The 109,554-nt window shown below is 74.7% G+C and carries 109 protein-coding genes and 25 pseudogenes (1 of these 134 only partly in view); 70 read left to right on the top strand and 64 right to left on the bottom strand.

Going from position 1 to position 109,554, the window contains the following annotated elements; all coding sequences use genetic code 11:
* Positions 1-263 precede the first annotated feature (263 nt).
* The 5 genes from ACZ411_RS06230 to ACZ411_RS06250 all read left to right on the top strand — a co-directional run bounded on the left by ACZ411_RS06230 (position 264) and on the right by ACZ411_RS06250 (position 3,224).
* Complete coding sequence (locus ACZ411_RS06230; RefSeq protein ID WP_464169292.1) at positions 264-425, top strand: hypothetical protein; 162 nt, start codon at positions 264-266, stop codon at positions 423-425.
* Positions 426-474: 49 nt separating this feature from the next.
* Positions 475-1,314, top strand: coding sequence for a Pr6Pr family membrane protein (locus tag ACZ411_RS06235; protein WP_464169294.1), 840 nt, complete (start codon positions 475-477; stop codon positions 1,312-1,314).
* On the top strand, positions 1,311-1,766 hold the full coding sequence (locus tag ACZ411_RS06240; protein WP_464169296.1) for an alcohol dehydrogenase catalytic domain-containing protein: 456 nt from the start codon (positions 1,311-1,313) through the stop codon (positions 1,764-1,766). The genes ACZ411_RS06235 and ACZ411_RS06240 overlap by 4 nt, the downstream gene beginning before the upstream one ends.
* A 484-nt stretch (positions 1,767-2,250) precedes the next feature.
* The gene (locus ACZ411_RS06245; RefSeq protein WP_464169298.1) at positions 2,251-2,529 is read left to right on the top strand and encodes a hypothetical protein; all 279 of its coding nucleotides are present in this window, start codon (positions 2,251-2,253) and stop codon (positions 2,527-2,529) included.
* 62 nt (positions 2,530-2,591) lie between these two features.
* Positions 2,592-3,224: an alpha-ketoglutarate-dependent dioxygenase AlkB gene (locus ACZ411_RS06250; RefSeq protein ID WP_104344022.1), complete on the top strand. Its 633-nt coding sequence runs from the start codon at positions 2,592-2,594 to the stop codon at positions 3,222-3,224.
* Between the two features lie 27 nt (positions 3,225-3,251).
* Here ACZ411_RS06250 and ACZ411_RS06255 read toward each other — a convergent pair whose 3' ends face one another.
* The 9 genes and pseudogenes from ACZ411_RS06255 to ACZ411_RS06295 all read right to left on the bottom strand — a co-directional run bounded on the left by ACZ411_RS06255 (position 3,252) and on the right by ACZ411_RS06295 (position 11,774).
* Positions 3,252-3,944, bottom strand: coding sequence for a TetR family transcriptional regulator (locus ACZ411_RS06255; protein ID WP_464169301.1), 693 nt, complete (start codon positions 3,942-3,944; stop codon positions 3,252-3,254).
* A gap of 117 nt (positions 3,945-4,061) precedes the next feature.
* Positions 4,062-4,439, bottom strand: a complete 378-nt coding sequence (locus ACZ411_RS06260) for an N-acetyltransferase family protein (protein ID WP_464169303.1) — start codon at positions 4,437-4,439, stop codon at positions 4,062-4,064.
* Between the two features lie 147 nt (positions 4,440-4,586).
* Positions 4,587-5,516, bottom strand: a complete 930-nt coding sequence (locus ACZ411_RS06265) for an alpha/beta fold hydrolase (protein ID WP_258070220.1) — start codon at positions 5,514-5,516, stop codon at positions 4,587-4,589.
* A 38-nt stretch (positions 5,517-5,554) separates the two neighbouring features.
* A pseudogene (locus ACZ411_RS06270) lies at positions 5,555-6,402 on the bottom strand (transglutaminase family protein).
* Positions 6,399-7,328: an alpha-E domain-containing protein gene (locus ACZ411_RS06275; protein WP_094116889.1), complete on the bottom strand. Its 930-nt coding sequence runs from the start codon at positions 7,326-7,328 to the stop codon at positions 6,399-6,401. Before ACZ411_RS06275 ends, ACZ411_RS06270 begins: the two are co-directional and overlap by 4 nt.
* Before the next feature lie 5 nt (positions 7,329-7,333).
* A pseudogene (locus tag ACZ411_RS06280) lies at positions 7,334-9,070 on the bottom strand (circularly permuted type 2 ATP-grasp protein).
* Between the two features lie 9 nt (positions 9,071-9,079).
* Entirely contained in the window at positions 9,080-9,313 is a 234-nt protein-coding gene (locus ACZ411_RS06285; protein WP_464169305.1) for a hypothetical protein, read from the bottom strand.
* Positions 9,314-9,387: 74 nt separating this feature from the next.
* Positions 9,388-10,734 carry a nucleotide disphospho-sugar-binding domain-containing protein gene (locus tag ACZ411_RS06290; RefSeq protein ID WP_464169307.1) on the bottom strand — a complete coding sequence of 449 codons (1,347 nt, stop codon included), beginning with the start codon at positions 10,732-10,734 and terminating at the stop codon, positions 9,388-9,390.
* Positions 10,731-11,774 carry a glycosyltransferase gene (locus ACZ411_RS06295; RefSeq protein ID WP_464169309.1) on the bottom strand — a complete coding sequence of 348 codons (1,044 nt, stop codon included), beginning with the start codon at positions 11,772-11,774 and terminating at the stop codon, positions 10,731-10,733. Before ACZ411_RS06295 ends, ACZ411_RS06290 begins: the two co-directional genes overlap by 4 nt.
* Between ACZ411_RS06295 and ACZ411_RS06300 the strand changes: the two genes are divergently transcribed.
* The 3 genes from ACZ411_RS06300 (at position 11,740) to ACZ411_RS06310 (ending at position 15,129) form a co-directional block, all read left to right on the top strand.
* Positions 11,740-12,681 (top strand): hypothetical protein, encoded by a 942-nt coding sequence (locus ACZ411_RS06300; protein ID WP_464169311.1) that lies wholly within the window; start codon positions 11,740-11,742, stop codon positions 12,679-12,681. The genes ACZ411_RS06295 and ACZ411_RS06300 overlap by 35 nt on opposite strands.
* A 495-nt stretch (positions 12,682-13,176) precedes the next feature.
* Positions 13,177-14,271, top strand: a complete 1,095-nt coding sequence (locus ACZ411_RS06305; protein ID WP_094114971.1) for a Gfo/Idh/MocA family protein — start codon at positions 13,177-13,179, stop codon at positions 14,269-14,271.
* 63 nt (positions 14,272-14,334) lie between these two features.
* Positions 14,335-15,129, top strand: coding sequence for an SDR family NAD(P)-dependent oxidoreductase (locus tag ACZ411_RS06310; protein ID WP_464169314.1), 795 nt, complete (start codon positions 14,335-14,337; stop codon positions 15,127-15,129).
* A gap of 24 nt (positions 15,130-15,153) precedes the next feature.
* Here the strand turns inward: ACZ411_RS06310 and ACZ411_RS06315 are convergent.
* Both ACZ411_RS06315 and ACZ411_RS06320 read right to left on the bottom strand, forming a co-directional pair.
* Positions 15,154-16,356 (bottom strand): annotated as a pseudogene (locus ACZ411_RS06315) (kynureninase).
* A gap of 661 nt (positions 16,357-17,017) precedes the next feature.
* Entirely contained in the window at positions 17,018-17,731 is a 714-nt protein-coding gene (locus ACZ411_RS06320) for a DUF4190 domain-containing protein (RefSeq protein WP_258071742.1), read from the bottom strand.
* A gap of 819 nt (positions 17,732-18,550) precedes the next feature.
* Here ACZ411_RS06320 and ACZ411_RS06325 point away from each other — a divergent pair.
* Positions 18,551-19,558, top strand: a pseudogene (locus ACZ411_RS06325) (DNA-methyltransferase); the annotation flags it as partial.
* A gap of 74 nt (positions 19,559-19,632) precedes the next feature.
* Here ACZ411_RS06325 and ACZ411_RS06330 read toward each other — a convergent pair.
* Positions 19,633-21,807 carry a RecQ family ATP-dependent DNA helicase gene (locus ACZ411_RS06330; protein WP_464169317.1) on the bottom strand — a complete coding sequence of 725 codons (2,175 nt, stop codon included), beginning with the start codon at positions 21,805-21,807 and terminating at the stop codon, positions 19,633-19,635.
* Between the two features lie 110 nt (positions 21,808-21,917).
* Entirely contained in the window at positions 21,918-22,337 is a 420-nt protein-coding gene (locus ACZ411_RS06335) for a PLDc N-terminal domain-containing protein (RefSeq protein ID WP_464169319.1), read from the bottom strand.
* Positions 22,338-22,523: 186 nt separating this feature from the next.
* Between ACZ411_RS06335 and ACZ411_RS06340 the strand changes: the two genes are divergently transcribed.
* Positions 22,524-22,694: a CsbD family protein gene (locus tag ACZ411_RS06340; protein WP_011931706.1), complete on the top strand. Its 171-nt coding sequence runs from the start codon at positions 22,524-22,526 to the stop codon at positions 22,692-22,694.
* A gap of 49 nt (positions 22,695-22,743) precedes the next feature.
* Here ACZ411_RS06340 and ACZ411_RS06345 read toward each other — a convergent pair whose 3' ends face one another.
* Positions 22,744-23,679 carry a metallophosphoesterase gene (locus ACZ411_RS06345; RefSeq protein WP_464169330.1) on the bottom strand — a complete coding sequence of 312 codons (936 nt, stop codon included), beginning with the start codon at positions 23,677-23,679 and terminating at the stop codon, positions 22,744-22,746.
* 130 nt (positions 23,680-23,809) lie between these two features.
* Here ACZ411_RS06345 and ACZ411_RS06350 point away from each other — a divergent pair.
* Positions 23,810-24,608: pseudogene (locus tag ACZ411_RS06350) on the top strand (HAD-IIA family hydrolase).
* A 109-nt stretch (positions 24,609-24,717) separates the two neighbouring features.
* Here the strand turns inward: ACZ411_RS06350 and ACZ411_RS06355 are convergent.
* The 5 genes from ACZ411_RS06355 to ACZ411_RS06375 form a co-directional block, all read right to left on the bottom strand.
* The gene (locus tag ACZ411_RS06355) at positions 24,718-24,858 is read right to left on the bottom strand and encodes a hypothetical protein (protein ID WP_464169332.1); all 141 of its coding nucleotides are present in this window, start codon (positions 24,856-24,858) and stop codon (positions 24,718-24,720) included.
* Positions 24,859-24,891: 33 nt separating this feature from the next.
* Positions 24,892-27,177 (bottom strand): septum formation family protein, encoded by a 2,286-nt coding sequence (locus ACZ411_RS06360; RefSeq protein ID WP_464169334.1) that lies wholly within the window; start codon positions 27,175-27,177, stop codon positions 24,892-24,894.
* Complete coding sequence (gene pyrE, locus ACZ411_RS06365) at positions 27,177-27,731, bottom strand: orotate phosphoribosyltransferase (RefSeq protein ID WP_464169336.1); 555 nt, start codon at positions 27,729-27,731, stop codon at positions 27,177-27,179. Before pyrE ends, ACZ411_RS06360 begins: the two co-directional genes overlap by 1 nt.
* A 66-nt stretch (positions 27,732-27,797) precedes the next feature.
* Complete coding sequence (locus tag ACZ411_RS06370; RefSeq protein ID WP_464169338.1) at positions 27,798-28,637, bottom strand: NAD(P)-dependent oxidoreductase; 840 nt, start codon at positions 28,635-28,637, stop codon at positions 27,798-27,800.
* 244 nt (positions 28,638-28,881) lie between these two features.
* Positions 28,882-29,343: an Asp23/Gls24 family envelope stress response protein gene (locus ACZ411_RS06375; RefSeq protein WP_094114963.1), complete on the bottom strand. Its 462-nt coding sequence runs from the start codon at positions 29,341-29,343 to the stop codon at positions 28,882-28,884.
* Positions 29,344-29,475: 132 nt separating this feature from the next.
* Between ACZ411_RS06375 and ACZ411_RS06380 the strand changes: the two are divergent.
* From ACZ411_RS06380 to ACZ411_RS06405, 6 genes and pseudogenes are all read left to right on the top strand, one after another.
* Positions 29,476-30,031, top strand: a pseudogene (locus ACZ411_RS06380) (RNA polymerase sigma factor).
* Positions 30,022-30,771, top strand: coding sequence for an Asp23/Gls24 family envelope stress response protein (locus tag ACZ411_RS06385; protein ID WP_464169341.1), 750 nt, complete (start codon positions 30,022-30,024; stop codon positions 30,769-30,771). The pseudogene ACZ411_RS06380 and the gene ACZ411_RS06385 overlap by 10 nt, the downstream one beginning before the upstream one ends.
* Positions 30,768-31,199: a hypothetical protein gene (locus ACZ411_RS06390; RefSeq protein ID WP_464169343.1), complete on the top strand. Its 432-nt coding sequence runs from the start codon at positions 30,768-30,770 to the stop codon at positions 31,197-31,199. Before ACZ411_RS06385 ends, ACZ411_RS06390 begins: the two co-directional genes overlap by 4 nt.
* Before the next feature lie 74 nt (positions 31,200-31,273).
* Entirely contained in the window at positions 31,274-32,110 is an 837-nt protein-coding gene (locus tag ACZ411_RS06395; RefSeq protein ID WP_104289654.1) for an exodeoxyribonuclease III, read from the top strand.
* A 325-nt stretch (positions 32,111-32,435) separates the two neighbouring features.
* Positions 32,436-32,804, top strand: a complete 369-nt coding sequence (locus tag ACZ411_RS06400) for a hypothetical protein (protein WP_464169346.1) — start codon at positions 32,436-32,438, stop codon at positions 32,802-32,804.
* Between the two features lie 129 nt (positions 32,805-32,933).
* Positions 32,934-33,825 (top strand): annotated as a pseudogene (locus tag ACZ411_RS06405) (response regulator transcription factor).
* A 165-nt stretch (positions 33,826-33,990) separates the two neighbouring features.
* Here ACZ411_RS06405 and ACZ411_RS06410 read toward each other — a convergent pair.
* Together ACZ411_RS06410 and ACZ411_RS06415 are read right to left on the bottom strand one after the other, a co-directional pair.
* Positions 33,991-34,668, bottom strand: a complete 678-nt coding sequence (locus ACZ411_RS06410; RefSeq protein ID WP_464169348.1) for an Hpt domain-containing protein — start codon at positions 34,666-34,668, stop codon at positions 33,991-33,993.
* A 357-nt stretch (positions 34,669-35,025) separates the two neighbouring features.
* Positions 35,026-35,793, bottom strand: coding sequence for a sensor histidine kinase (locus ACZ411_RS06415; protein ID WP_464169350.1), 768 nt, complete (start codon positions 35,791-35,793; stop codon positions 35,026-35,028).
* Here ACZ411_RS06415 and ACZ411_RS06420 point away from each other — a divergent pair.
* Positions 35,792-36,769 carry a hypothetical protein gene (locus ACZ411_RS06420; protein WP_464169352.1) on the top strand — a complete coding sequence of 326 codons (978 nt, stop codon included), beginning with the start codon at positions 35,792-35,794 and terminating at the stop codon, positions 36,767-36,769. The two genes, ACZ411_RS06415 and ACZ411_RS06420, sit on opposite strands and share 2 nt — an antisense overlap.
* Positions 36,770-36,870: 101 nt before the next feature.
* The gene (locus tag ACZ411_RS06425) at positions 36,871-37,449 is read left to right on the top strand and encodes an MOSC domain-containing protein (protein WP_464169354.1); all 579 of its coding nucleotides are present in this window, start codon (positions 36,871-36,873) and stop codon (positions 37,447-37,449) included.
* A 76-nt stretch (positions 37,450-37,525) separates the two neighbouring features.
* On the opposite strand, the gene ACZ411_RS06430 is transcribed toward ACZ411_RS06425, so the two are convergent.
* Positions 37,526-38,434 carry an SDR family oxidoreductase gene (locus ACZ411_RS06430; protein ID WP_094114956.1) on the bottom strand — a complete coding sequence of 303 codons (909 nt, stop codon included), beginning with the start codon at positions 38,432-38,434 and terminating at the stop codon, positions 37,526-37,528.
* Between the two features lie 293 nt (positions 38,435-38,727).
* Here ACZ411_RS06430 and ACZ411_RS06435 point away from each other — a divergent pair, with 293 nt between their 5' ends.
* The 4 genes from ACZ411_RS06435 to ACZ411_RS06450 all read left to right on the top strand — a co-directional run bounded on the left by ACZ411_RS06435 (position 38,728) and on the right by ACZ411_RS06450 (position 42,196).
* A complete protein-coding gene (locus tag ACZ411_RS06435; RefSeq protein ID WP_464169357.1) occupies positions 38,728-39,981 on the top strand; it encodes a WD40 repeat domain-containing protein in 1,254 nt (417 codons plus the stop codon).
* The gene (locus tag ACZ411_RS06440) at positions 39,978-40,415 is read left to right on the top strand and encodes an ASCH domain-containing protein (RefSeq protein ID WP_464169359.1); all 438 of its coding nucleotides are present in this window, start codon (positions 39,978-39,980) and stop codon (positions 40,413-40,415) included. Before ACZ411_RS06435 ends, ACZ411_RS06440 begins: the two co-directional genes overlap by 4 nt.
* 191 nt (positions 40,416-40,606) lie before the next feature.
* Complete coding sequence (locus tag ACZ411_RS06445; RefSeq protein ID WP_464169361.1) at positions 40,607-41,251, top strand: endo alpha-1,4 polygalactosaminidase; 645 nt, start codon at positions 40,607-40,609, stop codon at positions 41,249-41,251.
* A 102-nt stretch (positions 41,252-41,353) separates the two neighbouring features.
* Complete coding sequence (locus ACZ411_RS06450; RefSeq protein ID WP_464169363.1) at positions 41,354-42,196, top strand: hypothetical protein; 843 nt, start codon at positions 41,354-41,356, stop codon at positions 42,194-42,196.
* 247 nt (positions 42,197-42,443) lie between these two features.
* Here ACZ411_RS06450 and ACZ411_RS06455 read toward each other — a convergent pair whose 3' ends face one another.
* Together ACZ411_RS06455 and ACZ411_RS06460 are read right to left on the bottom strand one after the other, a co-directional pair.
* Positions 42,444-42,767, bottom strand: a complete 324-nt coding sequence (locus ACZ411_RS06455) for a GrpB family protein (RefSeq protein ID WP_464169365.1) — start codon at positions 42,765-42,767, stop codon at positions 42,444-42,446.
* A gap of 50 nt (positions 42,768-42,817) precedes the next feature.
* Positions 42,818-43,045: pseudogene (locus ACZ411_RS06460) on the bottom strand (GrpB family protein); the annotation flags it as partial.
* Positions 43,046-43,051: 6 nt separating this feature from the next.
* On the opposite strand from ACZ411_RS06460, the gene ACZ411_RS06465 reads away from it, so the two are divergent.
* Both ACZ411_RS06465 and ACZ411_RS06470 read left to right on the top strand, forming a co-directional pair.
* Complete coding sequence (locus ACZ411_RS06465) at positions 43,052-43,744, top strand: DJ-1/PfpI family protein (protein WP_464169367.1); 693 nt, start codon at positions 43,052-43,054, stop codon at positions 43,742-43,744.
* 153 nt (positions 43,745-43,897) lie between these two features.
* A complete protein-coding gene (locus ACZ411_RS06470) occupies positions 43,898-44,056 on the top strand; it encodes a hypothetical protein (protein ID WP_172407153.1) in 159 nt (52 codons plus the stop codon).
* Between the two features lie 70 nt (positions 44,057-44,126).
* Here ACZ411_RS06470 and ACZ411_RS06475 read toward each other — a convergent pair whose 3' ends face one another.
* Positions 44,127-45,056, bottom strand: a complete 930-nt coding sequence (locus tag ACZ411_RS06475) for an AEC family transporter (protein ID WP_094114950.1) — start codon at positions 45,054-45,056, stop codon at positions 44,127-44,129.
* Positions 45,057-45,254: 198 nt separating this feature from the next.
* Here ACZ411_RS06475 and ACZ411_RS06480 point away from each other — a divergent pair, with 198 nt between their 5' ends.
* Complete coding sequence (locus ACZ411_RS06480) at positions 45,255-45,647, top strand: hypothetical protein (protein WP_464169371.1); 393 nt, start codon at positions 45,255-45,257, stop codon at positions 45,645-45,647.
* On the opposite strand, the gene ACZ411_RS06485 is transcribed toward ACZ411_RS06480, so the two are convergent.
* The 19 genes and pseudogenes from ACZ411_RS06485 to ACZ411_RS06575 all read right to left on the bottom strand — a co-directional run bounded on the left by ACZ411_RS06485 (position 45,636) and on the right by ACZ411_RS06575 (position 57,208).
* Positions 45,636-45,845, bottom strand: a complete 210-nt coding sequence (locus ACZ411_RS06485; protein WP_464169373.1) for a hypothetical protein — start codon at positions 45,843-45,845, stop codon at positions 45,636-45,638. The two genes, ACZ411_RS06480 and ACZ411_RS06485, sit on opposite strands and share 12 nt — an antisense overlap.
* Positions 45,846-45,892: 47 nt before the next feature.
* Positions 45,893-47,266 (bottom strand): hypothetical protein, encoded by a 1,374-nt coding sequence (locus ACZ411_RS06490; RefSeq protein ID WP_464169375.1) that lies wholly within the window; start codon positions 47,264-47,266, stop codon positions 45,893-45,895.
* 466 nt (positions 47,267-47,732) lie between these two features.
* Positions 47,733-48,047 carry a glycoside hydrolase family 130 protein gene (locus tag ACZ411_RS06495; RefSeq protein WP_464169377.1) on the bottom strand — a complete coding sequence of 105 codons (315 nt, stop codon included), beginning with the start codon at positions 48,045-48,047 and terminating at the stop codon, positions 47,733-47,735.
* Positions 48,048-48,065: 18 nt separating this feature from the next.
* On the bottom strand, positions 48,066-48,467 hold the full coding sequence (locus ACZ411_RS06500; protein WP_464169379.1) for a hypothetical protein: 402 nt from the start codon (positions 48,465-48,467) through the stop codon (positions 48,066-48,068).
* Complete coding sequence (locus tag ACZ411_RS06505) at positions 48,464-48,811, bottom strand: hypothetical protein (RefSeq protein ID WP_464169629.1); 348 nt, start codon at positions 48,809-48,811, stop codon at positions 48,464-48,466. The genes ACZ411_RS06500 and ACZ411_RS06505 overlap by 4 nt, the downstream gene beginning before the upstream one ends.
* Before the next feature lie 2 nt (positions 48,812-48,813).
* Complete coding sequence (locus ACZ411_RS06510; protein ID WP_464169631.1) at positions 48,814-49,071, bottom strand: hypothetical protein; 258 nt, start codon at positions 49,069-49,071, stop codon at positions 48,814-48,816.
* Positions 49,072-49,138: 67 nt separating this feature from the next.
* Positions 49,139-49,312, bottom strand: a pseudogene (locus ACZ411_RS06515) (carbohydrate ABC transporter permease); the annotation flags it as partial.
* The gene (locus ACZ411_RS06520; RefSeq protein WP_464169381.1) at positions 49,291-50,469 is read right to left on the bottom strand and encodes a carbohydrate ABC transporter permease; all 1,179 of its coding nucleotides are present in this window, start codon (positions 50,467-50,469) and stop codon (positions 49,291-49,293) included. The pseudogene ACZ411_RS06515 and the gene ACZ411_RS06520, both read right to left, overlap by 22 nt.
* A 168-nt stretch (positions 50,470-50,637) precedes the next feature.
* Positions 50,638-50,880 (bottom strand): hypothetical protein, encoded by a 243-nt coding sequence (locus tag ACZ411_RS06525; RefSeq protein WP_464169383.1) that lies wholly within the window; start codon positions 50,878-50,880, stop codon positions 50,638-50,640.
* A 152-nt stretch (positions 50,881-51,032) separates the two neighbouring features.
* Positions 51,033-51,491, bottom strand: coding sequence for an extracellular solute-binding protein (locus tag ACZ411_RS06530; RefSeq protein WP_464169385.1), 459 nt, complete (start codon positions 51,489-51,491; stop codon positions 51,033-51,035).
* A gap of 600 nt (positions 51,492-52,091) precedes the next feature.
* Positions 52,092-52,613: a substrate-binding domain-containing protein gene (locus ACZ411_RS06535; protein ID WP_464169608.1), complete on the bottom strand. Its 522-nt coding sequence runs from the start codon at positions 52,611-52,613 to the stop codon at positions 52,092-52,094.
* Positions 52,614-52,757 (bottom strand): hypothetical protein, encoded by a 144-nt coding sequence (locus ACZ411_RS06540; RefSeq protein ID WP_464169633.1) that lies wholly within the window; start codon positions 52,755-52,757, stop codon positions 52,614-52,616.
* Positions 52,758-53,035: 278 nt separating this feature from the next.
* Positions 53,036-53,131: pseudogene (locus ACZ411_RS06545) on the bottom strand (hypothetical protein); the annotation flags it as partial.
* Between the two features lie 181 nt (positions 53,132-53,312).
* Positions 53,313-53,633 (bottom strand): SRPBCC family protein, encoded by a 321-nt coding sequence (locus ACZ411_RS06550; RefSeq protein WP_464169387.1) that lies wholly within the window; start codon positions 53,631-53,633, stop codon positions 53,313-53,315.
* A 202-nt stretch (positions 53,634-53,835) separates the two neighbouring features.
* Positions 53,836-55,537 (bottom strand): annotated as a pseudogene (locus ACZ411_RS06555) (MDR family MFS transporter).
* Entirely contained in the window at positions 55,534-55,827 is a 294-nt protein-coding gene (locus tag ACZ411_RS06560; RefSeq protein WP_464169635.1) for a hypothetical protein, read from the bottom strand. The pseudogene ACZ411_RS06555 and the gene ACZ411_RS06560 overlap by 4 nt, the downstream one beginning before the upstream one ends.
* Before the next feature lie 215 nt (positions 55,828-56,042).
* Positions 56,043-56,309 (bottom strand): annotated as a pseudogene (locus ACZ411_RS06565) (hypothetical protein); the annotation flags it as partial.
* Positions 56,237-56,800: a TetR/AcrR family transcriptional regulator gene (locus ACZ411_RS06570; protein ID WP_464169610.1), complete on the bottom strand. Its 564-nt coding sequence runs from the start codon at positions 56,798-56,800 to the stop codon at positions 56,237-56,239. The gene ACZ411_RS06570 and the pseudogene ACZ411_RS06565, both read right to left, overlap by 73 nt.
* Positions 56,801-56,866: 66 nt before the next feature.
* Positions 56,867-57,208, bottom strand: a complete 342-nt coding sequence (locus ACZ411_RS06575; protein ID WP_464169389.1) for a hypothetical protein — start codon at positions 57,206-57,208, stop codon at positions 56,867-56,869.
* A 550-nt stretch (positions 57,209-57,758) separates the two neighbouring features.
* On the opposite strand from ACZ411_RS06575, the gene ACZ411_RS06580 reads away from it, so the two are divergent.
* The 9 genes and pseudogenes from ACZ411_RS06580 to ACZ411_RS06620 all read left to right on the top strand — a co-directional run bounded on the left by ACZ411_RS06580 (position 57,759) and on the right by ACZ411_RS06620 (position 63,397).
* Complete coding sequence (locus ACZ411_RS06580; protein WP_464169391.1) at positions 57,759-58,289, top strand: GNAT family N-acetyltransferase; 531 nt, start codon at positions 57,759-57,761, stop codon at positions 58,287-58,289.
* Entirely contained in the window at positions 58,283-58,669 is a 387-nt protein-coding gene (locus tag ACZ411_RS06585) for a hypothetical protein (protein WP_464169393.1), read from the top strand. The genes ACZ411_RS06580 and ACZ411_RS06585 overlap by 7 nt, the downstream gene beginning before the upstream one ends.
* 323 nt (positions 58,670-58,992) lie before the next feature.
* Positions 58,993-60,425, top strand: a pseudogene (locus ACZ411_RS06590) (DUF6421 family protein).
* On the top strand, positions 60,422-60,676 hold the full coding sequence (locus ACZ411_RS06595) for a hypothetical protein (protein ID WP_464169395.1): 255 nt from the start codon (positions 60,422-60,424) through the stop codon (positions 60,674-60,676). Before ACZ411_RS06590 ends, ACZ411_RS06595 begins: the two are co-directional and overlap by 4 nt.
* Before the next feature lie 106 nt (positions 60,677-60,782).
* On the top strand, positions 60,783-61,052 hold the full coding sequence (locus ACZ411_RS06600) for a hypothetical protein (protein WP_464169397.1): 270 nt from the start codon (positions 60,783-60,785) through the stop codon (positions 61,050-61,052).
* Positions 61,053-61,277: 225 nt separating this feature from the next.
* Complete coding sequence (locus ACZ411_RS06605) at positions 61,278-61,796, top strand: hypothetical protein (protein WP_464169399.1); 519 nt, start codon at positions 61,278-61,280, stop codon at positions 61,794-61,796.
* 574 nt (positions 61,797-62,370) lie between these two features.
* The gene (locus ACZ411_RS06610; RefSeq protein WP_464169401.1) at positions 62,371-62,556 is read left to right on the top strand and encodes a hypothetical protein; all 186 of its coding nucleotides are present in this window, start codon (positions 62,371-62,373) and stop codon (positions 62,554-62,556) included.
* Entirely contained in the window at positions 62,553-63,071 is a 519-nt protein-coding gene (locus ACZ411_RS06615; protein WP_464169403.1) for an AAA family ATPase, read from the top strand. Before ACZ411_RS06610 ends, ACZ411_RS06615 begins: the two co-directional genes overlap by 4 nt.
* 20 nt (positions 63,072-63,091) lie before the next feature.
* Positions 63,092-63,397, top strand: a complete 306-nt coding sequence (locus tag ACZ411_RS06620; protein WP_104291390.1) for a DUF1905 domain-containing protein — start codon at positions 63,092-63,094, stop codon at positions 63,395-63,397.
* 4 nt (positions 63,398-63,401) lie between these two features.
* On the opposite strand, the gene ACZ411_RS06625 is transcribed toward ACZ411_RS06620, so the two are convergent.
* Positions 63,402-63,761, bottom strand: coding sequence for a VOC family protein (locus ACZ411_RS06625; protein WP_464169406.1), 360 nt, complete (start codon positions 63,759-63,761; stop codon positions 63,402-63,404).
* Between the two features lie 238 nt (positions 63,762-63,999).
* On the opposite strand from ACZ411_RS06625, the pseudogene ACZ411_RS06630 reads away from it, so the two are divergent.
* From ACZ411_RS06630 to ACZ411_RS06640, 3 genes and pseudogenes are all read left to right on the top strand, one after another.
* Positions 64,000-65,676: pseudogene (locus ACZ411_RS06630) on the top strand (MDR family MFS transporter); the annotation flags it as partial.
* A gap of 201 nt (positions 65,677-65,877) precedes the next feature.
* Entirely contained in the window at positions 65,878-66,219 is a 342-nt protein-coding gene (locus ACZ411_RS06635; protein WP_464169612.1) for a MarR family winged helix-turn-helix transcriptional regulator, read from the top strand.
* A 261-nt stretch (positions 66,220-66,480) separates the two neighbouring features.
* Positions 66,481-67,038 (top strand): annotated as a pseudogene (locus tag ACZ411_RS06640) (alpha/beta hydrolase); the annotation flags it as partial.
* A 289-nt stretch (positions 67,039-67,327) separates the two neighbouring features.
* Here ACZ411_RS06640 and ACZ411_RS06645 read toward each other — a convergent pair.
* The 4 genes from ACZ411_RS06645 to ACZ411_RS06660 all read right to left on the bottom strand — a co-directional run bounded on the left by ACZ411_RS06645 (position 67,328) and on the right by ACZ411_RS06660 (position 69,850).
* Positions 67,328-67,990 carry a pentapeptide repeat-containing protein gene (locus ACZ411_RS06645; protein ID WP_464169408.1) on the bottom strand — a complete coding sequence of 221 codons (663 nt, stop codon included), beginning with the start codon at positions 67,988-67,990 and terminating at the stop codon, positions 67,328-67,330.
* A 155-nt stretch (positions 67,991-68,145) separates the two neighbouring features.
* A complete protein-coding gene (locus ACZ411_RS06650; protein ID WP_464169410.1) occupies positions 68,146-68,274 on the bottom strand; it encodes a hypothetical protein in 129 nt (42 codons plus the stop codon).
* Entirely contained in the window at positions 68,241-68,519 is a 279-nt protein-coding gene (locus tag ACZ411_RS06655) for a VOC family protein (protein WP_464169412.1), read from the bottom strand. Before ACZ411_RS06655 ends, ACZ411_RS06650 begins: the two co-directional genes overlap by 34 nt.
* An 89-nt stretch (positions 68,520-68,608) precedes the next feature.
* Entirely contained in the window at positions 68,609-69,850 is a 1,242-nt protein-coding gene (locus tag ACZ411_RS06660) for a sialate O-acetylesterase (RefSeq protein ID WP_464169414.1), read from the bottom strand.
* A gap of 1,101 nt (positions 69,851-70,951) precedes the next feature.
* On the opposite strand from ACZ411_RS06660, the gene ACZ411_RS06665 reads away from it, so the two are divergent.
* Entirely contained in the window at positions 70,952-71,335 is a 384-nt protein-coding gene (locus tag ACZ411_RS06665) for a VOC family protein (protein ID WP_464169416.1), read from the top strand.
* Positions 71,336-71,370: 35 nt separating this feature from the next.
* Here ACZ411_RS06665 and ACZ411_RS06670 read toward each other — a convergent pair.
* Positions 71,371-73,817 (bottom strand): annotated as a pseudogene (locus ACZ411_RS06670) (phosphoketolase family protein).
* Between the two features lie 202 nt (positions 73,818-74,019).
* On the opposite strand from ACZ411_RS06670, the gene ACZ411_RS06675 reads away from it, so the two are divergent.
* Positions 74,020-74,424 (top strand): four-helix bundle copper-binding protein, encoded by a 405-nt coding sequence (locus tag ACZ411_RS06675; RefSeq protein ID WP_464169417.1) that lies wholly within the window; start codon positions 74,020-74,022, stop codon positions 74,422-74,424.
* 80 nt (positions 74,425-74,504) lie between these two features.
* The gene (locus tag ACZ411_RS06680) at positions 74,505-74,894 is read left to right on the top strand and encodes a hypothetical protein (protein ID WP_464169419.1); all 390 of its coding nucleotides are present in this window, start codon (positions 74,505-74,507) and stop codon (positions 74,892-74,894) included.
* Positions 74,895-74,909: 15 nt separating this feature from the next.
* Here ACZ411_RS06680 and ACZ411_RS06685 read toward each other — a convergent pair whose 3' ends face one another.
* Entirely contained in the window at positions 74,910-75,428 is a 519-nt protein-coding gene (locus ACZ411_RS06685; RefSeq protein WP_464169421.1) for a hypothetical protein, read from the bottom strand.
* 1,009 nt (positions 75,429-76,437) lie between these two features.
* On the opposite strand from ACZ411_RS06685, the pseudogene ACZ411_RS06690 reads away from it, so the two are divergent.
* The 12 genes and pseudogenes from ACZ411_RS06690 to ACZ411_RS06745 form a co-directional block, all read left to right on the top strand.
* A pseudogene (locus tag ACZ411_RS06690) lies at positions 76,438-76,593 on the top strand (LacI family DNA-binding transcriptional regulator); the annotation flags it as partial.
* A gap of 76 nt (positions 76,594-76,669) precedes the next feature.
* Positions 76,670-77,230 carry a type 1 periplasmic-binding domain-containing protein gene (locus tag ACZ411_RS06695; protein ID WP_464169637.1) on the top strand — a complete coding sequence of 187 codons (561 nt, stop codon included), beginning with the start codon at positions 76,670-76,672 and terminating at the stop codon, positions 77,228-77,230.
* Positions 77,200-77,481, top strand: a complete 282-nt coding sequence (locus ACZ411_RS06700; protein ID WP_464169614.1) for a substrate-binding domain-containing protein — start codon at positions 77,200-77,202, stop codon at positions 77,479-77,481. Before ACZ411_RS06695 ends, ACZ411_RS06700 begins: the two co-directional genes overlap by 31 nt.
* A gap of 273 nt (positions 77,482-77,754) precedes the next feature.
* Entirely contained in the window at positions 77,755-78,369 is a 615-nt protein-coding gene (locus ACZ411_RS06705; RefSeq protein ID WP_464169423.1) for an ATP-binding cassette domain-containing protein, read from the top strand.
* Positions 78,264-79,397 carry an ATP-binding cassette domain-containing protein gene (locus tag ACZ411_RS06710; protein ID WP_464169425.1) on the top strand — a complete coding sequence of 378 codons (1,134 nt, stop codon included), beginning with the start codon at positions 78,264-78,266 and terminating at the stop codon, positions 79,395-79,397. Before ACZ411_RS06705 ends, ACZ411_RS06710 begins: the two co-directional genes overlap by 106 nt.
* A 298-nt stretch (positions 79,398-79,695) precedes the next feature.
* Positions 79,696-80,376: pseudogene (locus ACZ411_RS06715) on the top strand (substrate-binding domain-containing protein); the annotation flags it as partial.
* Positions 80,377-80,623: 247 nt separating this feature from the next.
* Positions 80,624-82,161 (top strand): annotated as a pseudogene (locus ACZ411_RS06720) (sugar ABC transporter ATP-binding protein); the annotation flags it as partial.
* Between the two features lie 473 nt (positions 82,162-82,634).
* A complete protein-coding gene (locus ACZ411_RS06725; protein ID WP_464169427.1) occupies positions 82,635-83,213 on the top strand; it encodes an ABC transporter permease in 579 nt (192 codons plus the stop codon).
* A gap of 661 nt (positions 83,214-83,874) precedes the next feature.
* Positions 83,875-84,048 (top strand): annotated as a pseudogene (locus ACZ411_RS06730) (ABC transporter permease subunit); the annotation flags it as partial.
* A 121-nt stretch (positions 84,049-84,169) separates the two neighbouring features.
* On the top strand, positions 84,170-84,385 hold the full coding sequence (locus ACZ411_RS06735) for a hypothetical protein (protein ID WP_464169616.1): 216 nt from the start codon (positions 84,170-84,172) through the stop codon (positions 84,383-84,385).
* Between the two features lie 86 nt (positions 84,386-84,471).
* Positions 84,472-85,575, top strand: a pseudogene (locus tag ACZ411_RS06740) (epoxide hydrolase family protein); the annotation flags it as partial.
* Positions 85,576-85,696: 121 nt separating this feature from the next.
* Positions 85,697-86,527 carry an aminoglycoside phosphotransferase family protein gene (locus ACZ411_RS06745; protein ID WP_464169618.1) on the top strand — a complete coding sequence of 277 codons (831 nt, stop codon included), beginning with the start codon at positions 85,697-85,699 and terminating at the stop codon, positions 86,525-86,527.
* Positions 86,528-86,566: 39 nt separating this feature from the next.
* Here the strand turns inward: ACZ411_RS06745 and ACZ411_RS06750 are convergent, their stop codons facing one another.
* Positions 86,567-86,788, bottom strand: a complete 222-nt coding sequence (locus tag ACZ411_RS06750) for a hypothetical protein (protein WP_464169639.1) — start codon at positions 86,786-86,788, stop codon at positions 86,567-86,569.
* A gap of 142 nt (positions 86,789-86,930) precedes the next feature.
* Positions 86,931-87,443: pseudogene (locus ACZ411_RS06755) on the bottom strand (hypothetical protein); the annotation flags it as partial.
* Here ACZ411_RS06755 and ACZ411_RS06760 point away from each other — a divergent pair.
* Positions 87,361-87,795, top strand: a complete 435-nt coding sequence (locus tag ACZ411_RS06760) for a hypothetical protein (protein WP_464169640.1) — start codon at positions 87,361-87,363, stop codon at positions 87,793-87,795. The pseudogene ACZ411_RS06755 and the gene ACZ411_RS06760 overlap by 83 nt on opposite strands.
* A complete protein-coding gene (locus tag ACZ411_RS06765) occupies positions 87,792-88,412 on the top strand; it encodes an RES family NAD+ phosphorylase (RefSeq protein WP_104345001.1) in 621 nt (206 codons plus the stop codon). The genes ACZ411_RS06760 and ACZ411_RS06765 overlap by 4 nt, the downstream gene beginning before the upstream one ends.
* Before the next feature lie 66 nt (positions 88,413-88,478).
* On the opposite strand, the gene ACZ411_RS06770 is transcribed toward ACZ411_RS06765, so the two are convergent.
* From ACZ411_RS06770 to ACZ411_RS06780, 3 genes are all read right to left on the bottom strand, one after another.
* Complete coding sequence (locus ACZ411_RS06770) at positions 88,479-88,886, bottom strand: DoxX family protein (RefSeq protein WP_464169430.1); 408 nt, start codon at positions 88,884-88,886, stop codon at positions 88,479-88,481.
* The gene (locus ACZ411_RS06775; protein WP_094114906.1) at positions 88,886-89,308 is read right to left on the bottom strand and encodes an organic hydroperoxide resistance protein; all 423 of its coding nucleotides are present in this window, start codon (positions 89,306-89,308) and stop codon (positions 88,886-88,888) included. The genes ACZ411_RS06770 and ACZ411_RS06775 overlap by 1 nt, the downstream gene beginning before the upstream one ends.
* Positions 89,309-89,390: 82 nt before the next feature.
* Positions 89,391-89,921 (bottom strand): MarR family winged helix-turn-helix transcriptional regulator, encoded by a 531-nt coding sequence (locus ACZ411_RS06780; RefSeq protein WP_464169433.1) that lies wholly within the window; start codon positions 89,919-89,921, stop codon positions 89,391-89,393.
* 88 nt (positions 89,922-90,009) lie between these two features.
* Between ACZ411_RS06780 and ACZ411_RS06785 the strand changes: the two are divergent.
* From ACZ411_RS06785 to ACZ411_RS06815, 7 genes and pseudogenes are all read left to right on the top strand, one after another.
* Positions 90,010-90,373, top strand: a pseudogene (locus tag ACZ411_RS06785) (hypothetical protein).
* A 281-nt stretch (positions 90,374-90,654) separates the two neighbouring features.
* Positions 90,655-92,004 (top strand): ABC transporter substrate-binding protein, encoded by a 1,350-nt coding sequence (locus ACZ411_RS06790; protein WP_094114903.1) that lies wholly within the window; start codon positions 90,655-90,657, stop codon positions 92,002-92,004.
* Between the two features lie 55 nt (positions 92,005-92,059).
* Positions 92,060-92,923, top strand: coding sequence for a carbohydrate ABC transporter permease (locus ACZ411_RS06795; RefSeq protein ID WP_043674404.1), 864 nt, complete (start codon positions 92,060-92,062; stop codon positions 92,921-92,923).
* Entirely contained in the window at positions 92,920-93,399 is a 480-nt protein-coding gene (locus ACZ411_RS06800) for an ABC transporter permease family protein (protein ID WP_464169437.1), read from the top strand. The genes ACZ411_RS06795 and ACZ411_RS06800 overlap by 4 nt, the downstream gene beginning before the upstream one ends.
* Positions 93,348-93,845: a carbohydrate ABC transporter permease gene (locus ACZ411_RS06805; RefSeq protein WP_464169439.1), complete on the top strand. Its 498-nt coding sequence runs from the start codon at positions 93,348-93,350 to the stop codon at positions 93,843-93,845. Before ACZ411_RS06800 ends, ACZ411_RS06805 begins: the two co-directional genes overlap by 52 nt.
* Positions 93,842-93,955, top strand: a pseudogene (locus ACZ411_RS06810) (hypothetical protein); the annotation flags it as partial. The gene ACZ411_RS06805 and the pseudogene ACZ411_RS06810, both read left to right, overlap by 4 nt.
* Positions 93,956-94,007: 52 nt before the next feature.
* Positions 94,008-95,498 carry a glycoside hydrolase family 13 protein gene (locus tag ACZ411_RS06815; RefSeq protein WP_464169441.1) on the top strand — a complete coding sequence of 497 codons (1,491 nt, stop codon included), beginning with the start codon at positions 94,008-94,010 and terminating at the stop codon, positions 95,496-95,498.
* 59 nt (positions 95,499-95,557) lie between these two features.
* Here the strand turns inward: ACZ411_RS06815 and ACZ411_RS06820 are convergent, their stop codons facing one another.
* On the bottom strand, positions 95,558-95,977 hold the full coding sequence (locus ACZ411_RS06820; RefSeq protein ID WP_464169443.1) for a MerR family transcriptional regulator: 420 nt from the start codon (positions 95,975-95,977) through the stop codon (positions 95,558-95,560).
* A 122-nt stretch (positions 95,978-96,099) separates the two neighbouring features.
* Between ACZ411_RS06820 and ACZ411_RS06825 the strand changes: the two are divergent.
* Positions 96,100-96,814: pseudogene (locus ACZ411_RS06825) on the top strand (SDR family oxidoreductase).
* Here the strand turns inward: ACZ411_RS06825 and ACZ411_RS06830 are convergent.
* A complete protein-coding gene (locus ACZ411_RS06830; protein WP_464169445.1) occupies positions 96,784-97,533 on the bottom strand; it encodes a hypothetical protein in 750 nt (249 codons plus the stop codon). The pseudogene ACZ411_RS06825 and the gene ACZ411_RS06830 overlap by 31 nt on opposite strands.
* A 56-nt stretch (positions 97,534-97,589) precedes the next feature.
* Positions 97,590-97,937, bottom strand: coding sequence for a hypothetical protein (locus ACZ411_RS06835; RefSeq protein WP_464169447.1), 348 nt, complete (start codon positions 97,935-97,937; stop codon positions 97,590-97,592).
* A gap of 173 nt (positions 97,938-98,110) precedes the next feature.
* On the opposite strand from ACZ411_RS06835, the gene ACZ411_RS06840 reads away from it, so the two are divergent.
* A complete protein-coding gene (locus ACZ411_RS06840; protein WP_464169449.1) occupies positions 98,111-99,103 on the top strand; it encodes an alpha/beta fold hydrolase in 993 nt (330 codons plus the stop codon).
* A gap of 194 nt (positions 99,104-99,297) precedes the next feature.
* Here ACZ411_RS06840 and ACZ411_RS06845 read toward each other — a convergent pair whose 3' ends face one another.
* On the bottom strand, positions 99,298-101,334 hold the full coding sequence (locus ACZ411_RS06845) for an MFS transporter (protein ID WP_464169451.1): 2,037 nt from the start codon (positions 101,332-101,334) through the stop codon (positions 99,298-99,300).
* A gap of 534 nt (positions 101,335-101,868) precedes the next feature.
* Here ACZ411_RS06845 and ACZ411_RS06850 point away from each other — a divergent pair.
* From ACZ411_RS06850 to ACZ411_RS06865, 4 genes are all read left to right on the top strand, one after another.
* Positions 101,869-102,219, top strand: a complete 351-nt coding sequence (locus ACZ411_RS06850) for a hypothetical protein (RefSeq protein WP_104290980.1) — start codon at positions 101,869-101,871, stop codon at positions 102,217-102,219.
* Positions 102,220-102,290: 71 nt separating this feature from the next.
* Positions 102,291-103,766, top strand: coding sequence for a sensor histidine kinase (locus ACZ411_RS06855; protein WP_464169453.1), 1,476 nt, complete (start codon positions 102,291-102,293; stop codon positions 103,764-103,766).
* On the top strand, positions 103,763-104,482 hold the full coding sequence (locus tag ACZ411_RS06860; protein ID WP_094114892.1) for a response regulator: 720 nt from the start codon (positions 103,763-103,765) through the stop codon (positions 104,480-104,482). Before ACZ411_RS06855 ends, ACZ411_RS06860 begins: the two co-directional genes overlap by 4 nt.
* The gene (locus ACZ411_RS06865) at positions 104,482-104,817 is read left to right on the top strand and encodes a hypothetical protein (protein ID WP_464169456.1); all 336 of its coding nucleotides are present in this window, start codon (positions 104,482-104,484) and stop codon (positions 104,815-104,817) included. Before ACZ411_RS06860 ends, ACZ411_RS06865 begins: the two co-directional genes overlap by 1 nt.
* A gap of 56 nt (positions 104,818-104,873) precedes the next feature.
* On the opposite strand, the gene pgtP is transcribed toward ACZ411_RS06865, so the two are convergent.
* Together pgtP and ACZ411_RS06875 are read right to left on the bottom strand one after the other, a co-directional pair.
* Entirely contained in the window at positions 104,874-106,295 is a 1,422-nt protein-coding gene (gene pgtP / locus ACZ411_RS06870) for an MFS transporter (RefSeq protein WP_104290982.1), read from the bottom strand.
* Positions 106,296-106,396: 101 nt separating this feature from the next.
* Entirely contained in the window at positions 106,397-107,179 is a 783-nt protein-coding gene (locus tag ACZ411_RS06875; RefSeq protein WP_464169458.1) for an SDR family oxidoreductase, read from the bottom strand.
* A 52-nt stretch (positions 107,180-107,231) separates the two neighbouring features.
* Here ACZ411_RS06875 and ACZ411_RS06880 point away from each other — a divergent pair, with 52 nt between their 5' ends.
* Together ACZ411_RS06880 and ACZ411_RS06885 are read left to right on the top strand one after the other, a co-directional pair.
* Complete coding sequence (locus ACZ411_RS06880; RefSeq protein ID WP_464169460.1) at positions 107,232-108,080, top strand: SDR family NAD(P)-dependent oxidoreductase; 849 nt, start codon at positions 107,232-107,234, stop codon at positions 108,078-108,080.
* Positions 108,077-108,967 (top strand): SMP-30/gluconolactonase/LRE family protein, encoded by an 891-nt coding sequence (locus ACZ411_RS06885; protein WP_464169462.1) that lies wholly within the window; start codon positions 108,077-108,079, stop codon positions 108,965-108,967. The genes ACZ411_RS06880 and ACZ411_RS06885 overlap by 4 nt, the downstream gene beginning before the upstream one ends.
* Here the strand turns inward: ACZ411_RS06885 and ACZ411_RS06890 are convergent.
* Together ACZ411_RS06890 and ACZ411_RS06895 are read right to left on the bottom strand one after the other, a co-directional pair.
* On the bottom strand, positions 108,958-109,380 hold the full coding sequence (locus ACZ411_RS06890; RefSeq protein ID WP_464169464.1) for a hypothetical protein: 423 nt from the start codon (positions 109,378-109,380) through the stop codon (positions 108,958-108,960). The two genes, ACZ411_RS06885 and ACZ411_RS06890, sit on opposite strands and share 10 nt — an antisense overlap.
* 164 nt (positions 109,381-109,544) lie before the next feature.
* Positions 109,545-109,554, bottom strand: partial view of a hypothetical protein gene (locus tag ACZ411_RS06895; protein WP_464169466.1) — the 3' portion only. The gene runs 383 nt beyond the window's last position; 10 of the gene's 393 nt are visible here — the last part of the coding sequence; its start codon lies off the right edge, out of view; its stop codon occupies positions 109,545-109,547.

Below are 109,554 nucleotides of genomic sequence, written 5' to 3' on the forward strand. Positions count from 1 at the left end.
CGGCGCCGCCGCAGGGCACCTCCGGCAGCCGTGGGTCGACCCCGCCGGGCTGCATGGCCCCGACGCACCGCGCGTCGCGTCGGAGGGCGCCGTGCCGACCCCGGCGGGCGCCGGGGCGCCGACGTCGGCGGACCCGGTCACGCAGTCCGACAGCCTGCGCGGGTTCTGGCACCGGGTGAAGCACGCGTTCACGCACTGGACGACGATCCATCTCGCCGCCTGGGAGCTCGCGGACCTACTTCTCAGTCGCGGGCGCGGTCGCCGTGGGCATCATCTGCGCGATCCCCGGCGTGGGCCCCGGCATCTGCGGCATCGCCGGCGCGATCGTGACGCTCCTGGTCGGGGTGACCAACGGAGCGCCCGGCTGCATCCAGCGGGGCTGCTTCCTCTCGGTGCCCGACCTCAAGCACAGCCACTGCGGCTGACTCGCCGCGAGGGGCCGCGCCAGCGCGGCCCCTCGTGGAATCCTGGGGCATGCGCATCGCCTGGGCGGTCGTCCGCCTCCTCACGACCGCGGCCGTGCTCGTCGCCGTCATCAGCCAGTACGCCGTCAGCTCCTCGTACTGGCGGAGCATCGGGGTGGTGGGCATCTGGGGGAAGACGGTCGACTTCCTCATGTACTTCACGATCGAGTCCAACCTGCTGGCCGCGGTCGTCATGGGCATCGGCGCCGTGCGGCTCCTCCGCCGCGGCCCGCTCCCGGGACGCGGCTGGACGACGCTCCGGCTCGCGGCGACCACCTACATGGTGACCACGGGCGTGGTCTACAACCTCCTCCTGCGGGGCCTCCCGACGATCCCCGGCGGGAACCTGCCCTGGTCGAACGAGGTGCTGCACGAGCGGTCGTGCCCGCGCTCGGTGCTGCTCGACTGGCTCCTCGCGCCCGACCGGCGGGCGCTCGGGTACGGCGCGGTCGGCCGGGTCGTCGTCTTCCCGCTGGTGTGGGTCGCGGTCACGCTGGCCCGCGGTCCCGTCACGGGCAACGAGGTCACGGGAGCGGCCACGTACTACCCCTACCCGTTCCTGGATCCCGCCACCGACGCGGGCGGATACGCGACGGTCGCGGTCTGGGTCGTCGTCATCGCGGCGTTCATCTGCGGCATGGCGCTGGCGCTGATCGCCGATCGGGCGGCGGGCATCCCGCGCGATCGCGCACGCGACGGCCTGAGCCGGGTCGCGGCCCCTCCCGCCGCGCGTCAAGGGGCCCCCGGACCCGGACGCCTCGACCTCGTCGGCCTAGCGTCGGACGCACGGACGGCGGCGCATCCGGCCCGCCCCGTCCCGCATCGGACGAGGAGAGGCGAGGCACCATGAAGGCAGTCGTGTGGCACGGCGAGGGTGACATCCGCCTGGACGAGGTGCCGGACCCGAGGATCCAGGAGCCCACGGACGCGGTCATCCGCATCACCCGCAGCGCCATCTCCGGCACCGACCTGCACTTCGTGCGCGGGACCATGTCGGGGATGCGGGAGGGCACCATCCTCGGCCACGAGGCGGTCGGCATCGTCACCGAGGTCGGCGCCCAGGTGCGCGGGTCCTCCCCGGGCGACCGGGTCCTGGTGCGCTCGACCATGTCCTGCGGGGTCTGCCCGCAGTGCCGCGCGGGCAGCACGGCGCAGTGCGGACGTCGCCGACCCCGAACGGGCCCCAGGCCGGCGCGTCGTTCTTCGGCGGCCCCGAGACCACGGGACCCGTGGACGGGCTCCAGGCCGAGCGTACGCGCGGATCCCCTGGGCCGCGCACGACGCTCATCCCGCTGCCGGTGACCGGCGGCGACGACCAGGCGATCCTGCTCAGCGACATCCTCCCCACCGCGTGGTTCGGCGCGGAGCTGGCCGGAATCCGCCCGGGCGACACCGTGGCCGTGCTCGGGGCGGGCGTCGTCGGGCAGCTCGCCGTCGCCAGCGCGTTCCGCATGGGCGCCGGACGCGTCTTCGGCGATCGACCGCGTGGAGACGCGGCTCGCCATGGCGCTCGCGCAGAACGCCGAGGTGGTCCACTTCGAGCGCGAGGACCCGGTGGCCGCGGTGATGGAGGCGACGCTCGGGATCGGCGTGGACGCGGTGATCGACGCGGTCGGCGTCGACGCGCAGCGCCCGCATGCGGGACCCGCCGCCGCGGAGGCCGAGGACCAGGCCGGCTCGTTCGCCGAGGAGGTCGCGCAGGTCGCGCCCGGGGCCTCCCCGCACGGCGGGCTCTGGGTCCCCGGCGACGCCCCGAGCCAGGCCGCGCAGTGGGCCGTGCGGATCGGTGCGGAAGTCGGGGCGCATCGGCATCATCGGCGTCTACCCGCCCCAGCTCACGTCGTACCCGATCGGCGCCGCGACGAACAGGAACCTCACGATCCGCATGGGGAACTGCGACCACCGCCGGGTCACGCCCCCGCTCATCGACCTGGTGGCGTCGGGCGTGCTCGACCTCACGACGTTCATCACCCAGGACGAGGGCATGACGACCGCGATCGACGCGTACGAGCACTTCGACGTGCGCGAGGAGGGCTGGCTGAAGACGGTGCTCGAGGTCGGCTGAGGCGGGCGGCTCCGGGGACGCCGTTCGAACACGTGTTCGAAGATCCGGGCTATGCTCGCGCCATGAGCATCGCGTTCCAGGCCTCCCTCTTCGACGACCTCGAGGCGGCACCCGGCCTCGGCGCGCTCGGCGCGGAGGTCGAGCGGCTCGACCTGGGGCACGGGGCCTGGCTCGACGTCCGGCCCGGCTGGGTCAGCGACTCCGACGCGCTGTTCGAGCGGCTCGTGGAGGACGTCGAGTGGACGGCCGACACGCGGCTCATGCACGGCCGCACCGTGGAGGTGCCGCGCCTGCTGTCGTGGTTCGGCCCCCGCGCCGCGCTGCCGGCGCCCGTCCTCGACCAGGCCCGCGACGCGCTCAACGAGCACTACGGCCGCCCGCCCGGCCAGGTGCTCGAGACGGCCGGGCTGTGCTTCTACCGCACGGGCGACGACAGCGTCGCGTGGCACGGCGACCGCGTGGGGCGCGCCATCGATCGCGACACCATGGTGGCGATCGTGTCGGTCGGGGCGGCGCGCACGCTGTCCCTGCGGCCGAAGGGCGGCGGCGAGGTGCGGCGGTTCCCGCTCGGGCACGGCGACCTCGTCGTCATGGGCGGCAGCGCACAGCGCACGCACGAGCACGCCATCCTGAAGACCACGAAGGCCGTCGGGCCGCGCATCAGCATCCAGTTCCGGCCGGTCTGGCCGAGCTGAGCCGGGTCGGCCCCCGGGCCGCGGAGATCAGGCGAGGACGGGCCCCCACCCGGTCCGGGACGCGGCAGGGGCGGGGTCGACGACCTCGAGGTCGAGTTCGAGGGGGCGCGCGTCCCGCACGACCGCCTCGACGCCCTCGAGCCCGAGGTGCGCGAGGAGCGGGACCCAGAGGCGGCGCAGGCGGTCGGCGGCGTCATCCCGGGGCGCGCGCGTCGAGCCCATGGTGAGGACGCCGAGTGTGGCGCCCAGCAGCACGTCGACGGCGGCGTCGAGGTCCGGCTCGGGCTCGGGGACGCCCTGCATCACGAGCTCGGTGCGCAGGCGCCGGTGCACGAAGTCCTCGACGTCGAAGCGGGGCGCGATGGCGAGGCCGAGTCGCGGCATCTCCTGCCGGAGCCGCACGGCGCCCGCGGCGACGGGACGGACCTCCACCTCGCGTGCCGCGGTCAGCAGGAACACGACGAGCTCCGGGAGGGCGCCCGGCCCGTCGAGCGCAGCCGCGATCCGGAGCCACCGGCGCTCCTGCTCGTCGACCACCGCGTTCGCGAGGGCCTCCTTGGAGGAGAACAGGTGGTACCCGATGGCGGACTTGGGCCGGCCCATGGCCTCGGCAACCCGCGAGAAGGACGTCGCCTCGTAGCCGTACGCGGCGAACTGGGCGCCGGCCGCCTCCACGATCTCCCGGCGGGCACGCGCCACGGCCGCCTGACGCCGGTCCATGTCGCGCTCCCGTCCGCTCCGGGCACCGGAGCGTCCCGGACCGTAGCAGCGCGGATCGACGGGGAGTCGTCCATCAGGTGAACGGCGGGTGCCGCGACGAGGCAGGTGCTCGGGGCGTCACCAGCGGAGCAGCAGCACGTCCGATCCGCCCTCGCGTCCGACGGGCAGGAAGCCGAGCGACGCGTAGAGGGCGCGCGCCCGGTCGTTGCCGTCCTCCACGCTGAGGCTCACCGCCGGCGCCCCGGACGCGCGGACCGCCGCGACGAGGGCCACGAGCAGGGCGCGACCCGCTCCCCGGCCCCGCGCCGACCGGACGAGTGCCATGCCGAGCTCGGGGATGTCGGGGGCCACGAAGCCGTAGCCGCGGTCGTCGTCCCCGAAGAGCCGCGCCCAGGCGGCGCCGACAGGATCCCCGGCGGACACCGCGATCACGCCGACGTCGCCGGGGCGCGGCCAGCCGGAGACGTAGTGCGCGAGCTCCGGCGTCCGCAGCATCCGCCCGCAGGGTCATGGCGCCGTCGTCGCGCCAGTCCATCGACGCCAGGAGCATCTCCTCGAGGAACGGGAGGTCGTCGCCGCGCGCCGGGCGGAGCACGAAGCCGTCGGGCGGTCCGGCACGCGGGACGGCCCGATCGTCGGGGGTCACGCCGGCGTCCCGCCGTCCCCGTCGCGGCGCTCGGCCGCGTCGCCGCCCGCCGCCGCGTCGCTGCCCGCCGCCACGCGCGAGTCCAGCCAGCTGCGGAGGTCGGCGACCACCTCGTCGCGGTTCGTCTCGTTGTAGATCTCGTGCCGCGCGCCCGGGTAGACGATGAGCAGCACGTCGCTGAGGCCCGAGCGCCGGCTGTAGTCGCGCGCGAGCAGCTGCATGCCGCGGCGGCCGCCGAGCGAGTCCTCCTCGCCGCCCTGGATGAGCACGGGCAGGTCGGTGGCCAGCCTCCGGGGCGGGCGGCCCATGATCTGCACCGAGTCGCGCATGCGGTACGGCTTCAGCGCGTTGACGTCGAAGTTCCTGTCGTCGGCGCCGAACGCGCGCTGCGCCTCCGGATCCCGCGAGAGCCACTCGAAGCCCGTGGCCGCCGGGTGCCGCCACCGCTTGTTCAGGTCGCCCGTGTTGATGACGCCCGGCATCGCGAGCGACGCGCCGCTCAGCACGAGCCCCGCGTAGAGGTGCGACGCCCGCGCCACGATGCGCTGCGCGAGGAGGGCACCCCAGCTGTGGCCGAGGAGCACGAGCGGCAGGTCGGGCAGGTCCCGGCGGAGCCGCTCGCTCACCAGCTGGATCCCGTCGAGCGCCGCCAGATGCCGCCGGGGCCCCAGCACGCCGATGCCGAGGTGCCCGAGGCCGGTGGCGCCGTGCCCGCGGTGGTCGTCCGCGGCGACCGTGTAGCCCATCGCGTTCAGGTCCTGCGCGAGGCGGGCGTAGCGGAGCGCGTGCTCGCCGACGCCGTGCGCGATGTGCACCACGGCCCGCGGGCGCTCCGCCTCCCACACGTAGTAGTGGAGGGTCACGCCCTCGGCGTCCACGATGGTGCGGTGGTCGGCTCCTCCGGTGGAGCGCTCCTCGTCGGGCATGGATCCAGACTAGGTGCGCCGGGCCGCCCCGCCGGGGATCAGGACTCGCGCGTGATCTCCACCCGCACGAACAGCTTCGACCGGAACGGCCCCGCGTAGATGCCGCGCAGCGGCGCCACGTCGCGGTAGTCCCGGCCCCGGCCGACGAGCACGTGCCGGTCGCCGATGTCGATGAGGTTCGTGGGATCCCAGCCGCGCCACTCGCCGCAGTACCACTCGACCCACGCGTGCGACTCGCCCGTGACGGTCTCGCCGACGGCGGCGTTCGGCCTCGGGTGCAGGTAGCCGCTGACGTAGCGCGCCGGGATGCCGACGTGCCGCAGCGCGCCGATGACGATGTGGGTGATGTCCTGGCAGACGCCGCGGCCCTGCTCCCACGCCTCGCGGGCGGTGGACTGGACGCTGCGTGACGCCCGCCATGTACTCCACCCGCTCCCCGATCGCACGCGCGATCGCGGCGGCCGCCTCGCAGGGCGTGCCCGCCCCGCCGGCGATCTCCTCGGCGAGCGCCCGGACCTCCTCGTGCGGCTCCGTGCGGAGGGTCTGCGCGACCTGCTCCACGTGCTCGGTGGCGCGCTCCACCTCCACCGCGAGGTCGTCCCAGCCGAGCTGGTGCGGCTCGTGCGTCCGCGGGCGGACCTCGACGAGGCTCGTGGCCGTGAGCTCGAGCGACCGGTGGGGGCTCAGGATCTCGAACGAGGAGACGCGGGTGCCGAAGTAGTCGACGTAGCGTGTGGTGCCCGGGCTTCGGCTGGATGTCGAGGTTCGAGAAGAGGACGAACTGGTTCTCGCTCGACACGGGCAGCATCCGCGCCTCGTTGTACGACGCGGTGACCTCGCCCTCGTAGTGGAAGCCGGTCCGGTGGGTGATGCGCAGGCGGTTCACGAGTTCTCTCCGACCCAGCTGGGTGCCGCGTTGGTGGGGAAGTAGCGCTGGCGGACGGCCTCGGAGGTGGCGCTCGTGGCCTCCTGCACGGCGTCCATGAAGCGCGGGAGGTCGTCGAGGATCTCGCCGATCGGCCGGTACTCCAGGTCGCTGCGGATCTGCCCGAGCAGCCGCTGCGCCTGGTCCGACACCCCGAGCCGGTCCGTGCGCGGCTCGATGTCGTGGAGGCACTGCTCGGCCCGGCGGATCGAGTGCGTGATGGACCGGGGGAAGAGACGGTCGAGCAGCAGGAACTCGGCGGCGTTGCGGGCGCTCGGCACGCCGCGGTACGTGCGGAGGTACGCCTCGTACGCGCCGCAGGAGCGGAGGATCGTGGTCCACGACGGGCCGCTCGCCTCGGTGAGCGCGCGCGTGGCGAGCAGGCGCGCGGTCATGTCCGCGCGCTCGATGGAGCGCCCGAGAGTGAAGAACTGCCAGGCCTCGTCGCGGCTCGTGCCGGACTCGACGAGCCCGACCGCGAGGGCCGAGCGCTCCCGGACCCAGCCGAAGAACTCGTGCACGCGGTCGTTCGCGATCTTCCGCGGCATCCGGGCGCGCGTGGTGTTGAGGCACTCCCACAGCTCGCTCGACACGATCTCGCGGGCGCGGCGGGCGTTCTCCCGGGCGGCGCCGAGCGAGTACGCGATGGACGCCGGCTGGGTGCGGTCGACCGCGAGGAGCGCGAGCACGTCGTCCCGCCCGAGCACGTCGTCGGAGGGGACGTCGCTGCCCATGACGCTGAGCAGGGAGCGGCAGGCGGTGTCCTCGTCGATCCACGGGTCCTCGAGGAGGAGCTGCAGGTGGACGTCGAGGATGCGGGCCGTGCCGTCCGACCGCTCGATGTAGCGGCCGATCCAGAACAGCGACTCGGCGATGCGCGACAGCATGGGCATCAGCGGTCCCCCTCGGCGGTGGTGGCGGGCACGGCGGCACGGGCGGCGGCCGGTCGGGTCGGAGCGGGCACGGGGGCGGGCGTGCTCGCGGCCTGCTGCTGCTGCTCGTGCTGGTCGCGGTTCCGCGGCCGGTCGTGCGGCGACTGGTCGGGCGCCTTCTCCCCGGCCACGATGATCGGGATGGACGTGGTGACGGCGGCCTGGTCGGCCACGAGGGTCTGCACGCTGCGCTCGCGCGTCGCCGCGGGGAAGCCGCCGTCGCCCACGACCCAGGTGTCCTTGGACCCGCCGCCCTGGCTGCTGTTGACCACGAGCTGGCCCTCGGGGAGCGCGACGCGCGTGAGCCCGCCGGGCAGCACCCAGATGTCGCGCCCGTCGTTGACCGCGAAGGGGCGGAGGTCGGCGTGGCGGGGGCGCATGCCGTCCTCCACGAGGGTGGGGATGGTGCTCAGCTGCACCACGGGCTGCGCGATCCAGCCGCGCGGGTCCTTCAGCAGCCGCGCGCGGAGCTCCGCGAGCTCGCCCGCGGGAGGCGGCCGGACCGACGACGAGGCCCTTGCCGCCGGATCCGTCGACGGGCTTCACGACGAGCTCGGGCAGCCGGTCGAGCACCTCCTCGAGCGAGTCGGGCTCCTCGAGGCGCCAGGTGTCGACGTTCGGGATGATCGCGTCCTCGGACAGGTAGTAGCGGATGAGGTCCGGCAGGTACGTGTAGACGAGCTTGTCGTCGGCGACGCCGTTGCCGACCGCGTTCGCGATGGTGACGTTGCCGAGGCGCGCGGCGAGCATGAGGCCGGGCGAGCCGAGCATGGAGTCGGCGCGGAACTGCAGCGGATCGAGGAACTCGTCGTCGACGCGGCGGTAGATGACGTCGACGCGCATGGGGCCGCCGGTGGTGCGCATCCAGACGCGGCCGCCGGAGCAGAACAGGTCGCGGCCCTCGACGAGCTCGACGCCCATGAGGCGGGCGAGCAGCGTGTGCTCGAAGTAGGCGCTGTTGTAGACGCCGGGCGTGAGGACGACCACGTTCGGGTCCTCGACGCCGTCGGGCGCGCTCGCGCGGAGGGCCTGCAGCAGCTTGTTCGGGTAGTCGCCGACCGGCCGGACCCGCATGGAGACGAAGAGCTCCGGGAGGGTCTGCGCCATGACGCGGCGGTTGGAGATGACGTAGCTGACGCCCGAGGGGACGCGCACGTTGTCCTCGAGGACGCGCATCTCGCCGGCCTCGTCGCGCACCAGGTCGATGCCGGAGACCTGGATGCGGACGCCGTTCGCGGGATCGATGCCGGCGGCCTGGCGGTGGAAGTGGCTCGACGAGCTGATGAGGCGCGCCGGGATGACGCCGTCGCGGATCGCGCGCTGCGGCCCGTACACGTCGGCGAGGAACGCCTCGAGCGCCCGGACGCGCTGCGCGACGCCCTTCTCGAGCCGGCTCCACTCGGCCTGCTCGATGACGCGGGGCACGGCGTCGAGCGGGAAGGGCCGCTCCTCGCCCGCGAAGTCGAAGGTCACGCCCTGCGCGAGGTAGCTGGTGGCGAGCGCGTCGGTGCGGTCCTTCAGCTCCTCCTTGGTCATGCGGGAGAGCGCGGCATGGATCTCGCGGATACGCGGCCCGCGCGACGGCGGGCTCCCCCTGCACCGGCGGATCCCGGAACATCTCGTCGAACGGCATCGCACCGCCGGACGCGCGTCGCGCGGCGGCGAGCGTGCCGTAGCCCTCGAGACAGATCACCCATGGCCGGAGCCTAACCGGGGCGTGTGTCGCGGGTGTTTCGGGGTGCGGCCGGCGGACGGGCCCGCCGGATCAGGCGTCGGTGCGCTTGAGGATGTGCGCCGGGATGGCGATGGACGCCGACACGAGCAGGATGCCGGCGAAGAAGCTCAGCAGCTCGAAGCCCTCGATGCCAGAACGCGAACGCGAACAGCGCCATGCCGCCCAGGAAGAGGGCGAACGCGATGATGAAAGCGACGATGTTCACGAGGGCACCTGGATCCGTTGGTCGAGACTGGGGGCGACCGCGGGCCTCGGGGGCCGACGCGATCCCTCCCGAGTCTACGAGATCCCGGGCCGGGCGTCAGCGCGCGGCCTGCTCCGGGCGGATCCCCCGGCGAGCGCCTGGAATGCGCGCTGCGGGCCGGGCGAGCGCGTGAGCGACGAGGCGACGGCGTCGAGCGCGGCGCGCTGCATCCCGGACGGGGCCAGCAGCCGCTTGGCCGCCTGCCGCAGCTCGGTGACGGTGGCGACGTTCGGGGCGAGCGCGAGGCCGAGCCCCGCGTCCTCGAGGGCGGCGGCGCCCGCGAACTGGTCGGTCGACAGCGGCAGCACGAGCATCGGGACGCCCGCGGTCGCCGCCTCGGTGACGGAGTTGTTGCCGCCGTGCGTGACCGCGAGGTCCGCATGGCCGAGGAGCGTCACCTGCGGGAGGAACGGGCGCACGAGCCAGTCGGACGGGAGGTCGCCGAGCTCGGCCGGGTCGGTGGATCCGGTCGCGAGTGCCACGCGCACGTCGAGGTCGCGCAGCGCCTGGGCGATGCGCGCCAGGACGTCGCCGCGCACCGAGAGGAAGCTGCCGAGCGACACGTAGACGATGGGGTCGCCGCCGGCGTCGATCCAGTCCTGCACCTCCGCCTCGGGGGCCTCGCGGCGGACCGCCGAGCCGATGAACGCGTGCGGGGGCAGCAGCTCGGAGCGGTCGGGGTCGTGCAGCTCCTCCGGGTAGTTGAGCAGGAGCACGTCGCCGGCCTCCGCGAACGCGTCGCGGCTCGGGCGCATGGCGGGCGCGAGGACCGCGAGGGCGTCGTTCCACTGCGCGGTGAAGCGGTCGCGCACGCGCACGCACAGGGCGTGCAGCTCGTCGAGGTCCTCCTCCTCCGGCTCGAACGCGGCGGGCCAGGCAGGCGGGAAGCCGTAGACCTCGTCGCCCACGGGCAGCGCGCTCGGGTGGCCGAGCACGACGTCCGCGTGCCGGGTGCCCGAGGCGAGGAGCGCGAGGCGGGCGCTGAACGCGAGGTGGTCGACGATGACCTGGTCGGGGCGCACCTCGTCGAGGATCCGCTGCACGGCGCGGGCGGTCTCCACGGGCTCCCAGAGCAGGTCGTCGCTGCGCGCCTCGGCCTGGAAGCGCAGCGTCTCGACCATGCCGCGGCGCGTGGCGGCGAAGAAGCCGCGGAGGGCGTCGTCCTCGCCGGTCGGCTGGTCCTCCGCCTTGATGGTGCCGGGGTTCGACCCGCGGCCGAGGCGCAGGTCGATGCGCTCGAAGCCGGAGGCCTCGACGATGCCGGCGGTGGCGGATCCGGTCGCCACCACCACGCGCTCGCCCGCCCGCTGCCAGGCCGACGCGAGCGTGAGGAGCGGGAAGAGGTGGGACGCGTAGTCCGGGCTGATGACGAGCAGGGTCATGAGGCGCTGAGCTCCCAGAGGGTTCGGTCGTCGGCTGCGGCGACGTCGCGGTAGACGCGGGACAGGGTGCCCGCCATGGCCTGGATGGTGAAGGTGCGGGCGACCATGTCGCGGGCGCGGTCGGCGGCCGCCTCGGCGCCCGGGCCGGCCGCGATGTCGAGCGCGCGGGCGACGCCGCGGGCGAGGGCCGCGGGATCCGCGGTGTCGACGAGGAGGCCGGTCACGCCGTCCTCCACGTACGTCGCCGGTCCCCCGGACGCGGGCGCCACGACGGGCAGGCCCATCGACATCGCCTCGAGGAGCGCGACGCCGAACTCCTCCTTGATGCTCGCGCACGCGTACGCCCCGCCGACGGCCGCGAGGCCGGGGCGCCCGTAGCGGACGGCCGCGAGCCAGCGCGTGACGGTGTCGTTGCCGCGGTGCCCGGCGAGCAGGAGGCCGTGCGGCGCGAGCGCGGCGGCGATCCCGCGCGGGTCGGCCCCCTCGGCACCCGGGTCCGCGCCGGGGACGGCCTCGGCGATGCGCGCCAGCTGGTCGCGCTCCTCCGGGCTCGGCGAGTCGAGGTCCCCGCCGACGACGAGCAGGTTCGCGCGCCGGCGGAGCGCGGGATCCGACGCCCACACGTGCGCGAGCGACGCCATGCCCTTGACCCGGGCCAGACGGCCGACCGAGATGACGAGCGGCAGGCCGCGCCGCTCGGCGGGCAGCGCCGCGAGCAGCTCGTCGAGCTCGACGAAGGCACGCGCCGGGGCGCCGTCCGCGTCGGCCCCGAGCATCGCGTCGTCGCGCGAGCGCTCGATGGCGGACACGTCGATGCCCTCCGCGACGACGCTGTGGCGCTCGGGGTGGGCGTCCACGTCGATGCCGACGAGACGTCGCATGTCGCGCCTCAGCTCCGGACGCGGGAAGAGGACGGTGTGCGCGGCGTCGGCGGCCAGGCGCTGCACGAGCCGCACGCGGAACCAGTAGTGCTCGCGCTCGTCGACGGCGCCGAAGCCGTCGCGGGTGAGGGCGCCCGAGCGGTCGAGCGCGTCGACCACGCCGTGCGGATCCGGTGCTGACCGTGAAGACGACGGGGATGCCGAGCTCGCGCGCGACGGTCGACGCCGCGAGCGTGCCGACGTCGGCCATGCGGAGGTGCACGGCGTCGACGCGGCCGGCGGCGCGCAGCACCCGGCGGATCCCCCGCTCGGCCTCCACGCGGTGCGGCCAGGCCTCCGGGAGCGGGCGCGGGCCGCCGAGCATCGGGACGTGCGCGAAGACGTGCCCGTCCTCGCCGGCGGTGACGCGGGCGAGGGAGGCGAGGGTCTGGTCGGGGGTGCCGCGGGACAGCGTGATGACGCGGTCGACCGCCCGGTCCGCGGCCAGGGGGTCGAGCGCGCCGGCCGTCGCCGCGGCGCCGACGGACGCTCCGGCGCGATCCACCAGCGCGTCGCCGAGGCGCACCAGCAGCGTCGCGATGCCGCCGTTGTCGCCCGCGCCGACGTGGGTGAGGCCCGCGTCGATGTCGGCGTGCAGGAAGAGCTGGACGACCGTGAGGCCGGTACGGGCGGGCGCCTCGACCGGGTCGTCGTGCTGGCGCGCGATGTCGAGCACCGCGAGGCGGGCGACCGCGGCCACCTCGTCGTCGCCGCGGGCGAGGTCGGAGACGATGGCGAGCACGGTGACGCTCGCCGGCCGGTCGCCGAGCGCGGCCACGGCCGCGCACCGGGTGAGCGTGCCCTCCCCGCCGTCCTGCACCACGCGGAGCAGCACGCGCTGGGCGATGCGGCCCGCGACGAGGCCGACCGTCTCCACGAGGCGCGACCGCGCGCCGTCGCCGCGGATCCCGAGCAGCGCGCTCTCGAGCGCCAGCGACACGTGCTCGGGGCTGGAGCCCGCCCACTGCTGCAGCGTGCGCTGCGCGAGCATGCCCGGGAAGCCGCCCTCGACGACCATGGCGACTAGGCCCGCGACCGCGTCGAAGCGCGGCAGGCGGGTGCCGAACGCCCAGGCCGCGTGCTCGCGGATCCACCGGGTGTCGTGGTCGAGGAGCGCCACCAGCGCGAGGTCGGCGGTCTCGTCGAAGACCTGCGCGAGCGCGTGGATGGCGGCGACCGCGGTGAGCTGGTCGGCGGGGTCCTCGGCGGCGCGGGCGAGGAGGCGCACCGCGCGTCCGCCGCCGTCGCGGCTGGCGGCGACCGTGAGCTCGTCGGCCTCCTGCATCACGTCGAGGATGCGCGCGGCGTGCGCGACCTGGTCGAGGCTCGTCTGGATCCCCATGCTCGTGTCCCCTCTCCGGGCCCGCACTACTCCTGCGACGGAGCCGTGAGGCGCCTCACGCGGGAGCGTTCGCATCCGGGACAGCCTCCCGGCCCTCGCGAGTATTCCCCAGTCGTCTGCGAGAACTCCAGGGCGGCGTCGCCCGCGGACACGGCGGGGGCCGCGCGTACGCTGGCGGCCATGCCCCGTCCCGCGCCGCCCGTCCCGCAGATCCGCTTCGGAATCGTGGGGAGCGGCTGGCGCAGCGCCTTCTTCCTCCGCATCGCCCGCGCCCTCCCCGCGCGCTTCGCCGTCACGGGGCTCGTGACGCGGAGCGCCGACACCGGTCGCGCGCTGGAGGCGGAGTGGGGCATCCGCACCTTCCGGACGGTCGCGGAGATGCTCGCGGCCGAGGCGCCGTCGTTCGTCGTCGTGTCGGTCCCGCGCTCGGCCGCGCCGGACGCGATCGCGGACCTCGTCGACCGCGGGGTGGCCGTGCTCACGGAGACCCCGCCCGGCGAGACGGTGGAGGACCTCGAGCGGCTCGACGCGCTCGTGCGGCAGGGCGCCCGGATCGAGGTGGCCGAGCAGTACCCGCTCTCCCCGCTCCTCGCCGCGCAGCTCGCCATCGCCGCATCGGGTCGCCTCGGACGCATCAGCCAGGCCACTGTCGCGCAGTGCCACGACTACCACGGCGTCCGCGTGATGCGGCGCGCGCTCGGCATCGGCTTCGAGGACGCGACCATCACGGCCTCGCGGTTCTCGTCTCCGATCGTCGCCGGGCCCGACCGCGACGGCGACCCCGTGCGCGAGGAGATCGTCACGGCCGTGCAGACCACGGCGCGGTTCGACTTCGGCGACCGCCTCGGCGTCTACGACTTCGGCGACCGTCAGTACTTCTCCTGGATCCGCCGCAACCGGCTCCTCGTGCGCGGCGAGCGCGGCGAGATCGTCGACGAGCACGTGAGCTGGCTGCTCGACGCCACGACGCCGACCTGGGCCGACATCACGCGCGTCGAGACGGGCCAGGGCGGGAACCTCGAGGGGCTCCACCTCCGCGGCCTGCTGCTCGGCAGCGAGTGGGTCCACCAGAACCCCTTCGCGCCCGGACGGCTCGCGGACGACGAGCTCGCGATCGCGCAGTGCCTCGTCGACATGCACGCGCACGCCGCCGGCGGACCGTCCACGAACTCGCTCGCGGAGGCGTCGCAGGACCACCACCTCGCGCTCCTCATGCACGAGGCCGCGACCACGGGGAAGCCCGTCCGCAGCACGCGGCGGGCCTGGGCGGACTGACGCGCGAGCGCCCCGCGCCCGCTCCCCGTTCCCCTGCTCCTCCCTCGATCAGGAAGGCACGTCATGCGCATCGACCTCACCGGATCCACCGCCCTCGTCACGGGCTCGACGCAGGGCATCGGCTACGCCATCGCCGAGGGCCTCGCCGACGCGGGCGCCCGCGTGGTCGTCAACGGCCGCGACGCGCAGCGCACCGACGCGGCCCGCGACCGCCTGCGCGCCGCGCACCCCGACGCGCACGTGGAGTCGCTCGCCGCCGATGTCGCGACCGAGGACGGCGCCGCCCGCGCCGTCGAGCTGTTCCCCGACGTCGACGTGCTCGTCAACAACCTCGGGATCTTCGGCGCCGCGGACCCGCTCTCCATCAGCGACGACGAGTGGCGGCGCTACCTCGAGGTCAACGTGATCGCGGCCGTGCGCCTCACGCGCGCCTACCTGCCGGGCATGATGGCGCGCGGCTGGGGGCGCGTGCAGTACATCGCGAGCGACTCGGCCGTCGTGACGCCGGCGGAGATGATCCACTACGGCGTCTCCAAGACCGCGCTCCTCGGCGTCTCGCGCGGCTTCGCGAAGGCGGCGGCCGGATCCGGCGTCACGGTCAACTGCGTCATGGCCGGGCCCACGCACACCGGCGGCGTCGAGGAGTTCGCGCGCGAGCTCGTGGGCGACGACCTCCCCTGGGCGGAGGCCGAGCGCGAGTTCATGCGGCGGCACCGGCCGCAGTCGCTCATCCAGCGGCTCATCGAGCCCGAGGAGATCGCCCACATGTGCGTCTACCTCGCGTCGCGGCAGGCGTCGGCGACGACCGGCGGCGCGCTCCGGGTCGACGGCGGGTACGTGGACGCGATCCTGCCGTAGGGGCTCCGGCGGGCGGCCGTCCGGTCAGCCCGCGAGGTGCCGCCGGATCGCCTCGACGCCCGCCTCGACCTCGCGGAACGAGGTCGTCAGGGGGCTGAGGCCGAGGCGGAGGCCCGACGGGGCGCGGAAGTCGGGGATCACGCCCTCCTCCCAGAGCGCGCCCACGATCTCGCGGAAGCGCTCGTGGTCGACGCTCACGTGGCTGCCGCGGCGGTCGTCCTCGCGCGGGCTCGCGACGCGGACGCCGAGCGGCACCAGGTCGCGGTCGACGAGGTCGAGGGCGAACCGGGTAAGCGCGAGCGACTTCGCGCGGATCGCGTCGATGCCGGCCTCCTCGATGAGGGCGATCATGTCCTGCATCGCGAGCATGCCGACGATGGGCGGGGTGCCGCTGAGGAAGCGGCGGATCCCGTCCGCGGGCACGTACTCCGGCCCCATCGCGAAGACGTCCTGCGCGCCCATCCAGCCCTGGATCGGCTGGCGCAGCTCCGCCTGCAGCTCGCGCCGCACGTAGCCGTGGGCCGGGGCGCCGGGGCCGCCGTCGAGGTACTTGTAGCTGCAGCCCACGGCGAGGTCGACGCCCCACGCGTCGAGCTCCGTGGGGGATGACGCCGACCGAGTGGCACGTGTCCCAGAGCACGAGGGCGCCCGCGTCGTGCACGATGCGGGTGATCCCCGGCACGTCGGCGAGGAACCCGGAGCGGTAGGCGACCTGGCTGAGCACCACGAGCGCGGTCCGCTCGCCCACCGCGTCGGCCACGAGCGCCGGCGTGACCCCGGAGTCGGGCGCCACGTCGATCCAGCGGATCGTCATGCCGCACTCCTCCGCGACGCCCTCGAGCACGAAGCGGTCGGTGGGGAAGTTGTCGGTGTCGATGACGAGCTCGTCGCGACCCGGGCGGGCGCGGACGGCCGCGCGCACGAGCTTGTAGAGGATCACCGTGGTGGAGTCGCCGATGAACGTCTGGCCGGCCGCCGCGCCGAGCGCCACCCGGCCGAGGTCGTCGCCGATGCGCGTGGGCATCGCCAGCCAGTCCTCGTCCCAGCCGCGGATGAGGCGGCCGCCCACTGGTCGCGCACGAAGCCGGCGACCCGGTCGACGGACGCGCGGGTCGGGCGGCCGAGCGAGTTGCCGTCGAGGTAGGCGACCACGTCGTCGGACGCCACGAAGAGGTCGCGGAAGCGCGCGAGCGGGTCGCGGGCGTCGAGGTCGGCGGCGGCGGGGATGGCCGGGAGGACGGGTGCGGGTGCAGGTGCGGGTGCGGGTGCGGGTGCAGGTGCGGGGAGCGGGTCGGTGCGGGTGCGGGTGCGTCGGGTGTCACGGTCGCAGCCTACGGTCCGGCGCGGCGGCGCGGCCGGGCGGCGGACGCGGGGTGGCCCCGCACGAACGGGCTGGCGGCGGCCGACGCGCGAACGGCCCGGCTGCGGCCGACGCGCGATCGAACCGACGGCGCGGACCGCGGTCAGCCCGCCGGTGGCGCGACCCGCGCCGCCCACTCCCGCACGACGGCCTCGATCGCCGGGCGGGCGTCGCGCACCTGGTCGACGCTGCGGAAGGCCGCGATCGACCGGTCGGGTGCCGCGGCGCGGAGGAGGCGCGGGATCCGCGACCCGGACGGCGCCCAGGTCCGGCCTCGGCCGGGCGCCCGCGTGCAGGATCAGGAGCACCTCGTCGGGATCGCGGAGCGCGAGCGTGGCGAAGTGGTCGTCGAGCGCCCAGCTGGGCGCGTTCCACTTCCACGACTCGACGGCGTCGGGGCGCGCCGCGGACACCGCCGCCCGGAGCTCGGCGATCGCCTCCGCGAGCGGATGGGCACGCGCGGCCAGCCGGTCCTCCACGTCGCGGCGCGACGCCTCCGGATCCATCCGCGCCACGCGCCCGCCTCCCCTAGCCGACCCGGAAGTAGTAGGCGTCGGACAGCGTGCCCGGCGCCGTCGCCCACAGGCCGTCCGCGGCGCCGTCGATCGGGATCTCGATGACCACGTTGCCGGTCGCCGTGCCCAGCGGGTCCAGGAGCTCCCCGTTGTCGGTGAACGCCGGCGCCGGGGCGAGCACGAAGCTGTCCGCCGCCGAGTACTGCGATCCGTCGGCGGCGAGGAAGCCCACCGCCAGCTCCGACAGCGGGTCGCCCGAGGTCGCACCGAGGTAGGTGGCCGTGACCGGGACGACCGCGTACTGCATGCCCTCCGCGGGGGCCTCGTTGGTCGGATCCGCCGCGAGCACCTCCGCCGTCGCGTCGAGGACCGGGGTCCCCAGCACGACCTGCCACTCCGGTCCGTCGAGGCCCTCGCCCGTGACGGGGGTGCCGATGGGCAGCGGGTCGTCGGGGCTGGTGCCCGGCAGCGCGGCGTCCTCGCCGGTGCCGGCGTCCTCGTCCTCGCCGGGGATCGGCTCGGGGCTCGCGAAGCCGCTGTCGGCGCCCGCGGACTCCACCGCCTCCGTCACCGAGGACACGAACGCGAACGTGTAGACGATCGCCAGGACGATGCTGAGGACGAAGCCCACGCCGCCGAGGACGATCCCGCTCACCGCGAGGGGCTTGCCGTCCATCCGGCGGACGAGCGACACGATGCCCAGCACGACCGCGACGACGGCCGGCACGAACACGGCGTAGTTGAGGACCGGGATGAAGGCGCCGAGGAAGGCCGCGATGCCGACGACGAGCGCCGCGATGGCGAGGCCCTTCCCGCCGCGGGGGCGCGGCGGCGCTCCCGTGACGTAAGGAGGGGCAGCGGCGGAGGGCGGAGCGGCGGGCGTAGGACGGGTCGCCCCGGCGGGCGGGCCGGCGTACGGCGGGGCGCCGGCGTAGGACGGGTCGCCGGCCTGCGACGCGGCGCCGGCGGGCGGGGCGTAGCCCGCGGCACCGGTGGCGTCCTCGCCGGAGGGGCCGGTCGCGCCGTACCCGGCGGGCGGATGCGGCGGCGGGGGATCGCCCGCCGCCGTGCCGGGGCCGCGGTGCCCGGGGCCGCAGTGCCCGGGGCCGCAGTGCCCGGGGCTCCGCGGCGGGCACCGCGGCAGGTGCCGACGGCGCGGACGACGTCGCGGACGACGTCGCGGACGACGGCGTCACGTCCGCGACGCCGTCTCCGCCTCCGTCTCCGCCAGCCGGTCCGTAGGGGCTCGTCGTCCCCTCCGCCGAATCCGAATACGACTCCGCCGGCGCGGACCGTGCGTCGCCCGCCGGCGCTCCCGCGGTGCCCGCCCCGTCCGGGTCGGTGCCGTCGGCCTGCGGCTCGTGGGGCTGGGGTCCGCCGTCCCGCTCGGGGTCGCGCTCATCGCTCATGTGTCGTTCCTAGTGGAGGGGGGTGCCGCTCGGGCACGGATGCGGGCGAAGCGCCCCGAAATGGGGGCCGGACCCGCGCGGCGGGGCCGTTCCCGGCGCGCGCGGCACCCGCCGGACGTTCCGTTAACCTCGGGGGCGTGCCCCAGCCCGCGTGGACCCCCGACGGCCCCGACCTCGTGATCCACGGCGAGAACCTCGAGGCCGTCCGCGCGCTCCCCGACGGCGCCTTCCAGCTCATCTACCTGGACCCGCCCTTCAACACGGGCCGCACCCAGGAGCGCCAGAACCTCACCGTGACGCGCACCCCGGATCCGGCTGTCGACGCGGCCACCGCCGACCGCGCCAGCGGCACGGACCCGACGAGCGGCACCGACCCCGCGAGCGGCACCGACGCGGCCGCCGGCACCGGCGCGGAGGAGACCGCGCCCGCCCTGGCGCCCGCGAGCACCGCGACGCCCGAGCCCGCCCGACCGCCCGGTGCGCGCGTCGGCTTCCAGGGCCGCAGCTACGACTCCGTGAAGGGGCTCCTCTACGGCTTCGACGACTCGTTCGCCGACTACTGGGAGTTCCTCGAGCCGCGCCTCATCGAGGCGTGGCGGCTGCTGGATCCCACCGGCACGCTGTACCTGCACCTCGACTACCGCGAGGTGCACTACGCGAAGGTGGTGCTCGACGCGCTCTTCGGCCGCCGCTCGTTCCTCAACGAGATCGTCTGGGCCTACGACTACGGCGCGAAGTCGCGGCGCCGCTGGCCCGCGAAGCACGACACGATCCTCGTCTACGTGAAGGACCCGCTCCGCTACCGCTTCGACTCCGCGGAGGTGGACCGCGAGCCCTACATGGCGCCCGGCCTCGTGACCCCGGAGAAGCGCGAGCGCGGCAAGCTGCCCACGGACGTCTGGTGGCACACGATCGTGTCGCCGACCGGCCGCGAGAAGACCGGGTACGCGACCCAGAAGCCGCTCGGCGTCCTGCGCCGCATCGTGCAGGCCTCGAGCCGCCCGGGCGACTGGGTGCTCGACTTCTTCGCCGGGTCCGGGACCACGGGCGCCGCTGCCCGCGAGCTCGGCCGCCGCTTCGTGCTGGTGGACGAGAACCCGCAGGCCCTCGAGGTGATGCGCGCCCGGCTGCACGGCGGCGGCACGGGTCTTCGTGACGCCCGGGAGGCATCGCCGACCGCTCCTGACGCGCGCCGCGGCGGGGCCGCCCGTGCTGCCGGCTACCCCTGCTGCGCGAGCGCGAACGGCAGCACGCGCGTGGCGCCCGCCTTCCGGAGCAGGCGCCCCGCGACCGTGAGCGTCCATCGCGTGTCGACCAGGTCGTCGACGAGGAGCACGGGCCGGGGATCCGCCGTGAGGTCGTCGGCCAGGTGCGCGGGCACCTGGAACCTCGGGTGGACGCGCCCCAGCCGGTAGACGCTGTTGCCGCGGGCCGCGCCGGGGGCGCCGGGATCGACGAGGTCGAGCGAGCCGAGGAACGGCAGCCGCCCGACCTCGGCGATGCGCTGGGCGAGGCTCCCGACGAGCTGCGGCCGGGCGGCGGAGGGCACGTGCACGACGGCCCGGGGGCGCTCCGCCCAGCCCCACTCCGCGAGCACGCGCACGCAGGCGGCGACGAGCGCGTCGTCGACGGGGCCGTCCTCCTCGCCGGAGGCGAAGACCGTGCGGAGGCGCCCGCCCCAGCCGAGGTCGGTGAGGCGGGCGAGGGCGCGGCCCTCGTCCACCTGCTCGCCGGCCGCGATGGCGCCGCTGAGCGGCACCCCCACGCTCGACGCGCCCGCGGGCCAGCGCAGCCGCGGCTCGATCGGCAGGCCCACCCTGTCGAGCGCCTGCGACGCGGTGGCCGACGCCTGCTGGTCGAGCGACGACGGGTACCACGCCCCGGCGCACCGGTCGCAGCGCCCGCAGGGCGCGGCGGTGTCGTCGTCGAGCTGGCGCTGCAGGAACTCCATGCGGCAGCCGAGCGTGGTCTCGTAGTCGAGCATCGCCTGCTGCTCGCGGACGCGCGCCGCGGCGACCTGCTCGTACCGGGCCCGGTCGTAGACCCACGGGACGCCCGTGGCCGACCAGCCCGAGGTGTCGCGGCGCACGGCCCCGTCGACGTCGAGCACCTTCAGCAGCAGGTCGAGCCGGCTGCGGGAGAGGCTGACCCGTGACTCGAGCGCGGGTACCGACAGCGGCCGGTCGCTCTCGCCGAGGGCCTGGATGACGGCGGCGGCCTGCTGCTCGTCCGGCATGGAGGCGGTGGCGAAGTACTGCCAGATGTCCGGATCCTCGCGGCCGGGCAGGAGCAGCACGTCGGCATCGGCCGACCCGCGCCCCGCGCGGCCGACCTGCTGGTAGTAGGAGACGGGCGACGACGGGGCGCCGAGGTGCACGACGAAGCCCAGGTCGGGCTTGTCGAAGCCCATGCCGAGCGCGCTCGTGGCGACCAGCGCCTTCACCTCGTTGCGCTGCAGCTCCCCCTCCGCCTGCTCGCGGTCCGCCGGGTCGTCGCGGCCCGTGTAGGCCGTGACCGCGTGGCCGGCGTCGCGCAGGAGCCGCGCGGTGTCCTGGGCGGCGGAGACCGTGAGCGCGTAGATGATGCCGCTGCCGGGCAGCTCGTCGAGGTGGCTGAGGAGCCACCCGAGTCGGTCCCTGCTGCTCTCGAGCCGGAGCACGCCGAGCCGCAGCGACCGGCGGGCCAGCGGACCGCGGATGGTGACCACGGGCACGCGCTCGGTCTCCACGGCGCCGCCTCCCGTGGATCCGACGCTCAGCTGCTCCTCGACGTCGGCGACGACGCGCGAGTTGGCGGTGGCCGTGGTGGCGAGCACGGGCACGCGCTCGTCGACCGAGGAGATGAGGTCGCGGAGGCGGCGGTAGTCGGGCCGGAAGTCGTGCCCCCAGTCGGAGATGCAGTGCGCCTCGTCGACCACGAGGAGGCCGAGGCGGGCCCGCAGCGCGGGCAGCTGCTCGTCGCGGAAGCGCGGGTTGTTGAGGCGCTCCGGCGAGACGAGGAGGAGGTCGACCTCGTCGGCGTCGAGGGCCCGGAGCAGGTCGTCCCACTCGTGCGCGTTGCTGGAGTTCATGGCGACGGCGCGGACCCCGGCGCGCCGGGCGGCGGCGACCTGGTCGCGCATGAGCGCGAGGAGCGGGGAGACCAGCAGCGTGGGCCCGAGGCCCTGCTGCCGGAGGAGGAGGGTCGCGACGAAGTAGACGGCGGACTTCCCCCACCCGGTGCGCTGCACGACGAGGGCCCGGGACCTGTCCTGGACGAGCGCCTCGATGGCCTCGAACTGCCCGTCGTGGAAGTCGGCGCCCGCGACGCCGACCAGCCGGGACAGGTGCTCGCGGGCGGCGGACCGGAGGTCGGAGGTCGCGGCGGCGGACGGCGGGGAGACGGTGTCGGGCATGGGGCTATGCTCCCATCCGCCTCCGACCGCGCCGTCCGACGGCGGGCTCCACGGGGCGGTCGCGCGGCGCGGGACATGGGGAGGGACGCGAGCCCCTCCGGCCGATGCGCCTAGGTCTCGGGCGTCCCGCCGGGTCCCAGGGCGCGCCGCTCCCGCGCGGGACCCGCCGCGCGTGCTGCCTGCACCGCCTGCTCCGCCCGCAGCTGCCGCATGCGCGCCAGCTCGGCGTAGTGGCGCTCCTCCTCCTCGAGGTCGGCGAGCTGCTGCTCCGTCGACCGCACGCGCCGGTCGACCGCCACCGCGGCGCGCTCGTAGGCGGCGCTCCGGTCCGGCGGGCCGACGGGCTCGCGGCGGGAGTCCCAGTCGTGGCCGACGCAGAACCACACGATGCTCCCGACGAGCGGCAGGAAGACGATCAGCAGGATCCAGACGAGCTTGGGCAGGTGCTTCACCCCGTCGTCCGGCCGCGTGACGAGGTCGACGAGCGCGCACGCCGCCACGAGCAGGGGGAGGAGACCGAAGAGGATCACGGTCCCGGAGCCTAGGGGCGACGCGGGTCCCGGCGGAAGGCCCCGGCGCGGACACCCGCGCGGACCCGGCGCCGGAGGCCATTCGCTCAGCGGGACACGCACCCCGCATCTGTCAGGCATCCAGGAGCCGCCGGTCCTACAGTCCATTCGACGGCCGCACCCGGTGGCCGCAGTGAGGAGGAGATCATGGGTCTCGACGACAAGATCAAGAACGCTGCTCAGGACATCGCGGGCAAGGCCAAGGAGGCGCTCGGCGACCACAAGGGCGACGAGAACCTCAAGGCCGAGGGCCAGAAGGACCAGGCCGCCGCGTCCGCCAAGAAGGCCGGCGAGGACGTCAAGGACGTCTTCAAGTAGACCAGCAGCACCAGGGAGAGGCGGCGACCCCACGGGTCGCCGCCTCTCCTCATGTTCGGCCGCTCCCGCGGGATCCGGCGTCACACGATCGCGGGCGCCCCCGACGACGCGATGATCCGCTGCACGAGCTGCGCGTCGAGCAGCGCCACCTCGTCCCCGTCGCCCTCCGCGTGCGCCCGGACGACGACCGAGGTGACCCCGCCCTCCGGATGCACGTCGACGACGAGGAAGCCGGATCCGCGCACGATGCGCTCGGTGCCCGGTTCCGCCGCCACGTCGGTCTCGTTCGCGACGCCCGGCGCCACCAGGACGGGCACGCCCGCCAGCGCGCCGACGACGTGGTGGTGGTAGTGGCCCAGAGGATCACCCGCACGTCGCTCCCCCGCACGATGTCCGCGAGGACGTCCGGCCGCTGCAGCGCGAGCGACTCGTGCAGCGTGGTCGGCGCCGGCAGCGGCGGGTGGTGCAGCACGAGGACGGTGCCGTGCTCCGCCGGGGTCGCGAGCAGCTCCCGCAGCGCGTCGAGCTGCTGCGTGCGGAGGGCGCCGTAGCCCTTGCCGGGGACCGAGGTGTCGAGGGTGGCGACGCGCCAGCCGTCCACGACGGTGACGCCGTCGACGGGCGGGATCGCGGCCGGGTCCCGGCCGTCGTCCGTGCCGGGGCCGCCGTGCCCGTCGCCGAGCACCAGGCGGAACCCGGAGCGCACGTCGTGGTTGCCGGGGGCGAGCACCAGGGCGGCGCCGCGGCGCGCGGCCCACGGCTCCAGGCGCTCGCGGAGCAGCGCGTAGGACTCGGGCGTGCCGTCCTCGGAGAGGTCCCCGGAGCCGACCAGGAGCCGCACCTGCGGGATGCGGTCGGCCTCGACGAGCACGCGGTCGAGGGCCGCGACCGTGTCGACGAGGCCCTGGTGCAGGCCGCCGGCGCGGAGCAGATGGGTGTCGCTGAGGTGGACGAGGCGCAGGGATCCGGTCGGCAGTGCGTGCATGCGCCGACCCTACGGCGGCGCGCCGACACCGGGAAGCGCCGGGCGATCCGGTGCCGGCCGCGGGCCACCGCGGCCCGGCGTCCGTCCACCCGGCGGCAGTAGCCTCGTCACCACGACGAGAGGGAACCCCATGGCGACGCGCGACGAGATGGACTGCTGGCTCACCGACATGGACGGCGTGCTGGTGCACGAGAACCAGGCGCTCCCGGGCGCGGCGGCGCTGATCCAGCAGTGGCAGGACCTGGGGAAGCCCTTCCTCGTGCTCACCAACAACAGCATCTTCACGCCGCGGGACCTCTCGGCGAGGCTCCGCGCATCCGGCCTGCACGTGCCCGAGTCGGCGATCTGGACGAGCGCCCTCGCGACCGCCGCGTTCCTCGAGCAGCAGATGCCTGGCGGATCCGCCTTCGTCATCGGCGAGGCCGGCCTCACGACGGCGCTGCACGAGGCGGGCTTCATCATGACCGACACGCAGCCCGACTTCGTGGTCATCGGCGAGACGCGCAACTACTCGTTCGAGGCGATCACGCGGGCGATCCGCCTGATCAACGGCGGTGCGCGCTACATCGCCACCAACCCCGACGCGACCGGCCCGAGCGCCGAGGGGGTGCTGCCGGCCACGGGCGCGGTGCTCGCCCTCATCAGCAAGGCCACCGGCAAGGAGCCCTACATCGTCGGCAAGCCGAACCCGATGATGTTCCGCTCCGCCCTCAACAAGATCGGGGCGCACTCCGAGAGCACCGGCATGATCGGCGACCGCATGGACACCGACATCATCGCGGGCATCGAGGCGGGACTCCACACCGTGCTCGTGCTCACGGGCATCAGCGACCGCGCCGAGATCGAGCGGGTACCCGTTCCGCCCCGACGAGGTGCTGTCGGGCGTCACGGAGCTGCTGGACCCGGAGCCGGTCGAGTCCGAGCTCTGACGCGGGCGGATGCCGCGGCGCCGGCGCGCGGTGCGTCGGCGGTGCGACGGCGGTGCGACGCATGCACACGGACGGCGCGACGCCCGCTGCCCGCGCCGCCCGCTCCCCGCTAGGGGACGACGGGCGGCTGCGGGACGCCGATGGTGCCGGTGAACGTGCCGCCGCCGGCGCGCGAGACGAAGCAGTAGACGTCGCGGTCGCCCGCCGTCCACTCGTCCTGGCTGATCGGGTACGCGGCCTGGTACTGCACGTCGTCGTAGGCGCGCGCCGCCGGCGTAGTCGATCACCGTGTCGGCGATGCACAGCTCGTCGGCGGAGTCGCGCACGGCGTCCTCGCCGGGGAACTCGGTCGCCCGTCTGAGGCAGGGCGACGCGGGCGACCATCTGCGCGTGGTGCTCGGATCCGCAGTCGACGACCGTGAACTCCTCCTCCCACGGCGTCGCGTACGGCTCGATGCACTCGCCGCCGAGCAGCGCCGTCCCACGCCTGGACCCCCGCGGCCGCCGGCCCCTGCACGGGATCCGTCGGCGTCGGGGTGGGGGTCGGCGTCGCCTCGGCGGTCTCGGTCGCGACGGGCTCCGCGTCCGGGGCGGCGGCCGATCCGAGGCGCTGGCCCAGGTAGAACAGGCCGATGAGGAGGAGGACGAGCAGGATCGCGCCGCCGACCCAGAGACCGGTGCGGCGGGGGCCGCGCGGACCGCGCGGCGGGGAGGCGGGCGGCGGGGTGGGCGCGACCGGGGTCGCCGGGCGGACCTCGTCACCGGCGGGCGGACGTGGCATGGACGATGCGGCGTATGGCGGCGGGACCGGCTCGGGGCGCGCGGCGGCGTCCGGACGGGGCGCGTCGACGGGGACAGCGGTCGTGGGGGCGTCGCGATCGGGGCGCGGGGCCGCGGTGGCGGCTGCCGATGCCGCGGCGGCGCCGGCGGCCGTGGCTGCCGTGGCTGCCGCTGCCGCTGCCGGCAGCACGCGCGTGCGGGCGTCATCGGCATGGTCGAGACGCTCGGCATCGGAGTCCGCGTCGCGGCCGGTGTCCGGCTCGCCGGCGGCGTCGCCGAAGAGGAGGGCGAGCGCGTCCACCGGCTCGTCGGTGCCAGCTTCGGCGCCGGTGTCGGCGTCGGGCTGGTCGATGCCCGGCGTCGTCCGGAGCGGGCGTCGGGTCCTCGGCGTCCGGAGCGGGCGTCGTGTCCTCGGCGTCGACGCGCGCCGGCGTCGGCTCCTCGAGGGCGGCGGGGTCGGCGACGACCGGACCCTCCTGCTCGTCGGCGTCGAGCCCGTGCGTCGCCGCGGCATCAGGGGCCTCGTCTCGGCGGCCCCCGTCGACGGTGGCCGATGCACGCGCGGCAAGCGCCTCCGGCTGGGGTGCGGTGATCGTCCCGACGGGCTCGTCCACCGGCTCGTCCATGGGCTCGGAGGGCTCGTCCGCATCGGCGACGAGGTCCGCGCCCGTCGGGGCGGCAGGGGCGGCGGCGGGAGGAGCGGCGGCGGAGGCGGGGCCGGGCGCCAGCGGAGCGGATCCGGAGGCCCACGCCATGGCGGCGGCGCGCGCCGCCGCGGCGGCCGGCGCGAGAGGGCAGGAGCCTCCTCCTCGTCGTCGTCGTCGTCGACCTCGTCGTCGTCCTGGTCCGCGTCTCGGGACCGGTCGGCGGCCTCGGAGGTGTCGTCGTCGGCGTCTGCGGCGCCGGGGGCCGCGTCGACGCTGCTGGGCGGCACCGCGGCGTCGTCGCCTGGCACCTGCTGGTCGGCGGGGTCGTCGACCACGTCCGCGTCCTCGTCGGCGGGGGCGTCACGGAGCGGCGTCAGCTCGACCGTGCCGTCGTCGTCCGCGTCATGGTCGCGGACGGCGGCCGGGACGGGCTCCTCGACGATCTCCGCGTCGACCACGAGCGCGTCGTCGGACGCGGCGGCCTCGGCCGCGTCGGGGTCCTCGTCGTCGAGCGGTCGCAGCACGATCTCGGCCGGCTCCTCGGCCGGCTCCGCATCCGCGTCGACCTCCCCGCTCAGGACCTCGACCGGCTCGCCGTCCTCGACGGACTCGACGGGCTCGCCGTCCTCGACGGGCTCGCCATCCTCGGGGGCCGGGGCGCCGTCGGCTCCGGGCTCGTCGGGGAGGTCGAGGCCGCCCGCGTCGAACGGGGCGTCCGCGATGTCGGGCTCAGGCGCGGGCGCATCCACGGGAACGTCGACGTCGTAGGCGCCGGAGGACGGATCCACCTGGTCGAGCGGGGCGATGCGGCCGTCGTCCTCAGCCGGGTCGAGCGGCACGATGCCGGCGAGGATGTCGCCGTCGGCGGTCGGCGGCAGGTCGGCGGGCGCGGGATCCACGCCCGCGTCCTGCGGATCGGGGTCGCGCGCGTCGTCGTCGGGAGAGCCGGCGTCAGCGCCGTCATCCGCTCCGTCGCGTCCCGCGGGCACCGGCTCGCGGTCCGCGGTCCGGCCCCATCCGATCGGGGCGAGCGGCTGGACCGGGCGCTCCCGGTCGGCGTCGGTGGCCGGCCGGACCGCGAACGGGTCGTCGTCGTCGCGGCCGTTCCCCGATCCGCCGCCGGGAGGCGCCTGCCCGGCCACTACGCGAGCCCCAGGTCCTCGAGGCCGATCGCGTACAGGTACCGGTGGCCGGCGGCCTCGATCACCTCGCGGGCGTCGGTGGAGCGGTCGACGACCACGGCGACCGCGGCGATCTCCGCGCCGACCTTCTCGAGCGCCTCGATGGCCTTGAGCGGCGATCCGCCGGTGGTCGAGGTGTCCTCGACGACGATGACGCGCTTCCCGGCGAGGTCCGGCCCCTCGACCTGGCGGCCGCGGCCGTGGTCCTTGGGCTCCTTGCGCACGACGAACGCGTCGTATCCGCGGCCGACCGCGGCGCCCTGGTGCAGGATCGCGGCGGCGATGGGATCCGCGCCCATGGTGAGACCGCCGACGGCCGCGACGTCGGGCACGTCGGCGATGAGGTCGAGCATGACCCGGCCGATGAGCGGCGCGACGCGGTGGTCGAGGCTCACGCGGCGGAGGTCGACGTAGTAGGTGGCCTTCTTGCCGCTCGTCAGGGTGAAGTCGCCGTGGAAGACGGCGTCCCTCGTGATGTGGTCGATGAGCTGCTGGCGGGCGTCGGTGGTCGTCACGGAGCCGATCCTACGGGCGGGTGCCCGCCCGGCCCGGAGCGACGGGCGGGCGGGGCGCCGACCGGATCAGCGGTCGGAGGACGTCGGCAGGCCGAAGACGGTGCCCACGGCGGCCACGTCGTCGCCGCCGTGCCCGGCCGCGGACGCCTCCGCGTACGTCTCGCGGAGCGCCTCGAGCAGGGCGGTGTCGAAGTCGTGCGCGTCGGCGCCGTCGAGCGCGGCGAGCATCAGCGTCACGTCCTTGAGGAGGCCGTCGAGCGCGAAGGAGGGCGCCAGCTCGCCGGCGAGCATGGCACCGCCCTTGAGGTGCGCGTACGGGGTGTCGGAGGCGCCGCCCGCGATCGCGTCGAGGAAGAGGCGCGGCTCGACGCCCAGCAGCCGGGCGAGGCCCAGCGACTGGCCGGTGGCGGCGGTGATGGAGGCGATCCAGGCGTTGCAGGCGAGCTTGAGCGCGGATCCGGCGCCCGGCTCCGACCCCGCGACGACCGTGCGCGAACCGGTCGCCTCGAGGACGGGCCGGGCGACGGCGAGGTCGGCCTCGGATCCGGAGACGAGGTGCACGAGGAGGCCCTGCTCGGCGGGGCCGCGCGTGCCGAGGACGGGGGCGTCCACGAGGCGGACGCCGTGCTCGGCGGCGAGCGCGGCGATCCGCCGGGTGCCCTCGACGCCGACGGTGCTGGACTGGAGGACGACGGCTCCGGCGGGGAGGGCCGGCGCGATCTCGGCGAGGACCTCGAGCACGGCGTCCGCGTCGAAGAGCATCACCACCACCACGTCCGCCTCGCGCACGGCGTCCGCCGCCCCGTCCGCGACGGTCGCGCCGTCCTCCGCGAGGGGCGCGGCCTTCTCGGCGCTGCGGTTCCACACCGTGAGCGGCAGCCCGGCGCGGAGGATCGAGCGGCTCATGCCGGACCCATGACGCCGGTGCCGAGGAGCGCCACGCGGGGCGATCCGTCGGTCGAGGGGGCGGATGCGGGCACGGCAGCGGTGTCGTCGGTCATCCCCCGACGGTACGCCCGCGGCATGGGAGATCCACGGACGCGACACGACGCCCGACAGCCCGCCCGCGGCATGGGAGGTCCACGGACGCGACGCGACGACGGGCCGCCGGTCTCGCGACCGGCGGCCCGTCGTCGCGGGGTGGAGCGGATCAGACGGCGGGCACCGCGGCCTCGTCGTCGGAGTCCTCGCCCGGCAGGACGATGTCGGCGACCGTGACGTCGACGCGCGCGACGGGACGCCCGACGAGCTCGCGGACGGCCTCGGAGATCGCGGCGCGCACCTCGGCGGCGACGTCCTGCAGGGGCACGCCGTACTCGGCGACGAGGGTCACCTGGAATGCCACGCCCGCCTCCTGCACGTCGACGGCGATGCCCTGCGTGAGGTCGGTCTGGCCGATGCGGTCGCGGAGCTGGCCGATGACGCGGGCCGCTCCGCCGCCGAGCGCGTGGACGCCGGGGATGTCGCGGACGGCGAGCCCGGCGACCTTCGCGATGACGCCGTCGGTGACCGTGGTGTCGCCCTCGGCGAGGACGGTGCCGGTCGCGATCCCCGTGGTCGCGGGGGCGACGCGGGTGACGTCGGCGGGAGTGCTGGTGTTCGTGTCGCTCATGCGGTTCCTCCTCGTGGGTGCCCGTCGGACGGGCGCTGCTGTGGTACTCATGGATGCGACGCAGGGCCGCGGCCGTTCGTCACGGACCGGTCCCGGATCCCCCGGTTCTCCCAGCGCACACGGAGGTACGGCATGGCCCTCTCCTCCTCGCTGCAGGACGCGGGCGACGGCATCCTCGCCGAGCGCGCCGCCGACGGGGACGCGCGGGCCTTCGAGGTGCTGGTGCGCCGGCACGCCCCCTACATGCGTGCGTTCGCGATCCGCCTGACGGGGTCGCGCGCCGATGCCGACGACGCCGTGCAGGAGGCGCTCATCACCGCGTGGGACCGCCTGCCGACCCTGGAGAAGCCCGACCGGGTGAAGAGCTGGCTCCTGCAGATCGTGAGCCGCAAGTCCATCGACCGGATCCGCGCCCGCAGGCCCGTGGACGACATCGACGACCACGAGATCGCCGACCGGCTCACGTCGCCCGAGCGCGACGCGGAGACGTCGTCCCAGATGCGCGCGCTGGCGGCTGTCCTGGATGCGCTGCCGGGCGAGCAGCGGGAGGTGTGGATGCTGGCGCGAGGTGGGAGGCTTCTCCTACGAGGAGATCGCGGAGCGCCTGGGCACGACGCCCTCGACCGTGCGCGGCCGGCTCTCCCGGGCACGCACCGCGGTGATGACGAGCATGGAGGCGTGGCGATGACAGGCACCGGACCGGGCGATCCCGGGGAGCGCCTGCCCGTGGGCCCCGTCGAGCCGGTGCAGCCGGGCGTGCCCCGCACGCCGCCCGCCGCCGCCCCCGCTCCCGCTCCCGCCGCATCGGCCGAGCCGGTGCTGCCGCCCGCCGATGCGGATCCCGCGCACGACGCCGAGGGCGCCCCCCTCGACATGGCCGCGCTCGCCGACTACCTCGACAGCGGCCGCTCCCCCCGCATCGCGGCGTACGAGGACGACCCCGAGGCCCGCAACGCCCTCCGCGCCCTCGAGCACATGCGCGACCTCGGCCGCGAGCTCGTGCAGGTCGAGGCCGACGAGGCCGACGCGCCCGGCGACGACTTCTTCCGCGGCGTGCTCTCCCACATCAGCCGGGAGTCCCGCGCCGGCCGTGACATCCCCCTCTCCCACCCCGACCCGTCGGTGAGCCTCGCGCTCACGGAGGGCGCCGTCCGCACCCTCGTCCGCCAGGCCGGCGACGAGGTCCCCGGCGTCCTCATCGGGCGCTGCACCCTCGACGGCGACGTCACCGTTGCCGGGGCGCCCGTCCGGGTCGCGCTCACCATGAGCGTCGTCTGGGGGGATCCGCTCCCCGAGCTCGCGCAGCGCGTGCGCGAGCGGGTGAACGCGGCGCTGCTGCGGCACACCGAGCTGCGCGTCGAGGGCATCGACGTGACCGTGGTCGACGTGCAGCCGCGCCCGGCGCCCGGCGGGGAGGCGGGACGATGAGCCTCGACGACGACGCGACCCCGACCCCGGCCGCCGAGCCCGCCCCGGTCGTCGCCGCGTCTCCCGGGCCGGTGCCGGTCCCGCTCCCCGCGCCGGGCGATCTGTCGCGCGACCTCACGGCCGCGCTCCGCGGCGTCGCGGGCGTCTCCGAGGTGTACGCCCCGCGCTCTCCCGTGCTGCTCGTGGCGCAGCACGTGGTCGAGGGCGCGATGGGCGGCGGATCCGACGTCGCCGAGCGTCTCGTCACCGTGGAGACCGGCGAGGGCACCGTGCTCGTGCAGGCGTCCATCGCGGTCGACGCGGACGCCCGCGCCAGCGACACCGCCCGCGCCGCCGTGGAGGCGATCCGCGCCCGGCTCGTCGAGGCCGTGGGCGCCGAGGCCGCCGCGGTCGCGACCGTGACCGTCCGCGTCGGCAGCATCGGCTGACGAGGGCGCACCGCAGCCCGACGCACGACCGTCCCGCGGACGGCTCCGCCGCCGGCTCCCGGTACCGTGGACGCATGCGCGTCGCCACCTGGAACGTCAACTCCATCCGCACCCGCGTGGGCCGCGTCGTCGACTGGCTCGGCCGCGAGGACGTCGACGTGCTGGCCATGCAGGAGATCAAGTGCAAGCCGGAGCAGTTCCCGACGGCGGCGTTCGAGGAGGCCGGCTACGAGGTCGCCGTCCACGGGCTGAGCCAGTGGAACGGCGTCGCGATCGCGAGCCGCCTGCCTCTGGAGGACGTGACCACGACGTTCGAGGGCATGCCGCGCTTCGGCAAGCCCGACGCGTCCGGCCTCCCGCCGCTCGAGGCCCGTGCCATGGGCGCGACCGTCGAGGGCGTGCGGCTCTGGAGCCTCTACGTGCCGAACGGCCGCTCCCTGGACGACCCGCACTACTCGTACAAGCTGGAGTGGCTCGCCGCGCTCGCCGCCGACACGCGCGCCTGGCTCGCGGCGGATCCCGACACCCCGCTCGCGCTCATGGGCGACTGGAACGTGGCGCCGCTCGACACCGACGTCTGGGACCCGCGGCTGTTCGAGGGGAAGACGCACACCTCGCAGCCGGAGCGCGACGCGTTCGCCGCATTCCTCGAGGCCGGACTCGCCGACGTCGTGCGTCCCTCCATCCCCGAGGGGTACACCTACTGGGACTACCAGCAGCTGCGGTTCCCGCGGGACGAGGGCATGCGGATCGACTTCATCCTCGGGTCCGACCGGTTCCAGGAGCTCGTGAGCGCGCCGCGGATCCACCGCGACGAGCGCAAGGGCGACGGCCCGAGCGACCACGTTCCCGTGGCCGTGGACCTCGACGTGGAGACCGAGCTCGACGACGACCGGCCCATGATCTTCTGATCCCGCGGCCGATGTCCGGCCTCACGGGACGCGCCCCGTAGTCTCGAGCCGTGACCCCCGACGACGACGCGACCCCGCAGCGCGGCCGCCGTGCCGCCCGGGGACGCCGCTCCGCCGCCCCCGCGTCCCGCACGCGGCGCCTGCCGGAGCTCCCCCGGGTCGCCCTCCGTCCCTCCCCCGGCGTCGCGCGCGCGACCGAGTCGGCGACGGGGTCGACGGCCACGACGACGCCGGCCGCCGCGCGGATCGGGCCGACCGCGACGACCGCGCCCGGGATCTCGCCGACCGCGCCGACCGCGCGGAGGACCCCGCCGGGCCCGACTGGGTGCCCCGATGGGTCCGACGGCTCGACCGCCGCGTCCTCGTCACCACGCTCGTCGGGATGCTCGTCGCCGCGGTCGTCGGCGGGTCGATCGCCGCGCTCGGCCTCGGGCTGATCTTCGTCACCGACGCCTGCGACGTGGACGCCTACGTCTGCGACGACTCGCTCTTCACCGTGGGCTACGCCCTCTCCGTCGCGGGACCGCTGACGCCGACGGGCATCGCCCTGATCGTGGCCCTCGTCGGGCTGCTGCGCGGGCGCACCCGGCCCTGGCTGGTGCTCGTCATCGGCGTGGGCGCGTCGCTGGCGGCGTACGTCCTCGGCGCCGTGCTCGTGCTCGTCGCCGTGCCCGGCTCCTCCCCCCTGACCTGAACCCGGGCGTCCGCCCCGCCCCCGTCCGGCGCGGCGGCACGACCCCGTGGTTCCGCTAGCGTGGGATCTCCGGCGCGCCTGTCGCGGATCCGGGGGACGGCCGCGCGTGCGGCATGCGAGGGGGCGGTTGTGGACAGCGGACGTGTGGCTCTGGTCATCGAGGACGACGGCGACATCCGCCAGCTCCTCGAGGTCGTCCTGCGCCAGGGCGGCTTCGCCGTGCACTCCGCGGGCACCGCGACGGAGGGCGTGCGGCTCGCGGAGGAGGTCGCGCCCGACGTCATCACGCTCGACGTGGGCCTGCCGGACTTCGACGGCTTCGAGGCCGCGCGCCGCATCCGGCTGGTGAGCGACGCCTACATCGTGATGCTCACCGCGCAGGGCGAGGAGGTCGACACCCTGCTCGGCCTCGAGGCCGGCGCCGACGACTACATCGTGAAGCCCTTCCGCCCGCGCGAGCTCCGCGCGCGCATCTCCGCCATGATGCGGCGGCCGCGCGGCGGCGGCGAGGCCCCGGCAGCCGCTCCCGCCGGCGGCACCGCGGTGCCGGCTTCGGCACCGGCACCGGCGTCCGACGCCCGCGCGAGAGCGCCCCCGCACCCGAGGCGGAGGAGGCCGTGCAGCCCGCCGCCTTCGCCACCACGACCATGGTGTCGCCCGCCCTGCCCACGGAGACCGCGCCGAGGACGACGCCGACGTCCTCCGCCACAACGGCCTGGAGCTCGACGAGGGCACCCGGCAGGTCACGGTCGACGGCGAGCCCGTGGACCTCACGCGCACCGAGTTCGACCTGCTGGCGTCGATCCTCGCGAGCGGCGGACGCGTGCGCACCAAGGGCGACCTCGTGCGCGACATACGCAGCGGCTCGTACGCCGTCGCCTCCTCCACCGAGCCCGAGGAGCGCGCCGTCGAGGTGCACCTCGGCAACCTGCGGCGGAAGCTGCACGACGACCCGCGCCAGGCGCGGTGGATCCAGACGGTCCGCGGCGTGGGCTACCGGCTCGCGCCGGCGCGCGACTAGCGCGCGACACGGAGCGCGGGCTGCCGCGGGGCCGGGCGGTCCCGCGGCAGCTGCGCCGTGGATCGGGGTCCCTTCGGTGGGATCCCGCTCCCGTTATCCGTCCGGCCTGTCGTGGGGGCCGGGCGGGCGTGCGCGTCGCCCGTCGGGTCGGTCGCGCGCACGGGCCTAGTCGGGCGGGTGCCCCGCCTCCGCACGCAGCCAGGAGCGCATCGCGTCCATGCTGCGCTCGCCCACCTCGGCGAGCTCGGCGAGGAGAGCTCGGGATCCGGCCTGGTCGGCCGCGCGGATGGCGCGCTCGAGAAGCCCGGCCAGCCCGCTGAGGCGGAGGGCGCCCACCATCGCGGCGGAGCTCTTCACGCTCAGGCACGCGTCGAGCGCGGCCTGGCGGTCGCCGGAGCGCACCGCGCCGTCGAGCCGCTCCCACCGGCTCGGCCAGAGGTCGACGAAGAGGCGGAGGAAGTCGACGCAGGCGTGCTGCCCGTCGGTGAGCGCCGCCGGGCGGCCGGCCTCGGCGCGGGGAGCGGGCGGGGCGCCGACCGGACGGGGGGATCCGGCCGGCGCCTGCCCACGACCGGGTGCGGGGGCACCAGGGGTCGCGAGGCGGTCGTCCGGACGGGGGGATCCGGACGACGGGGTCCCGCGGCGCGGCTCGGGGTGGCCGCGCGGCGGGGGTCGCGCCCTCCGGTGCGGGAACACCGGGGGGCGGAGCGGGGGCGTCCGTCGCGGGGACGACGGACAGGCGGACGGGGCGGGCTCGTCCGACAGCTCGACCAGCAGCTGCTCCAGGACGCGGACGTCGAGGAGCGGGGGGATCTGCGGGGCGCGCGCGGCCTGGGCGTTCATGCCCGGCCGCCGACGAGACGATCGGAAGGACCGGGGGAGGCTGCCGTCGGGTACCGGCCGCGCATCCGTGGACCCGGTACCGGCACCCGGTGCGCGCGGCTCGGGTGCCGCTCGCGGGGTGGTCGTGGGGGGTCATCCGGTCCTTCGATCGCTCGTGTCGGACGGGGATCTCCCCGTCACGGAGTGAGCCTGCCAGCGCCGGATGCCGGATCCGATCAAGGTGCTCGCAAGATCGGCTCAAGACCTCCGCGGCGTGGTCGCGCGGCGGCGCGGACCGGTGGGACCGGGACCGTGCGGACGGCCCGGACGGCAGGGGCGGGGCTGGTCGGACGGCGCAGCCGGCGCGGACGGCAGGGGTCAGCCGAAGCGCGGAGCCGGTGCGTCCGGGGGCTCCGGGGCGTCCGGGACGACGCGCAGCGGCAGCCGCACGCGCATCGTGGTGCCGACGCCGACGGCGCTCTCCACCTCGATGGTGCCGTCGTGCGCGTCCACGATCGAGCGGGTGATGCTGAGCCCGAGCCCGACGCCCGCGACGGTGCTCGCGCGGGCCGAGCTGGTGCGGAAGAAGCGCGTGAAGAGCTGCGCCGTGTCCTCCGCGGACATGCCGACGCCGTCGTCGGAGACGCAGAGCCGGAGGTGCTCCCCGTCCACCTCGATCTCGGTGCTGACGGTGCCGCCCTCGGGCGTGTACTTCACCGCGTTGCTGAGGAGGTTGTCGAGGACCTGGCCGATCCGCACCGCGTCCACCTCCGCGACGAGCTCCTGGTAGTCCGGCTCGACCAGCGCGACGCCGTTCGCCTGCGCGTGCGGTCGGATGACGTCGAGGGCGTTCTCGACGATCTCGCCCACGTCGACGAGGTTGCGGTTGACCGCGAGGCGGTGCTGCGCCGCCGTGAGCAGGTCGCCGATGAGGCCGAGGAGGCGCTGGGCGTTCCGCTCCACGATCGCGAGGCGGGCGGCGGTGATGCGGTCGTCGACGTCGTCCTCGACGAGGTCGTCGGCGATGAGCTCCACGTACCCGAGGATCGACGTGAGCGGCGTCTTCAGCTCGTGCGAGACGCTCGCGACGAAGTCCTCCCGCTCGGAGACCGCGAGCGCGAGCGCCGTCACGTCCGTGCTGACCATGACGGCGCCGAAGGGGCGGCCGTCGGGGTCCGACGAGCGGGGAGAGGGAGGCGAGCACGGCCTTCTGGGCCCCGCCGTCGCCGATCCAGTAGACCTCGCGGGCGACGACCTCGCCGGCGCGGGCCCGGGCCCGGGCCACGAGCTGCCGCTCGGGCGGGACGACCGTGGTGCGGTCCTCCTCGTAGACGAACCGGCCGAGGCTCGGGTCCTCCCGGTCGATCGGGACGGCCAGCGCCATGAGCTCGCGGGCCGCGCGATTGCGCTGCGTGATGCGGCCCTCCGCGTCGAGGACGACCACGGTGTCGTCGATCACCTCGAGCACCCCGTCGATGACCGAGTTGCGCTCCCGCAGGTCGACGAGCGTGCCCGTGAGCGCCGCCTGCATCTCCTCCAGGCGGGCGTGCTGGCGGAACAGCTGCTGGGCGAGGAGGTTCACGGCCACGGCGACGAGGAGCATCACGACGGGCAGCACCACGATGTGCGACCAGCCGGTCGTGCCCTCCGGGAGCTCGCCCGAGCGGATGATCGGCAGCGCGAGCACCGCGGCCGTGCCGAAGGCGCCCAGCCACAGCACGTGCAGCGCGAACGCGTAGGCGAGCCAGATGACGGGGAAGACGATGAGGAACGCCGTCGAGGGGACCTCGCCGCCGATCGCGGCGTTGCAGAGCGCGAGGGCCGCGAAGTCGAGCATGGGCAGGACGGCCACCCACTCGGACCCGATCCTGTCCCAGGGCAGGACGGCCGCGACGATGGTCACGAGCGCGGCGACGATCGTGCCGGCCACGAAGCCGGGGGCCGCGACGGCGGCGAGGTCGCCCGCGCCCGCGACGACGCCGACCACGACGAGGCTGAGGATGAAGGGCAGCTGCGCGTGCAGCGGCTTCGAGAACGTCATGCTGCGCAGCGCCGCCTGTGCGCGCGCCAACGGGCCGCGCCGCACGACGGTGGGAGCCTGCTCGCCCACGTGACCCCCTGATGCGGTCGTCCCCGTGCCGCTCGTCGATACTAACCGCGCGTGGACGATCCGCCCGCGGCGGGCGTACCCCGTGATATGGGGCATCCGCGTACGATTCCCTGATGAGCGCCCTCCCGCACGAGCACCGCGTGGAGATCGCGCACCTCGTCGTGTCCCCCGTGCACCGCCTCGAGGGGCGCCCGGCCGATGGGCCCCGGGACGAGCCGGGCGAGCCGCCCTCGCGCCGGTCCGTGCGGATCCGCGCCGGGCTCGGCATCGTCGGCGACCGCTACTTCGGGCAGCGGGCGCACCGCACGGCGGCCGTCACCGTGATGGCGGTCGAGTCGGTGGAGCGCGTCGCCCGCGAGCTCGGCGTCGAGGCGGGCCTGGATCCCGTCGACACCCGCCGCAACGTCCTCCTCCGCGGGGTGGACGCCGACCGGCTGCGGGGCATGCGCTTCAGCCTCGACTCGGGCGACGGGCCGGTGGAGTTCCAGGGACACCGGCCGGCGAACCCGTGCGCGTGGATGGACGTGATGCTCGCGCCCGGGGCGTTCCGCGCGCTCCGCGGACGCGGCGGGGTGCGCTGCGAGCCGCTCGGCGACGGGATCCTCACGGTCGGCCCGGCCGTGCTCCGCACCGAGCGTCCGCTCGAGGACCCGCACCCGGACGCCGACGCGGGCGCGGCGCGCCTGTTCTGACGCACCCGCCCGCGCCGGCCGGCGCGACCGCGGCCGACGCGTCCGCAGACGCCGCGACCGCGACCGGCGCGACCGCTCAGTGGACGGGCGTGCCGCCCGTGACCGCGATGGTCTCGCCGCTCGTGAAGCTCGACTCCTGGCTGGCGAGGAACACGTACGTCGCCGCGATCTCCGCCGGCTGGCCGGGGCGTCCGTAGACCGACTGGGACCCGAACTCCTCGACGTCCTCCGCGGACTGGCCGACGGGCTGCAGCACGGTCCAGAACGGGCCGGGCGCGACGGAGTTGACGCGGATCCCCTTCGGCGCGAGCTGCTGCGCGAGCCCCTGCGTGAAGTTGCGGATCGCACCCTTGGAGACCGCGTAGTCGATCTTGTCCGCACTCGGCTGGTAGGCCTGCGACGAGCTGGTCGTGATGATGCTCCCGCCCTTCGGCAGGTGCGGCAGCACGGCCTTGCTCAGCCAGAACAGCGAGTAGACGTTGGTCTTCAGCGTGCGGTCGAGCTGCGCGGTCTCGAGGTCGAGGATGTCGTCCTCGTTGCGCTGGTAGCCGGCCACCATCACGAGGCAGTCGAGGCCGCCGAGGCCCTCGACCGCAGCCTGGACGAGGTCCTGGCAGGTGGTCTCGTCGGAGATGTCGCCGGGCACGAGCACGGCCTTCCGGCCGTCCGCCTCGATCGTGGACGCGGTGTCGCGCGCGTCCTCGAGCTCCTCGTCGAGGAAGTTCAGGGCGATGTCGGCGCCCTCGCGCGCGAACGCGATCGCGACGGCCTTGCCGATGCCGGAGTCGGCGCCCGTGATGAGCACCTTGCGGCCCGCCAGCCGGCCGAAGCCGACGTAGCTGTCCTGGCCGTGGTCGGGCGTCGGCTCGAAGCGCTGCTCGTCGCCCGCGCCGGTCTGCTCCTGCTGGGGGAACGGCGGGGAGGGGTACTGCGTGATCGGGTCCTGGATCTCGTACTGGTTGCCGCCGTTGCGGATCTCGCTCATGGTCGCGCCTTCCTGGAGGGGATCGGGGGTCGCCTTCCACCCTGGCCCGGACGGCCGCGGGCGTCCGGGGGCCCCGGGAGGGGGTTGACGGGTCGCGGCCCGCGCGGCAGTCGGGCGCCGAGGATCCGGAGGCGCCCCTCGGCGTGGCCGTCGCGTGTCCGATGCATCCGTGACGGCGCCGGGATCGCCCCGGTTCGCGGCCCCCGCGTGCATCACGACGCCGGGATCCACGCGTCCGTGGCCATCGGGTGAACGGCCGGTGGCATCGGCGGACCCGGCCGTAGCCTCGGGGCATGGCAGGCATCCCCGCCGGCAGACGCCCCGCTCCCGGCCCTCGGAGGGACCTGGTCGGCGGCGTCGCGCTCCCGCTGGTGACCGCGCTCGCGACCGCCGCCCTGCTCGCCCCGCTGACCGAGGCGCCCGCGGCGCCGGCCGGTGCGGTCGGGTTCCCCGAGCGGATCGCGTCGTACTCGTGGTGGACGCCGCATCTCGCGCCGGCGCAGATCGAGGCCGCGACGATGCTCTACCAGAACGGCTTCGGCGTCGAGCTCGGCGACATCCCGCAGTCGGTCGTGCTGGGCGCCGACGGGACGACCTACCGCCGCCTCGCCGCGGCCGAAGACCGCGGCATCCCCGCGGACCAGGGCGATCCCGCGCAGTCGCTCCTCTCGGCGGACGGCACGTTCGTCGTCGTCGGCGGGCAGGGCAGGGACGGCAGCGTCGACGTCGTCGACCTGGGCGGCCTCGACACCCGGAGCGTGGCGGTGGGCGACGGGCGCAGCGCCGTCCCCCTCAGCATCGACGCGTCCGGACGGCGGGTGCTGCTGCTGACGAGCGGCGAGGAGCTCAGCCGGTACGCGGATCCCGCACTCGAGCTGCGCGGGGAGCTCGCCCTCCTCGACCTCGCGACGTCCCGCCTCACCCCGTACGAGCTTCCCGGGCCTGCCGTCTCCGCCGCCATCTCGCCCGACGGGTCGCTCGTCGCGGTCGACACCGAGGACGCCATGGTGGTCCTCGACGCCGAGGACGGCCGCATCCGCCACGAGCGGGAGCGGCTGGCCAGCCGGCTCGGGGACGACGCCTGGTCGCCGTCGGGCACGTCGATCGCCGTGGTCGGGCAGGAGCGCGCGCTGCAGGTCGTCTCCGTGTCCGACGCCGCGGTCGGCGCGCGCGAGGTCGCGCTCGACGGCTCCTACTCGTCCGTCGTCGGCTGGGGCGACGACGAGCACGTCCTCGTGCACTCGACCCAGGACGATGAGGACGACTACTCCCGCATCGACGTCGTCGACGTGCGTCCCGGCGCCGAGGAGCCGGTCTCGCGGACCGTCGCCTCCTACGCGCAGGACCCGCTCACCGGGGCGGCCCTGGGTGCCGTGGACCTCGCCCGCGATCTCGCGGGCGAGTGGGCGACGAGCGGCCCGGTGGGCGCAGCGCCGCTCGCGCCGCTCCAGGTGGCGCTGCTGGCGGGGATCGCGGCGCTCGTGGTCCGCCTTCTGGCACGGCGCCCCCGACCCGCGGGTCGTGGCGCTCCTACGATCGGACCATGACGACGACGCCCGACCCCGCGCTCCCGCTCGTCGAGTACGCCTTCCCGGGGCCGCTGCGCGACCGGCTCGTGGCAGCGATCGCGTCGGGCGCGAAGACCTCGACGAGCTCCCTGCTGGTCCAGTACGCGGCCGACGAGGAGGAGCTCCCCGTCGTCGGATCCCGCGGCACGGTGATCGACTCCTACGGACGCCCCGTGCTCGTGGTCGAGACGACGGACGTGGCGATCGCGCGACTCGCCGACGTGCCGCTCGCCCACGCCGTCGACGAGGGCGAGGGCTTCACGACCGTGGCCGAGTGGCGCGCCGGGCACGAGGCGTTCTGGACCTCGGCCGAGGTCGTGGCCGAGCTGCCCGACGGGTTCGCGCTCGACGACGGCACCGAGGTGGTGCTGGAGCGCTTCCGCGTGGTGGGGCGGTCCGGCGCCGGCGCCTAGGGTCGCATCATGCACCGCCGTCCGAGCGCCCTCCTGACGGCTGCGGCCGTGGCCGTCGCCCTGGCGGGCTGCTCGTCCGCGGGCACGGCCGCCGACGTGGCCCTGCCGGCCGGCGCCGCCCTGCCCCCGTCGACGCCGGGTTCGACTACCAGCTCGGCGGCTCCTCCCCCGTCCCCGAGGGCGCGGGGATCGTGGTCCGGGACAGCTCTGACGAGCCGGCCGGCGGCGCGTACGGCATCTGCTACGTCAACGCCTTCCAGACCCAGCCGGGCGCCACCTGGCCCGACGACCTGCTGGTGCAGGGCGACGAGGGGCCGCTCGTCGATCCCGGCTGGCCCGACGAGCACCTCCTCGACGCCTCGACCCCCGCGAAGCGCGCCGCCGTCGCGGCCCGGCAGGCGACGACGATCGACCGGTGCGCCGACGCCGGCTACCGGGCGGTGGAGCTCGACAACCTCGACTCGTGGACGCGCTCCGCGGGCGCCCTCGACGCCGACGACGCGCTCGCCCTCGCCGCCCTCCTCGTGGACCACGCGCACGACCGCGGCCTCGCGGTCGCGCAGAAGAACGCCGCGGACCTCGGGACGCGGGGCCGGGACGAGGCCGGCTTCGACCTCGCGATCGCCGAGGAGTGCGACCGCTGGGACGAGTGCACAGCGCTCACGGACGTCTACGGGCCGCACGTGCTCGACGTCGAGTACGTGGACGACCTGCGCGACACCACCGAGGGGGCGTGCGCGCGGATCCGGTCGCTGGATCCCGCGCCCCGGGGCGTCGTGCGCGACCGCGGCCTCGTGCCCGCGGGCGAGGACGGGTACGCCCGCGCCGCCTGCTGAGCGGAGCGGGCCGTCCTCCTTCCTGGCGTCCTGGCGTCCTGGCGTCGCGGCGTCGCGGCGTCGCGGCGTCGCGGCGACCGGCCCGGCGTGACACCATGCGGCATGGACGACGACCGGCGCGCCGAGATCGCCGAGCTGCGGCGCCGCGTGTTCGGGCCGGGCCGCGACACCGTGGACTCGGCCGCGCTCGAGCGCCTGCGCGAGCTGGAGGGACAGGTCGCGAGCGATGCTCCCGGACGCACGGCGGAGCCCGATCCGGGATCGGCGGCATCGCCCGGAGATGGCACGCCCGCCTCCGGCTCGGTAGCCGGCGGGCCCGCCGCGCACGACTCGCACGACCCGTCCCCCGCGCCCGATGCGACTCCCGTACCCGACTCGGCGACCCGGTCGGACGAGCACCGCCCGCTCCGCCGCCGTCGCACCGGCACCCGCCGTCGCACCCGCACCCGCTGGGGCATCGCGCTCCCCTGGGCCGCCTCCCTGGTCGTGGTCGCGGTGCTCGCGGCGGGGATCACGGCCTGGGCCCTCGACGACGACCGCGCCACGGTCGCCGTGCTCGACCTCGAGCTGCTCCCGGAGCCCGACAACGCGACCTACCTCTCGGTCGACACCGGCTCGGTGATCCCCGGCACGGCCGTCGCGGGCTTCCACGGGCTGACGGTGGCCCGCGTGCCGGTGGACCCCGGCGACGCCGCCGATCCGGCCGCCTGGACGGTCCCCGCGCCCGCCGAGCCGAACGCTGCGTGCCTCACCGTCGGGGCATCCGCCCCGGACGGCTCCGTCGACGGCCCCTCGGAGTGCGGGGCCGGATCCGTCGCCGCGCGCGTCGCGGTCGTGGTCGCGGACGATGCGTCCGAGGAGCTGCGAGCCGCGTACCCGGTGGGAACCACGCTCCTGTTCGAGGACGAGGGCGGCCCCGTCCGCGTCCGGGTCGCCGCCCACTGACGCCCCCTCCCCGGTGGCGCCGGCGATCCCCGGACATGCGATCCCGGCGCCGACGCCCAGCCGGATCCGCTACGGTGATGCCCGTTCGGGGAGCGCGCCTATCGGGGCGCCTCGTCTGGTTCGATTTCCGGAGCTCTCCACCACCGCCGTCCCCGCGGCCTCATGCCCGCCTGTCGGGAGCCCGTCGCCGCCGCGGGTGAACCCCGCCTGCCGCCAGCGCGTCCCCGTCAGCCGGTCGCCGCGCACCTCACTTGTCCCACACGCGGACGGGCCGGAGGCCGCGGTCGGCGCGCTCGGCGTTCACGATCTCCTCCACGAGCGCCTGCTTCCCGGCGGTGTAGGCGCGACCGTCGGCCGCCGTCGCCGCGAGCTCCGCCTTGCGCGCGTCGTAGCGGCGGCGTGCGTCGGCATCGCGCAGCAGCCGGTCGCGGAACAGGCGCTGCGGGCAGGTCTCCCAGGCGTCGGCGGCGAACACGTGGAGGATGTGCGTCCGCACGCCGTCCGCCGACCGGACGTGCACGTCGTGGTTCCTCGGGCCGGTCCGGTGCCGCGAGTACCCGAGGAGGCGCAACGGCGCGTCGAGCCCCGCGGGTCGAGGCCGGGCGCCGCCCGCGCGGCGAGGTCGAGGACCGGCTTGGCGCGGAGTCCCGGCACGGCCGTGCTGCCGATGTGCTCGACGGCGGTGAGGGATGCTCCTGCCGCAAGCAGGACGCGGGCCGCCTCGACACGGAACGCCGCAGCCCATTCCGGGCGGTGCTCCTCGAGGCGGATCATCGGCGCCACCCTACCCAGCGGGGCGCGGCGGTCGGCGCGCGGCCGCGACGGATCGGGCCGCGCGTCCGGCACCATCGGATCATGACCGCCGCGCTCCGCATCGTCGCCCTCGTCTTCCCGCACGTGACCCAGCTCGACCTCACCGGTCCGCTGCAGGTGCTCTCGCGGCTGCCCGGGGCCGTGGTGGACGTCGCCTGGCACCGCATCGAGCCCGTGCCGACGGACAGCGGGTTCTCCCTCCTGCCCACGACGACGCTCGCGGACGCCCCGCCGGCCGACGTGCTGCTCGTGCCGGGCGGACGCGGCGCCTTCGAGGCGATGGAGGATCCCGAGGTCGTCGCGTTCGTCGCGCGGCAGGCGGCCGCGGCGCGCCACGTGCTCGGCGTGTGCACGGGGGCGTTCGTCCTCGGGGCCGCCGGGCTCCTCCGCGGGCGCCGTGCGACGACCCACTGGGCCTCGCATCCGCTGCTGGAGCTGCTGGGAGCGACACCCGTGGCGGAGCGCGTCGTGCGCGACGGGACCCTGATCACGGGCGGCGGGGTGACGAGCGGCATCGACGCGGCGCTCGTGCTGGCCGCGGAGCTCGCGGGCGACGCCGAGGCCCGGTCGATCCAGCTGACGCTCGAGTACGACCCGCAGCCGCCCTTCGACGCCGGCCACCCGTCCCGGCCCGGCGCCGACCCGGAGCAGGTGGAGCGCGCGATGGCCGATGCTCGGCGCGACCGCGGCCCGATCGTGGAGCGCGCGGCGAGGCGCCGGGGTGACATCGGCTGAGCGCCCCGCCGGCGCGGCGGACGACGGCGCGGCAGGCGACGGCCGCCTGGCCGTTCACCGCCGGATCCGCCCGGGCGCGGTCGTCCGGGCACGGACCTGGCAGGGTCGAGGAGCGGGGATCCACCGGTCCGCGCAGATCCCCCGAGGAGCACCATGCCGCTGATCCGCTTCCTGTTCGTCGCCGTCCCCGTCATCCGCCGCTTCCTGCGCAGCCGCCAGGGCAAGGCCGCCATGGCCAAGGGCAAGGCGCAGCTCGCCAAGCGCTCGCAGAAGCGCGCCGCCCAGCGCGCCGCGGCGACCCGCCGCCGCTAGCCCACGCGGCTCCCGTCCGGTCCCGGACGCGCAGCAGCCTCCGGTCGCGCGCGCGCCGGCCGGCCCGGCGTCAGGTGCCGGGCGCGAGCAGCGCCGCGATCACCAGCAGCACCGGGATCGACGCGACCGTGGTGATGAGCACGGTGTCGCGGGCGAGCACCACGCCGCGGTCGTAGCGCGACGCGAAGTTGAAGATGTTCTGCGCGGTCGGCAGGCCCGCGATCACCGTCGCCGCGAACGTCTGCTCCGCGTCGAGGTGGAAGGCGAACCGCGCGAGCAGGAACGCCGCCAGCGGCATGACGACCGTCTTGATCGCCGAGGCGACCACGATCTCGCGGCGCCCGGATCCGGGCGCGAGCGGCTTCCGCCCCACGAGCGACATGCCGAACGCCATCAGCACGATGGGGATGGCGGCGCCGCCGATGAGGCGGAACGGCTCGTAGACCGCGTCCGGGATCTCGAGCCCGGTGATCGCGATGAGGATGCCGAGCATCGACGCGATGATCATGGGGTTCCGCAACGGCTGGGTGAGGATCCCGACCACCGAGGCGGATCCGCGGCTGGAGATGTCGAGGATCGTGAGCGTCGTCGGCGCCAGCACCAGCAGCTGCAGGAGCAGCACGGGCGCGACGAGCTGGGCGTCGCCGAGCACGTAGATCGCGACGGGCAGGCCGATGTTGTTGGCGTTGACGTAGCTCGCCGACGCCGCGCCGATGGTGGTCTCCGCGACCGGCCGGTGGAACAGGATCCGCGCGATCACGAGGTACAGCAGCGCCGAGACCGCGACCGCGCTCGCCGACGCCAGCAGGAACGCGGAGAAGACGACGTGCAGGTCGGCCTCGGCGAGCACGGTGAAGAGCAGCGCGGGCGTCGCGACGAAGAACGCGACCCGGTTGAGGGAGTGCTGGGCGCCCGGTCCGGCGATCCCGGAGCGGCCGACGGCGTAGCCCACGGCGATGATGAAGCCGATGATGGCGAATCCGGTCAGCACCCCGATCATCCGGTCTCCCCTCGTCCGCGTCCTGCCAGCCTACGGGCGGGCGGCCCGCCGCCGACGCCAGGGCGACGCCCCTGCCGTTCGACGCGGGGACGGCATGCGGACACCGCCGAGTCATCCCGCCCGCCTAGCGTCGGCCGCGTCGCGCCCGCGACCCACCGTCCCCGCCGGGTACCCCCCGCGCCCTGCCGCCAGGATCAGATGCGACTCCCCTCCCGCCGCCGCCCGCACTCGCGCATCGTCCTCGCGCTCGCCCTCGCGAGCGCCGTCGGCGGATCCGTCCTGCCGGCGGTCCCCGCGTTCGGCGCGACGGCGTCTGCGGCCACCGCGTCCGCCGCCGAGGCTCCCGCACCGGGCGCGGATGCCGCGGCCGGCACCGCGCTCGGCCTGTCCGCCGAGGAGCTGCCCGTTCCCGACCGTGCTCGCGATCGCGCTGGCGGCCGCGGGCATCACCGCGGTCGGGACGGTGCGGCGCCCGCGCCGCGACTGACCCGGCCGGACGGGTCGACCCGCACGGCCGGCGCGGCCGGACGGGCCGCGGCGGATGGCACGCACGCCGCCGCGGCGCTCGTCAGCCCCGCGTCACCACGGTGAAGCCGCCGGGCCGCACGTTGGCCGTGGTGCCGCCGGCCTGCGCGGCCGACGCGACGAGCCGGCCGTCCGAGGCCCGAACACGTCGACGCGCACGCGCTCGCCGGACGTGCCGACCACGGCGGTCTCGCGGATCCGGGATCCCGAGACGAGCAGCTCGCTCGCGCCGGCGGTGCCGTCCAGCGCCAGCCGCGACACCACCGGCCGGACGAGGACGCCGTCCAGCCGCGTGACGCCCGCGGAGCCCGTCAGCGCGCACGGTCGTCGCTCCCGCGGGCGCGGAGGCGGCGAGCTGCTGCGGCAGCAGGGTGCCCGTCCCGGCGCTCACGCCCTCGGGTGCGGCGCGACCGGTCAGCGCACCGAGGGGGCGAAGGATCCCGGCCTTCCACACCGAGATCGGCGCCTCGCCGAGCGTGCCGCAGGGTCACCGGCTCGACGATGCGCGCCCGGTCCGAGGAGCCGATGTCGAGCACGGCTGCCTGGCCCTTGGCGAGCGCGAGCAGGGATCCGCTGATCGAGGCCTCCCCCGTCCACGACGACTCCGGGCGCGACGACCCGCGGCCGTGGTCGACGCGGCGGTCTCGGCCTCGACCATGCGGAGCCCGTCGCGGGCGACGACCTCCGCGGAGCCGAGCGCCTGGCGCGCGCACCTCCGGGTGGGCGTCGAGGGCGAGCATCGCGAGGAGGCCGTGGATGGTGCTCTCGGCGCCGCTGTTGCGGTTGACGGTCCCGTCCGGCTGGACGCCGTCGTAGGTCACGCCCGTCGCCGGGTCGTAGACGGGCTCGCCGGACGCGTTCGCGCCGAAGAACCACGCGGCCGTCATGCCCGCGAGGTGCAGGAGCCCGGGTCGGTCGCCGACGTCGGCGACGGCGAGGAGCGACTGGAGCCGGCTGTCGGCGCCGTAGGCGATCTGCACGCGGTCGGTGGGCGTGGGGATCCAGCCGTTGTCGGGGCCGTTCGAGGTGAGGAGCACGGGCGTGAAGCCCGCCGTGTCGGCGACGGCCGGAGCCAGGAGGTCGGCGCGGCCGAGCGCGTCGGAGGCGCGGGCGAGCAGACGCGGGCATCTGCGACGCCCACGCGTGCCAGTTCGACCGGCTGAGCGACCACGGCAGCACCGCCCCGTACGGCCAGGCCGTCGCGGAGCCCGCGCCCATCGCGGCCACGCCCTCGGCGAGCTTCCCGAGGGAGTCGCGCACGCCGGCATCGTCCGGGGCGGCCTCGACGTAGGCGGAGAGGCCGGCGCACGGCCTCGCTGGTGGCGTCGGCGCCGTCGGCGATGAGCCGCGGCGGGACGCGCTTCCCGTCCGCGGTGCGCCGGTACCGCGGGTAGTCCGCGAGCGACTGCCGGTCGACCGCGGCGACGCCCAGCTGCAGGCGGCGCCTGGAGGAACGCGGCGAACGCCGGATCCTCATCCGCGAAGGCCGCGTAGCCCTCCCCGAACGCCCACAGCGTGCGGGCCAGCCAGTAGCTGTCTCCCGAGTCGGAGGGGTCGGGGAGCTCGACCGGCTCGGGGCTCTCGTCGAAGTCGCCGTCGGGCTGCGTCCAGAGGATCTCGTTGCCGGCGTCGTCGCCGGTGGTGGTCTGGAAGTAGGCGAGGGCGCAGGAGGAGCTCGTAGGCACGCTCCCGGCTCGCGGTGTCGCCCGTCTGCTGCCAGTGGCGCACGTAGACCACCGCGGCGCGGGAGATGTCGTCGGTGTTGTAGGCGCCCTGGCCCCAGTCGCCCGTGACGGGATCCAGCGGACCGCCGCCGACGCGCGCGAAGGCGCCGCCCTGGCCGGGCGTCTGCATATGTCCACGGCATGGTGAGCGCCGGCTCCTCGGCGAGCCGGTAGGTCGTGTGGCCGTCGACGGGGGTGGGCGTGGCCTCGTCGAGCAGGAAGTCGAGGTGCGCCGTGCTCGTGAGCGCGACGCCGTCGTCGGGGGCCGCGAGCGCGCGGGGCGCCGTGGCGGCGCCGGCTGGCCTGCGAGGCCCCCGGCGGCGAGGGCGACGGCCGCGAGCGCGGCCGCCGTCCGGGTGATGGTGATGCGCGTCATCGGGCTCTCCATGGGTCGGTCGTGCGGGTCGTGCGTGGTGATCCGGCTGGATCAGGCGGTGCGGTCCAGGCGGGCCACCCCGATGGCGCTGTCGGCCATCCCGTAGAACACGTAGTCGACGCCGTCGATCCGCTCGATGGTCGTGGGGAAGACCACGTTGGCGACGATGCCGTCGGTCTCGTCCGCGGTCTCCGGGGAGAGCAGCGGCTCGCTGGTGCGCCGGAGGACGCGCGAGGGGTCGTCGGCGTCGAGGATCATCGCGCCCGCCGAGTAGAAGACGTCCTTCTGCTGCGCCACCCGGAACTCGAGCGTCCCGACGACGCCGTGGTGGATGCGCAGCCACCCCTCCGGCACGCGCAGGGGCACCGAGTCCCCCGCCGATCTTCAGCTCCTCGAAGGCGTGCTCGCTGAGGGCCACCTGCCGGTGCCACCTCCACCGCACGAGGTTCGCGACGTCGCGCTCCACCTCCTCGACGGGCACGTAGCTGATCCAGATGCCCGCGCGTCGGTCGGTGACCTGCGCCGGGGCTGCGCCTCGATGCCCTCGGCGATGCCGAGCTCCCAGGTCGGCCGGTGCAGGGCGGCGTAGCAGGGCGTCCCGTCGGGGCCGGGGACGGCCTCGGGGAAGAACAGCGTGTCCTTGTTCGGGAACAGCGACAGGTCGACGCCGAGGTCGTCGTCGTAGGCGAAGTGCACTGGCCCGAGCCGGCGCCACTCGCGCAGGTCGGTGGAGACGGCGATGGCGCTGCGGGGGCCCACCGGCCCGTAGGCGACGTAGGTCATCACGTGGAGCCCGAGCGCGTCGATGAAGGTGATCCGCGGATCCTCCCACCCCCGCGTTCTCGAGCCCCCGCTCGAAGGGCCGGTCGGGTGCGAGCACCACGCCCTGCCGCTCCACGCCGACGGGTACGCCGTCCTCGACGAGGATGCGCGCGATGCCGATGCGGCTCACGTTGCCCGCGGCGACGAGCCGCGGGAGGAGGTACAGCTCGCCGTCGGGGCCGCGGCCGCTGGCCGGGTTCGGCGCCCCCCTCGGCCTCGAAGGGGTCGTCCGGGTCGGGCGTCATCACGACGCCCACGCGGGTGAGCGCGTAGGGGAACGCGGTCGCGGGGGAGGTGGTCGAGGTCATGGTCAGCCTTTCACGCCGGAGCCGATGTGGGTGGAGATGAAGTACCGCTGGAACACGATGAACAGCAGCACGGCCGGTGCGGCCAGCACGCACGCGCCCGCGAGGACGGCGCCGAACGGGTTGGCCGCGGTCGCCGCCACGTTGCTGATGTAGTTGGCGAGCGAGACGGCCAGCGGCTGCAGCGTCGCGTCCTTGGTGATGAGGAACGGCCACAGGAACTCGTTCCAGGGCCCGATGAAGGTGAGGAGCATCACGGTCACGAGCGCGCGGTCGCACGAGCGGCAGCGCGATCCGCCGGAGCACGGCGAGCTCGCCCGCCCCGTCGATGCGCGCCGCGTCGAACAGCTCGCGCGGCACCTGCAGGAAGTACTGGCGGAAGATGATGACCGCCGTCGAGTTGATGGCGAACGGCAGGATCATGCCGAGGTGCGAGTCCGCGAGACCGTAGTCCCGGGCGATGAGCACGTACAGCGGGATCATCAGCAGCTGGAACGGCACCACCTGGACGAGCAGCGCCAGCGCGAAGGTGATGCCGCGCCCCCGCCACTCGAGCTGCGCGAGCGCGTCATCCCACGAGCACCCCGAACACGACCGTGCAGAGGATCACCCCTCCGGTGAAGATGCCGGAGTTGACGAGCCCCGACACGAGGTCGATGCGTCCGTCGATGTCCGTGTAGTTCGCCCGGTGATGTTGCCGAGGGAGGGGAACGCGCCCGCCGGCGACGGGGTCGGGCGACTCCTGGAGGGAGCCGACGACCATGTGGTCGAAGGGGAGCAGGAACACGAGCGCGCCGAGGGCGAGCACCACGGCGCGCAGGGCCTTCTGCCCCCGCGTCATGCGGTCGCTCACCGGCTCCCGTCTCCCCGGCGAAGCGGTTCTGCAGGAGCGCGATGACGAGCACCAGCACCACGAGGACCACGCCGATGGCGGCGGCGACCCCGGGCTTCCCCTGCTGGATCCCCTCCTGGTACATCAGCAGCACCGGCGAGGTCGACGCGCCGTTCGGCCCGCCGCCGCCGGTGAGCAGGTACGGCTCGGTGAAGAGGTTCGCGCCGGTCACCGTCGCGAGCAGCAGGACGAGGACCGTCGCGGGGCGGACCCCGGGGATCGTCACGGAGAAGAAGGTCCGGACGCGACCGGCCCCGTCCGTGGCCGCCGACTCGTACAGCTCGCGGGGCACGTTCTGCAGCGCCGCGAGGTACAGCAGGATGTAGAACCCGAGCTGCTTCCACGTCACGAACAGCGCGATGGTCGGCATCGCCCACGCCGAGTTGATGAGCCAGGAGGGCGTGGGCGCGAGCGGCCCGAGGACGGAGTTGACGAGCCCGTCGCCGGAGAACAGGAACAGCCACACCCCGACGACCGCGACGCTCGCGGTCACGTAGGGCACGTAGTAGGCGACCCGCAGGAACGTGCGGAACCGCACCACCTTGTCGAGGGCGGTGGCCAGCACGAGCGAGAGCACCACGGTGAGCGGCACGTTGATGAGGAGGAACACGCCCACGTTGCCGAACGAGCGGATCACGGCGGGGTCGCCGAGCACGGTGCGGAAGTTGTCGAGCCCCACGAAGGGACGGTCGACCACCGCGCCGGGGCGGCGACGAAGTAGTCGTGGAACGCCATGTAGATGGCGAACCCCCAGGGGATACGCGAACACGGCGAGCACGAACACCAGGCACGGCGCGCTGAACAGGAGCCCCCAGCGGGTGGCGCCCGAGGATCCGGTTCAGCGGCCCCCGGCGCTCGGCGGCGGAGGGCGCGGGCCGCGGGGCGCCGGGCGGGCGCCCGGCGCGCCGGGGCGCGGAGGTGACGGACACGGCGATGCCTAGCCCTGCGCGGCGAGCTCGTCGATCTGCGCGGCGGCCTCGTCGAGCGCGTCGTGCACGTCGCCCTCGCCGAAGATCACGGCCTTCGACCACGCGTCGCGGAACGCCTGCAGCATCTCCACCGTGGTGGGCCCGCCGGGCACCTCGACCGTGCGCGCCGCCTGGTCGCCGAACTGCGTGTAGGCGGGGTTGGCGGTGAAGTAGTCGGCGTAGGTGCCCTGCAGGTCGGTGCGCAGCGGCATCTGGCCGGTCAGCTCGAGGAGCTGGCCGTCCTGCTCCTCGCTGGTCGCGAACTTGAGGACCTGCCCAGGCGGTCGCCTGGTTCTCGCAGGCCGAGTACAGGCCGACGTTCTTCGCGTCGCTGAACGTGTACACCTCGTCCGCGGGCTTGCCGTCAGCGGTGGGGACGGGGACGGATCCCCAGTCGACCTTGTCCTGGTACACGGAGACGGCCCCGGACGGGCCGACGATGGACATGGCGGCCTGGCCGTCGGCGAACGAGTTCGCCCGTGTAGGCCTCCTGGCCGGCGAGGCCCTCGGAGTAGAGGCTCGCCCAGAAGTCGGCGGCCGCGTCGCCGGCCTCGTCCGCGAAGGTCGCCTTGCCGTCCTCGACGAGCTGCGCGCCGTCGGACTGCGCCGCGTAGAGCGGGTAGAAGTCGAACTGGGTCTGGAAGAACTCGCTCGTCGGCGCCGGGAGGATCGCGTTGGGGGCGACCCCGGCGTCCACGAGGGCCTTCGACGTCGCGAGGAAGTCGTCGTAGGTGGACAGCGCCGGGGCCTCGGGGTCGAGCCCGGCCTGCCGGAACAGGTCCTTGTTGTAGAAGATCATCACGGGGTTCGACTTCCACGGCATCTGGTGGTCGCCGCCGTCCTCGCCCTGGTACTGCTCCGCGGAGTCGCCGCTGCGCTCCTCGATGTAGGAGGCGCCGTCCGGGAAACGACGCCAGGTCGACGAGGCCGCCCTGCTTCTGGAACTGGCCGACGGCGCTCGGAGCGGTGTTGAAGATGAGGCACGGGGCGTTGCCGTGGCCGGTGATGGCGGCGCCGATGACCTCCTCGCTGCTCTTGCCCGCGGGGATCTCCTGCCCGGTGATCTGCTCGTCGGGGTGGTCGGCGTTCCAGGCCTCGACCATCTGCTTGCCCCAGGCCACCTCCTGCTCGTTGTTCGAGTACCAGATGGTGATGTCGCCGGTGGCCTCGAGCTTGGCGGACGCATCACCCCCGCCTGCCGAGCTGCAGGCGGTGAGGGCCGCGAGGGCGATCGCGGAGGATGCGGCCACCGCGAGGCGGCGGCGGGATCGTGACGGCGTGCGGGACATCGGTGTCTCCTGTCTCTCCCGGCTCCATCGCCGGGTGCGGTGCTGCGGATCGTGCGGTGCTGCGGTGCTGCGGTACTGCGGTACTGCGGGTCGAGCGGTGCTCTGCTGCGGCGGCGCGGTGCCGTCGCGGCGGGTCAGGGGCGGGCGGGGGCGCGGTCGTCGGCGGGTGCCGGGCCGGTGGATCCGCGCACCACGAGGCGCGCGGGGTCGAGCTCGACGCTCGGGACGGACTCCGCGTCGACGCGGGCGAGGAGCGTCCGGGCCGCGGCGGCCCCCCACGCGAAGGGATCGCTCGCCACGGTGGTGAGCGGCGGGTAGACGTACTGGGCGATGTCCGTGCCGTCGAACCCGGTGATCGAGAGGTCGTCGGGGACACGGAGGCCGGACTCCTGCGCGACGCCGAGCCCGGCGATGGCCATGGGGTCGTTCGCGTAGACGATCGCGGTCGGCCGGTCGGGCCGGTCGAGGAGCGCGCGGGTCGCGCGCGCACCGTGGCGGAGGCGGAGAAGTCCGTCTCGACCACGGGCGCGTCCGACATCCCGAGCTCCGTCGCCGCCGCGAGGAAGGCGTCCGGCGCCGGCTGCCGTGCAGCATCCCCGACGGGCCGGCCACGTGCGCGATGCGCCGGTGCCCGAGGTTGGCCAGGTGGGCGACAGTCACGCGCGCCGGCCGGAGTCGTCGAGCACGACCGCGGGCAGGTCGCTGGGGCACGCGGGGCGCCCCAGGGTCACGGCGGGCAGCCCGAGCGACGCCACGAGGGCGATCCGCGCGTCGTCGTGCCGCAGGTCGGTGAGCAGCACGCCGTCGACGCGCCGGTCCCGGGCGAAGGAGCGGTAGGCGTCGAGCTCCGCGTCCTCCCCTCGACGACGCTCAGCACGAGCGCGCGGCGGAGGCGGACACTATAGACGCCGGCGATCAGGCCGGGGAAGAACGGTCGACGCCGATGACCTTCGGGTCGCGGGCGATGACGAGGCCGACGGCATACGAGGTGCGCGTGGACAGCGAGCAGGGCCGGGAGGCTGGGGCGCCAGCCGAGGTCGTCGGCCGCGCGCAGGATCCGGCTGCGGGAGTCCGAGCTGACGCCCGGCCGGTCGTTAGAGGCCGCGGAGACGAGCGCCTTGCTGACGCCGGCGCGCTGGGCGACGTCGAGGATCGTGGGTGCACCTCCGGCCATGGCCCCTCCTCGTCGAGTGCCGGCGGGCCCCGTGGGTGCGCGACCTGAACCGGTTCAGATGACGGTACGCCCCCCCATGCCGCCGAGCGCAAGGGCCCGGACGCGGGATGTCGGCGGGCCTAGGCGCCCGGCGCGACCAGCCCCTCCATCACGTCGAAGAACGAGCTCCAGCCCTGGATCGTCATGGCGCGCTGCTGGGCGTGAAGTCGCCCGCGACCTGCGTGAACGTCATGCGCGTGGCCCCGCCCGCGACCTCCTCGAGCTCGACCCGCAGCGGCTCGCCCGCGGGCTCGGCCGGCCGGTCGGTCATCGTCATGCGGAGGCGCGTCGGGCGGTCGAGCTCGACGTACCCGCCGGCCCAGTCGATCGCGTTCCCGTCGGGGAGGCGCATCACGGCCGTCCAGGCGCCGCCCTCGCGCACGTCCATCCGCAGGCTGTCGTGCGGGACCTCGATGTCGGCGCCGCCGAACCAGGCCGAAGTCGGCCGGGGTGGTCCACGCATCGTAGACGCGCTCCCGCGGGGCGGCGAACGTGCGGGTGATGACGATGGGCTCGCTCACGGCGACCTCCGAGGCTGCGGGACGGACGGGCCCCGGGCCGGACGCCGGCACGAGGAGGGCCGCCGCCCCCGAGGAGGCGGCGGCCCTGCCGCGAGTCGACCAGCCGCGGACGGCCGTGTCAACGGGAACGCGCCCGAGGAGCGCTCAGCGCCCGTCCGTCCCGTCGCGCGTCTCGCTCGACGGGACGGCGATGCGCGACGCGTCGTCGGCCGCGTCGGGGCCGGTCGCCGCCGATCGCCCACCCGACCCGCCGCTGCGCGCGGCCGCGCGCTGCTCCGCCTCCAGCCGCTCGGCCTCCTCGCCGCCCACCGCCTCGCCGCGGGCGACGAGCCCGGCGACGTCCGACAGCGGGATCTGCTTCAGCAGCAGCGAGAGCACGAACGCGATCGCGATGAACGGCACGAGGTACCAGAACACGGGCGCCAGCGCGTCGGCGTAGGCGTCGACGATGCCGTCGCGCACCGGGCCCGGCAGGGTGCTCAGCGTCTGGGGGTCGATGCTGCTGGCCGAGGCCGCCGCGGCATCCCCGGGGCCGCGCCCGCGCCGGCGAACACGCTCGTGAGGTTCTCGGTGAGGCGCGTGGTGAACAGCGTGCCGAACACGGCGGTGCCGAGCGCGGCGCCCACCTCGCGGAAGTAGTTGTTCGTGCTGGTCGCGGTGCCGATCTGCGCGGCGGGCACGGCGTTCTGCACCACCAGCACCACCACCTGCATGATGAGGCCGAGGCCCAGGCCGAAGACGAACAGGAACACGCAGATGAGCCACACGGGCGTCTGGGCCGTGAGCGAGGTCATCAGCACGAGCGCCAGCATGGTGAGGAGCGTGCCGACGATGGGGAAGATCCGGTAGCGCCCGGTGCGGGTGATGAGGATGCCCGAGAGGATCGACATCCCGATGAGCCCCACCATCATGGGCAGGAGCAGGAGCCCGGAGACCGCCGCCGAGGTGCCGGTGGACATCTGCAGGAACGTGGGCACGAAGCCGATCGCGGCGAACATGCCGATGCCGAGCGCGAGTCCGATGGCCGTGGCGTTCACGAAGACGGGGTTCCGGAAGAGGCTCAGCGGGATGATCGGGTCCTCGGCACGCGACTCGGTGAACACGAACAGCGACGCCGCGACCACGAGGCCGAGCCCGAACGCCCACGCGACGAGGATGCCGGCCGTTCGCCCTGCGCCGCCGAAGTCGGTGAAGAAGATGAGGCACGTCGTGGCGATGGCGAACAGCAGCACCCCGGCCACGTCGATCCGCTTCGTGGCCCTCTTGCTCGGCAGCGTGAGCGTGATGAAGGCGACGATGAACGCCGCGATCCCGATGGGGATGTTGATGTCGACGCCCACTGCCAGGTGAGGTGGTCAACGAAGCCGCCGAGCGGGCCGCCGACCGCGGAGAGGCCGAAGATGCCGCCGAGCGGGCCGAGGTACTTGCCGCGCTGGTTGGCCGGCACGATGTCGGCGATGATCGACTGCGACAGGATCATGAGCCCGCCGCCGCCGAGGCCCTGGGCCGCGCGGAAGACGACGAACGACCAGAAGTCGCCCGCGAACGCGCAGCCGACCGAGGCGAGCGTGAAGATCGCGATGGCCGCGAGGAACAGGTTCCGCCGCCCGAGCACGTCGCCGAACTTGCCGTAGATCGGCATGACGATGGTCGTGGCGAGCAGGTAGGCCGTGGTGATCCAGACCTGGTGGTCGACGCCGCCGAGCTCGCCGACGATGGTCGGCATCGCGGTGCTGACGATGGTCTGGTCGAGGCTCGACAGGAGCATGCCGGCGATGAGCGCCGAGAAGATGATCCAGATGCGCCGCTGCGTGAGCAGCAGGGGCGCGTGGGCGGTGGCGGTCATGGGGTCCGTTCGGGCTGGCGGGTGGATGCGGGGTGGACGACCTCCCGCGCGGCGGCGACGCGCCGGCGGAGGATCAGGTCGATGGGGTCGGCGTTGCCGGGCGCGAGGTACTCGCGTCCGCTCGCGCGGCCGAGGGACGTGACGATCTGCACCACGACGGCCGCGCGCAGGTCGCCGCGTTCGAGGCCCTCGCGGCGCTCGACGAGGAGCGTGTCGCTGTCCTCGTCCTCCACGGACGCCTCGATCGCGCGGATGAGGAGCCCGGGCTCGCGGCGCATGGCGGCGTGCATGTCCTGCAGGGTCGTGCCGTCGGTGTCGAGCCGCGACCAGCGGGCGAGGCACAGGTCGGCGAGGTCGTCGAGGAGCGTCGGCGACAGCTCCGGATCCCGGGGATCACCGCATCGAACGCCTCCTCGAGGTCGGCGGTGTCGAGGCGGGTGGAGCGCCCGAAGAGGGCGTCCTCCTTGGAGGCGAAGTAGTTGAAGAAGGTGCGGCGCGAGACGCCCGCCCGGTCGCAGACCTCCTCGACCGTGAAGCCGGCGAGGCCGTGCTCCGCGGTGAGCGACGCGTGAGGGTCGTCAGGCGCGCCGAGGTCTCCACCCGCCGTCGCTCGCGGAGCCCGGTTGCACCATCTGTCATGGAGTGCATGTTTGCACTTCACGGCTGTGAGTGCAAGCGAGCGCACGATCGGAAGCGGCGCTACTCCCGGCTTCGCGCGCAGGCCGAGGTCGACCAGGTCGATGAGCCAGTCGAAGCTCGCGTCCGTCGCCATCCCCGCTGGAATCCGCCGTCGGCCTCGATGGTGGCGAAGCCGTGGAAGACGCTGCGGAGCGCGCGGAGCGCATGGGCGGCCTGGGCCTCCGGGAGGTCGTACCCGCGGAGCACCGCGACGAAGGGCTCGAGCACGCGCGCCGACGCGACGGCGATAGGGATCGTCCGGGCCCGTGACCTCGACGCCGACGGTGGCGGCGTACAGGCCGGGGTGAGGATGAACCCGCGGAGCGCGTGGGCGGCGGCCCGCAGGGCGTCATGTCCCGCGCGCCCCTGGATGGCGGCGCCGATCGCGTCCGCCGCCTCGTCGAGGGCGCGCGCGGCGATGCGGCAGGTCAGGTCGTCCTGGCCGGCGACGTGCTTGTAGAGCGAGGGCGTGCGCACTCCGACGCGTTCCGCCAGCCGGCCCATGGTCAGCTCGGCGAAGCCGATCTCGTCGGCGAGGTCGGCGCCGGCGGCGACGACCGCAGCGGTGTCGAGGCCGGCATGCAGCCATGCGCGCTCGCCAGGAAGGCCGTCATCGCGGTCGCCACCTCGGCGGGGTGCTGCGCGTGCGGGTCATGCCCGGCGCCGTCGATCACGACGAGGCGGCCGAGGCCCGCGGGCAGGGCGGCGACGATCGCCTCGCCCTCGGCCCGGGGGTCGGCCCATCGCCATCGGCCCCGCCTGCACCACGAGGACCGGGCATCGCACGTTCCCGAGCTGCGCGCCGGCGTCCACCGGGGTGCCGGAGCCCATGGCCCGGAGCGCCTGCATCCGGCCGGGCTCGGCGAGCATCGCGCGGATCCGCTCCAGGCGGGCGGCGTGGTCGGCGGGCCGGATGCCGGGGTACGCGACATCGAGGTACCGCAGCCACTCCCGCGAGCTGCGCAGCAGGGTCGTGCCCAGGAGGTGGCGCATGCCCCCGGCGGAAGGCGAACCCGGAAGTCGGAGGAAAGCGACTACCGGGTGAACGGCGCCAGCTCGACCACGGCGGTGACGAGGTGCGGGGCCGTCGCCGCGGCGATGGTGACGGCACCGCCGGAGATGGAGTGGCCGACGAGGACCGCGGGGCCGCCCAGGCGCTCGACGAGCCGGATGAGGTCGCCGGCGATGTCGGTGCGGGAGTGCCCGGCCCATCCGACGCTCGACTCCCCTGTGGCCGCGCAGGTCCACCGCGGCGACCCGGTAGCCGGCCTCGACCAGGAGGGGCGCGAGGAAGCGGATACGCCTCCCGGCTGTCGCCCATGCCGTGGGCGAGCACGAGGAGCGGGCCGGTGCTGCCGCTCAACTCGTAGGCGAGCGTGCCGCCGTCGATGGTCAGGTGCTCGGTCATGCCCGCCTCCAGATGGGATCCACGCGATGGCTTACCGCGTTAGCCAAAAGCTAGCACTATTAGCCACGCGTGGTCCACCCCCTCCCGGGATGATGGGACGGCGGGCGACGAGGCCCGCACGACCCGAGGAGCGACGTGATCACCGAGCTGCACCCCTCCGCCGACCTGAGCCCCGAGGACCGCGCCGCGACCGGCGCCCTCACCGACGCGGCGTTCACCCTGCCGCCGGACGATCCGGCGAGCCTCATGCGCTGGGCCGACCCCGACGAGACGGCCATCGCCCGGGATCCCGACGGCGGCGTCGCCGCGATGGTCGTGGTCGTGCACCGCGACGGCCTCCTGGACGGGACGCCCGTCCGCCTCGCCGGGATCGGCGGCGTCGCGACCTGGCCGGCCCTCCGCCGCCGCGGCTACGCCCGTGCGGCCCTCGAGCGGGCCCTCGCCGCGATCGACGCGCACGACCCCGACCTCACCATGCTCATCTGCGACCCGGCGCGCGTGCCTGTTCTACGCGAGCGTCGGCTTCGTGCCGTTCGCCGGCACCACCTGGATGGAGCAGGACGGCGAGCGCGTGGTCCTCGAACGCACGAGCGCACCATGATCCGCCCGGGCCGCCTCCCCTCGCCCGCGGACGGCGACCTCGACCTGTGCGGGCCGCCGTGGTGACGGCCGCGCCGCGGATCGCGCTCATCCCGGTGGACGCGGACGTGGAGGCGGACGCGATCCGGGCGTTCCTCACCTCGAACGCGTTCCCGTTCCACATGACGCCCCGGCCGAGCGCCGAGGACGTCGACCGGCGCCTCGCCGAGGGCGCGTTGTCCGTGCCCCGGAGCACGAGGCGCTCTGGGTGGAGGTCAGCGGGGTCGGGACGGGCTGGGCTTCTCGCCGTGCTCGACGACCTGGAGGACCCCGGCGTCATGCTCGACCTGCGCCTCGCCGAGCGATGGCGCGGCCGCGGGCTCGGGGAGCCCGTCGTGCGCGTGCTCACCGACCACGTGTTCCTGGGCATACCCGCACGTGGTCCGGTTCGAGGCGCAGACGCGTGACGACAACCGGGCGATGCGCCGCGTGCTCGTGCGCGCCGGCTTCGTGAAGGAGGCGCACTACCGCGACGGCTGGCCCGTCGCGGGAGGCGGCACGCCCGGGCCTCGGTGGCCTACGGCGTCATCCGCCAGCGACCACGAGGACGGGCACCGCGACCCCGGTGCCGTCGGGACGACGAGGCGTAGCCGCACCCCGCTCATTCGCACGGATGCTGCGCGGCCGCGCGGAACCACGCGCGGATCCGGCTCGGGAGACACGATCTGGCGCCGAACCCGCCGTTACGGTGGAGTCACCGCACGCCACCCGCACGATCGGAGGTCGAACCATGTCCCACGCCGCTCCCGCCGCCGCAGCCGTCATCGGCGAGCCCGAGGTCGTCGAGGACGTGGCCGCGGTCGCCTCCTCCTCCCCGCCTGGCTCGACCTCAAGGCCGCGGCCGTCGCCCTCCAGCCGCTGCGGGCGAAGGACGGCTCCGTCCCGGACGCCGGGCGCCCGCGCGGAGGCCGCCCGCCTCATCGGACGCATCCGCGAGGCCGTCAGCGCGCTCGCCCCGCTGTTCCCGCACGACGCCGCCTACCTCGACGCCCTCGGCGTCGACTTCGCGCGCTCTGGCGTCGACGCCGGTCTCGGCGTCCCCGACTTCCTCGACTCGCTCACCGCCTTCCAGCCGCAGCGCGACCGCGTCGACGGCATCCGCCACCTCGTCGTCTTCCCGATCACGCAGAACGGCAGCGCGAGCCGCCTCGTCGAGGCCGTGCTGATCGAGGTCGTCTGGCCGGAGTTGGTCAGGCGAGGGCTTCAAGGTCGGCGACTCCGGCAACGCGCTGTTCGTCCCCATCCGGTTCCTCAACTTCACGCCGGCTACGACACGAACTCAGCGTACTATTACCGAGACCGTCGCCATGCGCGAGATCCCCAGCGAGTTCACCCTGGGGCGCGATCTTCGCCAACCGCGAGGCCACCACTACCGCCGCGTCATGCGCCACGCCGCCGAGGTCACGAAGCTCGAGCTGCCGGAGGACGCGCGCCGCCTGCTGGAGGACCAGCGCCTGGCGAGGAGGAGACCTTCGTGATGCGGAACCTCATCCACGACCGCACGCACATGCGCAGCAACCTGCCGTTCGACCCGTTCATGATCAAGCAGCAGTTCCGTTCTTCCTCTACTCGATCGAGGAGCTGCGCTGCGACCTCACCGCGTTCCGAGAGGCCGTCGCCATCCAGCGCCGGCTCGCCGCGGATGAACCCGCCGAGCAGACCGCCGCCGACGACGCCCTCCTGGAGCGCGCCGGCATGGTGCAGCACGCGGTCATCTTCGACCGGATCTTCCGCTTCGCCATCACCGGGTCGCGCGTGCGCAACTACGACGGCCTCGGCGGCCAGCTCCTGTTCGCCTGGCTGCACCAGCACCACGTGCTGCGCTGGACCGACACCGCCTTCACGATCGACTGGGACGAGGTCGCCGACGTGGTCGTCGCGCTCGCCGACCGGGTCAACGACCTGTACTGGCGCTCCATCGACCGGCCGAAGACCGCGCACTGGCTGGCCGCCTACGCGATGGTCACCGAGACGGTCACGCCGCACCCGGCGTCGGTCTGGGCGAAGGGCCCCGACGCCCTGCCGCTCGACGGCCCGCCGAAGGGGCTCACCGATCTCGTGCTCGACGACGAGTTCCCGCTCAGCATGTTCTTCGAGGCGCTGGAGAGGAAGATGCGCGACGTCATCGGATCCACCGCGGGGATCACCGGGCCAGCGGCATGAGCGTCGACGGCCGCGTGGTCGTGGTGGCGGGCGCGTCGAGCGCCGCCGGTCGCGCGGTCTCCGCCGCCCTGACGGCGGCCGGGGCCGCGTCGTCGCGGTGGGTACGGACGCAGGGACGCCTCCAGGGCGTCGACGCGGCCCGCCGTGAGGTGTGCGACCTCGCCGACCACTCGGCCGTCGTGGAGCTGGCCGGCCGGATCCGCGACGAGCTCGGCGGCGTCGACGGGCTGATCCACCTGGTCGGCGGCTGACGCGGCGGCAACGGCCTCGAGGGGCAGACCGACGACGACTGGGACTTCCTGCACGAGCGGCTCGTCACCACGCTGCGCAACACCACGCGCGCGTTCGACGCCGACCTTGCAGGCGTTGGGCGCGGGCCACCTCGCCATCGTGTCCTCCACCGCGGTGCAGCGCCCCTATCCGGGCGGCGCCAACTACTCGACGGCGAAGATCGCCGCGGGAACGTGGGTGCGGGCGGTGGACCGCGGCTTCTCGAAGGCCGGATCCCCCGCCCGCACCACGATCTTCGTGGTGAAGGCGCTCGGCGGCCTCGAGCAGGCGCTGGCCCGCCGGGTCGCGGCGCTCTGGACCGCCGTGCCGCCCGAGCGGGAGCTCATCGAGTCCTGACCCGGAGGCGCGGCGTCACCTCGGCGGCGCATGACGCGTGGCCCCGAGGACAGGGCGCACCCGGGGATGCGCGTGGCGCGCGGTATACGGTCGCGAGGTGACCCCGCACACCAGGACAGCCGAGCACGACGCCTTCGGCCCGTGGATCGACACGGTCCGCACGCGGACCGAGGGGATCCCCCGCCTGCTCCACCCGCACGGTAGACCGTCCCGGCCGCGGACCTCGTGCTGAAGGTCCCGCGCGACATCCCGCGGCGCGACACCGACCCCTCCATGGACCTGTACGAGCACCTGCTCGTCGTCGGGGACGAGGCGCTGGAGGTGCTGACTCGCGACGGGTCCGGGTACGCCCATGCGCGCCACACCCCGTACGCCGAGCTGGTCGCCGTCCGCGACCGCGTCGACCTGCTCGACGGCCTGCTCGCGGTGCACGCGGCCGACGGCGACGCGCTGCGGATCCCGTTCGACGGCGCGTCCGTCGACGTCGTCCTCGGTTCACGGAGCTGCTGGTGGCGCTCACCGGCGAGGCCGCCGGCGTCGTCGCGACCACCCCGGCCCCGGCGCCGCGGGCGACGCCGCGGATGGACGTGGGACCGGACGAGGCCGGCGGGTGCGCCGCGTCGGCGTACGGGGACCTGGCGGCCCGGGATCCCGAGCTGGACTGCCTGTCGTCGCGCCCGCGCACGCCGCTGGTCCCCCGGGCGACCGGGCTCCGCGGCATCCTGCAGCGCCTCCGCCCCATGAGCGCCGCCGGCGCCGTGGTCGCGTCCACCCCGCGCGAGCTGCTGGTCCTCACCCGCCGCGAGCCCGTGCTGCGCCGGCGCACCGCGACGCTGTCGCTGGACCGCCTGCGGATCCTCCGCCACGCCATCACCTCGACCGCGGTCGAGCCGCACCCGCGCTGGGCCGGCATGTCAAGCCAGTCACCATCCGTGCCGGTGCGGCCTCGTTCGAGGTCGTCGCGGCCACCGGGAGCGACATCGAGCGCGACCTGCTCGCCGGCGGCGGCCGAGCGCGCCCGGCTCGGACGGGGGGCGCGGCGCTCGGCATCAGGCGGAGCGCACGTCCGTAGCGTGGTGCGCATGGAAGCGCGCCTCGTCATCCTGGTCGTCCTCGTCGTCGTGGCGCTCACCGTCGCCCGGACCCTCGTGCGCCGCCGCGCCCGCCGAGCCAAGGCGGACCGCGAGCCGCAGGTGCCGACCATGGCGAGGGTCGTCGCCGCGGCCGTGCTGGGCGCGGTCTTCCTCGCCGTCGGCATCGCGATCCTCGTGACGACCCGGATCTCTCCCAGGGCGACGGATCCGGCCGCTACGACTGGGTGCCGCCGTGGATCCAGGCGGCCGTGCTGCTGGTCGGCGGCCTGTACTTCGAGCACCTGGCCGTCGCGAACCTGCGGAAGCTGCGGGCGCGCCGTCGCCGCGGGGACGACGCCGCGGCCTTCGACCCGCTGGCGCGCGACACCGACGTGGTCGACGACGACACGCACCTCCCGGGCCGGCCGTGACCGACGCGGTCGTCCTCACCGGCACCGTCGGCGCGGGCAAGACCACGACGATGCACGCGCTCGGCGATCTCCTCTCCGAGCGCGGCGTGCCGCACGCCCTGATCGACTCCGACGCCGTGCGCCTGCTCCGACCGGCCCCGGCCGACGATCCGTTCCAGCAGCGCGTCGAGCTCCTCAACCTGCACGACCTCGCCCGGAACTACCGCGCCGCGGGCGCCCGGGTCGTGGTCGTCGCCGCGGTGATCGAGCGCGCCGACGACCTCCCGGCCTACGCGGAGGCCCTCGGCGCGCGCGATCCGCTGCTCGTCCGGCTCACGGTCGACGCCGACGCCGTGCAGGCCCGCCTCGGCGCCCGCCACCTCGACGACGCGGACGCCCTCGCCTGGCACCGCGCCCGCGCCCCCGAGCTGGCAGCGATCATCGCCGCGGCGGGCCTCGGAGGCCTCTCGGTCGACACGACGCATCGGGACCCCGCCGCCGTCGCCGGGCTCGTCGCCGAGCGCGCCGGCTGGTGAGCGCGCCCTAGGGTCGAGGGATGGACGACGACCTCCCCCTCGACTTCACGGCCCCGCTCGAGGTGTGGGAGGCGCGGCGCGAGTTCATGACCAGCGTGACCGTGCCCGTCGAGCTCGGCGGGATGCTGCAGGAGCTGGGCGAGGCGGGACGCCGCGGGTTCGGGTCGGTGCCGGTGCGCGTCCGGGTGGGGCTGACGACCTGGCGCACCTCCGTCTTCCCGAAGGGCGACGGCACGTGGATGCTGCCGGTCAAGCGCGCCGTCCGCGAAGCCCAAGGGCTCGAGGTCGGCGCGCCCGTGCACGTCCACCTCGAGCCGCTCGGCTGAGCGCCTAGCCCGCGACGGGCGGCGAGTACAGCTGCAGGTCGTTGCCCTCGCTGTCCTGGAAGGGGAGGATGCGGCCCCACGCGTGCTCGCTCACCTCGCCCGTGATCTCGGCGCCTCGGCCGCGGATCCGCTCCAGCTCGTCCTCGATGGACCCCTCGGGCGTGAACGAGACGACCGCTCCGCCGCCCTTCGAGCCGCCCGCCTCCTCGCGCGCGTTGAGCCCGATCGTGAGCCCGCCCGCGTCGATCTCGCTCCAGTCCGCGTCCTCGCTCGTGACCGTGAGCCCGAGCGTGTCGCGGTAGAACGCGACCGCGCGCGTCATGTCCTGCACGGGCAGCCAGACCGTCGCCACCGAATCGACCATGGGATCCCTCCTCGTCTCGAGGCCGGTCGACCGACCGGCGCTCCCCTCCGGTCTACTCCGGCCGCGATCGCGCTCCACGGGCGCGGAGCGGATCCGCGGGCGGGAGATAGTTGACACCTGTCCACCACCGGCATATGGTTGCTGGTAGTCAACTACCCGGAGGAACATGTCCCAGCACCACCCGGCCGCCGCCTCACCCGCGAAGGCCCCTCGCCGCACCGTCTCGGCCGACGGATCCATGTCGAAGCGCCAGGTCCTCGAGTTCCTCTCGGGCCTGCTCCTCGGCATGTTCGTCTCGATCCTCGCCGGCACCGTCGTCTCGACCTCGCTGCCCATCATCATCAGCGACCTGAAGGGCGACCAGTCCGGGTACACGTGGGTCGTCACCGCCACGCTGCTCGCCACCACCGTGAGCACGCCGCTCTGGGGCAAGTTCGCCGACCTCTTCAACCGCAAGCTGCTCATCCAGCTCGCGCTCGCGACCTTCGTGCTCGGCTCGGCCCTCGCCGGCTTCTCGCAGAACACGGAGACGCTCATCGTCTTCCGCGTGCTCCAGGGCCTCGGCGCCGGCGGCCTCGCGGCGCTCAGCCAGATCATCATGGCCGACATCATCAGCCCGCGTGACCGCGGCCGCTACGCCGGACTCTTCGGCGCCGTCATGGCCGTCGGCACCGTCGGCGGCCCGCTCCTCGGCGGCGTCGTGACGGATGCGTTCGGCTGGCGCTGGAACTTCTTCATCGCGCTGCCCATCGCGATCATCGCGATCATCCTGCTGCAGGTCACCCTCCACCTGCCCGCGCACCCGAAGCGCAAGGTGCACGTCGACTACCTCGGCGCGGTCTTCATCGCGAGCGGCGTCTCGCTGCTGCTCATCTGGGTCTCGCAGGCCGGCAAGCAGTTCGAGTGGGCCTCGGGCACCTCGTACCTCATGGCCGCCGGCGCCGTCGTGCTCCTGATCGCCGCGGTGGTCACCGAGCTCAAGGTCGCCGAGCCGATCATCCCGCTCACCATGTTCCGCAACCGCACCTTCACCCTCTCGGTGCTCGCGAGCCTCGCGGTCGGCATCTCCCTCTTCGGCACCTCGGTGTTCCTCGCGCAGTACATGCAGCTGTCCCGCGGCGCCACGCCCACCCAGTCGGGCCTGCTGACCATCCCGCTCATGGCGGGCCTGCTCATCTCCTCCACCGTGTTCGGCAACCTGATCAGCCGCCGGGGCAAGTGGAAGGCGATCATGATCACGGGCGCCGTCCTCATCGTCGCCGGCACGGGCCTGCTCTCCACGCTCCGCTACGACACCGACTTCGTGCTCGTCGGCATCTACATGTTCGTGCTCGGCGCGGGCCTCGGCATGCTGATGCAGAACCTCGTCCTCGTCGTGCAGAACGCCATCGAGGTCAAGAACCTCGGCGTCGCCACCAGCGCGGTCACGTTCTTCCGCAGCCTCGGCGGCACCGTGGGCGTCTCGGTGCTCGGCTCGATCCTCGGCACCATCATCGCGTCCGAGATCACCGCGGGCATCACCCGGCTCGCTCCTGCGGACCAGGCCGCGGCCGCGCAGGCGCTCGGGTCCGGCGTCATCCCCCAGGTCTCGCAGCTGAGCCCCGCGGTCCGCGTGGTGGTCGAGAGCGCGTACGGCGTCGGCATCGGCGACGTGTTCCTCTACAGCGTGCCGCTCGCGGTCGTCTCGCTCCTCGCGGTGATCTTCCTGCCCAACGCCCAGCTCGGCAGCAAGAACGCCGTGCAGCTGAAGAGCGCCGGGACCCCCGCGACCGACGGCCGGGACGTGCACCGCGAGGACGCCGAGGACGCGCTCATCGGCGCCTCCGCCGGAGCCGTCGCGCTCACGCCCGCCGGCGAGGCCAACCCCACCGGGTCGATCCGCCTCCCCGAGTCCGAGGACGCCGGGGTCGACTCCGCCGATGACCGACGTCGACCGCTCCGCCGGGGGCGACGCCGCGGGGGACACCCCCGGCGTCGACCCGGGTGTCGCCCCCGGGATCGCCGCCGGCATCGCGGAGGTCGAGCGCAGATGACCGCCCTCGCCGCGCGGATCCGGGCGACGACCCGGGAGGCCGCCGCGGCGATCCACCCGGACCTCCCGCCCATCGGCTACAAGATGCTCCGGGTGATCCGCCGCTGCGGCGCGGCCCACGCGAGCGCCGTGGCCGACCAGCTCGGCGTCGACCGCAGCGTCGTCAGCCGCCAGCTCCGCCAGCTCCAGGACCTGGGGCTCGTGCAGGTGGGTGCCGACGCGCAGGACGGCCGCGTGCGCGTGCTCGCGCTCACGGACGCGGGCCGCACGGGCGTCGAGGCCGACGACGCGCAGGGTGGCAGCCGCCTCATCCGCGGCCTCGGCGAGTGGAGCCGCGCGGACCTCGACGCGTTCGCCGGTTACCTCGCTCGGCTCAACGCGGGCGGGGAAGCGGTGGCCCGCACCCCCGTGGCGCTCATCCCCTAGACCTTCGCGAGCGCCTCCAGGGCCTCTCTCCTGCACGCAGCGTCGGCGTTTCTCGATCTCCGAGGGCGGCCATGGCCAGCCTCGAGTGATCGGATGACTCGCAGTGCCCCCCCTGCGGACCGACGATCCGGCCGCATCCACAGGTCCACGGGCGCTGATGCGCGGCGGTTCGATGTCGCGTCTTCCCGCAGCGCGCCGCGTGCACGGCATCGAGGGTGCGCGCCGCGCGGGCGATGGCCCGGCGGGTGGCACGATCGACCCATGAGCGCCATCAGCACCCGCGTCGCCCCACTCCAGCTCGACCACGGCGGGCGGATCCTCCGCGGCTGGGAGCACGGCACCGTGCGGCCCGGCTCCCCCGCCGCGCTCCTGGTGCACGGGTTCAGCGACACCGGGTCCGGCGGGCACGGCCTCTGGGTGCCGACGGCCCGCGCGCTCGTCGCCGCGGGCATCGCGGTGCGCTCCTACGACCGGCTCGGCCACGGGGTGAGCGACGGCGACTTCGCCGACGTGCGGCTGCTCGACGAGGTCGACCAGGTGTCCGCGATGATCCGCGCGCTGGCCCGGGACGCCGGCGGGCCCGTGCACGTCGTGGGCCACAGCCTCGGCGGGGTCGAGGCGGCCTTGGCCGCCGCCCGCGCCCCCGAGCTCGTCGCGAGCCTCACGCTGTGGTCGCCCGCGGGCGCCGTCGTCGACGACATCACCGTGCACGACCGGGTCCTCGGGAAGCCGCTCCCGCGGCACGCGACCGGGGCATCGTCGACATCGACGGCATGGGCCTCGGCCTGGGCTTCGCGGACGAGGTGCTCGCCGGGGTCGATGTGTACGGCCCGGCCGCCGCGTACCCGGGCCCGGTGGACGTGCTGCACGGCACGGCCGACGACGTCGTGCCCCTCGAGCACGGCGAGCGGTACGGCCGGATCATGCCCGGCGCCGTCTTCACGGCCGTCGAGGGCGCGGACCACGGCTGGTCGTCCCTCGAGCTGCGCCGGATGCTCGTCGACCGACTGCTCGCGCACGTCGCGCGGGCGTCCGCGCACTAGCGGGCCATCGCGCGCCGCGGCCGTCTCGGGAGTGCCGGAAGGTCCGCGAGGTCGCGGCGTCGCGGTCAGTCCTCGACGCGCACCCGGAAGTGCCGCGCGAAGACCGGGCCGAGCGCCATCAGCTGGTTCGAGTCGAGGACCGCGCCGCGGAGGCCGTCCGGTGTGTCGAGGTCGAGGATCTCGGCGCCGCGGAGGTCGAGGTGGGTGAGGTTCGAGTCGCCGAGGTCGAGCGTGCCGATGGTGGTGCGGGCGAACGCGACGCGCATGCCGGCGGTGCCGCGGAGGTCGAGCTCCTCGATGGCGCAGTCGGTGATGAGCAGGTCGGTGATCTTCGACCCGCGCAGGTTCACGAAGCCGAGGCGGCAGTCGGCGATGTGCACCGACGAGAGCGTGGAGTCGTAGAGCTCGGCGGATCCGACCCGCGAGCCCTCCAGGCGCACGTCGCGCATGCGCATGCGCGGGGCCTTCAGCACGGGCGCGTCGAGGCGCGAGGCGAGCACGTCCACGAGGCTCGCGGCCGTGAGGTCGGCCTCGTGCAGGCGGAGTCGCTCCAGCACGCACTCCTCGAAGCCGACGTCGACGAGGTCGGCGTCCGTGAGGTCGGCGTCGGCGAAGCGGAGCCGCTCGAAGGACGCATGCGCGTCGAGGTCGGACGGGTCGCCGTCGGCGAGGCCCTCGAGCCGCGGGTCGCTGATGCGCGGCGGCAGGAGGCGGGTGGATGCGGCCATGCGGTCCTCCGGAGGGGTGTCGGATCCCGTCGGGCGGACGGTCGTCCCACCGTACGGGAGACCCCCGCGGGTGCCGGTCGCCCGCCCCTCGCCCTCCGCCCGCGCGCGCTGCCCGCGCGCGCCGCCCGCCCGCGCTGCCCGCCGAGCGCCGCGCGCTACTTGGGCTGCTCGATGCCGAGCGAGTTGCCGTCGGGGTCGGTGATCCACGCGGACCACACGCCCGCGTGGTCCGCGATGCCGTCGACGGTCTTCAGCTCCTCCGAGTCGTACTCCTCGGGGTGCACGCCGCGCTCGGCGAGCTGGTCGAGCTCGGCGCGGAGGTCCGCACCTTCCACGACGCCTTCGTCTGCTCGTCCTGCGATCCGACGGTGCTGGACGTGACCGTGAGGTCGGTGCCGCCGGAGCGGTAGGTGATCGCCGACTCCGACTCCTGGGCGACCTCGAGCCCGAGGGCCTCGGCGTAGAAGCGGCGTGAAGCGGCCATGTCCTGCGTGAGCAGGACGACGCCGACGGGGTGCTCTCCGAGCATGGTGACCTCGCGTTCCCGCCGCCCGGGTGGCGGCTCCCCTCGACCGTACGCGCGCGGGCGGGCGGCGACGCGGCCGCGCCGGGCTCGGGTCAGCGCGCGGTCTGCCGGAGGTACGCGGCGTAGAAGCCGGTTCCCATCATCCGCGCGCCGACCGCGTCGTAGTGGATGAAGTCCTCGCCCTCGTTCGCGTGCCCGGACACCCCCGGCACGTACGCGACCTCCGGCCGCAGCCGCTCCAGGTCCCGGTGCACCGCATCGATGTCCCGCCGCGGCCCGTTCGAGCCGATCCGCTCGGGGACCATCCCGCCGACGAGGAACGGCACGGCCCCGTACCGGGTGATGAGACCGGTCTCGAGCTCGAGGAGCCGGTCGGCGTACTTCGCCTTCGCCGCCACGCGACCCTCGGCGGTGGGGGCGGTGGCGATCGCGTTGGCGTCCGACTCGCCCTGCGCCCAGATGATCGCGACGAGCCGGTTGTCCGGATCCAGCGCCAGGGCGTTGTCGATCTGCGTCGTCGCGTTCGCGTAGAGGTTCGTGAGGCCCGCCTCGACCGAGCCGGGCTCGGGGGTCGGATCCCACGTGAACCGCTGCACCGCGTCGACCCGGGTGAGGGCGGTGCTGCCCTGCGCCGCGGGGACGAGCAGGACCCGGCGACCGGGCTGGGAGTCCGCGAGGAGCGCCCGCCCGAAGGTCATGCCCGGGCCGACGAGCTTCGGCCGGTCCGTCATCTTCCAGGTGGTGACGTGCTTGAGGCTGTCGTCGGCGGGGACGACCCGTCCCCAGTCCGCGTCCTGCCAGTCGCCGACCAGCTGGTCGACGCCCTCCCGGGGCACGTCGACTGCGGGGTCGTAGCCGAATCCGCCACCCTGCGCGTTCGACTGCCCGAGGATCGCGACCACGTCGTGGCCCAGGCCGTCCGCAGCACCGGGAACGGCCGTGACGGGGGCGGTCGCCCTCGTCGTGGACCGGTGGACGTCGGCGATCCCGGCCCAGCTGCCCGAGACGGTGACGGTGATGCGCGCGCCGAGCGCCGCCGGGCCGAGCCGCAGGGTGGGGCCGGTCTCGCCGACCTGGGTCACGCCGTCGAGGTACCAGCGGTAGCGCAGCGGCGAGGACGTGGGCGTCCAGGTGCCGGGCAGCGCGCGCACCGCGCTGCCGACGGTCAGCTGGCCGACGACGACGGGCGCGGTGGTCGTGGGGGCGACCGGAGGCGCAGGGACGGGCGGCGTGGTGGGCTCCGGGGTCGGGGTGGGGGTGGGCGCCGGCGTGGGCGTGGGCGTGGGCGTGGGCGCCACGGTGGGCACCGGGGTCGGTGCGACGGTCGGCTTCACGGTCGGGACGGGCGTGGGCGCGACCGTCGGCCTCACGGTCGGCGCCGGGGTCGGCTTGGGCGCCAGGGGTCGGCTTGGGCGCAGGCGCAGGGGCCACGGCCTTCGTGGGGAGGCTGTCCCGCATGCGGGTCTGCACGCCCGGCCTCGTGGCCGTCACCGAGGCGACGATCCGCGCGCCCGCGTCCGCCGCGGTCAGCCGGTAGGTGGCGGCCTGCGCGCCGGCGATGGCGACGCCGTCGCGGGTCCACCCGTAGGACAGAGTCGGCGACGGGCTCCACCCGCCGGGACGGACCGTGAGGACGGATCCGACGACGGCCGATCCGGCGATCGTCGGCACCGGGGCGGTGGTGAACGCCGGGAGCGCGACGGGAGCGGTGGATGCGCTGCGGCGCTCGGCGGTGATGCTGCCCGTCCGGGTGGCGACCACGCGGACGCTGAGCGCGCGGCCCACGTCCTTCGCGGCGACCGTGTACGTCTTGCGGGTCGCGCCGGGGATCGCGACGTCGCCTGCGGACCACTGGTACGAGAAGACCGCGCCGACGGGCTTCCAGGCGCCGGGGAGGGCGGTGAGCACCCGGCCGACCACGGGCGTGCCGGTGATGGTCGGCGTCGGGGCGGCGGTGAAGGGCACCGCGGGCTTGGCCGCGGACTTGGCCGCGGCCGGCCGGACGGCGGGGGCGACGGATGCGGCCGACGCGCCGACGGCGGCGCCGGCCGCGTCGGCGGGCAGCGCGACGGCGGACAGGACGAGGGCCGCGGCGAGCGCGCGTCCGACGCGCAGCAGCCGTGAGCGGTGCCGGTTCGCGGCGGGGCGGGGGGCGGGATCGAGCACGAGCACTCCTCGGGACGGCCGCGTCGGGTACGGCGGCGATGCCCTTTTTACCCCACTGAGGAATTAAGTGCCGCCCCCGAACGGCCGGTCGGAGGCGCATTGCCGGGGTCAGGCCCGAACTGGGTACACGACACCACCTGCGGGAACGCGACGATGCCGGCGTCGAGGCCGAGGATCCGAGTCCATCGCGTGCGCCGGAGGCCCGGCCTCCGCCACCGCCACCGTGGTCGCCCCTTGACGTCGATTCCCCGCCCGCTGGAACATGGCGCATGGCTGCTGTGGAGCACTTCGAGATCCCCGCCGACGACATGGCACGCGCGAGCGCGTTCTACACCGCCGTCTTCGGCTTCCGCTACGAGGCGTGGGGGGAGGACGCGGGCATGATCATCACCGGATCCGACGACGGGATCAACGGCGACCTGCATCAGCGCGCCGACGTGCCGCACCCGACCATCGTGATCACGGTCGACTCGATCGAGGAGACGGTGGCGCAGGTCGAGGCGCACGGCGGATCCGCGATGGGCGGCATCCAGATGCTCAACGAGACCGACCGCTGGGCGTACGTGCGCGACAGCGAGGGCAACGCGATCGGGCTGTTCGACCACGGGCCCGCGGGTGCCGCCGACGCCCCCGCCGAGACGACGACCGGCTAGTCGCGCCCGACCGCACGCCTCGCCGCCGCGGCCCGCTACGCGTTGTCGTCCCCCGTGTCGATCGCGGTCTGCCGCGACGGGTCCGCGAACGGCAGCCCCTCGGCGCCGGAGACGTCGGGCATGTCGTCGCCGTGCTGGCGCGTGTAGACGCGGTGGGCGATGCGCTCGTCGTCCATGCGCTGCGACAGCGCGGCGTAGGTGGTCTCGAGGTGCGGCACGCGGCGGATCACGTCCATCACCAGCCGGAACCGGTCGAGGTCGTTGAGCATCAGCATGTCGAACGGGGTGGTGGTGCCGCCCTGCTCCACGAAGCCGCGCACGTGCATGTTCTCGTGGTTGTGGCGCTTGTACGTGAGGCGGTGGATGAGCGACGGGTAGCCGTGGAACGCGAACACCACCGGCTTGTCGCGCGTGAACAGCGCGTCGAAGGAGCCGTCGTCGAGGCCGTGCGGGTGCTGCGTCGCGTCCTGCAACCGCATCAGGTCGACGACGTTGATGAAGCGCACGCGCAGCTGCGGGATCTCCCGCTTGAGGATCTGCACCGCCGCCATCGCCTCCACGGTCGGGATGTCGCCCGCGCACGCGACGACCACGTCGGGCTCGAGCCCGGGCACCTCGGTGCCCGCCCACTCCCAGACGCCCACGCCGCGCGCCCCGTGCGCCCGCGCCTCCTCGAGCCCGAGCAGGCTCGCGGTCGGCTGCTTGCCGGCGACGACCACGTTGATGAGGTCGGTGCCGCGCAGGCGGTGGTCCATGGTGACGAGCAGCGAGTTCGCGTCGAACGGCAGGTACACCCGCACGATCTCGGCCCGCTTGTTGACGACGTGGTCGAGGAACCCGGGGTCCTGGTGCGAGAAGCCGTTGTGGTCCTGCCGCCACACGTGCGACGACAGGAGGTAGGTGAACGACGCGACCGGACGCCGCCACTCCACCCGCGAGCTCGACTCGAGCCACTTCGCGTACTGGTTGAACATGGAGTCGACCACGTGGATGAACGCCTCGTACGAGGTGACGAGCCCGTGCCGACCCGTAGAGCAGGTACGCCTCGAGGAGCCCCTGCGTGATGTTCTCGTCGAGGATCTCGATGACGCGGCCCTGATGCGCCAGGTGCTCGTCCACCGGCAGGACCTCGCCCTGCCACGCCTTCGCGGTGACCTCGTACACGTCGTCGAGCCGGTTGCTGGCGGTCTCGTCGGGGCCGAAGATCCGGAAGTCGAGCGGGTTGCGCGCGATCACGTCGCGCAGCCAGCCGCCGAGCACGCGGGTCGGCTCCGCGATGACGCCGCGGCCGTCGCTGAGGTCGATCGCGTTGACCTCCAGCGGCGGCAGGCTGAGGTCGCGGCGGAGGAGCCCGCCGTTCGCGTGCGAGTTGGCGCTCATGCGCCGGTCGCCGTCGGGGCGGTTCGGCTGCAGCGCGGGCGTCAGGCGCCCGTCGCGGTCGAAGAGCTCGTGCGGCCGGTAGCTCTCGAGCCACTCCTGGAGCTGCCGCAGGTGGTCCTCGTCGTCGCGGACCCCGGAGAGCGGCACCTGGTGCGCGCGCCACGTGCCCTCCACCTGCTTGCCGTCGACCTCCTTCGGACCCGTCCAGCCCTTGGGCGTGCGGAGGATCAGCATCGGCCACGCCGGGCGCTCCTCGCTGCCGCCCGTGCGGGCCGCCAGCTGGATGCGCGTGATGTCGTCGAGCACCTCGCCGAGCGCGATCGCGAACCGCTCGTGGACGGCGCGGTGGTCCTCGTCGTCGAAGCCGCCCGAGACGATGCGCGGCGCGTAGCCGTACCCCGTGAACAGGGCGAGCAGCTCCTCCTCGGGGATGCGCGCGAGCGCCGTGGGGTTCGCGATCTTCCAGCCGTTGAGGTTGAGGATCGGCAGCACGGCGCCGTCCGACTCCGGGTCGAGGAACTTGTTCAGGTGCCAGCTGGCGGCGAGGGTCGCCGTCTCGGCCTCGCCGTCGCCGATGACGCACGACACGATGAGGTCGGGGTTGTCGAGCGCGGCCCCGTACGCGTGCACCAGCGAGTACCCGAGCTCGCCGCCCTCGTTGATGGACCCGGGCGTCTCGGGCGCCGCGTGCGACGGGACGCCGCCGGGGAACGAGAACTGGCGGAACAGGTGGCGCAGCCCCGCGCGGTCGGGCGTCGCGGCGGAGAAGAGCTCCGAGTAGGTGCCGTCGAGGTAGGCGTTCGCGACCATGCCGGGGCCGCCGTGGCCGGGGCCGGCGATGCCGATCATGTCGAGATCCCGCTCAAGACGATCACGCGGTTGAGGTGCGCGTAGACGAAGTTCAGCAGCGGGGTGGTGCCCCAGTGCCCGAGGAGGCGCGGCTTGATGTCGTCGCGCGTCAGCGGACGCTCCAGCAGCGGGTCGTCGAGCAGGGTCAGCTCTGGCCGACGGAGAGGTAGTTGGCGGCGCGCCACCACCCGTCGACGACGTCGAGGTAGAGGGGCGCGGCGGGGTCGCGGGGTGCGGGGATGCAGGAGGCCATGCATCGGCCTGCCGGCGGGGGTCGTCGCGCGACCAGGGCGGGCGGCCTCGGGATCGCCGCCGGCCGACGCGTCCGCCCGTCGGCGCTGGCACGCGGCGCGGCAACCCCCGCGGCGGCATCCCGTGGACCGGCCTAGCGTGACCCGCATCGGGCCCCGCCCGTGGCGCCTCCCGGCGCTCCGCCGCACGCAGGAAGGAACCCCATGAGCACGACGCTGGATCTGCTCCGCACCTCGCCCGCCGACCGCGGCGACCTGGACCTCGAGGTGCTCGCCGCCTGCATCGACGCGTGCGGGGCGTGCGCCGCGGCCTGCTCGGCCTGCGCCGCCGCGTGCCTCTCCGAGGAGGGCGTCGCCGAGCTCACCGCGTGCGTGAGCGCCGACCTCGACTGCTCCGAGATCTGCGCCGCGACCCTCGACACCCTCACCCGCCACAGCGCCGACCGCGTCGACATCACGCGCCTCGCGCTCGAACTCTGCATCGCCGCCTGCGGGGCGTGCGCCGACGAGTGCGCCCGGCACGGCGAGATGCACGAGCACTGCCGGATCTGCTCCGAGGAGTGCCGGCGCTGCGAGATGGCGTGCGCCGCGCTCCTCGACGCGCTGTGACGCCCGTCGAGCGTCCGGGGATGCCGTGCGCGGCGCGCTGACGGCGCGCGAGCGGCACCTCGCCGTCGAGATCCGCGCGCATGACTGGTCCGAGGCGCCGTACCGCGCCACGGGCACCGCGCACGCGCCCAGCGGCGACGGCAGACGGCTCCGGCTCCGACGACGGCGGCTCCCCCGGATCCGCCCCCTCCCGCCTCTCCCAGGAGGAGGCCGAGCGCGTGCGCGTCAACGTGATGTGGGTCGTGGCGCAGTGCCTCGGCTACGAGGATCCGGAGTTCAACCCCGACGCGTTCGCGGAGGCCGCCGGCATCACGCGCGACTACCGGTGCACGCCCTTCGGCGGCCGGAGCGCGATCGTGCGCGAGGGCCTCCGCGTCGGCGCCGACGAGCTCCTTCGACGCCCCAGGATCGGGTCCCCGAGGTCCCGGGAGCACCGGAGGCCCCGCGTGACCGGCCGACGCATCAGCTAGGCCCAGCGCTGCCGGTCAGCGCACGCACACCGACTCGGCGGAGATGCTGAGGCCCTCGGCGGTGCCGCGGATGCTGGCCGACGCCACGCCGTCGGCCCGCCCGTCGCCGGCGGACCAGAAGTCGCGGCCCATGGCGCGGCCGCTCGGCACGAAGCCCGCGTCGGCCCACGCGCCGGTGATCGCGTCGAAGGGGGCCTGGGCGTCGTCCATCACGGTGAACACCGGGATGAGCACGCGGCCCGTCGCCTGCGTCGCCGCGGAGCCGTCCGCGCACGTCGTGGCCTCCGCGGTCACCTCGGCCGGCACGCCGGCGACGGCGATGGCGGCCTCGAGGAAGGCGCGCACCCCGGCCTCCTGGGCGGCCACGTCGACGAGCACGGGCGGGGCGTCCGGCATCGGCGGATCGGCCGGCGCCTCGGGCTCGACCGGCTGCGGCAGGTCGGCGGGCTCGGGCGAGCCGATGGGGAGGCCGACCCAGCCCGTGACCTCCCGCTCGTCGTCGGACGAGCGGTCCGACGCGTACGCGGTCCGCACGGTGAAGGCGGTCCGCGGGGAGCTGCCCGCATCCGCCGCCTCGTCGACCGTCGCGGCGAGGACGGCCGCGACCGGCTCGACGTCGTCCGTCTCGACGGTGACCGCGGCTCAGGCCCAGGTCGGGTCCGGGCGTGGAGTACACGCCGGTCACGCCCGCCCGGGCCGCGAGCGCGTCGATCGCGGACAGGAGCGCGGATCCCGGTGCCGTGGCGGTCACGCCGACCGAGACGATCTCGTCCTGGAGCACCACGAGGCCGTCGCCGAGGATCGGACGGAAGCGGTCCGCCGCCTCCGCGACCGTCGTGCCCTCGCGGAGGACGACCCAGCGGCCGCCGCTTCGAGCGAAGGTGCACGGAGGCGGCGCCGGGGATGCGGCGCCACGCGTCGGCGACGGCGACGTCGTCGGGGACCTGCGGGTCGACGGTCACGCCCGCGATCCCGGAGCCGTCCGGGACCTCGAGGGAGAGGTCGAGCCGGGCCGCGGTCACGCCGTCGCCGAGTGCGCCCCGCACGGCGGCGGCCACGTCGAGGTCCGGGGTCCCGGCCGTGACCTCGACGGACGCGGTCCAGTCGCCCGCTTCCCGGTAGTCGCGCGGGTACAGCGACGTCTCGACCTCCGCGACCCCGTCCACCGCGACGAGCCGAGTCCGCAGGGCCTCCACGCTGGCGACCGCCGCCTCGGGCGGTGGCGGAGAGCAGCCCACGAGCACGCGCTCAGCGCCGCGACGACGAGCACGACCGCCGCGATCACCGAGGATCAGCGAGCGCCACCGCGCCCTCGTGATCGTCGTCGCACGCGCCCTCATGCCCCCACCGTACGAACGGCTGCACGGGCGGGCGTCCCTCGGAGGGAGCACGGGCATGCCCCCTGGCGGATGGTCGGCCGCGTACCCGGAAGCGCCGCGGGCACAGGGTGCGGCCGGGAGGCCCCCCGGTAGGGTGTGCCCAGCATGGGAGATCCGACCAGCCCGCGACCCGGCGGGCGCGACGTCCGTCGCCGCCTCGGAGGATGCCGGATGGAGTGCGGGTGAGCGTCAGGAGCGGCGGCGAGCGGCTCGGGCTCCGCGAGGTCGCGGAGCGGGCCGGCGTCTCCCACATGACCGTGTCGCGCGTGCTCAACGGGCACCCGCAGGTGAAGGAGTCGACGCGCCAGCGCGTGCTCGAGGTGGTCGCCGAGCCTCGACTTCCGGCCGAACAGCGCGGCCCGCGAGCTGGTCACGCAGCGGGCGCTGCGCATCGGCGTGCTCATCGAGAGCGCCGTGGAGTTCGGGCCGTCGAGCATCCTCCGCGCCATCGAGCGGTCGGCGCGCGACGGCGGCTACTCGGTCGCGTCGTTCGCGCTGCGCGACGACGAGGACGCGACGCCCGAGGAGGCGGTGCGCCACCTCACCGGGCAGGGCATCGACGCGCTCTGCGTCGTCGCGCCGCGGTCGTCGTCGGTGGCCGTGCTGCGCACCATCACGACGGGGCTGCCGACGCTCGTCGTGAAGGCCGAGAAGGACCCGGCGTTCCTCACCGTGTCGGTGGACCAGTCCGCGGGCACCCGGCTCGCGGTCGACCACCTCGCGAGCCTCGGCCACCGCGACGTGCTGCACCTCTCGGGCCCGCTCGACTGGCTCGACGCGCGTGCCCGCGAGCGCGCCTTCCACACGCGCACCCGGGCGTGGGGCGTTGCGGGAGCGGCCCATCGTCATCGGCGACTGGTCGAGCGACTTCGGCTACGACTTCGCGAAGGGCCTCCACGACGGTCCCGGAGTACACGGCCGTGTTCGTGGCCAACGACGAGATGGCGCTCGGCGTGATCCACGGGCTCCACGACCGCGGGATCCGCGTGCCGGAGGACCTGAGCATCGTCGGCTTCGACGACCTCCCCGTCTCGCGGCGCCTCCTCCCGCCGCTCACCACCGTGCGGCAGGACTTCCCCGCGCTCGGCGCGCTCGTGGTCGACGTGCTCATCGCGGCGATCGAGGGGCGCGAGATCCCGCAGTCCAGCCGCATCCCCGCCGAGCTCGTCGTGCGCGACTCCAGCGCCGCCGCCCGCCGCGCGGACTGATCCGGGCGCCGGACGGACCGGCCCGGCGCCGATCCGCCGCCGGCCGGCCGAGGCGGCCGCACCTCCGGCCTCGCCCGTCCGCCGGACGGCCGCTACAGTCGAGCCAGCCGGGCGCCGCCCGGCACGCGGCCGCCAGGGCCCGAGCCCGAGGAGCACCAGGTGCGTCACGCACGGGGATCGACGAGGATCCGCCCGACCGGCCCGACGGTCGCCGCGGGTGGCACGCCCGCGCGCCCCGGGAGGCCCGGCACGGCGGCCGGCCCGACCGTCCGCATGACGGGCATCACCGTGGCCTTCCCCAACGGCGTGGCGCTCGACGGCGTCGACCTCGACCTGCACCCCGGCGAGGTGCACGCGCTCCTCGGCGAGAACGGCGCGGGCAAGTCGACGCTCATCAAGGCGCTGCTCGGCGTGCACCGCATCGAGGCGGGCGAGATCCTCGTGGACGGCGAGCCCGTGCGGCTCGGCGGGCCGGCGGACGCCCGGGCGCTCGGCATCCAGGCCGCGTTCCAGGAGTCGCACCTGGTCGAGAACCTGAGCGTCGGCGAGAACGTGATGCTCGGCCACGAGCTGCGCCACCGCCTCGGGATCTCCTGGCGCGCCACCCACGCCCGCGCCGCCGCGATGCTCGCGGAGCTCGGGCTCGCGGAGCTGGATCCCCGCGACCGCCTCGCCGACCTCTCCCCGCCAACCGGCAGCTGGTCTCCATCGCCCGCGCCATGGTCGACCGGCCGCGCGTGCTGGTGCTCGACGAGCCCACCTCCAGCCTCGACGCCGACGACGTGGCACGCCTCTTCCGGGTCATCCGGCGGCTCCGCGACCAGGGCGTCGCGATCCTGTTCGTCTCGCACTTCCTCGAGCAGGTGCTCGCCCTCAGCGACCGGATGACGGTGCTCCGCGGCGGCGTGAAGGAGGGCGACTACCTGCCGCACGAGATCGACCGGGCCGAGGTGATCGCCCGGATGATCGGGAAGGACGTCGCGCACCTGAAGCGCATCGGCTCGGAGCGGCGCGCACACCGGGTGGACCCCGTCGGGCCGCCGCTCTACCGCGCCGCCGGGGTGGGCCGCCGCGGCATGCTGCGGCCCGTGGACCTGGAGCTGCACCCGGGCGAGGTGGTCGGCATCGCGGGGCTCCGCGGATCCGGCCGCACCGAGCTCGCGCGCCTGCTCGCCGGCGCCGACCGCGCCGACCGCGGGGTGGTGACCCTCGGCGGCCGCGACATCGTGATCGACCGGCCGGCCGACGCCCTGCGGAACCGCGTCGCCCTGTCGGCGGAGGACCGCGGCGCGGAGGGCCTCATCGCCGACCTCAGCGTGCGGGAGAACATCGTGCTCGCGCTGCAGGCGCTGCGCGGCTGGGCGCACCCGCTGTCCCGCGCCGAGCGCGAGGACCTCGTGGAGCGGCACATCGAGCACTTCGGCATCACGCCGGCCGATCCCGCGACGCCGGCCGGCCGGCTCTCCGGCGGCAACCAGCAGAAGGTGCTGCTCGCGCGCTGGCTGGCGATCCGGCCGCGCGTGCTGATCCTCGACGAGCCGACCCGGGGCGTCGACATCCGGGCGAAGGTCGACATCCAGGCGCACATCGCGCAGCTGGCGCTGGAGGGCGTCGCGGTGGTGTTCATCTCCTCGGCCTTCGACGAGCTGGTGCGCGTGAGCGACCGGATCGTGGTGCTCGAGGACCGGGAGAAGATCGGCGAGCTGAGCAACGGGCCAGGGCGTGACGGTCGACACCATCGTGGAGCTGATCGCGGCGCCGGGCGACGACGAGGACGAGGACGACTTCCCGCTGCCGGACCTGCCCCGGCGCGTCCGATCCGCGGAACGCGCCGCCCCGCCGCTGACCCTTCGCGCGCCGCCATGCGGATGTTCCCGGTGACGGATGCTTTGCGCTGCGGAAACTGTTACCGGTAACATCCGAGGACAGCGGCAGCGCCCCGCGCATCCGCAGCACGACCGGCCCCCGAGGGCCGGGATGCGGGACGGAGCCGTCCGGACCATCTGCTCGGAGGAGATACATGTCCACGAAGAGGCGCATCGCCACCATCGCCGCAGACCGGGGTAATCGCCCTCGGCCTCGCGGCCTGCTCCAGCAACTCCGGCACCGGATCCACGGCCGGCGGCGCCGCCGACAGCGGCGGCGAGACCCGCCACCGTCGGCTTCGTCGCGGTCGGCCCCGAGGGCGCCTGGCGCCAGGCCAACGAGAAGAACATCCAGGACACCTTCACGAAGGAGGCCGGGTTCGACCTCAAGTACGCCCCCGCCACCAACAACGACCAGAAGTCGCAGATCGACGCGTTCACGTCGTTCGTCGACGAGGGCGTCGACGTGATCCTGCTGTCCGCCACCGAGGGCTCCGGCTGGGAGGACTCGCTCGAGCGCGCCAAGGAGGCCGAGATCCCCGTGGTCCTCATCGACCGCGGCATCGAGCCGGACGACACCTCGCTCTACGCGACCCGCATCGCGCCCGACAACATCGCCGTGAGCGAGTCGGTCGCCGACTGGGCGAAGACCGCGCTGCCCGAGGGCGGCAAGTACTTCACGCTCGAGGGCCCCGCGGGCGTCTCGGTCGTCAACGAGCGCAACGAGGGCTGGAACGACGTCATCGGCGCCGACAGCGCCTTCACGAAGGTCGGCGCGCAGACCGCCAACTGGTCGACCGAGGAGGCCAAGAGCGTCTTCGAGACCGTGCTGAAGTCGAACGCCAACGACGTGCAGATGGTCTTCGCGCAGAACGACGAGATGGGCCTCGGCGCCGTCCAGGCCGTCGAGGAGGCGGGCCTCACGCCCGGCCAGGACGTGAAGATCGCGACCATCGACGGCACCAAGAGCGCGCTGCAGGCCCTGGCCGACGGCAAGCTCAGCTTCGTCGCCGAGTACAACCCGCTGTTCGGCGACACCGCCCTCACGGCCGTCAAGTCGCTGCTCGCCGGCGAGAGCGTCGAGTCCTCGATCGTCGTCCCGTCGGACACGTTCGACTCCCCCGAGAAGGCCGCCACCGCGCTGCCCGACCGGCAGTCCAGCCCTGTCCGCACGGCACACCCGGCGGCGGGGCGGATCATCCGCCCCGCCGCCCCCGCCCGTCGAGAGCCCGCTGCCGCACGCAGCCGGCGCCGACGGCAGACAAGGAGCACGCGCCATGCAGGCACCCATCCCCATCGTCGAGATGCGGGGCATCACCATCTCCTTCCCGGGCGTCAAGGCGCTCGACGGGGTCGACCTCCGCCTCTTCCCCGGCGAGGTCCACACGCTCATGGGCGAGAACGGCGCCGGAAGTCGACGCTCATCAAGGCGCTCACGGGCGTCTACGGCATCGACTCCGGCACGGTCGTCGTCGACGGCGCCGAGCGGCGCCTCACCGGCACCGCCGACGCGCAGGCGGCCGGGATCTCCACGGTGTACCAGGAGGTGAACCTCTGCGCGAACCTCACCATCGGCGAGAACGAGCTCATGCTCGGCGACGAGCGCCGCGGCCGGTTCGGCATCGACTGGAAGGGCACGCACGCGGCCGCCTCCGAGGTGCTGGCCCGCGTGGGGCTCGGCCACCTGGATCCGCGCACCCCGCTCTCCTCGCTCAGCCTCGCGCTGCAGCAGCTGGTCGCCATCAGCCGCGCCACCGTCATCGACGCGAAGGTGCTCATCCTCGACGAGCCGACCTCCAGCCTCGACGCCGACGAGGTCGAGGGCCTCTTCCGCGTGATGCGGCGCCTCCGCGACGAGGGCGTCGCCATCCTTCTTCGTCTCCCACTTCCTCGACCAGGTGTTCGCGATCAGCGACCGCCTCACCGGCGCTCCGCAACGGCACGCGCGTCGGCGAGCACCTCACCCGCGACATCGACCGGGCCGGCCGCATCGCCCAGATGATCGGCAAGGACCTGCAGGCCCTCCGCTCCCTCGACCGCGAGCGCGACAGCCGGCGGGTCGCCGACGGCGAGCCCGTCTACCGCGCCACCGGCATCGGCCGGAAGGGTCTCCCTCGACGCGACCGACATCGAGCTGCGCCGCGGCGAGGTCGTGGGCCTCGCCGGCCTCCTCGGATCCGGCCGCACCGAGCTCGCGCGCCTCCTCTACGGCGTCGACCGGCCCGACTCCGGATCCGCGACGATGGACGGCGCGTCCGTCGCCATCACCTCGCCCGCCAAGGCGCTGAAGCGGCGCATCGCGTTCTCCAGCGAGAACCGCCGCGACGAGGGCATCATCCGCGACCTCAGCGTGCGGGAGAACCTGGTGCTCGCCGTGCAGGCGAAGCGCGGCTGGGCCCGGCCGCTGTCGGCCAAGGAGAAGGACCGCATCGTCTCCAAGTACCTGACCGAGCTCAACGTGCGCCCGGCCGACCCCGACCGGCCCATCCGGAACCTGTCCGGCGGCAACCAGCAGAAGGTGCTGCTCGGGCGGTGGCTCGCCACCGAGCCGGAGCTGCTGATCCTCGACGAGCCGACCCGCGGGATCGACGTGGGCGCGAAGGCCGAGATCCAGGAGCAGGTCGCGGCCCTCGCCGACACGGGCGTCGCCGTCGTCTTCATCTCCTCGGAGCTCGAGGAGGTGGTGCGGCTCAGCGACCGCATCGTCGTGCTCAAGGACCACCGCAAGATCGCCGAGCTCGAGGCCGGGCCGGACGTGACGGCCGAGTCCATCGTGACCACCATCGCGGAGGAGGGGGTGTCCGACGTCGACCTCGACGCCGTGCCGGACCCCGCCCGCGACCCCGCATCCGCATCCGCATCCGCATCCGCCGAGGAGGCCCGCCTGATGCAGCGGCACCACGACCACGCCCGCCCGCCCGCTCGCCGACCTGCTGCACCGGCCCTGGTTCTGGGGTTCGGTGGCGATCATCCTGCTGCTGGCCGTGAACGTCGCCAAGGACCCCGGCGACCCCGCCCTGTCGGCGAACCCCGAGACGGGGAACCTCGTCGGCAACCTCGTCGACATCCTCCGGGCCGCCGCGCCCGTGCTGATGATCGCCGTGGGCATGTGCCTCGTCATCGCGACCGGGGCGGCATCGACCTGAGCGTCGGCTCGATCATGGTCGTCGCCGGGGCCGTCTCCATGGAGTTCCTGAAGGCCGCCGGGATCCGACTCGCTGGGGCGTCGCGCTCGGCGCGATCGGCCTGGCGCTCCTCATCAGCGTCATCCTCGGCGCCGTCAACGGCATGCTCGTTCCTCCGTCGCGGGCTGCAGCCGTTCGATCAGCACTCCTCGCTGATGACACGCTCGCCGGCCGCGGCCTGGCGAAGGTCATCACCGCCGGGCAGAACACGGCCGCGTCCAACGAGCCGTTCCGCTGGATCGCGAACGGCTACCTCGTGGGGCTGCCGGTGGTGTTCCTGCTGGCGGTGCTCATCACGATCGGCGTGGCCGTGCTGGTGCGCCGCAGCGCGCTCGGCCTCATGATCGAGGCGATCGGCATGGACCCGCAGGCCGCGCGCCTCGCCGGGCTCGACCGCCGGGCGCTCCTGTTCACGGCCTACATCGCGAGCGGCCTGCTCGCGGGCGTCGCCGGGATCTTCGCCACCGCGAGCGTCATGCGACGGTCGACGTCTCCCGCACCGGCTACCAGCTGGAGCTCGACGCGATCCTCGCCGTCGTCATCGGCGGCACCTCGCTCGCCGGCGGCAAGTTCCACCTGCTCGGGGCGTCCGTCGGGGCGCTCCATCGTCGACACCTCGACAAGACGGTCGTGTTCCTCGGCATCTCCTCCTCGGCGACGCCCGCCTTCAAGGCGATCGTGATCGTGGCGCTCTGCCTCCTGCAATCGCAGCGCGTCCGTGCGCTGTTCACGCAGGCGCCGCCCCGCGGCACCCGCCCCCGTGCCGACCGAGAAGGAGGCCGTGCCCGCATGAGCGCCACGACGATCCGCCCGCCCCTCGCCCCGACGCCCGCGCCGGGACCCGGCACCGCGCCGCGCCCTCCGCGCCGACGGCTCCGGCATCCGCCTCGACTCGCTGCCCGACGGTCGCCGCCCTGGTGATCCTGCTGGCGATGCTGGCCTACGGGGAGATCGCGTACGGCCGCATCCTGCAGGCCGCCACGCTCTCCAACCTGCTCATCAACAACGCGCACGTCATCGTGCTCGCCGTGGGGCTCACCTTCGTGATCCTCACGGGCGGCATCGACCTGTCCGTCGGCGCGATCGTCGCCGTCAGCAGCGTCGCCGGCGTGCTGCTCGCCAACGCCGGGCTGGAACCCGTGGGCGGCGATGGTGCTGATGATCCTCGATATCGGCACCGCCTCGGGCGTCGTCTCCGGGGTGCTGATCCAGTACTTCGACGTGCAGCCGTTCATCGCGACCCTCGCGATGATGTTCCTCGGCCGCGGCCTCGCGTCCATCCTCAGCACCGTGCCGGAGCGCCTCGACGACGAGCTCGCCGTTGCGCCTCGCTCGCGACGAACATGAAGGTCGTCGACGGCCCGAAGGTGAACGACGTGGTGACCACGCCCGGCGTGCTCATCGCGCTGGTCGTGGTGGGCGTCGCGTTCTTCGTGCTGCACCGCACCCGCCTCGGCCGCACCGTCTACGCGACGGGCGGCTCCGAGCAGTCGGCCGCGCTCATGGGCCTGCCCGTGCGGCGCACCAAGCTCGCCGTCTACGTCATCAGCGGCTCCCTGGCCGGCCTCGCGTCGGTCATCGACGGCCCGCCTCGGCAGCGCGCAGAACATCACCGGCATCGGCTGGGAGCTCGACGCGATCGCGGCGACCGTCATCGGCGGCACCCTCCTCACGGGCGGCGTCGGCTTCGTGCTCGGCTCGGTCGTCGGCGCGCTGGTGCTCGGCCTCATGAACGTCCTCATCACGCGCGACGGCGGCATCCCGCCGGAGGCGACCACCATCATCACGGGCGGGATCCTGCTGGTGTTCGTGCTCCTGCAGCGTGCGGTGATGGCACGGCGGCGGCGGACCTGAGGACCCCCGGCGGCGGCGCGCGGATCATGGGGGCACCGCGCCCGCCCGCCACGTCAGGACCGACCATGACCGACCCGCTCCCCCTCGACGTCAGTGACGCCGACCTCGACGATCTCCGCGACCGGATCCGCCGCACGCGCTGGGCCCCGGAGTGGCCGGTCGCGGCGTGGGAGGCCGGCACCGACCAGGCCCTCCTGCGCCGCCTCGCCGGGGTATGGGCGGACGGGTTCGACTGGCGGGCGCGGGAGCGGGAGATCCGGGCGCTGCCCTGGGCGGTCGCCGACCTCGACGGCACCCCGGTCTCCTACCTCCGCTTCGACGCCGAGCGTCCCGGGCGCCTCCCGGTGATCCTCACCAACGGCTGGCCGAGCACCGCGCTCGAGCTGGTGGGGCTCGCGGAGCGGCTGTCGGAGCCGTCGCGCTCCGGCGGCGACGCCGCGGACGCGGTCACCGTCGTCGTCCCCGCGCTCCCCGGCTTCCCGTTCTCGCCGGCGCGACCGCGGATCGACGAGCAGACGCACGAGCTCTGGCACCGGCTGATGGCCGACGAGCTGGGCTTCGCGCGGTACGCGGCGCACGGCGGCGACCTCGGTGCGGGGATCACGTCGCGGCTGGCGGAGGCGCACCCGGAGGCGGTGGCGGGGATCCACCTGATGGCGGTCGCCGCGCCGGCCGACCTCGACGAGTCGACGCTCACCGACGCGGAGCGCGCGCACCAGGACGAGATGCGCACGTGGCACGCGGACGAGGGCGCGTACGAGCACCAGCAGCGGACGCGTCCGCTGACGCTCGCGCCCGCGCTCCAGGACTCGCCCGTGGGGCTGCTGTCGTGGATCCTCGAGAAGCACCGCGCCTGGAGCGACTGCGGCGGCGACGTGTCCACGCGCTTCAGCGACGACCACCTGCTGACCCTCGCCTCGCTCTACTGGTTCACGGGATCCATCGGCACCTCGCTCCGCCCCTACTACGAGCACGCGTCCGGCCGCACGACCCCGGTCGGCCGCGTGCGGGTGCCGACCGCCGTCGCGGTGTTCCCGCACGACCTCGTGCACCCGCCGCGGAGCTGGGCGGAGCGCACCTACGACGTCGTCCGGTACACGACCATGCCGCGCGGCGGGCACTTCGCGCCGCACGAGGAGCCGGACCTGCTGGCCGACGACATCCGCGCGTTCCTGCGGACGCTGGCCTAGGCGCGCGCGTGGTGGACGGCCGGACGCCGAACGGGTCGCTCCCCCGGGCGACGACGCGCGTCCCGCGGCGCTCGACGGGATCCTCCGCCGCATCGGCGCCGCGCCCGGCGACGCGCGGGAGCTGCCCGGCGGATCCGTGAACCGCACGTACCGCGTCGCGCGGACGGGCGGCGACGTCGTGGTCCGGTTCCCGGCCGATGCGCGGCGCGCGGACGAGTTCCCCGTCGAGGAGTGGGCGGCGAGCGCCGCCGCCCGTGCGGGCATCGCGGTCCCCGCGGTCCTCGAGCGCGGGATCCGGGACGGCGTCCCCTACCTCGTGCAGGCCTTCGTCCCGTCGCACGCGGATCCCGTCGCCGACCCGTGGACGGAGCTCGGCCGCCTCGCCCGCGCGGTCGGCCGCGTCGACCCCGCCGACGCCCCCGACACGCTCTTCACGCGCTTCGGGCGCGACCTGCCCGCGGCCTGGGAGGCGCACGTCGCGTACGGCCGTGCGTCGCTCGACGGCGACGACCCGCTCCTCCGCGACGGCGCCTACCCGGCGGACGCCCTCCCCTGGCTGCGGGAGCGGTTCGCCGCCCTCGCCCGGGCGCCGTTCGACCACGGCCTCGCGCACGGCGACCTCGCGCCGCGGAACCTCCTGTCCCGCGGGCCGGGCGCCGCCCCGGTCCTCATCGACTGGGGAGCGGCAGAGACCGGGCCCGCGCCGTGGACCGACGCCCGCCGGGTGACGGCGTGGACGCACCTCGACGGATCCGTCACCGCCGCGGAGCACGACGCGTTCATGGCCGCGGCCGGCCTCGACGACGCCGAGGCGCAGCGCACGCTCGTCGCGATGACGGCGCTGCACCTCGTGGACGTGACGCGGTGGGCCCGGGAGCGGCGTCCGGACCTCTACGCGGAGCACTCCGCGCGTTGCCGCGCGGGGCTCGCGCGGCTCGCCGGGCTGGGATGAGCGATCCCGCGTGTTCGTCGCGGACCCCGCGTCGGCGGGTCAGCCCTGCGGCGGCGTCGCGTCCGGGCCGTGCGCGGCGAACGACGGGTCCATGTGGCCGATCTCGAGGATGTTCCCGTCGGGATCCGTGAGCTGACGCTGGTACATGAAGCCGTAGTCGGCGGCCGGTCGCGCCTCGGTGCCGCCCGCGGCGAGCCCGGCGGCGACGGCCGTGTCGACCTCCTCGCGGCTGTCGAGGTTCACCGACGTGAGCGCGGACACGGCCGTCGACGGGTCGCCGAGCGGCTGGTCGGTGAACGACTGGAAGAAGGGGACGCGTCAGGATCATGAGGCAGCTGTGGTCCTCCTCGACCACGATGCAGGCGGCGTTCTCGTCGGTGAACGCGGGGTTCACGGTGAAGCCGACGGCCGTGTAGAACGCCTTCGCGCGCTCCAGGTCGGTGACGGGCAGGTTCACGAAGATCATGGGCATGGGTCTCTCCTTCGAGCCGCGGGTGGAGCGGATGCGCCCATGCTGGCGACGGGTGCCGGGGAGCGTCAAGGGCGACGACCACCGGTTCCCGCGCGGAGGGTGCGCGCGCCCTTCTGCCTTGGACGGATCTCGGCGTGCCTGACGTTCCTGACGATAGAATGCTCCCGTCAGGATCGGAGTCCCATGTCCCAGGCCCAGCCCCGCGAACCACGGAGCACCTCCGCCCTGTCCGCTCTCACCACCGATCAGCGCAGGACGCTCCAGGCCTTCAGCCGCGCCGTGACCCGAGACTCGGGGACGGACTTCGAGCGGTTCATCGCCCGGCAGACCGCGATCTTCACGGAGACCGCCGTGCTGTCCGATGTCCTCGCGCGGCAGGCCGAGCCCCTGCCCACGGGAGTGGTCAGCAGCCTCGAACGACACGGAGCTCTTCTGGCGGCGCATCGAGGCGGAGCACGGCTTCCTCACGAGCGTCGAGGTCTCGGAGGCGCTCGGAGCCCGGCCGACGCGCGCGTACGCGAGCGATCTGCGGAAGGCGGGCAGGGTCCTGGGCCTCCGGCGCACGAACAGGTACGTGTACCCGGGCTTCCAGTTCCAGGCGGGGAGCGTCCGGCCCGTCGTCCCCCGGCTCATCGCGCTCGGCGCCGAGCACGACCTCGACTCCCGGGACGTGGTCGCGTGGCTCTACCGCCCCACCACCTACCTCCGCGACCCGGCGCATCGACCCGTGGATCACCTCGACGACCCCGAGACGGTGCTCGACGCCGCGGCGCGCGCCTGGGCCGTCGCCTGGTGAGCGTGCCCGCGCCACCGTCGCCGTTCACCGCGATCCCGGAGGTCGTCGCGGCCGGTTCGCGCCTCCATCGCATCCACTCTGCGCGGTTCGCGCCCGACGCCTTCAACCCGGGAGCGGGAGCACCGACGCGCTTCGCCTTCTTCGGCGACCCGATCGTCCCGGTCCTCTACGCCGGGGACACGGAGGACGTGGCGGTCTGCGAGACGGTCCTCCATGACGTGCCTCTCGCCGGCGGTGTCGTCGGGGGACGGGAGGTCACCGGGCGGCGGTGCTCGCGCCTCGTCGTCCGGCGTGACCTCCGGCTCGCGTCGCTGGTGGGTGGCGGCCCCCGTGCCCTGCGTGTCGCCGTGGAGGAGGTGTGCGCCACGGACGCGGCCGACTACCCGGACACCGTCGCATGGGCGGCGGCCGCTCATGGTGCGGGCTTCGAGGGGCTCGCGTACCCGTCGCGGAAGGCCGCCGGGCGGCGTGCCGTGGTGCTCTTCGGCGATCGGATCGGCGCGGGCGACCTCGTGCCGGACCCCGACTACCGATGGTGGTTCGACGACGTGGACGGCTTCGCCAAGCTCTACGACATCTGCCGCCCGCTCGGGGTGGCGGTCCTGCGTCTCGACTGACGGCGCGGGAACGCGGACGGCGGCGCGCCCCTCGCCGAGGGACGCACCGCCGCCGCGGCAGGCGGATCAGCGCCGGCGCAGCGCCCCCGTCGACCAGAGCGCGACCGCGACGAGCACCGGCTGGAAGAAGAGCCGGCCGAGGCGCTTGCCGTCGGTGTCGAGGCCGAAGGCGTCGCGGCGGTGGACGTACTGCGCGATGTTGCCGGGGAAGATCGCCGTGAAGAACGCGGCGGCGGCCCAGCCCGCGAGACCACGGCGCGAGCGCGCGAAGAGCAGCGCCGAGCCGAGCGTGATCTCGGCCACGCCGGATCCGACGACGGTCACGTCCTCGGGCACCGGCAGCGACTTCGGCACCTGCGCGCGGAACTCCTCGCGCGCGACCGTGAGGTGCGTGATGCCCGCGAACGCGAGGAACGAGCCGAGCACGACGCGGGCGGCCGTGCGGAGGAAGGACGTGCGGGTGGAGCCGGTCATCAGTCGTCCGAGACCGTGACGACGACCTCGATGTTGCCGCGGGTCGCGTTCGAGTACGGGCAGACCTGGTGCGCCTGGTCGGCGAGCTCCTGCGCGAGGTCGTGCTCGACCCCGGGGATGACGACCTCGAGATGCACGGCCAGCTGGTAGCCGCCCTGCCCATCGGACCCGATGCTCACGCGGCTGCCCACGCTCGAGTCCGCGATGGAGACCTTGCGGCCGCGCGCGACGCCCTGCAGGGCGGAGTGGAAGCAGGCGGCGTAGCCGGCGGCGAAGAGCTGCTCGGGGTTCGCGCCCTCGCCGGATCCGCCCATGGCCTTCGGGATGGAGAGGTCGAGCGCGAGGTCGCTGTCGCTGACGGCGACGCGGCCGTTGCGGCCGGCTCCCGTGGCGAGGGCCTCCGCGGTGTACAGGGCGTCCATGTGGTTCCTTCCGATCGTGGCCGCGGGGGCGGGCCGGGGCCGCGCGGGTGGCGCGGCCGGGGGTGGTGGTGGTGGGGGGGGATCAGGGGGCGGGCGCTGCGGTCGACGCCTCGGCGGGCCGGACGGCCGGGTGCGCGAGCGCGTCCGCCGTGGTCTCCTGCATGCCCGCGGTGAGCAGGTGCAGGGTGGAGAGGAGCTGCCGCGCGCGGTCGAGGTCGAGTCCCATCCCGCGGATGACCGCCGCGGGCACGTGCCCGAGCTCGGCCCGCACCGTGCGCCCGCGCTCGGCGAGCGACACCGTGACGACCCGCTGGTCGGCGGAGACGCGGCGGCGGGCGATGAAGCCGGCCTCCTCCATCCGCGCCAGCAGCGGCGACAGCGTGCCGGAGTCGAGGTCGAGCTGCTGCCCGAGCTCGGTGACCGTGCGGTCGTCGCCCGACCAGAGGAGGACGAGCACGAGGTACTGCGGGTACGTCAGGCCCCACGGCGCGAGGAGCGCGCGGTACGCCTGGGTGGTCGACCGCGAGGCCGTGTAGAGCGAGAAGCACACCAGCTCGTCGGTGATGCGCGCGGGCGTCGCCGTCGCGTCGTCGAGGGGGGTCGCATCGGGCATGGTCCGAGCCTGCCACGGAACAAGGTTGTGCGCAATCCATCTCAGCCGATGCTCAAGGGCGGGGCGTCGCCGCGTACCCTGGAGCGACATGATCACGAGACGAGAGGCCGCGCTGCGGCTGGGCATCCCGCTGGAGATGGCCACGCGCCACGGCATCCCGGGCCGCGTCCCGGAGTCCGAGATCGCCGCGATGGACCAGGATCCGCCGCCCTGGCTCGCGCAGTCCCGCGCCAACGCCACCGGCAAGCGGCCCGGTGTGGGTGCAGCTCACCTGCGAGGTCTGCGGCTTCACGGAGGCCGTGCGCCCCAAGAAGTGGTGGCCGGAGTTCTCCTACCTCTCGTGCGAGCGGCACTCCCCCGACGAGCTGCCCGAGCCCGCCCTCGGCCTCGCCCGGCGCGAGGTCGACGGCATCGGCAGCCGGTTCGTCGGCGTGGTCGACGAGCGCCCCTAGGGCGCATCCCGCATCCTCCGGCCCCGCCCGGCCGAGCGCGCCGGCTCCCGCTCGTCCCGACGGCGCACGCCGCCTTTCGCCTTCCTGGGCGTCAGCCGCGAAGGCACACAGTCCGTGGGTGCATCCGTAGTTTGTGGACTAACGACCCGTGTGCGGGTCGGGGTCGCGGCCGGCGATCCCGGCACGAGCGCCCGCCGGGGTCGGGCACCACCCGGACCGCACGCCCGCGTGCATCCTCCTCGTCCCGTCGCCCCGCGCGACCCGCACCCCGAAGGACTCCGATGCGCGACACAGCCCCCTCGACCACCCGCCGGCGACGCCGCCCGATCCGCCTGGCGCTCGGCGCCGCGGTGGCCGCCGCGACCGTCGCCCTCACCGGCTGCGGCGCCGGCGCCGACGTGGGAGGCGCGGGCGTCGCCTGCGACATCCCGCAGCCGGACGCGAAGACGACCGTCAACGTCCTCTCCTACAACAGCCCCTCCACGAACCCGTTCACCGACGCGATCGCCACCGGCTGCACGGGCGGGAACCTCACGGTCAACGCGCCCACCACCGACTTCGGCGGCCAGAACCAGCGCGCCGTGCAGTCCATGTCGGGCGCGAACCCCAGCTACGACCTCGTCGAGGTCTACGGCACCGTCTACCCGCTCTACGCGGAGCGCGGCTGGATCGAGCCGCTCGACGACCGCATCGCGGACGCGGGCGACGAGCTCGCCATCGACGACATCGACCCGACGCTCCTGGAGTCGCTGCAGTACGACGGGAAGCAGGTCGGCATCCCCACGTTCTGGGGCACGATCATCTTCATCTACCGCGAGGACATCCTCTCCGACCTCGGCATCGAGGTGCCGACCACGTTCGAGGAGATGTACGCCGCCGCCGACACCATCCGCACGGAGACCGGCATGGCGAACCCGCTGGCCCTCCCCTTCAACGCGGCCGGCGACAACTCGAGCGCCTACAACCAGTACCTCGGCTCGCTCGGCGGCACCTGGTTCGAGGACGGATCCGCGACCCCGACGCTCGACACCCCCGAGTCGATCGCCGCGCTCGACACCCTCCGCGCCACGTACCAGCAGATGAGCTCGCAGTCGACCTCGTGGTCGTCGCCCGAGGTCATCACGCAGCTGCAGACCGGCCAGGCCGCCATGTCGATGCTGTTCGCCGGGCGCGTCTCCGCGCTGCTCGACGAGGGCCAGACGGAGAACTTCGACGACTTCGCCTTCGCCGTGCCGCCGTCCGTGCAGGAGGGCGGCACCCCCGCCACCAGCCTCTCGGTCGACGGGCTCTCGATCGCCGCCAACTCGGAGGTCGACAAGGACCTCCTCTTCGACCTGCTCGGCGTCGCGACCGGCGCGGACGCCGCGACCGAGGCCGCCAAGGCCACGATCCCGGCCCGCACCACGCAGGCGCAGGCCGCCGACCTCCCGTTCGAGGAGGCCGCGCGCGACGTGCTCGAGAGCGAGAAGCCGAACGGCCTGCCGCTCGTGCCGTACATGTCCGACGTGTTCGCCGCGATGGCGCCGATCCTCGCGCAGGTCGTCGACGGCACGCTGTCCTCCACGGACGGCGCCGCGCAGCTGCAGGCGGCGGCCGTGCAGGCCATCGCCACGGCGGGCTTCGCGCCCTGATGCGCGGATCCACCCGCAGCGGCACCCGTCCGGGCTCCGCGCCCGGCAGCCGGGCATGAGGCTCAAGACCTTCGCCGCGTTCACGGCCCCCGCCATCATCCTGATGGCGGGGCTCCTGATCGTGCCGCTGATCACGACCCTCGTCTGGAGCTTCCAGAACGTGCCCGTCGGCCAGCCGGGCGTCTTCAACGGCGTGGCCAACTACGTCGAGATCTTCACCGACCGCCGCTTCGGCCGGGACGCCGCGTTCACCATCACCTACGCGATCGTCATGACGGTCGCGAAGCTCATCGTCGGCTACGGCATCGCGCTGCTGCTGAACCGCATCGAGCGGGGCCGCATGGTGATCCTCGGGCTCCTCATGGCGAGCTACGTGGTGCCCACGGTCATCGGCGCGCTCAACTTCTCCTGGCTCTTCAACGACATCTTCGGCGGCGTCGTGAACCAGGGCCTTGCGGTGTTCGGGATCCACGTGGACTGGCTCACGGAGACCGGGCCCGCCCGGGTGCTCATCGGCCTGCACGCCCTCTGGCACGAGACGCCCTTCGTGATCCTCGTGCTCCTCGCGGGCCTGCAGACGCTCCCCGAGGAGCCGCTCGAAGCCGCGCAGCTCGACGGCGCCGGCTGGTGGCAGCGCCAGCGGTACATGATCGTGCCGCTGCTCGCGCCGCTGTTCTCGTTCGTGACGCTCATCAGCCTGATGGACAGCCTCAAGGTGTTCGACTCGATCCGGATCATCACCCCGGCGGCCGGCAGCGTCGGCACCGAGTCCCTCATGGTGTTCGTCTACCAGGTGGCCCTCGGGGAGTCGTACCGGCTGGGGGTGGCGAGCGCGGTGAACGTGGTCACCATCGTCATCACGCTCGTGCTGCTGATCCCGTTCCTCCGACAGACCTGGAAGGGGGCGCGGGCCGCATGACCGCATCCACCCCGCTCGTGCCCACCGGCCGGACCCGCGTGCCCCGCGGCGACGGCCCCACCGGATCCGGCCGCACGCTCACCGCGCGGGAGCGCCGGCGCCGCGAGCGCATCGGCTCGCTGTGGGCGGGCGCCGCGCTCGTCGTCATCGTCATCGTCGCGCTCAGCCCGTTCCTGTGGGCGCTGCTCACGGCCGTCAAGCCGTTCCAGGACGCCTTCACCAACCCGCCGACGTGGATCTTCGAGCCGCGCCTCGACGCCTTCGTCGACCTGTGGCGCGGCACCCTGTTCGCCGAGGTGCTCGTCAACACGTTCATCGTGGCCGGGCTCACGGTGGTGGTCGCCCTCGTCGTCGGCGCCCCCGCCGCGTACGCGTTCGCCCGGTACGCGGGGTCGTCGGGCCGATCCTGCTGGTGCTCGCCGTCGTGCTGCGGACGATCCCGCGGTTCGCCGTGGTGCTGCCGTTCTACGAGATGAGCCAGGCGCTCGGGATCTACGACACCAAGATCGCCCTGGTCGCCGCGCTCGTGGCGGTGAACATGCCGTTCACGCTGCTGCTGCTCGTCGGGTTCTTCCGCGACATCCCGACCGAGCTCGACGAGGCCGCGATGATCGACGGCTGCAGCCGCTTCGGCGCGTTCCGCCGCGTGATCGTGCCGCTCATGGGCCCCGGCCTCGTGACGGCGGGCGTGTTCACCCTCCTCGTCGCGTTCCAGGAGTACCTCGTGGCGCTCACGCTCACGCAGAACCAGGCCGTCACGATCCCGGTCTTCATCGCCGCCCAGAAGGGCGCGGACGACATCTCCACCTACCAGACGCTCGCGGCGGCGAGCATCGCGCTCGTGATCCCCGTGGTGCTCATCGCGGTCTTCGCGCGGAAGTACCTCGTGGCCGGCCTCGGCGGCGGCGCCGTCAAGGGATGACCTCCGAGCGCGCGGCGGAGGCCGACTGGTGGCGCTCGGCCGTCGTCTACCAGGTGCTCCTCCGCAGCTTCGCCGACGGCGACGGGGACGGCGTGGGCGACCTCGCGGGCCTCCGCGACCGGCTGCCGTACCTGGCCGCGCTCGGCGTCGACGCCATCTGGGGTGAACCCCTGGTACCCGTCGCCGATGGTCGACGCGGGGTACGACGTGGCGGACTACCGCGACGTGGATCCCGCCTACGGCACGCTCGCCGACGCGGAGGCCCTGATCGCCGAGGCGCACGGCCTCGGGATGCGGGTGCTGCTCGACATCGTCCCCAACCACACCTCCGACGCGCACCCCTGGTTCCGCGCCGCGCTGGCCGGCGACCCGGCGGCGCGGGCGCGCTATCACTTCCGGGAGGGGCAGGGACCGGACGGCGATCTGCCGCCCAACGACTGGGAGAGCTGCTTCCGCGGCCCCGCGTGGACCCGCACCACGGATCCCGACGGGCGCCCGGGCGCCTGGTACCTGCACCTGTTCGCCGCCGAGCAGCCGGACCTCGACTGGACGAGCGCCGAGGTGCGCGCGGAGTTCGTCGACGTGCTGCGCTTCTGGTTCGACCGCGGCGTCGACGGCTTCCGCGTCGACGTGGCGCACGGGCTGGCGAAGGCGGCCGGGCTCCCCGACGGCCGGGGCGCCGACCGCCGCACCGAGGCGCACCCCGGCTGGGACCAGGACGAGGTGCACGACGTGTACCGGGAGTGGCGCGGGGTCGCCGACTCCTACGACCCGCCGCGGATCTTCGTCGCCGAGGCCTGGGTGGCGCGGCCCGAGCGCCTGCCGCTCTACCTCCGGCCCGACGAGCTGCACACCGCGTTCGAGTTCGAGCCGCTGCACACGGCGTTCCGGGCGGGACCCTGGCGGCGGGTCATCGACCAGGGGCTGGCGAAGGCCGCCGACACGGGCGCGCCGAGCGCCTGGGCCCTGACGAACCACGACGTGGTGCGGCAGGCCACCCGCTACGGCCGGGAGCAGCCGGAGGTGCGGGCCTCGAACGAGCAGCAGCGCGCCCGGTTCGGGGTGGACCCGGTGGACCGCGAGCTCGGCCGCCGCCGCGCCCGCGCGGCCGTCACGCTCACGATGGCCCTGCCCGGCGTCGCCTACCTCTACTTCGGCGAGGAGCTCGGCCTGCACGAGGTGGAGGACATCCCCGACGCGCGCCGCCACGACCCCATCCACCTCCGCTCGGGCGGCACCGACCCGGGGCGGGACGGCTCCCGGGTGCCGATCCCCTGGTCGGGGTCCGCGACGCCGTTCGGGTTCTCGACCGGCGTCCCCGACGGCGGCCCGGGACCGTGGCTGCCGCAGCCCGACGAGTGGGCGAGGCTCACGGTCGAGCGCCAGGAGGCGGATCCCGCGTCGACGCTCGCGCACTACCGGCGGCTGCTGGCGGCGCGCCGGGAGCTCGTCATGCCGACGGAGCCGCTGGTGTGGCTGCCCAGCCCGGCCGACGCGCTCGCCTTCCGACGCGGACCGCTCGAGTGCTGGATCGCGTTCGGGACGGATCCGGTGCCGCTGCCGCCCGGACGCCGGGTCGTGCTGAGCTCGACGGGCTCCGTCGGCGACGTGCTCCCGCCGGACACGGCGGTCTGGCTGGTGCCCGCGCCCTGACGCGCTACGGGGCCTGCCGTTCGGGGAGGCCGCTCGCGGGGGGGGCTACGGCGCCTCCGTCAGGCGGCGACGATCTCCGCGCGCGTGCCCGCATCCACCGCAGCTCCGTCGCGGAGCGCCGGGCAGTGCTCCGGCGTGGGGTGCTGGCAGATCTCGATGACCCGGGACAGCTCCTCGCGGGCGCGCTCGAGCTCGGCGATGCCCGCGGAGATGCGGTCGCGCTCGGCGCGGAGGAGCTCCATGGTCCCGGGGGCGGCGACGCCGGTGTCGACGCTCGGCAGCAACGCGAGGATCGTGCGGCTCGGCAGCCCCGCCGCGTACAGGCGCTGGATGAGCCGCACCCGCTCGACGGCGGCCTCCGCGTAGATCCGCTGGCCGCTCGGGGTGCGCTCCGCCGGCAGCAGGCCCTGCTCCTCGTAGTACCGGAGCGCCCGCGTGCTCACGCCCGCGCGCCCCGCCACTTCGCCGATCCGCAGCATGCCGCCCTCTTCCCGTCATGGCGCCGATCGGCGGGCGGACTTGCCCTTCACGTCGACGTCAACTCCTAGCGTAGGCGATGCCGCCTCGCCGACCAGCGCGAGCGGCGGGAGGAAGAGCACGCATGGACATCCAGGATCAGGTCGCCCTCGTCACCGGCGCCAACCGCGGCATCGGCCGCACCTTCGTCGAGGAGCTCCTCGCGCGGGGCGCGCGGAAGATCTACGCGACCGCCCGTCGGCCCGAGGCGGTCGACGTGCCCGGCGTCGAGGTGCTGCGCCTCGACCTCGCCGACCCCGCCTCGGTCGCGGCCGCCGCCCGCACCGCGTCCGACGTGACGCTCGTGGTCAACAACGCCGGCATCTCCACGGGCGCCGCCCTCGTCACGGGTGACATGGCCGACATCCGCCGCGAGATGGACACCCACTTCTACGGGACGCTCGGCGTCATCCGCGCGTTCGCGCCCGTGCTCGCCGCGAACGGCGGAGGCGCGATCGTGAACGTCCTGTCGGCGCTGTCCTGGTTCTCCACGTCCGGCGCCGGCGGCTACGCGGCGGCGAAGGCGGCCGAGTGGAACATGACGAACGCGGTGCGGCTGGAGCTCGCCGAGCAGGGCACCCTCGTGCAGGCAGTGCACCTCGGGGCAGCGGACACCGACATCATGGCCGGCTACGACGGCCCGATGATCAGCCCGCGCGACGTGCCGCGCGCGTCCCTCTGACGGCCTGGCCGCCCGCTCCATCGAGGTCGTCGTCGACGACTGGAGCCGCATGGTGAAGGACTCCCTGAGCGGCGACCCGCGTGAGTTCTACGCCCGCATGCGGTCGCTGCTCGGCTGAGCGGCGCCGGCGCCCGCGCCGGGCGCCCCGCGAAGGCCGGTCAGCGCGCGGACGCCGGCGTCGGGAGGCGGGCGAGGTCGTCGGCCCGGACGTGGACCGAGCTCGCCCGCAGGTCGAACAGCAGGGCGGTGCCCACCGGGTAGACCTCGCGCAGCTCCTCGGGCGCACCGAAGTTCACCACGAGCTGGGGCGGACGCGCCGAAGCGGCCCGCGCTGCAGCCGCCGCCCTCGGTCGTCCCCATCGCCGCGCGCTCCGGCTGGATCGACAGGCACGTCCGGCCCCGGTCGGGGAAGGCCGACATGTCGTTCGCGAGCCGCACGACGGTGAGGCCGTGGAAGGGCGCGGATCCCGTCTCGTCGCCACCGAACCAGTCGCGCATGTGCTCGGGGAGCGGGAGGTCCGGGTCGAGCCGGACCACCGCGACCTCCCGCCCGGGCGGCGCCGCGAGCGTGGATCCGAGGACGGCGGTGCCGGCAACGGCCGCCGCGAGGGCGGGACCGGCCCCGGGATCGGGATCGGGATCGACCCGGGCATCGGTCCCGGCCACGGGCTCCGCCTCCGACTCGGCCGCAGGACCCGCGTCGGCCGCCGTCGACGCGGCGACGGCGCGCTCCTCCAGAGTCCGGAGCCGATCGAGGTCGACCGCAGCGACGTCGCGCCCCGGCCCGTACGCGCGACGGCGGAGCTCGACGAGCTCGGCGTGGTCGACGGCGTCCATCCCCCGATCCTGTCACCGGCGCCGCGGCGCGACCCGCCCCCGTCCGGGCCGGCCGCCTAGCCCGCGGTGACGCGGACCGACGAGCCGTCGAGCACGAACTCGAGCGCGGTGCCCTCGGTGAACGCCTCGAGGAGGTCAGCGGGCATGTCGTCGTCGACCGTGAGCACGGCCCGAGCCGGGAACGAGCCGGCCTCGCAGCCGCCGACCGGCGATCCGGTGCGGGCGGGTCGCGGGGCGACCACGGCCACGCAGCGGGAGTCGTCCTCGGGGTTGACGAGGCCGATGACGGTGAGGCCCCGGAAGTCGCCCACGCCGGTCGCCGCGTCCTGGTACCAGTCGTCCCAGCGGGAGGGCACCGCTCGGTCGGGGTCGAGGGCGACGACCCCGACCTCGCGCCCGCCCATCTCGAGACCGAGGAGAGCCCGACGGTCGCGCCGACCGCGACCACGACGGACGCGGCCCACAGCACCGCCGTGCGGCGGCGGATCCGGGGTCGGGCGCCGGGAGGGGCGTCGCGGGCGTCGTCGTCGTCGCGGTCGTCGTCGTCGCGGTCGCGGTCGCGGTCGGAGGAGCCGTCGTGCGCGTCGTGCGCCACGGCGGCGTGCCGCCCCGAGGAGACCCGCGGTGCGACGTCACGCTGGGCCGCGTCCACCGGATCCGGCACGACCGTCGCCGCCGTCGCGCCCTGCCCCGCCTCGAGCTCCCGCAGGCGGTCGAGCTCCGCGTCATCGAGGTCGGACGCCGGCCCGTAGGCGCGGCGGCGCAGCTCCCGGAGCTCGCCGTCCCGCGCCTCGTCCATGCCGTCGATCCTGTCACCGTCGTGCGCCGGCGACCGCGCCCCCGTCGCGATCCGACGCTGGTCGGCTGCCCCGCCCCGGCCTACGCTCGGCGCATGCTCACCGAGATGGACCTGCGGCTGCCGGACGGCCGCACGTTGCACTGCTACGACACGGGGCCCGGCGACGATGCCCGCCCCGACCGGTCGTCGCGTACCACCACGGCACGCCGAACGTCGGCCCGCCGCCCCAGCCGCTCATCGACGCGCCCGAGGCCCGCGGCATCCGGTGGATCTCCCACGACCGGCCCGGGGAGCGGATCCACCCGGCACCCCGGCCGCACCGTCGCGACCACGGCGGCCGACGACCTGGCCGTCGCGGACGCGCTCGGGATCGACCGGTTCGCGGTGCTCGGCCACTCGAGCGGCGCCGTGCTCGCCCTCGCCGCCGCGGCGTCGCTCGGCGACCGCGTGCTCGGCGCGGTCTGCGGGGCGGCGCTCGCCCCCGTCGAGGCCGAGGGGCTCGACTGGTTCGCCGGCATGCACGCGGGCGGCGAGCGGGAGCTCCGGCCGCGGTCGCGGGCCGGGAGGAGCTGGAGGCCGCGCTCGCCGCCTCCGAGTTCGACCCGGCCATGTTCACCGACGGCGACCTGCGCGCGCTCGAGACGGACTGGGCGTGGTTGGACGGCGTCGCGGCCCGCGGCTTCGATGCGGGACCCGGCGGCATGGTCGACGACGACCTGGCGCTCGTCGCCGACTGGGGCGTCGACCTCGCGGACGCTCGCGTGCCGGTGATCCTGCTGCACGGCGACGCCGACCGGATCGCGCCGGTCGCCATGCGCGCTGGCTCGCGGACCGGGTGCCCGGCGCGGAGCTCGTCGTGCGGCCGGGTGACGGCCACATCTCGGTGCTGCACGGCGCCGCCGACGCGCTCGCGCGGCTGCGGGAGCGGATCGGCGCAGCGGGCTAGGCGCCTCCGGCGGCCGGCTTCATCCAGAACGGCGAGTAGCGGACCCGTCGGGGTCGTCGAACTGGCGCTGGTACATGAAGTCGTAGTCGTCCGTGTCGCCGATCCGGCCGCCCGCGGCCCGGGCCCGCTCGACGAGCTCGTCGACCGCCTCGCGGCTGTCCAGGTCGAAGGAGACGGTGACCTTGGAGGGGGTGTCGGGGCCGCCGATCAGCTCCTCGGTGCCGCCGACGCGCGCGTACATCTCGCGACTGCCGAGCATGACGGACTGCCCGGGGGCGAACGTGAAGCACGACACGTCTGGGCCCGACATGGCGGGTTCGAGGGTCCAGCCGAGGGCGGCGTAGAAGGCCGTCGCGCGCTCGACGCTCGCGACCGGGCAGGTGAGGAAGGTGGTCATGCGGATGACGCTCCTCCCCCACCGCCCGGTGTCGAGACCCGGTCGCGGATGCGCTCGGGTCAGTGCCCGCGCGACACCCGCCGCGGCAGGGCGAACACGAGCGCGAAGGCAACGACGGCGAAGATCGCGCTGACGCCCATGGCCGACGCGGACGCGTCGGTGAAGGCCTGCGGCACCGATCTGCGGTCCGCGGATCCCGGCGCCGGCGACGCCCGCGAAGAGCACGCTGCCGATGACGGCGATGCCGACGGCGGATCCGACGCGCTGCACGGTGCCGATGACGCCGGAGGCCGCACCCGCCTCGGCGGGGTCGACGGTCGCGACGATGAACTGCGCGTTGGGGGCGATGAAGAGGCCGTTGCCGACGCCCGCGAGCAGCAGCGGGACGAGGAGCATCCAGCTGGTGAGGTCGGCGGCGGCCGTGTTCAGGAGCACGAGCCACAGCCAGATGAGGCCGACGCTCACGAGCGCCGTCCCGATCACGAGCACGTTCCGCCCGAGGCGGTTCGTGAGGCGGTTGCTCTGCGAGGAGCCGACGATGCTGCCGATCGCGAACGGGATGGAGACGAGGCCCGAGGCGAGCGCGGTGTTGCCGAGACCCGACTGCCAGAGGATGGAGATGGTGAAGAAGATGCTCGTGAAGGCCGCGAAGTAGACCATCGCGAGGATCACGCCGCCCGTGAAGGCGGGGTGCGTGAACAGGTGCGGCGGCACGAGGACGCTCTTCGAGCGCTTCGTCTGCGCGACCTCCCAGGCGCCGAAGAGGGCGAGGAGCACGACGCCGCCCGCGAGGGAGAGGTAGGTCCACAGCGGCCAGCCCTGGTCCTGGCCGTCGATCAGGGGCACGAGCAGGGCCACGAGGCCCGCGCTGACGAGCAGGATGCCGACGATGTCGACGCCCGAGGACGTCGGCTGCGCGGGGGCCGGGGCCCCGCCCGCCTGCGCGCCGGACCGCTGGCCGGACTGCGCGCGCACGTCGCCCGCGACCTCCTCCGCCACGCGGCGGCTGGGGAGCAGGAATACCGCGGCGACGACGGTGGCGAGGCCGACGGGCAGGTTCACGAAGAAGACCAGGCGCCAGCCCGACTCCTCCCCCGCCGCCTGGATGATGAGGCCGCCCACGATCGGGCCGAGCGCCGACGAGACGCCGATGACGGCGCCCATGATGGCGAACGCCTTGCCGCGCACCTGCGGCGGGAACAGCAGCTGGATGAAGGCGGTCACCGCCGGCACGAACAGGCCGCCCGCGAGTCCCTGCACCACGCGGGAGATCACGAGCTGGAGGTCGTCCTGCGCCACGCCGCACGCGAGGCTCGCGAGCGTGAACAGCGCGATGCCGGTCACGAACACCCATTTGTGCCCGAAGCGGTCGCCGAGGCGTCCCGCGGGGATGAGCGCCAGACCGAACGCGAGCGCGTAGCCGGAGATGATCCAGCTCAGGGTCGACTCGGAGGCGTCGAGGCTCGTGCGGATCGTGGGCAGCGCCACGTTCACGATGGTGGTGTCGAGCAGCGCGATGAACATGCCGGCGAGCAGCACGATGAGCGCCTGCCAGGCGCGACGCGAGACGACGGGGGCGGCGGGCCGGCCGGAGCCGGGCGCGGCGGACGCGTCGGCGCCGCCCGACGCCGGGCGGGCGGATGCGGTGGTGTCGGACATGGGTCCTCTCATGCCGACGCGGGCGTCGGCGGTGGTGCGAGCGGATCCGGCCGGCGGGCGCAGGAGCGGGCGACGAGGGCGCGGGACGGGTCGGGCGCCTCGCGGCGGGCGGATGGCACGCGGAGGAGGGATCCGCGACGGTGCGGGGGAGACGGTCGGGCGGATGCGCCCGAGCCGCCAGTCTGCCACCGGTTGACCTATGCGGCCTATCCTCGTGTCCGTCCACAGCCTCCCGTCACCGGCGGCAGGTGCACCCCACTTCACCGCCGGCCATGGCGCCCGGCGCGGATCCGGCCTATGGTTCGATCAGTCCCGAGTCATTACCCGATGCTGGGGACGTCGTGCCACGCCGCCGGAGCGCATCAGCCGGAGCCGTGGTCGCGAACACAGCAGCCGTCGTACCCGAGCCGACGGATGTGAGCTGGGCCCGGTAGGCGTTCGCGAGCACGCCGGGCTCGGACTCGGTGGCCCGTCCCGCAACGCCCTCACGTGAACGTGCCTGATCACTGCCGCACGACGATCGAGAAGACGTCCATGCCCGACGCACCGCATCCTCCGAGACCGCGCTTCCTCCGCCGGGAGGACATCGAGCTCCTCATCGCCGTCGCCTGGAACGAGGAGGGCTGCCGTCGCGGCCTGCGCCCCTTGGCATGGCGGCTCGGCGACGCCGACTTCGTCCACTTCATCGGCTCGGCGGACGCGTACACGCGCGACAGCCGGCAGGAGATCATCGAGGACTGGATCGCCGAGCTCGGCCTGGCCGACTCCATCGACCCCCTCGGTCCGCCCCTCGACCGGCGCGGAGCCGACATGGTGTGGACGGGGAGCATCGGCGCCATCGGGATGCAGTTCCGCTACCCCGCACCCGATCCCGCGGCGGGCTGACGCGCTGCCGCCGGCCCCGTTCCGTCATCCGACGGATGCGGCGTGCCCGACCGCGTCGATACCGTGGGCGGATGAGCGCCGCATCCGCCCCCGACAGCGTCGACCGCTTCTGGGTGCGCCCGCGCCCCGACCGCGCCGGCCTCCGCTTCGACCTGATGCTCGCCCTCGTGATGCTCGTGTGCACCACGGGGAGCCGCACGCTCTACTACGCGATCGGCATGTACCCGTCGCGCCCGCCGCTGTGGGTCATCGGCGCGTGGATCCTGCTCATGACCGGCACGCTCGCCTTCCGCCGCCTGCAGCCGGAGGCCGTGACCCTGGTGGTCGGCGCCACCTTCATCGTCGGGGCCTACCAGTTCGTGCCCGAGGTGCTCTTCTCCAACATCGCGATGTTCATCGCCATGTACTCGCTCGGCGCGTGGGGGCGGAACCGGCTGCGCGCCAACGTCGTGCGCGGGATCGTCGTGGTCGGCATGTTCGCCTGGCTCTTCGCGGCGCTGCTGCAGACGTCCGGGTACTTCTCGCTCTCGGGCTCCAGCTTCGCGTCCGCACCGGACGACGCGTGGGTGCCCGCGCCGGTCGCGGCCGGGCTCGTCTCGATCATCACGAACCTCCTCTACTTCGGCGGCGCCTGGTACTTCGGCGACCGCGCGTGGGCCTCCGCGCGCGACCGGTGCGCGCTCGAGACGCGCACCGAGGAGCTGGCCCGGGAGCGGGAGCGCGTCGCCGAGCAGGCGGTCACGCTCGAGCGCGTGCGCATCGCCCGTGAGCTCCACGACGTCGTCGCGCACCACGTCTCCGTCATGGGGGTGCATGCGGGCGCGGCCCGGCGCGTCCTCGCGCGGGACGCCGACAAGGCCGCCGCGTCGCTCGGCATCGTCGAGGACAACGCGCGCAGCGCCATCGAGGAGCTGCACCGGATGCTCGTCGCGCTCCGCCAGGAGGAGGACGGCACCGGGTCGGGCGACGGCGGCGTGGACGGCGACCAGACGCGGACCGCGTCGACGCGCGGCGTGGAGCAGCTGCACGAGCTCGTCGCGGACGCGTGCGGCGCCGGCCTGCGCGTCGCGTACGACACCATCGGCACGCCCCGGCCGCTGGCCCCGACCGTGGACCTCATCGTCTACCGGGTCGCGCAGGAGTCGCTCACGAACGTGCGGAAGCACGCGGGCACGGGGGCGCGCGTGGACCTGCGCCTGCGGTACCTCGCCGACCGCGTCGAGGTGGAGGTGAGCGATGCGGGTCCCGCGGGCGCCGCGACGTCGAGCGCCGCCGCGCCCGCACGGAAGGGTCCGGGCGGACTCGGGCAGCGCGGCATGCGGGAGCGCGTGGCCGCGGTCGGCGGATCCATCGAGATCGGCCCGAAGGCCCGCGGCGGCTACCTGGTGCGCGCGAGCCTGCCGACGCGGCCCGCATCCGCGGCGGCGAGCCCCGCGCCCGCGACCGTCCCCGTGACCGCGCCCGCCTCCGTGCCCGCACCCGCACCCGCACCCGCACCCGACCCCGTCCCCGTCCCCGTCCCCGTACCCGAGGAGAGCCGCGCATGACCGCCGAGACCGTCGCCCCCGTCCGCGTCCTGCTGGTCGACGACCAGGCGCTCGTGCGCGCGGGCTTCCGCGTGATCCTCGAGAGCGAGGACGGCATCGAGGTGGTCGGCGAGGCGGCCGACGGCGAGGAGGGCGTGCGCCTCGCCGGGGAGCTCCGTCCGGACGTCATCTGCATGGACGTGCAGATGCCCCGCGTCGACGGGCTCGAGGCCACGCGCCGCATCGTGCAGGACCCCGCGATCACCGCCGGGGTCCTCATGCTCACCACCTTCGACCGCGAGGACTACCTCTTCACCGCGCTCGACGCGGGCGCGAGCGGGTTCGTGCTGAAGAGCGCGTCGCCGGAGTCGCTCGTGGAGGCCGTGCACGTGATCGCGCGCGGCGACGCGCTGCTCTCCCCCGACGTCACGCGCCGGGTGATCGAGCGGTTCGGCCGCGGATCCGGCGCCGACGCCCCCGGAGACGCCGCGCCGTCGGCCGCGCCGGTGATCCCCACGGACCCGCGCGTGGCGACCCTCACCGACCGCGAGCTGGAGGTGCTCCGCCTCCTCGCCGAGGGCCTCGCCAACGCGGAGATCGCCGAGCGGCTCTACCTCGGGGAGGCCACCGTGAAGACGCACGTCTCGCGCCTCCTGCTCAAGCTCGGCGTGCGCGACCGCGTGCAGGCCGTCGTGTTCGCCTACGAGCGCGGCATCGTGGTTCCGGGCGCGAGCTGATGGACGCCTCCGCCGTCATCATCGCCGCGGTCATCGTCGTGATCCTCGGCCTCGGCGTGCTGCCCCTCCGCAGGCGCGGCGGGCGCTCCGGCTCCGGCTCCGGCTCCACCCGGTCGACCGGCCGATCCCGTCATCCGGCTGCCGCCGACGGCGGCGGAGCCGCGGCCGTCTCGTCCTCCGACGGGTCCCCCTCCGGAGACCGCGACGGACACCACGCCGATCCTGCGACGGACCACGGGCCGTCGGACGGCGGGCCGACGGACGGCGGATCCGGCGGCGGCGGGTCCGACGGGGGCGGTGGATCCGACGGAGGCGGTGGCGGAGGGGGCGACTGACACGCCGGCCCGCCCGACGAGCGGGCGGACCGGCGGACGACCGGGCGTCAGCGGCCTCAGCGGGCCGCGATGTCCCCGCGCTCCTCGCGGCGGCGGCGCAGCGCCGACTCGTCCTTGCCGACGATCGCCAGCAGGACGATGGCGAGGGCCACGCACACGAGGATCAGCACGAAGGTGACGTCCCAGCCGAACGCGTGGACGGAGGCGCCGATGCCCGTGGAGGCGAGCGTCGCGCCGAGCACGTAGCCGAACAGGCCCGTGAACCCGGCCGCGGTGCCGGCGACCCTGCGGGGGCTGAGGTCCAGCGCCTGCAGGCCGATGAGCATGACCGGGCCGTAGATGAGGCCGCCGATGAGCACGAGGGCCGCGAGCGAGACCCAGAGCGGGCCGTCGGCGGGCGAGAGCCAGTAGATGGCGACGGCCACGCCGACCGCGGCCATGAAGAGGATCCCCGTGGGCGAGCGCCGCCCCCGGAACACCTTGTCGCTGATGTATCCGCAGAGCAGCGTGCCGGGGATGCCCGCGAGCTCGAACAGCGAGAACCCGGCGATGCCCTCGCCGAGGCTGGCGCCGCGCACGTCGGCCAGGTAGATCGGCGCCCAGACGAGCACGCCGTAGCGGAGCGTGTAGACGAAGACGTTGGCGAGCGCCAGGTTCACCATGGTGCGGTTGCCGATGACGTAGCGGCGGATGGTCGACCAGGTCGACGCGCCCTCGTCGGCCGCGTCGGTCTCGACGGGCGCGGGGTCGTGACGGTGCTCCTCGATGGGCGGCAGGCCCTCGGACTCGGGGGTGTCGCGGAGGAGCACGAAGGCGATCAGCGCGATGACGATGCAGACGAGCGCCGGGAACCAGAACGCGCTCTGCCAGGTGCCGAAGGTCGCGATCGCGAGTCCCGCGAGGCCGCCCGCGCCGGCGCCGCCGACGTTGTGGGCGACGTTCCAGATGGCGGTCTTCCCGCCGCGCTCCGAGGTGGAGAACCAGTGCACCAGGGTGCGGCCGGACGGCGGCCAGCCCATCCCCTGGAAGAAGCCGTTCACGATCATCACGACGGCGAAGAGCGCCACCGACGCCCCGACGGCGGGCACGAACGCGACCACCAGGTTCGCGAGCGCGGACAGCAGCAGGCCGATGGGCAGGAACCAGCGGGCGCTGCTGCGGTCGCTGACGATGGCGCTCAGGAACTTGCTGAAGCCGTACGCGAGCAGCACGCCGTTGGTGAGGATCCCGAGGCCGAGGGCGCTGAAGCCGTTCTCGTCGCGGAGGATCGTCGCCACCAGGGGCACGTTGTTGCGGATGAGGTAGTAGGCCGCGTAGCCGATGAAGATGCCCATGAACACCTGCAGGCGGAGCCGCGGGTAGCGCCGCGCGACGGTGGCGTCATCCAGCCTCGGTGCGGGCGGCGGGGCCGCCATGAAGGAGAGGAGACCGCGCCGCATGGCGTCCCCGTCGGTGCGCGTGCGCTCGCTCGTGCTCATGCTGTGCCTCCTGTGGGTCACCTCGGCGTGACGGAGGACCACTCAACTCCCTTCCCAGACGATCGACTAGGGGGAGGGCGGATCCGGCGCGCCGGTGCCGCTCAGAAGCCGCCGCGCTGCGACATCGGGGAGAGCACCAGCTCGTCGATCCGCACGTGCGGCGGCGACGCGAGCACGAACATCGCCGCGCGGGCCACGTCGTCGGGCGCGAGCATCGCGGCGCGCTCGGCGGCGTCCGGGACGGTGGGGCGGAGCGCCAGGAAGTCGCTGTCGATGGTGCCCGGGCAGAGGTGCGTGGCGCGGATCCCCGCGCCCGCCTCCTGCGCGTTGAGGTCGCGCACGAGGGTCGAGAGCGCCGTCTTCGAGGCGCTGTAGGCGACCCCGGCGCCCGGGGAGTGCGTCCACGCGGCGTACGAGGAGACGAGCACGACCGTGCCGCCGGAGGCGCGCAGGAGCGGCAGCGCGGCGGCGACCTGGTGCGCGGGTCCGGTGAGGTTGGTCGCGACGATGCGGTCGAAGTCGGCGAGGTCCTGCTCGGCCCACGACCGGCGCGGGGCGTTCAGGCCGGCCGCCACCACTACCCCGTCGAGCCGGTCGAGGCCCGCGACCACGGCGGCGAGCGCGGCGTCGTCCGTGACGTCGAGCGGGGCGACGACCGCGGTGGACCCGAGGTCGTCGACGAGCGCCCGCGTCTCCTCGAGCGGCTCGAGGCGGCGGCCCGAGAGCACCAGGTGCCAGCCGTCGCGGGCCGCGGCGACGGCGGTGGCGCGCCCGACGCCGGATCCCGCGCCGCTCACCCACAGGGTCCGCGGGCCGCCCGCCCCCTCCCCCGATGCATCGACGTCGCGGTGGTCGTGCTGGTCGTTCATCCGTGCTCCGGACATGGCGGTCTCCCCTACGTTGAGGGAAACGCTATTAGGACTGTGGGGAACACGCATGCTCATCGACCTCCACGACAGGGTCGTCGTCGTCTCCGGTGCCGCGCAGGGCATCGGCCGCGCGCTCGCGGAGCGCTTCCTGGCCGAGGGGTGCCGGGTCTTCGGCCTCGACCTCCGCTTCGGGGGCGAGCTCCCCGACGGGCTCACGGGGATCGTCGCCGACGTCACCGACCCGGCATCCGTGCAGGCGGCGGTCGCCGAGGTGCTCGAGGCCGCGGGCCGCATCGACGTGCTCGTCAACAACGCGGGCATCAACGTCGAGGGGCGGGTCGAGACGCTGGAGCCGGCGCGCTGGCAGGCCGCGTTCGACGTGAACGTGGGCGGGGTGTTCCTGCTCTCGCAGGCCGTCATCCCGGCCATGAAGGCGGCGGGAGGCGGGCGCATCATCAACGCGGCGTCGTTCGCGGCCGTCGTCCCGAGCGTCGGCGCGGCCGCGTACGGCGCGTCGAAGGCCGCGGTCGTGCAGTTCACGCGCGTGCTCGCGAGCGAGCTGGGACCGTGGGGCATCACCGTCAACGCGTACGCGCCCGGCATGATCCCGACGGCCATGAACGGCTTCGCCGAGATGCCGGAGCCCGCGCAGGACCGCCTGCTCGACACCCTCAGCATCCGCCGGTGGGAGCGGCCCGACGACGTGGCCGACCTGCTGGTGTTCCTCGCGAGCGACCGGGCCGGCTACATCACGGGCACCCTCGTGGACGTGAGCGGCGGCAAGCTCGCCACGCAGATGCCGCAGCGCGCCTACGAGGGCGAGGGGGCACCCGTGCGCGGGCCGCGCGACGGCGTCGCGACCGGCACGCCCGACGCCGCCGGCACGCCCGGCCCGGCCGCGGGCGGCACCCGATGACCGTCACCGTCTGGAAGGCGCAGCCGCTCGATGCCGTGCGCTCCGAGCACGCGGAGGCGCCGCTCTGGGACCCGGCGCGCGGGACGCTGCTGTGGGCGGACCAGTACCTCGGGATCCTGCGCGAGGCCGCGTTCGATCCCGTGTCCCTCACGGTGGGTCCGGTCACGGAGACGCAGGTCGGCGGCCCCCTGGGAGCGGTCGTCCGGCACGCGGACGGCGGCCACGTGCTCGCCGCTCGCGACGGCTTCGTCCGCCTCACGGCGGACGGCGAGCTGATCCCGATGGCCGACGTCCTCCCGGCCGACGGCATCCGCCGCCGCATGAACGACGGCGAGGTGGATCCGCACGGCCGCCTCTGGGCCGGGTCCATGGCCTTCGACAAGACGCCCGGCGCGGGCGCGCTGTACCTCCTCGACCGGGGCGTCGCGACGACCGTGCTCGAGGGCGTCACCATCTCGAACGGCACGGCGTTCTCGGCCGACGGGTCGCAGATGCTCTACATCGACACCACCACGCAGCAGGTGCGCCGCTTCCGCGTGACCGACGAGGGCGGCCTCGCGGATCCCGAGGTGGTGGTCGAGATCGATCCCGCCGACGGCCACCCGGACGGCATGTGCGTCGACGACGAGGGCTTCCTCTGGGTCGCGCTCTGGGGCGGCGGCGAGGTGCGCCGCTACTCCCCGACCGGCGAGCACGTCGGATCGGTGCGCGTGGACGCACCCCAGGTCTCCAGCTGCGCCTTCGTCGGTCCCGACCGCGACGTGCTCGTGATCACGACCTCCCAGGAGGGCTACTCGGCGGAGGACTCGGCGCGCCACCCGCGCGCGGGGATGCTGTTCGCGGTGCGGCCGGGCGTCACGGGCCCGGGCGCCGCCGCCTACGCGTAGGCGGTCGCCGAGGCCGAGTCGACGAACGCGGCGCCGCGTCCGGCCCGACGGGCGGCCGTGCGCACGAGCGCGGCCGAGGCGAGGGCCACGGCCAGCCCGACGACGCCCGCGGCCGCGACCTCGCCCAGGGACGAGTGCGCGAGCACCAGGCCCGCGACGAGGGCGGCGCACTGGACGACCCAGAGCCCCACGACCCAGCCGCGTCCGGCGCCCGGCCCCTGCGGGACCCGTGCCAGGCGCCGCCGTGCGACGACGAGGGCGGACACGCGCACGGCGGCCGACAGCGCCAGGAGGGCGAGCCCGGCGAGCGCGAGCGGCGCGCTGCCCCGGTCTGTTGCGAGCAGCGCGAACAGGACGAGACCCGCGGCGGCGGTGCCGTCGGCGACGGCCTGGACGGGGGTGAGGATCCGCATGGTCCGACCCTACGAGCGCCGCGCCTCCGGGGGCGTGCGCGTCCGCGCCCCACTCGCCCGCACCGGAGCCCCCGTCACGGGAGGGGTCGTGTCGGATCCCCCGCTAGGAGGCGATGCGGCTGCCGCCGCCGCCCGCCTCCGCGGCGAGCTGCTGGGCGCGCTGGTTACGAGATG

This window comes from Clavibacter sp. AC415, from assembly GCF_979252985.1.

Excerpts from the sequence above, each read along its gene's own strand:
- ACZ411_RS06235 (WP_464169294.1), top strand. The coding sequence starts at position 475 with ATGCGCATCGCCTGGGCGGTCGTCCGCCTCCTCACGACCGCGGCCGTG.
- ACZ411_RS06240 (WP_464169296.1), top strand. The coding sequence starts at position 1,311 with ATGAAGGCAGTCGTGTGGCACGGCGAGGGTGACATCCGCCTGGACGAG.
- ACZ411_RS06250 (WP_104344022.1), top strand. The coding sequence starts at position 2,592 with ATGAGCATCGCGTTCCAGGCCTCCCTCTTCGACGACCTCGAGGCGGCA.
- ACZ411_RS06255 (WP_464169301.1), bottom strand. The coding sequence starts at position 3,944 with ATGGACCGGCGTCAGGCGGCCGTGGCGCGTGCCCGCCGGGAGATCGTG.
- ACZ411_RS06260 (WP_464169303.1), bottom strand. The coding sequence starts at position 4,439 with ATGCTGCGGACGCCGGAGCTCGCGCACTACGTCTCCGGCTGGCCGCGC.
- ACZ411_RS06265 (WP_258070220.1), bottom strand. The coding sequence starts at position 5,516 with ATGCCCGACGAGGAGCGCTCCACCGGAGGAGCCGACCACCGCACCATC.
- ACZ411_RS06275 (WP_094116889.1), bottom strand. The coding sequence starts at position 7,328 with ATGCTGTCGCGCATCGCCGAGTCGCTGTTCTGGATCGGCCGCTACATC.
- ACZ411_RS06290 (WP_464169307.1), bottom strand. The coding sequence starts at position 10,734 with ATGACCCTGCTCGTCATCAGCCCGGACTACGCGTCCCACCTCTTCCCG.
- ACZ411_RS06305 (WP_094114971.1), top strand. The coding sequence starts at position 13,177 with ATGCCCCGTCCCGCGCCGCCCGTCCCGCAGATCCGCTTCGGAATCGTG.
- ACZ411_RS06310 (WP_464169314.1), top strand. The coding sequence starts at position 14,335 with ATGCGCATCGACCTCACCGGATCCACCGCCCTCGTCACGGGCTCGACG.
- ACZ411_RS06330 (WP_464169317.1), bottom strand. The coding sequence starts at position 21,807 with ATGCCCGACACCGTCTCCCCGCCGTCCGCCGCCGCGACCTCCGACCTC.
- ACZ411_RS06340 (WP_011931706.1), top strand. The coding sequence starts at position 22,524 with ATGGGTCTCGACGACAAGATCAAGAACGCTGCTCAGGACATCGCGGGC.
- ACZ411_RS06345 (WP_464169330.1), bottom strand. The coding sequence starts at position 23,679 with ATGCACGCACTGCCGACCGGATCCCTGCGCCTCGTCCACCTCAGCGAC.
- ACZ411_RS06370 (WP_464169338.1), bottom strand. The coding sequence starts at position 28,637 with ATGAGCCGCTCGATCCTCCGCGCCGGGCTGCCGCTCACGGTGTGGAAC.
- ACZ411_RS06375 (WP_094114963.1), bottom strand. The coding sequence starts at position 29,343 with ATGAGCGACACGAACACCAGCACTCCCGCCGACGTCACCCGCGTCGCC.
- ACZ411_RS06390 (WP_464169343.1), top strand. The coding sequence starts at position 30,768 with ATGAGCCTCGACGACGACGCGACCCCGACCCCGGCCGCCGAGCCCGCC.
- ACZ411_RS06395 (WP_104289654.1), top strand. The coding sequence starts at position 31,274 with ATGCGCGTCGCCACCTGGAACGTCAACTCCATCCGCACCCGCGTGGGC.
- ACZ411_RS06410 (WP_464169348.1), bottom strand. The coding sequence starts at position 34,668 with ATGAACGCCCAGGCCGCGCGCGCCCCGCAGATCCCCCCGCTCCTCGAC.
- ACZ411_RS06420 (WP_464169352.1), top strand. The coding sequence starts at position 35,792 with ATGACGGCGCCGAAGGGGCGGCCGTCGGGGTCCGACGAGCGGGGAGAG.
- ACZ411_RS06415 (WP_464169350.1), bottom strand. The coding sequence starts at position 35,793 with ATGGTCAGCACGGACGTGACGGCGCTCGCGCTCGCGGTCTCCGAGCGG.
- ACZ411_RS06425 (WP_464169354.1), top strand. The coding sequence starts at position 36,871 with ATGAGCGCCCTCCCGCACGAGCACCGCGTGGAGATCGCGCACCTCGTC.
- ACZ411_RS06430 (WP_094114956.1), bottom strand. The coding sequence starts at position 38,434 with ATGAGCGAGATCCGCAACGGCGGCAACCAGTACGAGATCCAGGACCCG.
- ACZ411_RS06435 (WP_464169357.1), top strand. The coding sequence starts at position 38,728 with ATGGCAGGCATCCCCGCCGGCAGACGCCCCGCTCCCGGCCCTCGGAGG.
- ACZ411_RS06440 (WP_464169359.1), top strand. The coding sequence starts at position 39,978 with ATGACGACGACGCCCGACCCCGCGCTCCCGCTCGTCGAGTACGCCTTC.
- ACZ411_RS06450 (WP_464169363.1), top strand. The coding sequence starts at position 41,354 with ATGGACGACGACCGGCGCGCCGAGATCGCCGAGCTGCGGCGCCGCGTG.
- ACZ411_RS06465 (WP_464169367.1), top strand. The coding sequence starts at position 43,052 with ATGACCGCCGCGCTCCGCATCGTCGCCCTCGTCTTCCCGCACGTGACC.
- ACZ411_RS06470 (WP_172407153.1), top strand. The coding sequence starts at position 43,898 with ATGCCGCTGATCCGCTTCCTGTTCGTCGCCGTCCCCGTCATCCGCCGC.
- ACZ411_RS06475 (WP_094114950.1), bottom strand. The coding sequence starts at position 45,056 with ATGATCGGGGTGCTGACCGGATTCGCCATCATCGGCTTCATCATCGCC.
- ACZ411_RS06480 (WP_464169371.1), top strand. The coding sequence starts at position 45,255 with ATGCGACTCCCCTCCCGCCGCCGCCCGCACTCGCGCATCGTCCTCGCG.
- ACZ411_RS06505 (WP_464169629.1), bottom strand. The coding sequence starts at position 48,811 with ATGACCTCGACCACCTCCCCCGCGACCGCGTTCCCCTACGCGCTCACC.
- ACZ411_RS06525 (WP_464169383.1), bottom strand. The coding sequence starts at position 50,880 with ATGCCGCTGCGCACCGACCTGCAGGGCACCTACGCCGACTACTTCACC.
- ACZ411_RS06530 (WP_464169385.1), bottom strand. The coding sequence starts at position 51,491 with ATGCCGTGGAAGTCGAACCCCGTGATGATCTTCTACAACAAGGACCTG.
- ACZ411_RS06550 (WP_464169387.1), bottom strand. The coding sequence starts at position 53,633 with ATGCGTGGACCACCCCGGCCGACTTCGGCCTGGTTCGGCGGCGCCGAC.
- ACZ411_RS06560 (WP_464169635.1), bottom strand. The coding sequence starts at position 55,827 with ATGCACGCCGCCATGCGCCGCGAGCCCGGGCTCCTCATCCGCGCGATC.
- ACZ411_RS06575 (WP_464169389.1), bottom strand. The coding sequence starts at position 57,208 with ATGCGCCACCTCCTGGGCACGACCCTGCTGCGCAGCTCGCGGGAGTGG.
- ACZ411_RS06595 (WP_464169395.1), top strand. The coding sequence starts at position 60,422 with ATGAGCGTCGACGGCCGCGTGGTCGTGGTGGCGGGCGCGTCGAGCGCC.
- ACZ411_RS06620 (WP_104291390.1), top strand. The coding sequence starts at position 63,092 with ATGGACGACGACCTCCCCCTCGACTTCACGGCCCCGCTCGAGGTGTGG.
- ACZ411_RS06625 (WP_464169406.1), bottom strand. The coding sequence starts at position 63,761 with ATGGTCGATTCGGTGGCGACGGTCTGGCTGCCCGTGCAGGACATGACG.
- ACZ411_RS06635 (WP_464169612.1), top strand. The coding sequence starts at position 65,878 with ATGCTCCGGGTGATCCGCCGCTGCGGCGCGGCCCACGCGAGCGCCGTG.
- ACZ411_RS06645 (WP_464169408.1), bottom strand. The coding sequence starts at position 67,990 with ATGGCCGCATCCACCCGCCTCCTGCCGCCGCGCATCAGCGACCCGCGG.
- ACZ411_RS06655 (WP_464169412.1), bottom strand. The coding sequence starts at position 68,519 with ATGCTCGGAGAGCACCCCGTCGGCGTCGTCCTGCTCACGCAGGACATG.
- ACZ411_RS06665 (WP_464169416.1), top strand. The coding sequence starts at position 70,952 with ATGGCTGCTGTGGAGCACTTCGAGATCCCCGCCGACGACATGGCACGC.
- ACZ411_RS06675 (WP_464169417.1), top strand. The coding sequence starts at position 74,020 with ATGAGCACGACGCTGGATCTGCTCCGCACCTCGCCCGCCGACCGCGGC.
- ACZ411_RS06680 (WP_464169419.1), top strand. The coding sequence starts at position 74,505 with ATGACTGGTCCGAGGCGCCGTACCGCGCCACGGGCACCGCGCACGCGC.
- ACZ411_RS06705 (WP_464169423.1), top strand. The coding sequence starts at position 77,755 with ATGACGGGCATCACCGTGGCCTTCCCCAACGGCGTGGCGCTCGACGGC.
- ACZ411_RS06725 (WP_464169427.1), top strand. The coding sequence starts at position 82,635 with ATGCTCGTTCCTCCGTCGCGGGCTGCAGCCGTTCGATCAGCACTCCTC.
- ACZ411_RS06760 (WP_464169640.1), top strand. The coding sequence starts at position 87,361 with ATGTCCTCGCGCGGCAGGCCGAGCCCCTGCCCACGGGAGTGGTCAGCA.
- ACZ411_RS06770 (WP_464169430.1), bottom strand. The coding sequence starts at position 88,886 with ATGACCGGCTCCACCCGCACGTCCTTCCTCCGCACGGCCGCCCGCGTC.
- ACZ411_RS06775 (WP_094114906.1), bottom strand. The coding sequence starts at position 89,308 with ATGGACGCCCTGTACACCGCGGAGGCCCTCGCCACGGGAGCCGGCCGC.
- ACZ411_RS06780 (WP_464169433.1), bottom strand. The coding sequence starts at position 89,921 with ATGCCCGATGCGACCCCCCTCGACGACGCGACGGCGACGCCCGCGCGC.
- ACZ411_RS06790 (WP_094114903.1), top strand. The coding sequence starts at position 90,655 with ATGCGCGACACAGCCCCCTCGACCACCCGCCGGCGACGCCGCCCGATC.
- ACZ411_RS06795 (WP_043674404.1), top strand. The coding sequence starts at position 92,060 with ATGAGGCTCAAGACCTTCGCCGCGTTCACGGCCCCCGCCATCATCCTG.
- ACZ411_RS06800 (WP_464169437.1), top strand. The coding sequence starts at position 92,920 with ATGACCGCATCCACCCCGCTCGTGCCCACCGGCCGGACCCGCGTGCCC.
- ACZ411_RS06820 (WP_464169443.1), bottom strand. The coding sequence starts at position 95,977 with ATGCTGCGGATCGGCGAAGTGGCGGGGCGCGCGGGCGTGAGCACGCGG.
- ACZ411_RS06830 (WP_464169445.1), bottom strand. The coding sequence starts at position 97,533 with ATGGACGCCGTCGACCACGCCGAGCTCGTCGAGCTCCGCCGTCGCGCG.
- ACZ411_RS06835 (WP_464169447.1), bottom strand. The coding sequence starts at position 97,937 with ATGGGCGGGCGCGAGGTCGGGGTCGTCGCCCTCGACCCCGACCGAGCG.
- ACZ411_RS06845 (WP_464169451.1), bottom strand. The coding sequence starts at position 101,334 with ATGTCCGACACCACCGCATCCGCCCGCCCGGCGTCGGGCGGCGCCGAC.
- ACZ411_RS06850 (WP_104290980.1), top strand. The coding sequence starts at position 101,869 with ATGCCCGACGCACCGCATCCTCCGAGACCGCGCTTCCTCCGCCGGGAG.
- ACZ411_RS06855 (WP_464169453.1), top strand. The coding sequence starts at position 102,291 with ATGAGCGCCGCATCCGCCCCCGACAGCGTCGACCGCTTCTGGGTGCGC.
- ACZ411_RS06860 (WP_094114892.1), top strand. The coding sequence starts at position 103,763 with ATGACCGCCGAGACCGTCGCCCCCGTCCGCGTCCTGCTGGTCGACGAC.
- ACZ411_RS06865 (WP_464169456.1), top strand. The coding sequence starts at position 104,482 with ATGGACGCCTCCGCCGTCATCATCGCCGCGGTCATCGTCGTGATCCTC.
- pgtP (WP_104290982.1), bottom strand. The coding sequence starts at position 106,295 with ATGAGCACGAGCGAGCGCACGCGCACCGACGGGGACGCCATGCGGCGC.
- ACZ411_RS06875 (WP_464169458.1), bottom strand. The coding sequence starts at position 107,179 with ATGTCCGGAGCACGGATGAACGACCAGCACGACCACCGCGACGTCGAT.
- ACZ411_RS06880 (WP_464169460.1), top strand. The coding sequence starts at position 107,232 with ATGCTCATCGACCTCCACGACAGGGTCGTCGTCGTCTCCGGTGCCGCG.
- ACZ411_RS06885 (WP_464169462.1), top strand. The coding sequence starts at position 108,077 with ATGACCGTCACCGTCTGGAAGGCGCAGCCGCTCGATGCCGTGCGCTCC.
- ACZ411_RS06890 (WP_464169464.1), bottom strand. The coding sequence starts at position 109,380 with ATGCGGATCCTCACCCCCGTCCAGGCCGTCGCCGACGGCACCGCCGCC.